Source organism: Streptomyces sp. NPDC021622, assembly GCF_040640795.1.
Lineage (GTDB): Bacteria > Actinomycetota > Actinomycetes > Streptomycetales > Streptomycetaceae > Streptomyces.
Window position 1 is genome coordinate 1 of sequence record NZ_JBFACK010000026.1, and the last position, 115,343, is coordinate 115,343.

Annotated in this window: 90 protein-coding genes, 10 pseudogenes and 1 CRISPR repeat array (1 of these 101 running past the window's edge); of the genes and pseudogenes, 46 read left to right on the forward strand and 54 right to left on the reverse strand. The window is 66.9% G+C overall.

Annotated features, from left to right (window positions below):
- Positions 1-430: 430 nt before the first annotated feature.
- The 9 genes from AB0G47_RS37400 to AB0G47_RS37440 all read right to left on the reverse strand — a co-directional run bounded on the left by AB0G47_RS37400 (position 431) and on the right by AB0G47_RS37440 (position 14,559).
- A complete protein-coding gene (locus AB0G47_RS37400) occupies positions 431-1,741 on the reverse strand; it encodes a hypothetical protein (protein ID WP_360779444.1) in 1,311 nt (436 codons plus the stop codon).
- A complete protein-coding gene (locus tag AB0G47_RS37405; protein WP_360779447.1) occupies positions 1,734-2,834 on the reverse strand; it encodes a hypothetical protein in 1,101 nt (366 codons plus the stop codon). The genes AB0G47_RS37400 and AB0G47_RS37405 overlap by 8 nt, the downstream gene beginning before the upstream one ends.
- A 21-nt stretch (positions 2,835-2,855) precedes the next feature.
- A complete protein-coding gene (locus AB0G47_RS37410; RefSeq protein WP_360779450.1) occupies positions 2,856-3,788 on the reverse strand; it encodes a hypothetical protein in 933 nt (310 codons plus the stop codon).
- Positions 3,789-3,813: 25 nt separating this feature from the next.
- Positions 3,814-4,701: a hypothetical protein gene (locus tag AB0G47_RS37415; RefSeq protein WP_360779452.1), complete on the reverse strand. Its 888-nt coding sequence runs from the start codon at positions 4,699-4,701 to the stop codon at positions 3,814-3,816.
- Positions 4,698-9,674: a phage tail tape measure protein gene (locus AB0G47_RS37420; RefSeq protein ID WP_360779455.1), complete on the reverse strand. Its 4,977-nt coding sequence runs from the start codon at positions 9,672-9,674 to the stop codon at positions 4,698-4,700. Before AB0G47_RS37420 ends, AB0G47_RS37415 begins: the two co-directional genes overlap by 4 nt.
- A gap of 59 nt (positions 9,675-9,733) precedes the next feature.
- Entirely contained in the window at positions 9,734-9,922 is a 189-nt protein-coding gene (locus AB0G47_RS37425) for a hypothetical protein (RefSeq protein ID WP_360779458.1), read from the reverse strand.
- Between the two features lie 143 nt (positions 9,923-10,065).
- On the reverse strand, positions 10,066-10,653 hold the full coding sequence (locus AB0G47_RS37430; RefSeq protein WP_360779461.1) for a hypothetical protein: 588 nt from the start codon (positions 10,651-10,653) through the stop codon (positions 10,066-10,068).
- 5 nt (positions 10,654-10,658) lie between these two features.
- The gene (locus AB0G47_RS37435; protein WP_360779463.1) at positions 10,659-11,192 is read right to left on the reverse strand and encodes a hypothetical protein; all 534 of its coding nucleotides are present in this window, start codon (positions 11,190-11,192) and stop codon (positions 10,659-10,661) included.
- Between the two features lie 2,164 nt (positions 11,193-13,356).
- A complete protein-coding gene (locus AB0G47_RS37440) occupies positions 13,357-14,559 on the reverse strand; it encodes an MFS transporter (protein WP_360779466.1) in 1,203 nt (400 codons plus the stop codon).
- A gap of 38 nt (positions 14,560-14,597) precedes the next feature.
- Here AB0G47_RS37440 and AB0G47_RS37445 point away from each other — a divergent pair, with 38 nt between their 5' ends.
- Positions 14,598-15,194, forward strand: a complete 597-nt coding sequence (locus AB0G47_RS37445) for a CGNR zinc finger domain-containing protein (RefSeq protein ID WP_360779469.1) — start codon at positions 14,598-14,600, stop codon at positions 15,192-15,194.
- Between the two features lie 212 nt (positions 15,195-15,406).
- On the opposite strand, the gene AB0G47_RS37450 is transcribed toward AB0G47_RS37445, so the two are convergent.
- The 7 genes and pseudogenes from AB0G47_RS37450 to AB0G47_RS37480 all read right to left on the reverse strand — a co-directional run bounded on the left by AB0G47_RS37450 (position 15,407) and on the right by AB0G47_RS37480 (position 18,784).
- Complete coding sequence (locus tag AB0G47_RS37450) at positions 15,407-15,601, reverse strand: hypothetical protein (RefSeq protein WP_360779471.1); 195 nt, start codon at positions 15,599-15,601, stop codon at positions 15,407-15,409.
- Positions 15,602-15,837: 236 nt separating this feature from the next.
- Positions 15,838-16,068: a hypothetical protein gene (locus AB0G47_RS37455; RefSeq protein WP_360779474.1), complete on the reverse strand. Its 231-nt coding sequence runs from the start codon at positions 16,066-16,068 to the stop codon at positions 15,838-15,840.
- Between the two features lie 5 nt (positions 16,069-16,073).
- A complete protein-coding gene (locus tag AB0G47_RS37460; RefSeq protein ID WP_360779477.1) occupies positions 16,074-16,511 on the reverse strand; it encodes an HK97 gp10 family phage protein in 438 nt (145 codons plus the stop codon).
- On the reverse strand, positions 16,472-16,894 hold the full coding sequence (locus AB0G47_RS37465) for a DUF6093 family protein (RefSeq protein ID WP_360779480.1): 423 nt from the start codon (positions 16,892-16,894) through the stop codon (positions 16,472-16,474). Before AB0G47_RS37465 ends, AB0G47_RS37460 begins: the two co-directional genes overlap by 40 nt.
- Positions 16,887-17,255, reverse strand: a complete 369-nt coding sequence (locus AB0G47_RS37470) for a hypothetical protein (protein ID WP_360779483.1) — start codon at positions 17,253-17,255, stop codon at positions 16,887-16,889. The genes AB0G47_RS37465 and AB0G47_RS37470 overlap by 8 nt, the downstream gene beginning before the upstream one ends.
- Before the next feature lie 145 nt (positions 17,256-17,400).
- Positions 17,401-18,338: pseudogene (locus AB0G47_RS37475) on the reverse strand (IS5 family transposase).
- Between the two features lie 38 nt (positions 18,339-18,376).
- On the reverse strand, positions 18,377-18,784 hold the full coding sequence (locus AB0G47_RS37480; RefSeq protein ID WP_360779486.1) for a RidA family protein: 408 nt from the start codon (positions 18,782-18,784) through the stop codon (positions 18,377-18,379).
- An 80-nt stretch (positions 18,785-18,864) separates the two neighbouring features.
- On the opposite strand from AB0G47_RS37480, the gene AB0G47_RS37485 reads away from it, so the two are divergent.
- Positions 18,865-19,515 carry a TetR/AcrR family transcriptional regulator gene (locus tag AB0G47_RS37485; RefSeq protein WP_360779489.1) on the forward strand — a complete coding sequence of 217 codons (651 nt, stop codon included), beginning with the start codon at positions 18,865-18,867 and terminating at the stop codon, positions 19,513-19,515.
- Between the two features lie 560 nt (positions 19,516-20,075).
- Here the strand turns inward: AB0G47_RS37485 and AB0G47_RS37490 are convergent.
- The 3 genes from AB0G47_RS37490 to AB0G47_RS37500 all read right to left on the reverse strand — a co-directional run bounded on the left by AB0G47_RS37490 (position 20,076) and on the right by AB0G47_RS37500 (position 23,037).
- A complete protein-coding gene (locus AB0G47_RS37490) occupies positions 20,076-20,474 on the reverse strand; it encodes a hypothetical protein (protein WP_360779492.1) in 399 nt (132 codons plus the stop codon).
- Between the two features lie 245 nt (positions 20,475-20,719).
- Positions 20,720-22,654 carry an SMI1/KNR4 family protein gene (locus AB0G47_RS37495; RefSeq protein WP_360779496.1) on the reverse strand — a complete coding sequence of 645 codons (1,935 nt, stop codon included), beginning with the start codon at positions 22,652-22,654 and terminating at the stop codon, positions 20,720-20,722.
- A 143-nt stretch (positions 22,655-22,797) separates the two neighbouring features.
- Complete coding sequence (locus tag AB0G47_RS37500; RefSeq protein ID WP_360779755.1) at positions 22,798-23,037, reverse strand: hypothetical protein; 240 nt, start codon at positions 23,035-23,037, stop codon at positions 22,798-22,800.
- On the opposite strand from AB0G47_RS37500, the gene AB0G47_RS37505 reads away from it, so the two are divergent.
- The 9 genes from AB0G47_RS37505 (at position 22,945) to AB0G47_RS37545 (ending at position 30,591) form a co-directional block, all read left to right on the forward strand.
- Positions 22,945-23,598 (forward strand): hypothetical protein, encoded by a 654-nt coding sequence (locus AB0G47_RS37505; RefSeq protein WP_360779745.1) that lies wholly within the window; start codon positions 22,945-22,947, stop codon positions 23,596-23,598. The two genes, AB0G47_RS37500 and AB0G47_RS37505, sit on opposite strands and share 93 nt — an antisense overlap.
- A 7-nt stretch (positions 23,599-23,605) precedes the next feature.
- Positions 23,606-24,124 (forward strand): sigma-70 family RNA polymerase sigma factor, encoded by a 519-nt coding sequence (locus AB0G47_RS37510; protein WP_360779498.1) that lies wholly within the window; start codon positions 23,606-23,608, stop codon positions 24,122-24,124.
- Positions 24,121-24,789, forward strand: a complete 669-nt coding sequence (locus AB0G47_RS37515; protein WP_360779501.1) for a hypothetical protein — start codon at positions 24,121-24,123, stop codon at positions 24,787-24,789. Before AB0G47_RS37510 ends, AB0G47_RS37515 begins: the two co-directional genes overlap by 4 nt.
- 96 nt (positions 24,790-24,885) lie before the next feature.
- On the forward strand, positions 24,886-25,095 hold the full coding sequence (locus tag AB0G47_RS37520; RefSeq protein WP_360779504.1) for a hypothetical protein: 210 nt from the start codon (positions 24,886-24,888) through the stop codon (positions 25,093-25,095).
- 232 nt (positions 25,096-25,327) lie between these two features.
- Positions 25,328-25,630, forward strand: a complete 303-nt coding sequence (locus AB0G47_RS37525) for a hypothetical protein (protein ID WP_360779506.1) — start codon at positions 25,328-25,330, stop codon at positions 25,628-25,630.
- A 503-nt stretch (positions 25,631-26,133) separates the two neighbouring features.
- The gene (locus AB0G47_RS37530) at positions 26,134-27,111 is read left to right on the forward strand and encodes an endonuclease/exonuclease/phosphatase family protein (protein ID WP_360779509.1); all 978 of its coding nucleotides are present in this window, start codon (positions 26,134-26,136) and stop codon (positions 27,109-27,111) included.
- 260 nt (positions 27,112-27,371) lie between these two features.
- Positions 27,372-27,746 carry an HU family DNA-binding protein gene (locus tag AB0G47_RS37535; protein ID WP_360779512.1) on the forward strand — a complete coding sequence of 125 codons (375 nt, stop codon included), beginning with the start codon at positions 27,372-27,374 and terminating at the stop codon, positions 27,744-27,746.
- The gene (locus tag AB0G47_RS37540) at positions 27,743-28,135 is read left to right on the forward strand and encodes a hypothetical protein (protein ID WP_360779515.1); all 393 of its coding nucleotides are present in this window, start codon (positions 27,743-27,745) and stop codon (positions 28,133-28,135) included. Before AB0G47_RS37535 ends, AB0G47_RS37540 begins: the two co-directional genes overlap by 4 nt.
- 422 nt (positions 28,136-28,557) lie before the next feature.
- Positions 28,558-30,591 (forward strand): hypothetical protein, encoded by a 2,034-nt coding sequence (locus AB0G47_RS37545; protein WP_360779517.1) that lies wholly within the window; start codon positions 28,558-28,560, stop codon positions 30,589-30,591.
- Positions 30,592-30,801: 210 nt separating this feature from the next.
- On the opposite strand, the gene AB0G47_RS37550 is transcribed toward AB0G47_RS37545, so the two are convergent.
- The 3 genes from AB0G47_RS37550 to AB0G47_RS37560 form a co-directional block, all read right to left on the reverse strand.
- Positions 30,802-32,103, reverse strand: a complete 1,302-nt coding sequence (locus AB0G47_RS37550; protein WP_360779520.1) for an IS110 family transposase — start codon at positions 32,101-32,103, stop codon at positions 30,802-30,804.
- A 345-nt stretch (positions 32,104-32,448) separates the two neighbouring features.
- Complete coding sequence (locus AB0G47_RS37555) at positions 32,449-32,889, reverse strand: hypothetical protein (RefSeq protein ID WP_360779522.1); 441 nt, start codon at positions 32,887-32,889, stop codon at positions 32,449-32,451.
- Positions 32,890-33,298: 409 nt separating this feature from the next.
- Positions 33,299-33,763, reverse strand: a complete 465-nt coding sequence (locus tag AB0G47_RS37560; RefSeq protein ID WP_360779525.1) for a hypothetical protein — start codon at positions 33,761-33,763, stop codon at positions 33,299-33,301.
- A gap of 589 nt (positions 33,764-34,352) precedes the next feature.
- On the opposite strand from AB0G47_RS37560, the gene AB0G47_RS37565 reads away from it, so the two are divergent.
- The 4 genes from AB0G47_RS37565 to AB0G47_RS37580 all read left to right on the forward strand — a co-directional run bounded on the left by AB0G47_RS37565 (position 34,353) and on the right by AB0G47_RS37580 (position 37,587).
- Positions 34,353-34,550, forward strand: coding sequence for a hypothetical protein (locus tag AB0G47_RS37565; protein WP_360779527.1), 198 nt, complete (start codon positions 34,353-34,355; stop codon positions 34,548-34,550).
- A 2-nt stretch (positions 34,551-34,552) separates the two neighbouring features.
- Positions 34,553-35,200, forward strand: coding sequence for a sigma-70 family RNA polymerase sigma factor (locus AB0G47_RS37570; RefSeq protein ID WP_360779529.1), 648 nt, complete (start codon positions 34,553-34,555; stop codon positions 35,198-35,200).
- Between the two features lie 4 nt (positions 35,201-35,204).
- Positions 35,205-35,852, forward strand: a complete 648-nt coding sequence (locus AB0G47_RS37575) for a hypothetical protein (protein WP_360779532.1) — start codon at positions 35,205-35,207, stop codon at positions 35,850-35,852.
- Positions 35,853-36,193: 341 nt separating this feature from the next.
- Positions 36,194-36,893: direct repeats of the CRISPR family, unit length 29 nt; unit sequence GGGAACATCCCCGCAGGCGCGGGGAGCAC.
- A gap of 325 nt (positions 36,894-37,218) precedes the next feature.
- A complete protein-coding gene (locus AB0G47_RS37580) occupies positions 37,219-37,587 on the forward strand; it encodes a hypothetical protein (protein ID WP_360779535.1) in 369 nt (122 codons plus the stop codon).
- Positions 37,588-37,829: 242 nt separating this feature from the next.
- On the opposite strand, the pseudogene AB0G47_RS37585 reads toward AB0G47_RS37580, so the two are convergent.
- From AB0G47_RS37585 to AB0G47_RS37620, 8 genes and pseudogenes are all read right to left on the reverse strand, one after another.
- Positions 37,830-38,285 (reverse strand): annotated as a pseudogene (locus AB0G47_RS37585) (CRISPR-associated endonuclease Cas1); the annotation flags it as partial.
- A 3-nt stretch (positions 38,286-38,288) separates the two neighbouring features.
- Positions 38,289-39,011, reverse strand: a complete 723-nt coding sequence (cas6e, locus tag AB0G47_RS37590; protein WP_360779538.1) for a type I-E CRISPR-associated protein Cas6/Cse3/CasE — start codon at positions 39,009-39,011, stop codon at positions 38,289-38,291.
- Positions 39,011-39,748, reverse strand: a complete 738-nt coding sequence (gene cas5e, locus AB0G47_RS37595) for a type I-E CRISPR-associated protein Cas5/CasD (RefSeq protein WP_360779541.1) — start codon at positions 39,746-39,748, stop codon at positions 39,011-39,013. The genes cas6e and cas5e overlap by 1 nt, the downstream gene beginning before the upstream one ends.
- Entirely contained in the window at positions 39,745-40,941 is a 1,197-nt protein-coding gene (cas7e, locus tag AB0G47_RS37600; protein ID WP_360779544.1) for a type I-E CRISPR-associated protein Cas7/Cse4/CasC, read from the reverse strand. The genes cas5e and cas7e overlap by 4 nt, the downstream gene beginning before the upstream one ends.
- The gene (gene casB, locus AB0G47_RS37605; protein ID WP_360779546.1) at positions 40,938-41,597 is read right to left on the reverse strand and encodes a type I-E CRISPR-associated protein Cse2/CasB; all 660 of its coding nucleotides are present in this window, start codon (positions 41,595-41,597) and stop codon (positions 40,938-40,940) included. Before casB ends, cas7e begins: the two co-directional genes overlap by 4 nt.
- Positions 41,594-43,294, reverse strand: coding sequence for a type I-E CRISPR-associated protein Cse1/CasA (gene casA, locus AB0G47_RS37610; RefSeq protein ID WP_360779549.1), 1,701 nt, complete (start codon positions 43,292-43,294; stop codon positions 41,594-41,596). The genes casB and casA overlap by 4 nt, the downstream gene beginning before the upstream one ends.
- Positions 43,284-46,046, reverse strand: coding sequence for a CRISPR-associated helicase Cas3' (cas3, locus tag AB0G47_RS37615; protein ID WP_360779746.1), 2,763 nt, complete (start codon positions 46,044-46,046; stop codon positions 43,284-43,286). Before cas3 ends, casA begins: the two co-directional genes overlap by 11 nt.
- Positions 46,047-47,341: 1,295 nt before the next feature.
- A complete protein-coding gene (locus tag AB0G47_RS37620) occupies positions 47,342-47,929 on the reverse strand; it encodes a DUF6082 family protein (protein WP_360779551.1) in 588 nt (195 codons plus the stop codon).
- A 983-nt stretch (positions 47,930-48,912) separates the two neighbouring features.
- Here AB0G47_RS37620 and AB0G47_RS37625 point away from each other — a divergent pair.
- Positions 48,913-49,098: a hypothetical protein gene (locus AB0G47_RS37625; RefSeq protein ID WP_360779554.1), complete on the forward strand. Its 186-nt coding sequence runs from the start codon at positions 48,913-48,915 to the stop codon at positions 49,096-49,098.
- A 328-nt stretch (positions 49,099-49,426) separates the two neighbouring features.
- Here AB0G47_RS37625 and AB0G47_RS37630 read toward each other — a convergent pair.
- Positions 49,427-49,540: pseudogene (locus AB0G47_RS37630) on the reverse strand (IS5/IS1182 family transposase); the annotation flags it as partial.
- A gap of 10 nt (positions 49,541-49,550) precedes the next feature.
- Here AB0G47_RS37630 and AB0G47_RS37635 point away from each other — a divergent pair.
- The 3 genes from AB0G47_RS37635 (at position 49,551) to AB0G47_RS37645 (ending at position 53,030) form a co-directional block, all read left to right on the forward strand.
- A complete protein-coding gene (locus AB0G47_RS37635; protein WP_360779557.1) occupies positions 49,551-50,144 on the forward strand; it encodes a hypothetical protein in 594 nt (197 codons plus the stop codon).
- Between the two features lie 830 nt (positions 50,145-50,974).
- A complete protein-coding gene (locus AB0G47_RS37640) occupies positions 50,975-52,312 on the forward strand; it encodes a helix-turn-helix transcriptional regulator (RefSeq protein ID WP_360779561.1) in 1,338 nt (445 codons plus the stop codon).
- 16 nt (positions 52,313-52,328) lie between these two features.
- Entirely contained in the window at positions 52,329-53,030 is a 702-nt protein-coding gene (locus AB0G47_RS37645) for a 2'-5' RNA ligase family protein (protein WP_360779564.1), read from the forward strand.
- Between the two features lie 122 nt (positions 53,031-53,152).
- On the opposite strand, the gene AB0G47_RS37650 is transcribed toward AB0G47_RS37645, so the two are convergent.
- Both AB0G47_RS37650 and AB0G47_RS37655 read right to left on the reverse strand, forming a co-directional pair.
- Entirely contained in the window at positions 53,153-54,679 is a 1,527-nt protein-coding gene (locus AB0G47_RS37650; protein WP_360779568.1) for an amino acid permease, read from the reverse strand.
- Between the two features lie 81 nt (positions 54,680-54,760).
- Positions 54,761-55,642, reverse strand: coding sequence for a hypothetical protein (locus AB0G47_RS37655; protein WP_360779571.1), 882 nt, complete (start codon positions 55,640-55,642; stop codon positions 54,761-54,763).
- Positions 55,643-56,287: 645 nt separating this feature from the next.
- Here AB0G47_RS37655 and AB0G47_RS37660 point away from each other — a divergent pair.
- From AB0G47_RS37660 to AB0G47_RS37680, 5 genes are all read left to right on the forward strand, one after another.
- Positions 56,288-56,644: a hypothetical protein gene (locus AB0G47_RS37660; RefSeq protein WP_360779574.1), complete on the forward strand. Its 357-nt coding sequence runs from the start codon at positions 56,288-56,290 to the stop codon at positions 56,642-56,644.
- A 5-nt stretch (positions 56,645-56,649) separates the two neighbouring features.
- The gene (locus AB0G47_RS37665) at positions 56,650-57,951 is read left to right on the forward strand and encodes a radical SAM protein (RefSeq protein ID WP_360779577.1); all 1,302 of its coding nucleotides are present in this window, start codon (positions 56,650-56,652) and stop codon (positions 57,949-57,951) included.
- Positions 57,948-58,871 carry a radical SAM protein gene (locus AB0G47_RS37670; RefSeq protein WP_360779580.1) on the forward strand — a complete coding sequence of 308 codons (924 nt, stop codon included), beginning with the start codon at positions 57,948-57,950 and terminating at the stop codon, positions 58,869-58,871. Before AB0G47_RS37665 ends, AB0G47_RS37670 begins: the two co-directional genes overlap by 4 nt.
- Positions 58,868-59,653 carry a hypothetical protein gene (locus tag AB0G47_RS37675; protein ID WP_360779583.1) on the forward strand — a complete coding sequence of 262 codons (786 nt, stop codon included), beginning with the start codon at positions 58,868-58,870 and terminating at the stop codon, positions 59,651-59,653. The genes AB0G47_RS37670 and AB0G47_RS37675 overlap by 4 nt, the downstream gene beginning before the upstream one ends.
- 327 nt (positions 59,654-59,980) lie before the next feature.
- Positions 59,981-60,469, forward strand: coding sequence for a restriction endonuclease (locus AB0G47_RS37680; protein ID WP_360779586.1), 489 nt, complete (start codon positions 59,981-59,983; stop codon positions 60,467-60,469).
- Between the two features lie 65 nt (positions 60,470-60,534).
- Here the strand turns inward: AB0G47_RS37680 and aspS are convergent, their stop codons facing one another.
- A complete protein-coding gene (aspS, locus tag AB0G47_RS37685) occupies positions 60,535-61,857 on the reverse strand; it encodes an aspartate--tRNA(Asn) ligase (RefSeq protein ID WP_360779590.1) in 1,323 nt (440 codons plus the stop codon).
- Between the two features lie 680 nt (positions 61,858-62,537).
- On the opposite strand from aspS, the pseudogene AB0G47_RS37690 reads away from it, so the two are divergent.
- The 3 genes and pseudogenes from AB0G47_RS37690 to AB0G47_RS37700 all read left to right on the forward strand — a co-directional run bounded on the left by AB0G47_RS37690 (position 62,538) and on the right by AB0G47_RS37700 (position 64,654).
- A pseudogene (locus AB0G47_RS37690) lies at positions 62,538-63,299 on the forward strand (transposase family protein).
- Positions 63,300-63,542: 243 nt separating this feature from the next.
- A pseudogene (locus AB0G47_RS37695) lies at positions 63,543-63,869 on the forward strand (zf-HC2 domain-containing protein); the annotation flags it as partial.
- Between the two features lie 326 nt (positions 63,870-64,195).
- Positions 64,196-64,654, forward strand: a complete 459-nt coding sequence (locus AB0G47_RS37700) for a hypothetical protein (RefSeq protein WP_360779593.1) — start codon at positions 64,196-64,198, stop codon at positions 64,652-64,654.
- 629 nt (positions 64,655-65,283) lie between these two features.
- On the opposite strand, the gene AB0G47_RS37705 is transcribed toward AB0G47_RS37700, so the two are convergent.
- Positions 65,284-66,429 carry a hypothetical protein gene (locus tag AB0G47_RS37705; RefSeq protein WP_360779596.1) on the reverse strand — a complete coding sequence of 382 codons (1,146 nt, stop codon included), beginning with the start codon at positions 66,427-66,429 and terminating at the stop codon, positions 65,284-65,286.
- A gap of 193 nt (positions 66,430-66,622) precedes the next feature.
- Positions 66,623-67,441, reverse strand: a pseudogene (locus tag AB0G47_RS37710) (IS5 family transposase).
- An 81-nt stretch (positions 67,442-67,522) separates the two neighbouring features.
- On the opposite strand from AB0G47_RS37710, the gene AB0G47_RS37715 reads away from it, so the two are divergent.
- Positions 67,523-67,786, forward strand: coding sequence for a hypothetical protein (locus tag AB0G47_RS37715; RefSeq protein ID WP_360779599.1), 264 nt, complete (start codon positions 67,523-67,525; stop codon positions 67,784-67,786).
- 82 nt (positions 67,787-67,868) lie between these two features.
- On the opposite strand, the gene AB0G47_RS37720 is transcribed toward AB0G47_RS37715, so the two are convergent.
- The 3 genes and pseudogenes from AB0G47_RS37720 to AB0G47_RS37730 form a co-directional block, all read right to left on the reverse strand.
- On the reverse strand, positions 67,869-68,846 hold the full coding sequence (locus AB0G47_RS37720; RefSeq protein ID WP_360779602.1) for a hypothetical protein: 978 nt from the start codon (positions 68,844-68,846) through the stop codon (positions 67,869-67,871).
- A gap of 287 nt (positions 68,847-69,133) precedes the next feature.
- Positions 69,134-69,268 (reverse strand): hypothetical protein, encoded by a 135-nt coding sequence (locus AB0G47_RS37725; RefSeq protein ID WP_360779605.1) that lies wholly within the window; start codon positions 69,266-69,268, stop codon positions 69,134-69,136.
- Positions 69,269-69,401: 133 nt separating this feature from the next.
- Positions 69,402-69,722, reverse strand: a pseudogene (locus AB0G47_RS37730) (GNAT family N-acetyltransferase); the annotation flags it as partial.
- A gap of 45 nt (positions 69,723-69,767) precedes the next feature.
- On the opposite strand from AB0G47_RS37730, the pseudogene AB0G47_RS37735 reads away from it, so the two are divergent.
- Positions 69,768-69,911, forward strand: a pseudogene (locus AB0G47_RS37735) (ATP-binding protein); the annotation flags it as partial.
- A 52-nt stretch (positions 69,912-69,963) separates the two neighbouring features.
- Here the strand turns inward: AB0G47_RS37735 and AB0G47_RS37740 are convergent.
- On the reverse strand, positions 69,964-70,602 hold the full coding sequence (locus tag AB0G47_RS37740; protein ID WP_360779608.1) for an HAD family phosphatase: 639 nt from the start codon (positions 70,600-70,602) through the stop codon (positions 69,964-69,966).
- Between the two features lie 459 nt (positions 70,603-71,061).
- Here AB0G47_RS37740 and AB0G47_RS37745 point away from each other — a divergent pair, with 459 nt between their 5' ends.
- The 8 genes and pseudogenes from AB0G47_RS37745 to AB0G47_RS37780 all read left to right on the forward strand — a co-directional run.
- Entirely contained in the window at positions 71,062-72,294 is a 1,233-nt protein-coding gene (locus tag AB0G47_RS37745; protein WP_360779610.1) for a helix-turn-helix transcriptional regulator, read from the forward strand.
- Positions 72,295-72,323: 29 nt separating this feature from the next.
- On the forward strand, positions 72,324-72,854 hold the full coding sequence (locus tag AB0G47_RS37750) for a flavoprotein (protein WP_360779613.1): 531 nt from the start codon (positions 72,324-72,326) through the stop codon (positions 72,852-72,854).
- 418 nt (positions 72,855-73,272) lie between these two features.
- Positions 73,273-73,572, forward strand: coding sequence for a helix-turn-helix domain-containing protein (locus tag AB0G47_RS37755; RefSeq protein WP_360779616.1), 300 nt, complete (start codon positions 73,273-73,275; stop codon positions 73,570-73,572).
- 594 nt (positions 73,573-74,166) lie between these two features.
- Positions 74,167-78,324 carry a LamG-like jellyroll fold domain-containing protein gene (locus AB0G47_RS37760; protein WP_360779749.1) on the forward strand — a complete coding sequence of 1,386 codons (4,158 nt, stop codon included), beginning with the start codon at positions 74,167-74,169 and terminating at the stop codon, positions 78,322-78,324.
- A 136-nt stretch (positions 78,325-78,460) separates the two neighbouring features.
- A complete protein-coding gene (locus AB0G47_RS37765) occupies positions 78,461-85,348 on the forward strand; it encodes a polymorphic toxin-type HINT domain-containing protein (protein WP_360779619.1) in 6,888 nt (2,295 codons plus the stop codon).
- Between the two features lie 14 nt (positions 85,349-85,362).
- A complete protein-coding gene (locus AB0G47_RS37770) occupies positions 85,363-85,602 on the forward strand; it encodes a hypothetical protein (RefSeq protein WP_360779623.1) in 240 nt (79 codons plus the stop codon).
- A 563-nt stretch (positions 85,603-86,165) separates the two neighbouring features.
- On the forward strand, positions 86,166-86,582 hold the full coding sequence (locus AB0G47_RS37775) for a DUF5958 family protein (protein ID WP_360779626.1): 417 nt from the start codon (positions 86,166-86,168) through the stop codon (positions 86,580-86,582).
- A gap of 78 nt (positions 86,583-86,660) precedes the next feature.
- Positions 86,661-86,795: pseudogene (locus AB0G47_RS37780) on the forward strand (IS701 family transposase); the annotation flags it as partial.
- 86 nt (positions 86,796-86,881) lie between these two features.
- On the opposite strand, the gene AB0G47_RS37785 reads toward AB0G47_RS37780, so the two are convergent.
- The 4 genes from AB0G47_RS37785 to AB0G47_RS37800 all read right to left on the reverse strand — a co-directional run bounded on the left by AB0G47_RS37785 (position 86,882) and on the right by AB0G47_RS37800 (position 89,756).
- Positions 86,882-87,202, reverse strand: a complete 321-nt coding sequence (locus tag AB0G47_RS37785; RefSeq protein ID WP_360779628.1) for a hypothetical protein — start codon at positions 87,200-87,202, stop codon at positions 86,882-86,884.
- 287 nt (positions 87,203-87,489) lie between these two features.
- Complete coding sequence (locus AB0G47_RS37790; protein WP_360779630.1) at positions 87,490-88,539, reverse strand: major capsid protein; 1,050 nt, start codon at positions 88,537-88,539, stop codon at positions 87,490-87,492.
- Positions 88,536-88,940, reverse strand: a complete 405-nt coding sequence (locus tag AB0G47_RS37795) for a head decoration protein (protein WP_360779633.1) — start codon at positions 88,938-88,940, stop codon at positions 88,536-88,538. Before AB0G47_RS37795 ends, AB0G47_RS37790 begins: the two co-directional genes overlap by 4 nt.
- A 144-nt stretch (positions 88,941-89,084) precedes the next feature.
- Positions 89,085-89,756: a hypothetical protein gene (locus AB0G47_RS37800; protein WP_360779636.1), complete on the reverse strand. Its 672-nt coding sequence runs from the start codon at positions 89,754-89,756 to the stop codon at positions 89,085-89,087.
- A 225-nt stretch (positions 89,757-89,981) separates the two neighbouring features.
- On the opposite strand from AB0G47_RS37800, the gene AB0G47_RS37805 reads away from it, so the two are divergent.
- The gene (locus AB0G47_RS37805) at positions 89,982-90,590 is read left to right on the forward strand and encodes a hypothetical protein (RefSeq protein WP_360779638.1); all 609 of its coding nucleotides are present in this window, start codon (positions 89,982-89,984) and stop codon (positions 90,588-90,590) included.
- Between the two features lie 15 nt (positions 90,591-90,605).
- Here the strand turns inward: AB0G47_RS37805 and AB0G47_RS37810 are convergent, their stop codons facing one another.
- Complete coding sequence (locus AB0G47_RS37810; RefSeq protein WP_360779640.1) at positions 90,606-92,375, reverse strand: hypothetical protein; 1,770 nt, start codon at positions 92,373-92,375, stop codon at positions 90,606-90,608.
- Positions 92,376-95,497: 3,122 nt separating this feature from the next.
- On the opposite strand from AB0G47_RS37810, the gene cas7u reads away from it, so the two are divergent.
- From cas7u to AB0G47_RS37835, 5 genes are all read left to right on the forward strand, one after another.
- Positions 95,498-96,691 (forward strand): type I-U CRISPR-associated RAMP protein Csb1/Cas7u, encoded by a 1,194-nt coding sequence (gene cas7u, locus AB0G47_RS37815; protein WP_360779642.1) that lies wholly within the window; start codon positions 95,498-95,500, stop codon positions 96,689-96,691.
- 4 nt (positions 96,692-96,695) lie between these two features.
- Positions 96,696-98,153 (forward strand): type I-U CRISPR-associated protein Csb2, encoded by a 1,458-nt coding sequence (gene csb2 / locus AB0G47_RS37820; RefSeq protein WP_360779644.1) that lies wholly within the window; start codon positions 96,696-96,698, stop codon positions 98,151-98,153.
- Entirely contained in the window at positions 98,150-101,227 is a 3,078-nt protein-coding gene (gene cas3u, locus AB0G47_RS37825; RefSeq protein WP_360779647.1) for a type I-U CRISPR-associated helicase/endonuclease Cas3, read from the forward strand. Before csb2 ends, cas3u begins: the two co-directional genes overlap by 4 nt.
- A 2-nt stretch (positions 101,228-101,229) precedes the next feature.
- Positions 101,230-102,210 (forward strand): hypothetical protein, encoded by a 981-nt coding sequence (locus tag AB0G47_RS37830; RefSeq protein ID WP_360779650.1) that lies wholly within the window; start codon positions 101,230-101,232, stop codon positions 102,208-102,210.
- A gap of 2,419 nt (positions 102,211-104,629) precedes the next feature.
- Positions 104,630-104,812: a hypothetical protein gene (locus AB0G47_RS37835; RefSeq protein WP_360779653.1), complete on the forward strand. Its 183-nt coding sequence runs from the start codon at positions 104,630-104,632 to the stop codon at positions 104,810-104,812.
- Positions 104,813-105,010: 198 nt separating this feature from the next.
- Here the strand turns inward: AB0G47_RS37835 and AB0G47_RS37840 are convergent, their stop codons facing one another.
- From AB0G47_RS37840 to AB0G47_RS37855, 4 genes are all read right to left on the reverse strand, one after another.
- Positions 105,011-106,549: a terminase family protein gene (locus tag AB0G47_RS37840; protein WP_360779656.1), complete on the reverse strand. Its 1,539-nt coding sequence runs from the start codon at positions 106,547-106,549 to the stop codon at positions 105,011-105,013.
- The gene (locus AB0G47_RS37845; RefSeq protein ID WP_360779658.1) at positions 106,536-107,078 is read right to left on the reverse strand and encodes a hypothetical protein; all 543 of its coding nucleotides are present in this window, start codon (positions 107,076-107,078) and stop codon (positions 106,536-106,538) included. The genes AB0G47_RS37840 and AB0G47_RS37845 overlap by 14 nt, the downstream gene beginning before the upstream one ends.
- Positions 107,079-107,208: 130 nt before the next feature.
- Positions 107,209-108,894 carry a hypothetical protein gene (locus tag AB0G47_RS37850; protein WP_360779662.1) on the reverse strand — a complete coding sequence of 562 codons (1,686 nt, stop codon included), beginning with the start codon at positions 108,892-108,894 and terminating at the stop codon, positions 107,209-107,211.
- 498 nt (positions 108,895-109,392) lie between these two features.
- Positions 109,393-109,557 (reverse strand): hypothetical protein, encoded by a 165-nt coding sequence (locus AB0G47_RS37855; protein ID WP_360779666.1) that lies wholly within the window; start codon positions 109,555-109,557, stop codon positions 109,393-109,395.
- 189 nt (positions 109,558-109,746) lie between these two features.
- Between AB0G47_RS37855 and AB0G47_RS37860 the strand changes: the two genes are divergently transcribed.
- A complete protein-coding gene (locus tag AB0G47_RS37860) occupies positions 109,747-110,040 on the forward strand; it encodes a hypothetical protein (RefSeq protein WP_360779758.1) in 294 nt (97 codons plus the stop codon).
- 78 nt (positions 110,041-110,118) lie between these two features.
- On the opposite strand, the pseudogene AB0G47_RS37865 reads toward AB0G47_RS37860, so the two are convergent.
- Positions 110,119-110,229 (reverse strand): annotated as a pseudogene (locus tag AB0G47_RS37865) (class I tRNA ligase family protein); the annotation flags it as partial.
- Positions 110,230-110,566: 337 nt separating this feature from the next.
- Here AB0G47_RS37865 and AB0G47_RS37870 point away from each other — a divergent pair.
- Positions 110,567-110,908: an Lsr2 family protein gene (locus AB0G47_RS37870; RefSeq protein WP_360779668.1), complete on the forward strand. Its 342-nt coding sequence runs from the start codon at positions 110,567-110,569 to the stop codon at positions 110,906-110,908.
- Positions 110,909-110,979: 71 nt separating this feature from the next.
- Here the strand turns inward: AB0G47_RS37870 and AB0G47_RS37875 are convergent, their stop codons facing one another.
- The 4 genes from AB0G47_RS37875 to AB0G47_RS37890 all read right to left on the reverse strand — a co-directional run bounded on the left by AB0G47_RS37875 (position 110,980) and on the right by AB0G47_RS37890 (position 114,531).
- Positions 110,980-111,684 carry a nucleotidyltransferase domain-containing protein gene (locus AB0G47_RS37875; protein ID WP_360779671.1) on the reverse strand — a complete coding sequence of 235 codons (705 nt, stop codon included), beginning with the start codon at positions 111,682-111,684 and terminating at the stop codon, positions 110,980-110,982.
- Positions 111,685-111,898: 214 nt separating this feature from the next.
- A complete protein-coding gene (locus AB0G47_RS37880) occupies positions 111,899-112,423 on the reverse strand; it encodes a hypothetical protein (RefSeq protein WP_360779673.1) in 525 nt (174 codons plus the stop codon).
- Positions 112,424-112,426: 3 nt separating this feature from the next.
- The gene (locus tag AB0G47_RS37885; protein ID WP_360779676.1) at positions 112,427-113,866 is read right to left on the reverse strand and encodes a ParB N-terminal domain-containing protein; all 1,440 of its coding nucleotides are present in this window, start codon (positions 113,864-113,866) and stop codon (positions 112,427-112,429) included.
- Positions 113,863-114,531: a ParB/RepB/Spo0J family partition protein gene (locus AB0G47_RS37890; protein ID WP_360779679.1), complete on the reverse strand. Its 669-nt coding sequence runs from the start codon at positions 114,529-114,531 to the stop codon at positions 113,863-113,865. The genes AB0G47_RS37885 and AB0G47_RS37890 overlap by 4 nt, the downstream gene beginning before the upstream one ends.
- 357 nt (positions 114,532-114,888) lie before the next feature.
- Here AB0G47_RS37890 and AB0G47_RS37895 point away from each other — a divergent pair, with 357 nt between their 5' ends.
- On the forward strand, positions 114,889-115,343 hold the 5' portion of the coding sequence (locus tag AB0G47_RS37895; RefSeq protein ID WP_360779683.1) for a histidine phosphatase family protein. It continues 109 nt past the right edge of the window; only the first 455 of its 564 coding nucleotides appear in the window; its start codon is at positions 114,889-114,891; the stop codon falls past the right edge of the window.

Sequence of the window (115,343 nt, forward strand, 5' to 3'; positions counted from 1 at the left end):
CAGCAGAAGCTCCTCCGGAATTGTTCTGCGGCTCCTGCCCATCCATGCCTCCCCGCGTGGATGAATGACAGGGTGACCCCTCTCACATTGGTCTGCCGAGCGTGCGTGACCGGTAAGTACGGGAACCGGCAGGTATGTCGTTCTCGTCTACCACGGGGCCCGGACAGGGAATGGTGCCTGGTTCGGACAGTGAGTGAGCCAAGTGACGTGCATCTACAACTAGTTGACGACCTAACTGTTCAATGAGGCTGCGGCGTGGGCAGGCACGAGGTCGGTGAGGACCTGCCCGCACGGCATGCAGATGCCCCGGTAGGTGGGTGGCTCGCTGTTGGCGTAGAAGGAGGCCGTGAAGGGCTGGCCTTCGACTGTGCATTCCGGTGTGTGGCAGGTGGCGGTCATGGTGACCGGTGGCTCTTCGCCCATGGATACGTCAGTCCTCTCCCATGATCATCCAGTTCACGAGGGTCTTCGTGGAGTTGGTGCGGTGGAGCCAGATCGTCAGCCCGCTCGCGGAGACGCCCGTGACGCCGACTCCGAGGACCTTCTCACCTGGTGCCGACGTGACAGGGGTGACGAATGCACGATGGTTGGCACCCTTGATGTGGCCGCCAGTGAGTGTGACCGAGGTGGGCTTGTTCGGCACGGGTGTGATGGTGGCCGTGCCGACGGAGATGTTGTCCGCCCGCAGCACGCCGGCGGCTCGGATCGACGGCGCGGACAGGGATGCGGCGCCGTGGGTCAGAGACAGGCTGCCGCCCTCCGGCCCGGACTGGACATGGGCAGAGCTCTTGTTGAGGAAGAGGCGCCCTCCAACCGGTTGGCTGCCCTTGGCTGTGATGCGCTCCGCGGTGAAGAAGTCGTTACCGAAGAAGGTCCGCCAACGGTAGGTGCCGTTGTCGTCCGTGTCGGTGAAGGTGCCGGAGTTGATGCCGATATTCGCGTCCGAAGGGCTGGTGCCGCTGACGTTGATGAACGCCTGGTTCGAGCCGTCGACGGATGACCAGTAGATGTACGGGTAGGTGTCGTTGGGCTCCATGCCGATGGCGGAGCCGTTGGTTCCGATCGCCCGCAGCCGGGCCGAGTTGAGGACGACGCGGGGCCCGTCGGCGGCGGTCTGGACGGTCGCTCCGGTGATGACCTTGCCGTTGATCGCGTCCGCGTCCAGCAGGTCCGCCGTGATCGCCCCAGCCGCAACGTGTTCGTGCCGGACGACTCCTTGGCCCAGGTCCTCGGGCGCGGCCCGGCGTGCCGTGGCCAGCACCGCATCGGACGGCATGCTCGGTATGCCGGAAGTGTTCACGGCCATCAACCGCACCCACACCGGCCCGTAGTGGTTCACCGCGACCGTCACCGACGCCCCCGAGGTCGCCTCGATCGTCGTGGTGGGCCACCGCGCATCCGACTCACCGCTGACCGACTTCAGGACGTGGACCTGCACGCGGGACAGATCCATAGGAACAGGCTCGCCGCCGGCGAAGGCCCCGTCCCAGGTGATGCGCAGGCCACCCAGCACCGGCTCCACAACGGCAGAAGTCGGGACGGGTGGCCTGGGGCCGTTCACGGAGGTCACCCCGCTCGTGCCGTCCGGCTGCTGTCCGATGACAGCACGCAGCGAGCCGTTCTCGTCGTACACGTCCACGGAGCCGTTCTCCAGGCTGGCGTTGACCAGCTTGGGGGAGCGGATCACGGCCTGCACGAGCTTCTCCAGGCGGGCGAGGCGAGCGCCGATGTCGTTACGCATAAGGACTCTCCACGGGTCGTGCGGCGGTGGCGTATTGGTGGGCGCCTGCCGGTTCGAGCTGCAACTGGGCGGTCTCGCCCGCATCGGTGTCGGGGCGGATGGTGAAGCCGGTGATGCGGCACCAGCCCGACCAGTTCGCCCACTCGTCCCTCACCGCCACCCGCACGTCGTCACCTACCTGCCACGACCCGATCGGCGCCGCGGGATGGTTGCGGACGGTGATCTCCTCGACGTGCCCAAGGCTTTGCCGCCACGCCCGCTCGCGCCTGGCACGCTGGGTGAGCGCGTCGCGGCCGCGCATTTCAGGCAGCTCCAAGACGTGCTCCAGGCGCAGTCTCCGATTGCGGACAGCATCGACGGCCCGCTGCTGCGCGCGGCCTTCACCCGCCCCGGTGGCGATCACGACCTGCGCGTACTCGTCGGCGCTGTAGGTGACTGGGGTGTGACCGACGATGTTGGTGTCGGAGGTGAACGCGATGTCCGTGCGGCGCGCGCCTAGGCGCGGGTAGCCGATCTGGATACGCCGCACCGGGCGCTGGCCCTTTGCCCACCAGGTGGCGCACGTGTAGTCCGGCGAGTCCGGGGCCTTCACCAGGTCGTCGAAGAGGTCACCGAGGACCGGTGTTTCCCACCAGCGTGAATGCCACGGCTCCGCAGGGCTGCCGACCTTCGCCGTCGACGTGGTGTTGTCCACGGTGATGCCGAGGCTGCCGTCCGGTATGGACTGCGCGTAGGCGACGATGTCGCGCATGACCCGGCACGAGTCCGCGTTCACGTAGGGGCCGCGGCCGCCGAGTTCGCCGTCCAGGTCATGCCGGTACTGCAAGTAGGAGGACCATCCCGCGGCCTCGATCTGCATCGTGCCGCCGTCAGGTTCGGCCTGCCAGATGATGCCGCCCCACCGCAGCACCCCATTCCGCTCGGCGTACAGCAGCGTGTTGCCCGGGTCGGTGAGCCCGGGATGCGACCACGCGAGACGAGGCGACAGGGCACCCCGCAGATGCCCCGGCCCGTTCAGGTCAGGACCGAACTCCACCCCCTTCAGCGGAAGATCATGCGAGAGCCACTCGCCGGTCAGGGCATGCTGCGTCAAATACCGGTACCCCAAGGCCAGTTACACCGGGCCTTCGGTGAACTCGATGTCCGCGATGATCGACGTGCCGCCGTCGACGCTCAGATCGCCCTTCCAGTCCTTGGCCATCTTCGCCTGCATGTACAGGGTTTGCGTGGTGCCCCGATAGGAGGCAGGCAGGGTGATGGTGTCGGCCACCACAGCAGTGGAGCGCCGTACAACCTTGCCCTGATTGTCGTCAACGACGGTGTCCTGGCCATGCATCGTGCCGAACACGGGCTGGAGCTTCCCGTAAAGGCTGTCGAAGTCCATGCGCAGACCAGCGATCGTGATCGTGAGGATCAGCTTGGTCGCCCACGGTGGCACCGGAATCTTCCAGCGTGCTTCGGGTGGCCAGTCATGCCACGTGTCGTCGTCCTTCCACGCCTTAGTGAGCTTCGTCGGATACGCCGTGTACAAGGTGCGTTCCCGCCGAGGATTGGCGACCTTCCGCAGATCACGGACCATCCCCGCGGTGACGGTCCCGGTGTTCGCCGGCAGGTCAATCCTGGCCAGGGCCACGCCTGTTACACCCTTGGGTGCTGAGCTGGTGGTGGAGGAGACGTTGGGGATGACGTCGAAGAAGTTGATGTCCTCCTTTGCCGGGTCGAGGCCGCCCTCGAACTCGGGGTCCTGCACCCGCAGCACCACCAGATCCGACCGGGGCGTTGCCCCGGTCGGGGCGATCTCCACCGTGGTGGTGCCGATGTTGTAGGCGGTGTAGGAGCCCTGCCACGCCGACGCTTTGCCCCGGATCACCGCTGAGCCGTCACTGACCTGCACACCCCCGCCAGGCACCGTCAGCGGTGTCACCTTCAGATCTGCGGCTTCCGTGACTCCCTCGGAGCCGCGGGAGAGATCCTTGATCATCTGTCGGAACGTTTGCGCGCTGTGGGTGGCGCCGTTCACCAGCAGGGGGGCCTGGGCAAGCGTCATCGGGGTACAGGTCTCCTTCAGAAGATCAGAGGGCTTTGAACGCGTCGCGCCACGCCACCGTCAGGCGTGCGGACGCAGTGGGGTCGGAGGCGATCCAGCGGATCTCCGAGCGCCCCGGCGGCAGCTTGAAGCTGCCGAGCGGTGACGTGGTCGCCACAGTGCCGCCCCTGTCTCGGGTGACGGTGCGGCGCCCGGGCCGGGTGTCGATGCGGACGTACTCACCCGCGGGAACGGTGATGCCGAGTTCGATGCGGCGGCCGGTCTCCACATGGGTGATCACGGGGTTCGCGCACGGCCCGAACACGGTCAGTACCGGGTAGGCGTCGATGTTCCCGTTGTTGGTCACCCAGCCGGGCCGGTTCTGCCCCGACAAGCTGCCGTCACTCACATGGATGGGCGCCTGCACGGGGGCGGTGAAGCCGCCGCCGGACAGCCAACCCAGCCGGAGCTGCACCGTTTGCTCGGCGTCTGCGTAAAAGCGCGGATCTGCGGCGGTGAACTCGACGTCGAGCGGCACCCACCCAAACGCCGCCTCCTCCCAGGAGGCTTCAGCCTTGCGGAGCCGCCCGAACAGGACACGGACGGGGGAGCCGGGCCACTTGATCCGCAGCGGCGCCACCGCCCCGCCCACCGTCCGCACCCGCGGATCGTCCGCCGCCTCCTGAATCTGAGACACGATGCGGGCAGCGGCTGCCGGATCACCGGGGGACTTCACGCCACAGTCGATGCGCAGCGTACGGGCCTCATACCAGTCCGGGCCCAGCCAGGCGCCATCCGCGTTCGGCTGCTCCACCACCTCACCCCGCACCCCCGGCAGGGCCAGGCCCTCGATGCGTGCGACAGGAATGCTGGTGCCATGACCGAGCCGAATGCCCGCGAACTCCATCTGGAAGTCCCTCAGTTCGCCCCTCATCGCAGGACACCCCCGCGACGGGCACGGCGCATCTGATAGGAGACAGCGGAGGCAATATCGTTCGCCGTCGCCCCCGCCTGGGTGACGTGAATGGTCTGCTGACCGACCGCCGGAGCCTGGTGCATCACTACAACCCGCGAACGCCCCTGCGAGGCATCGACCAGACGCCGGGGAGCAAGCCCGTACCCGAACCGGCCTGCGGTCTCTGCCAGCACCGCTGTAGCGCGGCCGCGTTTCGCAGCGGCGTCCGGAATGTAGGACTCGCCGCCGGTCTCCCGCTCCGCAAACTTGATCAGGCCCCGGGAAGAGGAGTAGACGCCCGGCTCCCACATGCCGCCGTCCGCGTACGCCTTCCCCGCATTCGCCTTCACGAGATCGGTGAGGAACCGGTCGGCCTTGCCCGTTTTCTTTATCTGCCCCTTTGCCCGGTTGGCGATCTCGATGATCCGGTCCTCATCAAGAGCCGTGGCCTCCGCGACCGCATGGATGCCCTTGTTCTTCGCGAGCGCCCCGATGACCTTCACCAGGTCGGCGAGCTGATCCCCATCGAGGGCGTTCGCCGCGTTCTTCGCAGCCGTATTGGCCTGCTTGGCCTTCCTCTTGTCCCGTACCGCCTGCGCCGCGAGCGCCTCGGCGTTCTCGTCGCTCTGCTCCGCCAGCCGTGCGGCCAGGGCGCCGTAGCCGGAGGAGGTGAGCTTGATCAGGTTGTTCTGGAAGGCGGTGTTGTTCTTGACGGCGTTGTTCAACTGGCCTGTGTAGTCGCCCAAGGAGGAGCGGGCGGTGCCGGCGAGCTTGGTTAGCTGGGCGGCCATGTCCTTCACATACCGGCTGGAGCCGCGCGCCATCTTCCTGGTGAGGGAGACACCGTCCTCGCCCATCTCCTCCAGCGCCTTGGCGACATCGGTACCAGCCCGTCGGGCGACGGTCGCCAGGTCGCCGCGCCAGCCCTGGGCGGTGCGCACGGAGCGGCGCAGGTTCTTCTCGAACAGGTGCAGGTCGAAGTGCTCAGTGCCGCTCTTGCCCTTGCGCTGCGACTTGGAGATGACATCGGAGATCGTGATGCCCGAGGAGCCCAGCGGTTGATAGGACCAGTCGGAGAGGCCACCGGAGGCGTTGTAGACGACCTGCCCGCCGAAGCGTCGCGCCACCTCGTTCAGGATGATCTTGGAGCGTGCCCGCTTACTTGAGGCCAAGGGCAGGTAGGCCTCGCCCTGCGTCTCGTCCTCCGCCCACACCCGCCACTCGCCGCCACGTGCGATCTGCGCGACGTGGTTTTCCTTACGGACACCACCGTCCGCGTAGGTGACGATGCCGCCGTCCGCCTTCTTCCCGAGCCGGTACCCGTCTTTGTAGGGCCCGTAATTTCCGCCCTGCCGGACGGTGTTGAGGTACTCGGTCTTGTAGACGCCGATGCCGATGGTCTTGCCGCGCAAGCTGTTGATGGCGCCTTGGATGGTTGCCACGTTGGACGTCGCGGTCCCGGTGGGCACAGTGACCGTGACGTTCTTGCTGCCCGGCACGGCCACGATCTTGAACCCGAGGTCTTCGAGCTGCTTGCGCGCTTCCCCGGTGGGCGCGCGCATCGTGACCGTCTTGCCGCCAGGCACACCAGCGATCTTCTGCTTGACCGCCTCCAGGCTGCTGATCGTCGCCGCCGTCGCAGAGGTGACCGCCACATGCTTACCGCCCGGCGTCTGCGCGATCTTTGTGATCAGCGCATCCAGATCGGTGCGCGCCATGCCGGTGGGGGCGGTGACCTCCACCCGCCGGTCCTTGAGGTCCTTGATCTTGAAGCCGAGTTTCTCCAGATCCTCACGGGCCTCATTCGACAAGGTGGCGATGGTGACGGTCTTGTTGTCCGGGGTCGCCTTCAACGCCTGCTGTACAGCGATCAGTTCCGCCATGGACTCGTCCATGCCGGCGGTCTGGAGCAGGATCGACACCTGCTCCGGCACCAGGCCCGCGTTGTCCGCGAGCTTCGCCGCCTGCTCCGCGGACAGCCCGAAGCCCTCGGCGGTGGAGATCGCCGAATCGCGGGCCGTGGCCATCTGCTCCTGCGCGGCCTTCAGCGCCTCCGGGACGTCCTTCCCGTTCGCCTGCGCGTACTGATAGGCGGCCAGCGTCGCGTCGGCGGAGTTCGTCGACAACCCTTGCAGCAGGTCGTACAGCTTCTGCCCGTTGCGGGTGACGGTCGACAGCGAACCGTCCATGTTCAGAAGGGACTTGCCGTAGCCCTGCGCGTGGTCGACACCACCCTTCAAGGCTTCGGCAGCATCCGACACGGACCGGTTCAACCGGGCCTCGGCCGCGGACAGGTTGACCGAGCCGCCCGCGAGGATGTCCAGCGCATCGTGCAGAGCACGGGCCCGGGTGTCCGCGTCCGCAGTCGTGTCCGACAGCCGGCGCATCGCATCGGAGAACTTCCCGAACGGCCCCACCGCATCCGCCGCCGAACGCCCACCAGACCCGGTGGCGTCCGCGAGATCCGTGGCATCCTTCACGGCCTGGGACATCTCGCCCTTCACCGAGCCCAAGGCATCCGCTGCACGGCCCGCCGCCAGACCTTGGTCGTTGTACGCCTTTGCGGCGCCGCCCTGCGTGGCAACCCACTCGACGTTCGCCTCGGCGGTGTCGTTCAACCGCTTCTGCAGCGCGTTGAGGCCGCCGTCCTGACTCAGGTAGGCGTCAGTCAGCTCGCGGGCTGATACCCCAGCCTTCGACATGACATCGACCAGGCGCTCTTTGCCGTCGAAGACCTTCGTATCCATGACCGACTGCGCCGCCACGGCGCGCACGTTGTCGTTGACGGCGCCGTTCGACTCCTGCAACGCCTGGGCGAGGCTGCTGATCCGTGACTGGTGCTCCGCCGCCGCCTGGGCCGCCTTCTGCTGATGGGAGGCCAGCAGCGACAGCCCTACACCCGCACCAGCGAGCGCCACACCCCAGGGGCCACCGAGGGCGCCCATCAACCCGCGGGCTGCACCGCCGACTCCGGCGCCGATCGCGCGCGCCACCCCGGTGATCGGACCGGAGGCGCTGCGGAACGCGCCTGCCATCTGCCCCACTACCGGAATGCGGGTCTGCACCACCGCGAGGGCCTGACCGATCCGGCCAATGGACTGCCCCTCCGCAGCTGCGAGTCGCTGCTGAACCCGCATCTGGTCCCCGAGGGAGCGGTACGCGCCCACGACGGGCCCGGACACCGTCTGACCGAGCCGCGACATCATGGGGGCGACACGGCGCGCCATAAGCATCGCGATGATCGCCGTCTGTACCGGCCCCGGCAGCGCCCCGAACCCGCGCACGAGGCCAGCCACCACGTGCCCAATCGGGACCAGCGCACCCGACACAGTGCTCGCGGCCGAGGAGACCAGGTTCAGTGCGGTGACGATGATGTCGAGCGCGGTCCCGCCCGCATCAGCCTCCTCGGCTACATCGCCGATGGCGTCGGCAACTGGGGAGACGGCGGAGCCGACGTTGCGCGCGATGTCGATAAGGGCGCGGCCGCCGTTGACGAGGACGTTGAACCCCGCAGCCGCGGTATCGAAGGCGAGGTCCCGCAGTGGCCCGCCCAGACCGCCAAGCGAAGCGCCGACCTCATCAAAGCCCGACGCGATCGCCTTGGACACGGACGGCCCGGCCAGCGTGTACAGGTCGTGGACGTAGTCGATGACGGCCGCCATACCGGGCGTGGCCGCGGCCATCCCGGAGGTCAGCAGCCGTGTGACCTTCTCCAACCCCGGTGCGGCCGCTGTGTACAGGACCTGGCCGGTGTTCGAGGCTTGGGTCTTGAGCTGTGTGACCGCACCCGCCAGGCCCTTGGTCTGCGAGGCAGCGATCTCCCCGGCGGCGCCGGTGCGGGCGATCGCCGTGTGCATCTGGTCGAAAGACTCGACCCCCTGATGCGCCAGCGCCGACGCACCCGCCAGCGCGGGCTTGCCGACCACGTCGGCGAGAGAACCCAGGAAGTCCTTCTGGGACATGCGGTTCTGGGCCTTCTCGAAGCCCTCGATGACCGTGCGCAGGCCCTTGAAGTTGCCCTGCGTATCCCAGGCTTCGATGCCGAGCTCAGCCAGGCCCTGCTTCATCCGCGCTGTCGGACGCGACAGGTTGGTGAGCATCCCGCGCAGGGACGTTCCTGCTTTGGACCCGAGGATGCCGGAGCGGGCCAGCATCGCCACCGCAGCCGACGTGTCCTCGATGGAAATGCCGAGCTGGGCGGCGACCGGCCCGGTGTAGGACATCGCGTAGTAGATGTCCTTGAGCCCGCCAGAGGCGGCGTTCGCCGACGCCGCGAGCACGTCGGCGGCACGGCCTGCGTTGTTCGAGCTGAGCCCGAACTGGTCCATGACGTCGCCCAAATACCGAGCGGCGTCCGCAGCCGACAGATTATCGGCCGCGGCGAGCTGCATCGCAGCCCGCGCGTTCGCGATGGACGAGGTGGAGGTCTGGCCGGCCTTGGCCAACTCCAGCATCGAGTCCGCAGCTTTCGCCGCGGACGTGCCGGGGATCTTGAGGTCGGCGCCGAGCTCGCGGGCCTTCGCCGCGGCCTGCACCATCTCCAGGCCGGACGCGTTGGTGACCGCCCCCCACTTGTTGATCGAGCGTTGGTACTCGTTGCCTTCCTTCGCGATCTCCGCGAGCCCGGCGACGATGCCACCACCGACCAGGAGACTGCGTAGATGGTGGGCTTCCTGCCGGGCGCCGAGCAGCCCATGGCGGAGCTGCCGCATCGAGGTGTGCCCGTCCGTGCCGAACCGGCGAAGCCCAGCACGAGCACGATCAGAATCACGGGTAAGGCCCCGCAGCCCAGTAGAAGACCCGCGGGCACCGGCCCCGATCTGGTTGAGATGCCGGTTGAGGGAGGCGGTGTCGCGGCCCAGGCCGCGCATCGCGCGGGAGGCCTGCCGGATCTCCGACAGGAGATGGGAGAAGTCCGCTCGCGCCTGAACGCTGAGCGTGTACGACGACACCTGCCGGTGCCCTTACTCCCCGCGCCCCGTTCCTAGCCCCCAACACCCTCAACCGCCCGCTACCGCATGACGCGGGGCACCAGGCCGATACGGACCCCGTACCCGTCCGGGCCGTCGGGCACCTGTTCCTGCTCGTGCGCGATCAGCTCACAGCCGGTGCAGCGCACACTCGTGGTGACGTACGCGAACCGGTCACCGTCCTGCTGCTCGTCCCACTCCGCAGCCCGGGTCCCGCACTGATCACACACCGTCCGCTGATACGCCACGAACGAGAGGGCCTTCGCCCGGTCCAGCTCAGTCCAACGGCCGTCCCCTGCGCCGAGGAACTGCGAGTGGGGGATACCCCAGCGGTCGCACAGCTCCAACTCAGCGCGGAGCTGTACGTCCGTGATCAGCCTTTTCCCAGCTCCACCGTCGACGTACGGACGATCTGCTGCGCCTGCCATGACGCCGCGAACAGGGCGTTCGACTCAGCCACCGGCCACGAGTCGAGCAGATCCTGCGCATCCTCCTCGCTCATGCCCTCGACGGTGTGGCCCACGTCGTCCCGCTCGATGTGCGCGGCGGCTATCAGAGCCGCGGGGAACGTCTCCGGGTTCCACGCGTCCCCGTCCTCGGCCTGCGCCTCGGTCGGAGGGAACCTCTTGATCAGCCCATCCAGAATCGGGCGGGGCAGCGCCTTGAAGGTCAGCTCGATCGAGACATTGTCGAAGAACTCCTGAGCAACCTCGACTTCCTCCTCCGCCTTCGCAGACTCATCGCTGTACTCGCGCCCGTTCTCCGCATCCGCCATCCGGCAACGGGCAAGTTCCCGCAGCGTCTCGTCCAGGTGCCGCTTGGCCTCCTGGTCGTCACAGATCACCAGCGTGTACTCAGGCAACTGGCGGGCACGAAGCCGGGCCAGCTTGCTCGCCCAATGCGCATCACGGGCAACAGCCTTGGCCGGCGGGGCGGAAGCGTTCTTGCTCTCGGTGGACACCGGCATCACTTCTCGACCTTCGGCGCCACAGCAGCCGGTACGGCCGCGTCCTGCGTCGGCTTTTCCGTGATCGAGAAGTTCACGGTGAACTTGGCGGCCTCGTTGTCCGTCGAATAGTTCGGCGACCGCGATCCGATCCGCACCGGGAACACATCCATGGACCGGGAGCCCGCCACGTCGCCCTTGCGGAGGAAGACGACCCAGCCGGTGTCGTCCTTCTTCAGTAGCTGCTCGATCTCGTCCGACACCTTGTCCTCGTAGAAGCCTAGGGAGGAGTCGTCGGCCTGGTCGGTGCCGGGGATCTTCGACTCGAAGGTGCTGCCGAGGTCGGGGGTTTCGATGGCCTGGTTCTGGAGCGTCCAGCCGTCGATCGCTGCGATCGCGTCGGTCAGGTCGGTGCCGGCTGTGAGCTCGGCGCGGGTGGGGACGTGGCCGGTGTCGGTGACGCTCTTGAGCCACAGGACGCGCGTCACCCCGCGCCGGGAGAACTTCTTTACCTGCAAGGTCTGCTGTCCGATTCCGGGACGGCAGCCAGACATGCGAATTGGGGTGGCCCCGTCCCTCGACGACGAGTCGGGGAACCGGCCCATCCCGGTATCGGGTGGGCGTCCGCGCGGGGCCTCCGCGGTAAGGGCGCGAGTCAGCTCAGCCAGTAAGGCAAGCGGTGCACGATGATCATCGTACTGGCGCCAAGATGGGCGCTACGGCCTCTGCTCCAGATCGGGATTGCTGGAAGGTCGTGCCCAGCTGAAGTCGTTTGGACCGTATGACGGGAACCTGCTCGCGCCGAACGCTAAATGCGTCTAAACGCACGAGCCGCCAGTGGAGTTCCCGGGATTCCCGAGAGCCCTCGGGGTCCGTCGCCTGATCCGGTGACCCCACCGATGGCAGCCGACCGGTACGGACCCCCCACTGCTGCGCACTTATTCGTCGCAAAAACTAATAGAACCGGGCAGATCATTCCCTCGATGACTAGCCCAACCGGGTCATGCTGCGTATGCCTGTAACCCATCCGAGTGATTGAGGGACGGTTATCCGTGCCCACCCACCTGCCCACGACGTTGTCCGGGTGAGGCAGCGACTTGCCCGAACAACGCGACCGGCCCATCCCCCATAGCGGGGATGGGCGGGTGCGGACTCAGCCGCGGAGGAGAGGACGGTCGTCGTGAGCTACTTTTGCAGCTTCTTCTCTCGGGACCGAGCCCATGCCGCAGGCGCTGCAAGGACGATCCGCAGACCAGCGACCATGACCAACGCCAGGCCTACGGCACTCAATGCCTCTTGGTGCCCGATCGTCAACAACACGGCAAGCCCACCTGGGGCCGTAGCAGCAAGGGCAGCTTCCGTGCCAGGCTGCAAAGATGAGCGGTCCGCAGGAGACTGCGGATCACGACCAGCCTGAGGCTGGTCGTCGGGGGTTGGTGTCACCATGACTCCCGGAAAGAGGGGAGCGGCGCCGCGACAGAAGCTCGTCAGATCTGTGCAGGACGAGTCGAGCCTTTGAGCGGCGTCGCCCCCGGATGGAATTGTTGCCAGACGGTCTATGTCCCGCCCTACCTCACAAAACTACGAAGGGCACCCTGAGGTAACGGTTAGCCGTGATGCCTAAGAGGGTGAATCGGCGACGTCGTGTTCGACGCACATGCCCAAGCCGCCCCGGTGGACCCGGCCGTAGCCGCCGAAGTCAGCGCCGACTGCCCGAACGCGAGTACTTCGAGCGAGAGTCCCGATGCCGACTCCGTACGCGCCTGGCTCGTCGATAAGTTGGCCGTTGGCAGAGACGTGGTCCTGAAGAGCGATCTCTGGCGGCGGGCCGATTGAGAGGACCGGAAAACACGGTGTAGCCCGGGGCGGTGCCCCTGCTGGCGTACCTTCCGGTAGCGAAGCCCCTGCAGCTGCGCCACCTCGCCGAACGCAACGAACCCCTGGCATAACGAACTTGCTCGCCGTGACCTCTGGGGCGCTTGACCGACTCTCTCGCTCGTTTCATCCCTCTGCCGCCGATGAGACGTGCTCGTCTGCAGAGGACACTCTGGTCCCCCTCTGAGGAACCGATTCCCAATCGGCTTGTCAACGCTTCGGCAGACCCGTGCATCGGCTCACCCGGCACCCCTGGGTGCTGAACCTTACGAGGGGCTCGACTACCCATGTGGAGGGTAGGGACGAAATGCTGCTCGCGCGGTGACGGAATGCGCGGGGTGGTGATCAGTCAGTTCCCCAGGAAGAGAGCATCGTTGGAGTCTTGGTCGTGGGTTACCTGTTGTTGCAAGCCCTCTGGGGTACCGAAGGCCGTGGTGAGGCCGACGGCGGCGGGTGGCTTGTTCATCTCCAGCTACCTGCGACGCGATCCGAGACGGGCCCCCGAACTCTGGCCGCCCAGCACGTCCAACTGCCAGCAATGTGGTGAACACCTCGGCTCGGGACAACGACCTTCGATGGTGCTCAAGCACAGGCCAGAACGCGTACTTCAGAGGGTTCCGCCGACACGACTGCGGGATCTGTGGTGGTCTACTCCCCACAGCGTCCAGGGGACGTCCACCGAAATGGTGCTCAACCCACTGCCGTCGGGCAGTTTACGAACAACGCCGGGTCGACCAACGGCAGAGAGCTCAACACTGACGGCCAGCGTCCCCACTCAATCGAGGAGAATGCTCAACCTTCACGGCGAGAGGTCAGGGATTGCTCACCAAGGTTCGGTCCTGATCAACTCGACATCGCGCGGTTCTCAGGCGAGTTGACGGCTGCCGACGGGATCGCGAAGAAGGCCAGTACCGCCAGGATCGCCACGCTCACGGCGAGGGCCAAAGCGCCTGGAAGAGACCAGGTCACGACCGGTCCGCCAGCCGCTGCCCCCAGGGCGAAACCGGTGATCTTCAAGCTGGCGCCGGTGGTGAAGATCTGGCCACGCAGGTGTTCTGGGGCCTCCCGGTGGCGGACTGCGAACAAGGCGGCCAGTTGTGGTCCCTCACCGATCCCGGCGATGAGTACAGCCACGATCAGCACGACTGGTTGACCCCACGCGGCCAACGCCAGCGCGGCAGCCTGGACGAGGGCACTGGCCCAGATGATCGTGTCGGGGGCGACTGAATGCGGGAACCGGGCGAGTACGGCGTTGGCCACCAAGGCGGAGATCGCCGCGCAGGAGAGCAGCACCGCACCGCGGCCGGCTCCGCCCAGGAAACGCTCGCCCAGGAGCGGGATGCACGCCGTCAGCATGCCCTGGGCGATGCAGGAGACGACCGAGGTGAGGGTCGCCCGGGCCAATGCCGGCCTTCCGACGATGACCCGAATTCCGGCAGCCAGGTCGCTGATCACCGAAGTTGTCTGAGCCCCCCGCGCCCGACCGGGACGGCCGGGCAGCATCCACGCGGTGGGCAGCGCCAAAGCGATGAGCACCGCGGAGACCACCACGGCCGGCGGGGCTCCCAGCGTCTCCGCCACGCCGCCGGCGAGAGCCGGACCGGCCAGGCTCGCCACGCTGAACGTCATGGCATCGAGCGCGTTCGCTCGGGGCAGGTGGTCGGCCGGCACCACACGCGGCAGCTGGGCCGTCCATCCGCCCGACAGGGCTGGCCCCAGCAGTCCCGTCACGACGGCGATCAGGATGGTGACAGCGAACGGCAAGCGGCCGAGTCCCACGAGAATCACCCCCAGCCCCGCCGCATACAGGACGAGGGCCCCGGCCAGCAGGCGTCCCGGCCGTCCTGCCCTGTCGAGGAGCGCCCCGAGCACTGGCCCTCCAACCGCGGCAGAGATCGTGATGCCCGCGAGCAGCGACGACGCGTCGACGGTCGACCCAGCCAGGGCGAATCCTGCCAGCATCAGCGCCGGTCCTGACATCTCGTCCCCGGCACGAGCTGCCACTGCTCCAGCGAAATAGAAGCGGAGTGAGTAACGCTTTTTCATCAGCAGAACGTTACGGAGGTAACTCAAACGTCAGCAAGATGCGTTACATTCCATACGTGTCCTTCAACAGCGACGACTGGTCCACCCGGCACTCCGTGCTGACCACGGCTCGGCGCACCGCCGCTCTGATCAACGCCCTCGCTGACGACTGCCCCATCCCGGCCGAAGTCGCCGACGTGCTCCGCGCATACGGCGAGACCGACCCCATCGACCTCACCACCCGCGATGTCGCCGGAATGCGCGCAGCCGCCGCCATGCTCCGGCAAGTCTTCGCCGCCGAGCACGCCGATGACGCCGCAGCCACCCTCAACCGCCTCCTGCAGGAACACACCGGACCGCTCCGCCTGACCTCGCACGGCGGCAGCACCCCCTGGCATCCCCACCTCGACCACGACGACAACGCCCCGTGGGACGAGTGGCTCCTCGCCTCGTCCTGCATGGCCCTGACCGTCCTCGTCTGGGACCGTCAGCGCCCACCCGGCAGAATCTGCGCATCACCCAGCTGCCAGAACGTCTTCATCACCCAGGGCAGCGGCCCCGAACGCCGTTACTGCTCCCGTCGATGCGCGACGCGCGAACGAGTTGCAGCCCATCGACGCTCCCGCTCCGACGAAGAGTCGAGGGAAATCAAGTAGGCGTCAGGCCCAACGCAACATCGCTCAAACTCCGGTGAGAAGCACTCAACCTTCGCTGCGAGAGGTCACCGGCGGACGAAGGAAAGCTGTGCCCGCCCACGGGGTCGAACCGGGAGCCCTACGGCCGATAGCCCTTAGGGGCCCCGGTTCCGTGCACCCCTACCAGTTGGGTCAGGCGGGCAAGACGACGTCCGTGTCGGGCAGCAGGAGAGTTAGGTCTTACCGGTGGCGCTCAGCCGGTATCGCTGGGAGCTGGTCACCACACCCTGGGCCGAGGCCGTGGTGTCGGTGCCGTCGTCGGTGTCCAGCTCGCGCGCCCAGACATCAACATCGGGTATGTCGAGCGGATATCGCCAAGCACCTGACGGTGCACGTTCGAGGACGGCTCGACGCCCACGGTCAGCCATCCACTCTGCTTGGTCAGTACGGCCACCAACCGAGGTCAGCTGATAGACGAGCTCCGCGTCCTCGGACGAGTCGGCCAGCGGCGCGCCCCTGGCTGACCCGCCCAGGGGGTATAGCACGGTGTACGGGACCTCGGCGGGCTTCCCGTTCGTCAACGGCAGCTTCCCGAGCCCGCAGGGTCGCCCTGTTGCCTTCGCGATCATGTCCTGGACAGCCTTCGAAACCGGCGCGCGGTCGATCACTGCTCGCCTCCAGCGAAGTACGCGGCCGCAGGACCTTCGATGCTGAGCACGCCGTACCGGCACAGACCAAGCGCGTCCCACTCCATTACCCCGGGCGTGGTGAGGATCGACAGACTCCGTTCACCGTCCTCATCGAAGACCTCGGCGACCACGACAGCCCGGGCCAGCAGCCCCCGCTCATGTTCGGCGAGCACACCAGCAAGAGAGTCCTCGAGGTTGTTACTCATGTCGCTCACAACGCCCCCGACACCGCGTCGCGAAACTCCCGTACGAGGAGCGGCCCGAAGTCGTTGACTGCCGGCCCCAGGTGCGGGAACGGGGGCTGGTTGTAGTGGCGGCCGAGGCTATCGATGCCGACGAACCCGAACTCCAGCCGCCTGCCCTGCGGAGCATTTGTGCCGACCTCGCCCACGATCACGGGCCCGGCCCGGTGCACGTCGGACTGCCACGACGCTCGGTACTTCCCGGTGATCACCCGGGGGCCCGGCCTACCGGACGCATTGCGCTGCACTTGAACAACCAGTGCCTTCGCTCCGTGCCGCATCGCGATCTCCGCAGCGGACACCACTGCCTTCCCTCCACGGTTCAACGCCGCGGCCAGTTGTGACGGATCCTGAAACGTCCCGCCGCTCACTGCGCCACCGGCTTCCGGTTGTGCTCCTCCAGCCACACGGTGCGCAGCACCGGGAACGACGACACCTCGCCCAACGCCGATACCCGGTACGTGCGGCCCACGGCTTGCTCGTCGCGGGCTTCAACGATCAGAACGGTGTCGTTCTCCAAGACCTCCGGAGCCTCAAGCGGCAGCAGCAGCCGGTAGCCGGCACGCACCTCCTGGACATAGGCCCCGTCCTGCCCCGAGCCCTTGCTGCGGATCCGCTCCTGGTGCGCGTAGAGCCCCGCCTTGTCCTCGTACACGATCACCGGCGGCGCTGGCACAAGGTCGCCAGTCGCCGGGTCGAGCATGTCCTCGCCACTGCCCCGGCTGACCTGCGCTTTGTCCGGCATCAGATGGCGCTCCGCAAAGCGGACGAGCCCGGACTGGTCAAGCACCCGCGGCCCACTCCCTCAGCTGCGCCAGCATCCCGCGGGTCAGCTCACCCGGCCGTCCATCCAGGTCATTCCGGTCGAGAACAGCCTCATCGAGCTTCTGCCAGTCCACCGCATCAATGAAGTCGATCACGACGTGACGAACATCCGCGGGCTCCACGACCACCTCGGCCAGGCCGTCGAACTCGACGCCGCGCCAGCCCTGCTGTACGTACAAGGTGACCTCGGGGTCCTCGGCGACGGTCTGCGTGATCCGGTACGCCTCGACAGCCGATGCGACATCTTTCCCGTCGATCTCGATGACCGCGGACTCCTCCGGGCGGGCAGCGATCCGAACGCGGCGGGGCTCCAGGTACGTGCTCATGAAGCCGACCCTAGGTGCGTGAAGCTCAACGGTTACGGGTCGGCGGCGGAGCTGCTGTCCGTTGGGCCCGAACTCGTAGTTACTCGCCAGCCTTGCGGTAGCGGGCGCGACGGCCTTCTTTCTTCACTAGGGCCTGTCCCTCCGATCACGAGCGGAGCCAGATGAGGAGTGCGGCGGCGGTGACGGTGCCGAGGTAGACGTATCCGCGCTTGTCATAGCGGGTGGCCACGGCTCTGAACTGCTTCAGCTTGCCGATGGCCCGCTCCACAGTGTTGCGATCTTTGTACCGGTCCCTGTCGAAACCCGGCGGCCGTCCGCCGCGTGAACCCCGGCGCAGGCGTGCGGCCTTGTGGTCCTGCTTCTCCGGGATCGCGTGCCGGATACCGCGTTTGCGGAGGTAGGCGCGGATCTTGCGGTTGCTGTACGCCTTGTCGGCGCTCACGCTGTCCGGCGTGCGACGGGGACGGCCGCGTCCCGCGCGCGGGACATGAATCTTGCCCATGACCGGCTCGAACTGCGTGCAGTCCGCCCGTTGTCCCGGCGTGATCAGCAAAGACAGCGGGCGGCAGCGGCCCTCCGCGGCAACATGAATCTTGGTGGTCAGTCCGCCGCGGGACCGGCCGAGGGCTTCGCCCGGGGCGCCGCCCCCTCCACAAGGCCGTACGGCATCATGCTGGCCGACGGTCGCCGTCCTGGCCTTCGGCGGCCCCCTTTTGAAGGGCTCGGCGGCGCGGGCGGTGGGGTTTGAGGGGCTCCTGCGGCGTGCTGGTGAGCGCGCGTGACGGTGGAGCCGACGTTGATGTTCCAGTCGATGGCGCCTTCGGTGTCGGCGGCGGACTGGATGTGCCGCAGGAGCCTTTCCCATGTGCCGTCGGCCGACCACAGCAAGTGCCGCTTGTGGACGGTCTTCCACGGGCCAAAACGTTCGGGCAGCTCCCGCCACTGCACCCCGGTGCCCAGCCGGTGAATGATCCCGTTGATCACCTGCCGGTGATCGCGCCACCGGCCGCACCGGTTGTTACTCACCGGCAGCAGCGGCTCCAGCACCGCCCACTCGCCGTCCGTCAGATCCCCCCGACTCAACATGGCCAGCCCCACGGTCTCCCTGCTCGCCGATACGGCTATTCGATAACCGCGGTGGCTTCGACCTCGACCAGGAGATCCGGTTCCCCCAGTGCCGCAACACCCAGAAGGGTGATCGGCTTGACCGGATCGATGCCGAGCTTCGCTGCAGCCCGGCCCACGCCCTCACCCAGCAGCGGCATCTTCTCGGGACTCCAGTCGACGACGTAGATGCTCAGCTTCGCCACGTCATCGAAGGAGCCGCCGATCCCGGCCAGAGCGGTGGCGACATTGAGATAGCACTGCTCGACCTGAGCGGCGAAGTCTCCGTCGCCCACGGGCCGGCCGTCGGCGTCGCGGGCGACCTGCCCCGCCAGGAACACCAGCTTCGATCCGGTGGCGACCGACAGCTGCCGGTAGACCTCGGGCTTCGGCAACCCCTCGGGATTGACCAGCGTCACGGACATGAACGGCCTCTTCCTCTTGGCGTCAGGAGCAGCAAGATCAGCACCCATGAAAGCATAGCGGTGCTATGTATTGTGGAGCCATGGCGAGGACGAAAGATCCAACGGTCCGCTCCCTGCTGCTCGACCGGGCCGCACACATGCTGCGGACGAGGCAACCGGTCACACTCCGCACCCTGGTCGCTGGAACCGGCGTATCAACGATGGCCGTCTACACCTACTTCGGCGGTATGGACGGCCTGTGGAAGGCACTGCGGCAAGAAGGCTTCACACGCCTGGCCGCCCAACTCGCGGCCGTCAAAATGTCTGCGGACCCGGTACGAGACCTCGCTGCCCTGGGCGCCGCCTACCTGGCCAACGCCTTGGAGAACCCCGATCTCTACCGCGTCATGTTCGACGCGGGCTTCGACCTCGAAGACACCGGCGCCGCGGACGAAACTCTGGACCGCCTCATCCGCGCCGTCGGCCGGGCCAAGACGAACAGCCGCTTCCGTGATGAGGTCGACCCGCTGGAACTGGCAACACAAAGCTGGACCATTGGCCACGGACTCGCATCGCTCGTTGCCACGGGCCCCCTGCCACACCAGGCACTCACTCACGGCGTGCCCATGCTGACCGCACTGTTTACCAGCGCAGGAGACGAACCCGACCGATGTCGCCAGTCGGTCGAGCGTGGCTGGGGACGGATGCTCCCAGCCACGCCCGGTTCTCGTGATCGGAGCGACAAGCCCTAGTACTTCCTCGTGGGCGAGGTCGCGAAGCAGCTTGCGCGCTTGCTTCTCGTCGACGCTGTGCCCCAGTGGCTCCAGTACCTCAACGGCACGCGAGGGGGTCCAGATGCCACACTCGTCTAGCACGGCGTTCTCCAGACAGCCGGACTGCGTGCCCTTCTGCCGCTGTCTCGGGCGGCCGTTCCGCTCTAAGATTCGGTAGACCCGAGAGGGGGGCATGCTCGCGGCGATGCCCAGCGCGGATCGGTCGGCGTCCTCGCTGGTCTCATCCGCCTTGACCATGGCCAACTCACGCCAGCCTTCAAGGTGCTGGATGAGATGGCTGATGTGCGCGATATCTCGCAGCAGATCCATGAACTCTGTCGCTGTGGGCGCCGAGGCGGTCCGATCCTCGCAGAGGGCGTCGTATAGGGCGCGGGCCACGTCGTCGGACCTGTGCTTCGTGGTGAATTCCGTGGCGTCGTCGCCGAAGTTAAACGTGATACGCGTTGGCATGATGCCCCTTCCCTAGCGTTTGCCAGACGTAGGGTGCACGCCTCGCGAACGCTAGGGAGGTGTCGTCGCTACAGTCCCGCACGCTTCAACAACAGTGGAAGACCCTGGCTCTTGACGAGGGTGATGCCCTGCGGGTGCTGGTTGGTCAGCTCTACGAGGTCCACGGGGGAGTTGTGCAGTGCGCGCGTTGCCCGCTCGTGCAGCGTCGCGGGAAATCTCCACGGGTACTTGGCGTCCCAGGTCACCCCATAGGGCTCGCCCTCGACGCAACCCATCGCCGCGACCTTCTTCTCCGGGGTGGCGAAGTAGATCCAGATGCGGTCTCCGCGCTGCATGTAGCGGCGCCTGGACAGCCACCAGTCCCGCCGGGGCTCAGCTTGGGCGAGCGCCAGCACGTGGCCTGGCGTCGACGGCCCACCGTCCATCTGATCCTTCTTCGGGTCCAGGATGTACAGCCAGTTCCTCATGGACTCGTCGCCCCCTCTGCCCGCCACCGCAGACCGCAGAGGCTTCACGCAACGGTAGCCCCGACTTTGAAACGCGGATATGGGTTCCGGGCAGGCGTGGCAGCGGTTAGCGGCATCGAGATCGCGCAGCCATTCGCTCTTTGAATTTGGGTCTGGCCGACATCTCGGGACGGTCACGATCGACTGCCTATAGCGATCGCGATGCTGGGCGGGAACCAGGGAATTGCCGGGCAGTAGAGGGGAGTTCACGCGTCTGAGGTATTTGGTCGAGGTGGGCCAAAGGTGATGACTGCGTACGTCTCGCCGGGTCCCGGCGGGCGCGTCCAGGAGCGGGTGGCAAAGGTGTGTAGCCGGCCGTGGTCGAGAGCGAATCGGGGCAGTGTGGCTCCGAACGTCGTGGCGATCGCAGTCAGGGCGGCGGCCTCACCCGTCAGTTCCCGGTTCTGGCCACCGCTTCGAACCTCGGGGAAGAGGCGGTCCGGGTCCAGGTCCTGCGGAATCTCTCCGGAGCGGTCGCACCGTTCGCCCAGGACCGTGAACGCGTAACGTTCTGTGCTGCGCTCGGCCACCGAGAGGTGAAACAGAGCGCCCCTGCCGAACTCGTCGGACGAGGCCCAGACCACTACGGCACGGCCGTGCCGTGAGGCGGCGACGACCGGGGAGGTGAACCGCGCCTCGTTGAACGGCTGTGGCTCGCCGTCGAATGCGAAGCTCCAGCCGTGCCCGGCCCGACCGACGGCGGCCAGTGCCTTGTCGTCGTACGAGGAGGACATCCCACTCGACCGCAGTTTCGAGCGCGCATCCCACAGGGTCATCGGCTCGTGCAGCTCCGCGCCGTCCTCGGCGCCGATGAGGGCGGGCATCGCGTCGGGCTCTACGCCCTCCACGAGGAGGAATCGGTACCCTTGGCGCTGGCCGTTCGAAGGCCGTTCAGCGAGCCACGCCATGCCCTGGGGGTCCTCGTTGACTGCCACGCCCCAACGGCCGGTCGCCTCCTCGCCTCTGGAAGTGGCCAGCAGCGCCCGACCCCGCTCCTGCGTGAGCAGCGGCCCAAGCAGCGGGTCGGCGACGAGGCCCACTGGCGCGAGGTGGTCAACACCCAGCGGCTGCCACTGGGGCAGCGCGGTCAGCAGCGTCCGCCAGGCCGCGTCCGTCTCGCCCCACCGTGCCTGTTCCCGGGCTGTCTCCACGGCGTCGCCAAACGGTCCTGGCGCGGTGTACGCGTAGGTGCCCTCCCGCAGTTGCCGCAGCACCACCCGCTCCAGTGCGCGCACCTCGTCGGACCTGCCACGCACGTGGCCCTCATATGCCCCGTCGTCACGCCAGGACCGCTCCCCGCGGCCGGCGATCAGGGCGGGCAGCAACTCCGGCGCGTACACCGGGTCGGCAGCGAGCCCGTCGGTGTGCCTGGCGTGCCGGTCGCCGAGCAGCCACACGATCTGGTCCCGCAGCGCCCCGGCGCGGGGCCTGCCGAACTTCTGCGCCTGCGCGAAGACCTCCTCGGCTCGCTCGTAGTCGCCGCGCAGCGCGTCACGTCGCGCCTCCTCCACCATGGCGTCCAGCGACTCGGTTGTGACGTTCACGAATTCCGGCGCGTTGTCGGCCCGAGCCCGCAGGCTGTGGAACTCCCGGTAGGCGTCCTGCATGAACTCCCAGAAGGACGCGTGCCGTTCCGGAGGGCTGGCTCGCCACGGCGCCCACGTGTACACCGCCCATTCGCCGTGCGCGTCCACGTCTTCCGGGTCCAGCATGACGGTCATGGCGTCGGAGTCCACGGCCAGATCGAGACCTCGGGTCCAGATCGTGGCCTCCAGGACCTCCTCCCGCGTCGCATCCTCGTCCAGGTCCTCCTGGAAGATCTCGGCGAGTCCCGCGTCGTCCTCGTGCCAGCGGGCCGTGTCCGTGCCCGCGAGCAGCCACACGAACCCGCCCGCGTGCCGCCAGCCGTCGGTGACCTCCAGGAACGTCCGGTACGACGGCGGCAGCCGGTGCCCAAGGCGCTCTTCGAGGGCCGCGACACGCGCGGGCGTCGCGGGTTCGAAGCCGAGCCAACGGGTGCGACGGGCCTCCTCATCGCCCGAGTCCCGCGCTTCATCGGGATCGCATGCGTCCGCCCACTCCTCGCTCCACCGCGTGAGGAAACCCGGCCAGTCGTAACTCGCGCCAGCCGTCTCAGTCATGTGTGCGATCGTCGCACCCGGCAGTGACAACACCCACCCACGAGGCGCGGGGCGGGCCCAGAGCCAGAGTGTGACGGCGTCACCTCAATCTCACCAACGCATGCCGATCGCACTCGGGTGGGAATGCCCTGGTCATGCGGGACTTAACCGTGCTGAAGGAGGCTCTGCTGCCGAAGGCGGTAGTGCTGGTTCTCGACCAGTTCACGGACACGGACGGGCTGGTCGTGGTCGACGCCCACAGCTCTGTCAGGGAGTTGGCGTGTCCCGACTGTGCGGAGGTCTCCCGGCGGGTGCACAGCCGGTATCAGCGGGGCCTCGCCGAACTGCCCGTCGGCGGGGGCGAAGTGGTGGTCCGGCTGACGGTGCGGCGGTTTCAGCGGCAAGACGTCATGGGCAGACGGCCGCTTCGACAACGAAGACGTTGCCACCGACGAGCAGACGCACCGGTTCCCGCGAGAGCCCGCTTCCAGCCGGGCAGTTCCTCGCCCTGGGTGCGGCGGTGCGGCCGCGGGATAGCCTCCGGGGGCTCAGTGGGCGCCTGCGGGCCGGAGTTGGGCGGCGAGCAGTGGCGGTGGGTGACGAGGTGTGGCGGTAGAGGAACGGCAGGATCCCGCTTTCTGACCGATAGGCCCGTGTCGAGTGGTGGAGGCACATTCCACCCGTTCGTGTTGTGCACGCCGGTTCAAGGACCGTACCCCGACTGTGAGTTGGGTCACGATATGCCTCGGATTGGTGTAGACCCCTCTTCGTCATGCCCAGGAAACACAATGGTCACGCTCCGTTACTCGCGAGTATGTGGTGACGGTGTGACGCAGCTGGTGATCACGGTGCGATTTTCGGTGTGGCGCGCATGCGTGTTCGTCCAATCGGCCCGCTTGAGTAGTCGTCACCAGTGGGCGTCGGGACAACCGTTGACGATCGCCCTTCACTCAAGCCCTCAATGAAGGACTCATGACCGAAGATGTCCACGCGGAGGACGGCGGCAGTCCGGTAGCCGCGGCCGTGCTGCCTCTGCCGCTGGAATTCGAGGCGCTGTACCTGTCCAACCAGGAGGCGTTTCACTCCTACGCGTTGCTGTATCTCGGCAGCAATGACGCTGCCGAGGACGCGGTGCACCGGGCGTTCCTGGAGATCCTGCGTCACTGGGACGCGCTGCTGGAGGAGAGCAACCTCCAGCAGCAGACCTGGGCGATCCTGCGGCGCGTTGTCATATCGCAGGCGCTCGGGACCTTCCGGACGCGCCTGATGCTGCTGCGCAGCGAGATCGGTCTCTACCAGGCCATGGGCAGTCTTCCGCCGCGGCAGTTCGACGCGATCGTCATGCGGCACGTCCTGCACTGCGACACGGGGAAGATCAGTTGGTACATGGGGGTGACGCCCAGCACCGTCGACTACCACTGCCGCAAGGCGAAGGAACGGCTGGAGCTGGCCGTGGCCTCATACATCAAGATCGGGGGGGATCTGGAATGACCAGTGTGGAAACGCTGTTGGCGCAGGCCGGAAAGAAGCTGCAGGCCCAGCGGCGGCCGTTCGATGTAGGCGCTGGGCTGCGCAGGCTGGCCGAGGACGCCGGCTACGTGCCGCCCTCCGAGGTGCCGCCTGTCTCACGTGCACGCCAGCAGCTGTCGGTGGTGGTGCGCTGGGTGCTGAACGCGCGCAGCGCCTCGGTGCACGTGGAGCGGCTGGCCCAGGCGATCGGTGAGGACGGTCCCGAGGGAGCGCCGATCGAGGACCTGGACGTCGAGGGCGCCCAGGTGTTCGCCTGCATGCTCTATCTCGCCGATCACCCAGAGAGCGCCCAGTTCTGGTGGCAGCTCGCCGCCGGCGCCGGCCACCGGGCGGCCGCCTACTGCCTGTACCTGCACCATCTCGAGCGCGGGGAGAACCCGGAGGCGGAGCACTGGATGGACCAGCTCCAGCACGTCCTGGACGGACCAGATGACGTGTTCGTGGCGGGGATGGGCCAGTTCGCGGTCTACGTGCGCCGCAACTGCCCGCCGTCGACGGGCCGGGCGCCGGGACTCACCGCTGAGGTCGAACGCCTGGCCACCCGCGACGATGCGGGCCCTGTGCTGGTGTGCCGGCCCGACCGCAAGATCGCCGACCGGCTCCAGCACTGCAGCCAGCAGCCCTGACCCAGCAAAAGAGCCTGTCCGGCGGTCTCCGGTTCCTAGGCCACCGACCGCCGACAGGCTCCTCAACATCAGGAAATCCCCTCCAGGAGGAGTCCCTTGACGAAGCGTAAGCGCAAGCGTGCCCGCACGGCCACTGTTCCGCTGGCCAAGACCGCCCCCCTTCCCGCGGCCCCGCAGGCGCCCCTCCTGGGATATCTGCGGCGGCGGCGCGGCGACCTCGCCCTCTACCTACTGCGCGGAACCTGCTACGGCCTGGGCACCAGCCTCGCCGGCCTCGTCCTCTGGTGGATCCAGCAGCACACATAGCGGTCCGCGTACACGCCTCGCGCCACCCTGCCCGCAAGCGCCGCCAGACGGGCAAACGACGCAGCCCGTCTGGCGGGCGTGCACCGCGGCGCGCGCGAGAGCTCGGGCCAGGGCTCGGGCTATCGCCCCTTCCCGGCACCCCCGCACGCCTTGCGAGGGGCCGCCGCCTCCCCCAGAAGTCAGGACTTCATGCCGCCGCGAGCGGCCCCCTCCGTCATGAAAGAGACCAGACATGAACCTCAGGAACAGCGAGTTCGCCCGCTGGCTGCTGCGCCAGTGCCACCTGGCCGGACACGACACCGCGGCCAGGGACACCCACATCACGATCATCATCTACGCGTCCATCGCGCTGGACGAGGGATTGAACGCCGAGGAGGCAACCGACCTGGCGCGCTACCTCGGGGTGACACCGCAGGAGGTGACCAACGCGTACACCGACGAATGGCGGCAACGGGCGACAGCCAGCCTCCTGGCGCACCCCGACCTTGCCGAGCTCGATGCCCGGCTCGACCGGATCACCGGCCAGAGGGAGTGACGGCTCGGACAGATGCTCCCCCGGACCCCTGACCGGTCTAACCTCCGAATTGATGGTGCGAGTCCGGTGGGACAGCTCCGCGCAACTCAGCGCCCTGGTCCACTGACGGCAGGCACTGTCTCCCCGCCAGCGAGCCACGGCCCTGCAGATGAAGGAACTGCAGCCCGAGGCATCCCGCATGAGAAGGCGCAACACCGCCTCCTCTGGCAGGTGACCAGGGTTCGGATGGCGCCACGGCCGCTCACCGGCGTGGCGCCATCCGGATGTTGCTACCGACGGTGCTGAAGGGCCGCGTCCTACACTCCCAGACCCTGTACGGCTAACAGCAGCCAACACAACAACCACTCAGAGCTCATTGGCTGGGTACGTGAGTTGGTCACGCTGCTGCCCGCGCGCTTGCTCGGGGCGAGCTGGTGGGGGTTGGTGTCACTGAAATGGGTCTTGTTCCGGGCGGATGGTATCTCGCAGGCTGGGGGTGTCCACTTGCGTGTTGAGGAGGAGTTGTGCCGCCTGAAGCCGACATCCTTGCGCCGCCTAAGAAGGTCGTCGCGCGCGTTGCACGCTGGGAGGCGGTGCTTGATCAGTCGGTGCCGGCGAAGTCGGCCGGCTCCAATCTGCTGATCGCGACGTGGAACTTGCGGGCCTTCTCCGATCTGACCAAGGACTGGGCGACCCCGCAGGGTGTTTCACCGAAGCGGAACTTCGCCGATGTGCACTTGATCGCCGCGGCGATGAGCCGGTTCGATGTGGTCGCGGTCCAGGAGGTGCGCGGGAATCTGCGGGCCCTGCGCTATCTGCTGAAGGTGCTGGGGGAGGACTGGGCGTTCATCCTCACCGACGTGACCCTGGGGAAGGCAGGAAACCAGGAACGCCTGGCGTTCGTGTTCGACACCCGTCGGGTCAAGCCGTCCGGACTGGCCTGTGAACTTGTCGTCCCGCTCGAGCAAGACGCGGGCGTGCCCGCAGGCGACCTGGACCGGCAGTTCGCCCGTACCCCCTATGCGGTGAGCTTCCTCTCGCACGGCCAGACCTTCACCCTCGTCACACTGCACGTCCTCTACGGCAAACAGGCCGCCGACCGCGTGCCGGAGCTCCGGGCCATCGCCAAGTGGCTGGCCAACTGGGCGGAGCGGGAATCCGGCTGGGACCACAACCTCATCGCACTGGGCGACTTCAACATCGACCGGGCCGACGACCCCCTCTTCGAGGCGTTCACCTCCACCGGGCTGGCCCCCGCACCCCAACTGACCGGACTGCCGCGCACCATCTTCGACGACCCGGGAGCCGAGCACTTCTACGACCAGATCGCCTGGTTCACCAAGGGGCAAAAGCATCGCCCCGTTCTGACGCTGGAGTCCGGCGCCGGCGGCCATGTCGACTTCGTTGACGAGCTACAGGGCGCCCAGACCCTGACCGAGCTGTCCTGGCACCTCTCCGATCATTATCCCTTGTGGGTCGAGTTCGTGATCCCCGCAACGTGATCGGTGGACGGCCCTCCGTGCCCTGAGTGTCCGATCCCCGCCGCAGCGGGCCGAACGCTCGACCTCTGGCCTGGTCACAACAGCCAGGGCTGATCCGCCGCATTGCGTGAGGTGCCCCGACCGGCCGCGCCTACCCGGACCTTGGGCGACCCCGCCAGCAGAGGGAACGCGCAGCGATGAACGCAGTGGCTGCACCTCAAGCACAGCCTGCAGCCCTACCGTCAGACGTCTCCGCCTCACGCCTACCCCTGGGGAGCGCCATGACGAACCTGCTGGCGTTGGTTGCTCAGGGCCTTCGCGCTCGGGGCAGCAAGCTCCCGGCACAGGAAGCGATTTCGGCAGTCACCAAAGAGATCATGCGGGCCGTCGCCTCCGGCGAGAGAGTCGACCTACGCGGCTTCGGTAGCTTCTCAAGCGATGCACACCACCGAGAGGTGCGCTTTGAACCCGGCAAGCGGTTCCGGACGCTGGCCGCCGGAATTGACGTGGCTCATGCGATCACCACGCCCGGCGAGCCGCCGGTAAGGGATCAGCCGCCCACGAGCGAGGCATTCCTCAAGCGGCCCCGTCGGACGGCAAGGCCCAAGCCGACGGGGCCGCCTCCGAAGGGCACTGAGAACGAGGAGGCGCCGTGAATCTGAGGGAGGCGCAGGGTCACATCTCAGAGGCAGAGGTGGCGGTCTCGACGGCTGTGCGGCAGTTGGCCCTCGGTGGCATCGCCGTCTTCTGGGTCCTGGCCGGAGGCAGTACACGCGCCCCGAGCGCGGACTGGGTTCTGCTGGCGGCCGGCGCCGGTCTTGTCGCAGCCCTCGCATGCGACTTCACGCAGTACGCGTACACCGCTGCGCGATGGCGCTGCTGGGTCGATGGGAAGGTAAGGGCAGGCCAGAGCGACCCCCAAGCCGATATCGAAGACGGGCCGCTCCGGGGCGCCCGGCTGCTGTGGTGGGGGAAGTGCGTGCTCTTGCTCGTTGGCTACGCGTTCCTGCTGGTGGCATTCGTAGGCACCGGCTTCCTGGACTGAGAAGCCGGTGCGCCTCATGCGAAGGCACCAGCCGGATCAAGGACGTACGCGTCCAGCGCATCCGGATCCCCGCCGGTGTCCGAGCTGGACAGCAGCTACGACTGAAAACGAGCCCGACGCCCCGGCCTACGACCTCCTGCTCCTCCAGGTCGACATGGAGACCGCCGCGCAGTGACACACGCACCCCGTACCTGATCGTCGCCCGCGCCGCCCCTCATCCGCCTCGCCGAGGAGTTCCGTGCCGGACAGCGGGTGCTGCGGACCTGCAAAGCGGTCGGGAGCGGGCGTGCGGAGGCGCTCTGGCTGGTGAACTGCGCTGGTGACACCATGAGTTGCACGGACAGATGGGGAGCGGCGTGGGCTTAGACAGGCGGCAGATCCAGACGGCAGTGCTGGGCAGCGCGGACTCGGAGGAGCCGCTGATGCTGCCTTTGGAGGCGATCGAGCTGGACGCCTTTCGCCACCGGCACGAGCACCACACGTTCTGGTGCGGGCTGTTGCTGGGGGGCTGCGGTGGCCAGCTGACGACCAAGCTCTACACGGACCGGGTCTGTCATTTCGCACATCACCCGGGTCTGGACGGGCTGCCGCATGTGTGCGGACGCCGCTCCCGCGGCGTGGACAGCGCAGATCACCTCTATGTGCGGTCGGCGGCCGCGGCCTGGCTCGCCGGACGGGGGGAACAGGCCTCCTTCGAGTACACCCGACCCGACGAGGCGCCGCTCGGGTCTGTCGTGGATGTGCGCTGGCGGCATGGTGCGCTGCGGGTGCATCTGGACCGTGCGGTGGCACCGGTGTGGGACGACGATGTGGAGCCGGTCCTCGGGACGATGGTGCCGGTCGACCACGACACACTGATCCGCCGCTGGTACGTGCATCGGATCCGCCTGGACAGCGTGGGCACCGCGCGCCACGTGCAGATCGGAACCGAGGCGTTCGCCAGGCCGATCGAATGGTTCGCATTGGACGAGTGCGAGATGACGGAGCGTGGATTGACGACCCCAGCGGTTGAGAAGATCGTTCAGGCCCGCCACGCGCCGCGTCCATCGCTGTGGTCGCCCGGCAAGGCGAGGAAAGTGCCGGAGCCGGAGGCGCGTGCCCAGGCCCTGCTGCGACGGCTGGTGTATGCGCGTCGGATCGAGTCCGTGTCCTTGGCGAAGCAGGTGTGCGGGGAAATCGAGGATCTGACCGGTGTGGAGGGGGAGCTCCAGGAGCAGCTCGAGGCTGCCGTTCGCCACGCGAGGATCTGGCTGATCGAGCAGAACCAGGAGCGCCGCAAGCTGTTCAACAACCTGAAGAGGTCGGTGGCTGAGCAGAAGCCTGGGCGGGTGCGCAGGCTTCTGATTCGCGTCAACGCGACAGCAGCTGAGGATCGCACAGAGGCCGAGTCCGCCGTCTACGAGCGGGCGATCAAGTACTTCGAGAGCCTGAACGATCTCACCCGGGACGCGGTCGAAGCGGAAGCTGACACTGAGAAGGAAGCACGAAAGGCTGCGGCTCGCGTCCGCAGTGCCCTCCATCGCCTTCGCGGGTACGACGCGTACACGGTCGACCTGCGCCCTCAGGTGGAGGAGCTCTTGCGGTCTGCGGCCTCGGCCGGAGAACTGCTGACGCGTGGTGAAGCACGGCGTGTGGAGGTCTGGAAGAAGCGGGCGGCACTGGGGCCGCAGGAGCAGCCGCGTGTGGCGCGCCGGCACTGGATCCAGCGGCGCTGTCCGCGCTGCAACGCGGAGCAGGGCAAGGACTGTGTGCTGGTCGAGGGGCCCAGCAGTGGAAAGCCACGCAAGGATGCTCACCATGAGCGGCTGCAGCTGATCGTGGACGAGCGGCAAGCCGCACAGAAGATGGCCCGGCAACAGAAGAAGGCTCGGCAGGAGGTCGAGGTTCCTGCCGAGAAGATACGGCCGGTCCCACAGGCGCGTGAGCATGAAGTCGGCCCCGCACGTCCCGTCCCGGAGCGGCGGCCGAAGGCCTACCGGGAGGGCCGGGCGCAGGAGGCGGGGAAGAAGCCTGCGGCCCGGCTGCACCACCAGGTGCCACGCGGCGACTGGTACCGAATGGTGTGCCCACGATGCCACGCCGGACCGGACAAGCTGTGTGACAACGACGATCGCCTCGGCCCCAGCGAGAAGCGGCAGCTTCCCCACGATGAACGCCTGCGCCGCGTCCTGCAGAGTGACGACCGCATTGGCCCCGGCGAGAAGCACAAGGGCGCCCGCGGTGAACGCCAGCGCCAGGACCCGCTGCCTGCCCAGGCCAAAGCCCGGCCTCCTCGGCCGCGCAGGGGAGAGCGGGAAACGCAGGAGACCGCGGGCTCGGCGGCGCGTACCTGGCATACCGAGGAGGTCACTTGCCCGAAGTGCCAGGTCGGCCCAAACTCCCCGTGCACGCCCCACGGCCCGCACCACGAGCGGGTGGAGTGGGCGAAGGAGTTCACCCGAAAACTGTGGGGGTGAGGCCAGAGTGCCGGTAGTGGACGCGGCGCTGCCTGCCGAGCTGGAGCCCCTGCGCCAATAGAGGGGAACCGACGAAAGGTGGTTCGTGAGGTGACGGAATGAGCGCGGGGTCAGCGGGCCGGGCGACCGCAGCGTGTCCGGCTGTCCTGAACGGAAAATCTCCCCGTCCCAGGGCATGCGGATGCCTTCGTTGGCCTGAGGTTGGGGGCGTCAGGCGGCGGGGGCGAGGGTGACGTCGTGGCCGAGGGCCTTGAGCTGGCGGACCAGGTCACGGGTACGCCGGGCCGGGTCGATGAGGCGCTGGTGGTAGTCGACGCCGAGGTCGTTGTAGACGGCGTCGGGGTCGTTGGCGAGGTGCCAGACGACGACGAGGATCGAGCGGGCGATGGCGACCAGGGCTTTGGGTCGGCCTCGCCGTTTGACGAGTCGTTTGTAGCGGGCGCCGAGGAAGCTGTCGCTGTGCGAGGCGGCCAGGGCGATCTCGCCGAGGGCACCCTTGAGCCACGGATTGCCCTTGCCGGTGGGGCGGCTGATGCTGGTTCCGCCGGACTGGACGGTCCGCGGGGTGAGCTTGGCCCACGAGGCGAGGTGGTCGGCAGTCGGGAAGACCCGCATGTCGGGGCCGAGTTCGGCCAGCAGGATCTGGGCGGCGGTCGGTCCGATGCCCGGGATGGCGTCCAGCCGTTCCACCAGGGATGGACCCGGGCCGGGTTCTCCGTCGGGGCCGGGCAGCTCGGCGATCGCATCGGTGATCCGTTTGGCCAGCCGGTCGGTCTGGGCGGTGAGATGGTCGATGGTCTCCAGCAGGGTCCGGCACAGGAAGCCGTGATGGTCCTCGAACTGGCCGGTGAACGCCTCGACGAGGCGGGCGTGTTTGGCGTTCATACGGCCGCGGGCGAGACCGGCCAGCGTCCGGGGGTTCCGCTCGCCGGCGATCAGGGCCTCCAGCATCGACCGGCCGGAGACGCCGAAGAGGTCGGTGACCACGCTGCTGACCTTGATCTGGGCGTCCTCAAGGATCTTCTCGATGCGTTGCTTGTGGCGGGTGCGTTCTTGCAGTAGGACGGTGCGGGTCCGGGTCAGGTCGCGCAGCTGCCGCACCGGTTTGGGAGGCACGAACGAGGGCCGCAGCATGCCGCGTTCGGTCAGCTTGGCCAGCCAGACCGCGTCGAGCCGGTCGGTCTTCGGCCGACCCGGGACGTTCTTCACGTCACGCGCGTTGACCAGCCAGCACTGAAGACCCCGGGCCTCCAGGAGCACGAAGAACGACTTCCAGTAGGCGCCGGTTGACTCCATCACGACCCGGGTCACGCCCTGGCACACCAGGCGATCGCCGAGTTCCAGGATCGCGTTGGTCGTCGCGGCCACGTTCCATACCTGCTGCACCCGCCGCTCGGGCCGGGTTTCGTGCGGCAGGCGCATACACACCATCCCCGACGCCTTGGCGATGTCGATCGCCGCGACGCGGTCCACCAGGTCCTCGGACGTGTTGATCTCTTCCGGGTCTGCCACCGGATCTCACCCCATCCCGTCAGCCGTGGCCCCAGGCGGTGGCTGCCCGGGAGCGGGAGGGGAAAGCGAGAATCTGAACGGCGTGCTCGACGGCAACAGTGCTCAGCCCCTCAAGCCGGCTCCGGCACCAGACTGTCTCGCGGGATCGATCGCCCAAGGACAATTCGACGTCACGGACAGCCACCGACCCCATTTTCACGGCTGCAAGGCGTCACGTCAGCGATACGAGGACTGTCTCAGCGAGGCCTGGTCATCCTCACCGGAGTTTGAGTGAGGGCGGAGTGCCATCGGAGAGAGGGCCGCCGCCTCGGCCGTGCCCAGTGTGGCCGAGGCGGCGTCGCGCGACTACTCGTCCCGGATGCGCTCGAAGAGCCAACCGTGGTCCTGGTCGGAACTGGACTTCAGCTCAAGGAATGGCGGGTGGATCTTGATCGGTGCGATTCCGATCGTCAGGTCGGTACCGGCAACAGCGACGGTGAAGGTTCCCGGCCCCGCGCCTTGGGTGATCTTCCACTCGCAGGGCGGGAACTCGCTCACCCGCAGGAGCAGCCTCGCGCCTGCGTCTGGCTTCTCCGGGGCCTCGTCGTAGGTCAGGTACGTGCTGGGGAAGAGGTTGGAGGGCCTAGTGATGACGTAGTTGCCCTCCGGGGTGCCCCGCACCATGAACTCCTGCTCCTGCTCTGGCGCTGCCCCAGGGGGCAAGAGAACGACGGGCCCGTCTTGGCTGGTGGTAAGGCGCTGGTCGTCGAGGCGTATGCGATAGATGCCGGGGGGCAGGGCTGTCATGGGCGTCTCCTTCGCCTGATGCGTGCCGCGGTCGCGGCCGACTCTGGTCGTCAGCCTCCTGCGGCGGCAGGCGGGCCGACAGAGGGCACCTCGACGGGTGGCTTGAACCGCACTGCGCTGTGGATGCGCCGCCCCGCCCTCCCTCGCCGCTCGGCACGATGTCCTGAACGGGCGTTGAGCACCCAAACCCACGAAGGAGCCATACGGAAGTTCACCGGGAAACTCCACACCCCTACGCGGGACCTGCACTCAGCGGGGGCAGCGTCTCAGCAGGTCAGCGAATTCCGTCGGTTGCCCATAGAAGGAGAAAGCGGTGGTGCAGATGGAGGCCCGCAAGGTCGGTGTCCCTTCTCACCGAAGGTTGAGCGATCTCATCGAACCTTGGTCGACTGGTAGAAGCGCACCCCGATCAGCTGATGACGTCGGCGCCTAGATCTGCCCGCATCGCGGCATGCACGAGCTTCAAGGCGTCCAAGTACTCCCGCATGCGTCCACCGCCCCGGGCTTCGATGTTCGCGCCCTCGATGACGACATCGCGAAGGTCCCGAGCGTGGCGATCAAGGTTCCTCGCCGGTGTCAGCACCGACTGAGGCGCCAGCACTGCAAGCTCGTAGCGAGAGGCATAGCAGGCGGCATATGCGGTGAATGCTCTGTACCCGCGGTCCTCGTCGGTTAGGCCAGAGGCGACAGAGAGAACCCGCAGTTGCGTTCGAACCTCAGCGTGGGCAGCAAGGTAGCGCGCATACACCTCTTGCTTTGCCTTGCGATGCTCGACCCGTTCCTCTCTCCGCTCGCGTCGGCGCTCGACGAGGAGAGCCGAGCTGAGGGCGATGACGGCCCCCACGAGCGTCCCGAGCAGCGGTAACCACGTCATGCGCCGACAGTAGCGGCAGCGATCGCAGGCGTTGGACGGTTCATCACACCGGTCAACCTTCGATGAGAATGCTCAGGCTTCGCTGCGACAAGTCAGTCGGCCGGCCATCACGGACGCACTTCAACGGGCGTGCGACGTGAGGTTCGGGCCAGCGCCGGTGCGCGGCCGGTCGACGAACTCAACGCAGGGTTGTTGTACGGGTGTTGTCGAGAGGGCGCCCCAAGCGCATTTCATGCGACCGGTGTTGGTGACGTCCGTCACATAGGGGACCACTCCTGAGTGCTCCAGACCGAGCTCAGCGGCCATCCGGAAGGGTGCAGGCGTACGCCCGGGCGCACGCGCCGCAGCGAGTTCCTGCTGACCAGAGGCGTACACGCAGGGTGAGTAGTCGTTACCGATCGTTCACTCTCGAACTCACCTTCTATCCCAGAGTTACTCACTAGTCACTTTGTGTAAAAAATTGATCGCATCGTGCATGCGCGTTTGCCCCCTGCCATCCGAAATCCTGCGGTTGAGGACATAGGAGTTCTCCGGCGATCCGCACCTGGTGCGGGACGGGCCGCCGCCAGCAGGACAAAGGACAGGATCAGTGACCTTCACCCTCGACGAACTGCTCGCCGCGACCGTGGTGTTCACCGCGCTGCGGGTCTTTGCCCCCGACGCCCTCCATCTGACGCGCCGCCTGCTGCGCGCCGGTGTCCGTGTGGGCGCCGCGGAACTGCTCAAGGGCGGCCGCCCCAGTGACGCCGCTCCGTCGCTGACCGCCTCCAGCGACGAGGGGGTCTAGCGATGAGCGATCCCATCACGTCCCTTCCCTCCGAGGACGCGGAGGAGCCCCAGGAGGTTTCCTTCGCCCTGGCCGGCCACCCCGACCTGGACCATTTCACCGGCATGTCCTACGAGATGCCCCCGGACCTGGAGGGGTTCTTCGCCCTCTACGCCCGGCCCCACCTTCGCTACGCCCACTCGATGCTGGGCGACAAGCAGGCCGCCAAGGCCGTGGTCCGCCGCTGCTTTAGCCACCTCGCTCTGAACTGGCGCAACGTACTGAAGGAGGAGAGCCCCGAGGCGTACGCGTGGAAGCTCCTCAAACAGCGTGTGGAGACCCATCTGCGGCTGTCCGGGCAGCCCGCTCAGTCCCAGATGGTGCAGAGCGCCGCTTTCCAACACACCGCCCGCGCCACCCTGGAGGCCATGCGCTGCAAGTTCGCCGTCATGGAATCCGCCCTCGGCCTCTACACCGCGATAGCCGGACTTCCCGAGCGTCAGTACGACGTCATCGTCCTGCACTACGTCCTGGGCTATACCTCACCGCGCATCGCCCACATCATGGGCATCAAGCCCGACACTGTCCGATCCCACCGGCGGCTGGCGCGCCAGCGCATCGCCATCAAACTCGGCCTGTCGATCGATCCGGCTGCTGACGAGAAGGAGTAGGACTGTGCCGAGCCACTTGGACGACATGCTCGCCCAGGCCGAGATGGACGACGTGTTCACCGACGCCGACCTCGCCGACCTCAAGCAGGAGATCGTCCGCGACGTCACCCAGACCCTCATGTTCTGCGCTGTGCCCGGCCCGGCCGGGGGCATGCCCACCGTGCACGAGCAGGCCGGGGTCAGCCTGGACGCCCTGTCCACTCAGGTCCTGCACCATCCCGATGCGGCCGGGCATCTCTCCCAGCTCGCCAGCCGCGGGCCCGACAATCCCGATGGTGCTCTGCACTTCGCCTGCCTGCTCAGACTGGCCGGATGCTACGAAGGAGCCCAGTTCTGGTGGCAGTTCTCCGCTGGTGCCGGCAACGCAGTGGCCGCACAGTGCCTGAATCTCTACCACCTCAGCCGTGGCGAAGTACGCGACGCCGGTTTCTGGGCGCACCAGGCCCTCACCCTCGCTGACCCACCCACCCTGCGCGCCCCCCGTGCACGTCAGCCGGCCACGGCGTCGCACGAACTCCGCCTTCCCCAGCGGCTGCGGGACGCCGTGCGCCGCTTGAAGGTCGACACCGTGGAGGAGTTCGGCATGGGACGCGTCCCCCGCCCCGATTCCCAACTCGCCGACCAGGTCGAAGAACTCGCCGACGTCCTGTAGATACGCAAACGCCCCGGCTGGATGGAGGGGGACCAGCCGGGGCCGTATGGCGATCACTCTCACGTGGCGCTTGGCCGTCACCCGCAGGGGCAGACTCCGGCAGCCACCGCGGGAAGGGGTTCCCTCATGTCGAACAACTACGCCGAAGACGACGCGGACATCAAAGCCTTCAGCGCCCGGTAGGGAATCGATACCCAGGCCGTCGACGGGGAGCTGACCGTCGACGAGGAAGGCATGCGCCAGCTCGCCGACCTCGCCCCCAATCCGGTCCGAGCTCACGCGATCCTCGACCAGCTGCTCGCCGACGCCCACGACAGGGTTGGCCCCACCGTCTGGGCGCTGGGAACATCCCCGCAGGCGCGGGGAGCACCAACGGGCGAGCGAGCGGCGTCCGGCCGTGACGGGAACATCCCCACAGGCGCGGGGAGCACTGCGTCGGCGCTCGCCGTACGCCATCCGTAGCGGGAACATCCCCGCAGACGCGGGGAGCACACGTCGTTGGTCTCGGTGCGGATGCTGTAGCCGGGAACATCCCCGCAGGCGCGAGGAGCACTGTGTCAGCACAGAAGGGCGCCGACTCGGAGGGGGAACATCCCCGCAGGCGCGGGGAGCACATCAAGTCACTGTCCATCATCGCCGTCGCCAAGGGAACATCCCCGCAGACGCGGGGAGCACGACCGGTCACTCCGCCCACCACCAGTGATCGAGGGAACATCCCCGCAGGCGCGGGAAGCACATGTTGCCGGACTGGAGCATGTCGCGGATGGCGGGAACATCCCCGCAGGCGCGGGGAGCACTCGACGGTGAGCTTGGAACGGCCGGCCGCGGAGGGAACACCCCCGCAGGCGCGGGGAGCACAGGACGATGCGCGGTAGGTAGGGCCACACGTTGGGAACATCCCCGCAGGCGCGGGGAGCACGCCGGTCTCGCCCGCTCGGCGGGCCCGGTCGCGGGAACATCCCCGCAGGCGCGGGGAGCGCGGCGGCCGTCGGGCCGGCGACGGGTCCGGCGGGGGAACATCCCCGCAGGCGCGGGGAGCACTATGCCAGCTCTGGTCTGTTGACTGCACCAAGTCGCACCAGCACTCGACGGGATAGCGATGGCGTCAGGTGAGACGCTGTCTTTGTCGTGGCGCGTCGTGCACACACAGGGCTAGAGCTGTGATTGATCCGCGCCACGGCTTGGGGGGCCGATGAACGTCGCAAGTACCTCGGTCACAGCCGTGGTTGCACTGTTTGGTGTGGTTCTGGGCGGGTGGCTGTCCACTCGCAATCAAGACCGGTTGTGGCAGCGTGACCACGCACGTCAGTGGAGAGACATTCGCCTAGCTGCCTACAAGGACTTCGTGACTGCCTACCGTCAGTACGTGGCGTACACGCTGGAGCCGACCGCCAACATCACTGCCGTCCAGCATCCGCGGAAGCCTGACAGCCTCATGCCGTTCTTTGACGCAGCCGGATGGCCCTACAAAGAAAAGCTTGAGGAAGCCTCGATGGCTGTTCGCCTCGTTACGGAATCCGCCGAGACCCTTAGCGCCACCGGGGATGTGGTCAGATGCGTCCGCCAACTTGCTGCCCTGCGGGCAACGCATTGCGCATCAGCACTTCCGGTGAATGACTTCGAAAGGCTGCAGTTGGCCCAGAATGCATTCCTGACAGCAGTCCGGCGAGAGTTGGGGCTCACCACGATTCCCCTAAGTGCGTACGCAGTCAGGCGGTTGCGCCCCGACCCTTAGTGCAGAGAAGATCCAGGGCATAGGCGCCGGGGACATCCCCGCAGGCGCGGGGAGCACGGGATCAAGGCATCGCGCGCCCACACCAAGACGGGAACATCCCCCCAGGCGCGGGAGCACGCATCCGCGCGGCGCTTGAGGGCGGCGCCCGCGGGAACATCCCCGCAGGCGCGGGGAGCACCAGGAAGGTGCAGCCAACGACAACCGTTTCGAGGGAACATCCCCGCAGGCGCGGGGAGCACGTTCTTGACCCGTCGGCCTTCTCTGCCGAGGAGTTCGGATCGGGTCAGACCCGCGGGATCTTCGTCGGGGAAGCGCAGCTGGTACATGGCGCGGGCCACGTCCAGGCGACTGCGGCGGTTGGCCCAGCGCACTGCCTGGGCCTCGACGAGGTGGGAGGAGCGGGTCAGAGCCCGTCCGGAGGCGTAGTAGCGCACGCCCTGTTCGCCGACCCACACCACGCCCGCGCCGCTCTCGCCGGGCACGCTCATCGCCTGGTGGGTGATGCGGGTGCCGGGGCCCAGGAGGAGGGTGCCGAGCGTGGCGGAGGGGATGTGGGTGGTGCCGTCCGCGTCTTCGGCGGTGATCGCGTTGGCGTCGCGGTGGATGGTGCAGCGTTCCAGGTAGACGAAGGAGGCCCGGTCGGCGATGCGGGTGAGGTCGCGCGGGCCGCTGGCGGGCCGTGCGCCCGGGGTGTTCACCGGTTACTCCACCGGGGCGAGGGTCATCAGGCCGCAGCCGTAGGCCTTGGCCTTGCCCAGGCCGCGGGTGAGGATGCGGCGGAGCGCGATGGGGTCGGTGACTTCCAGGCGGCCGTTGTAGGTGACGGTGGTGAGGGTGACGCGGTTGGGGCGCCGCCCTTGGTCGGTGCTGCGTTTGCCGAAGTCGAGGCTGCGCTGGTCGCTGATGATGATCTGGTGTTCGTCGCCGTGCTCGGTGTGGCGGCGGTCGGCGGGCTTGGTGACCACGCGGAAGCCGGAGGCGTCCTGCCGTTGCAGGAGCCAGCCCAGTTGGTGCTTGGGGGTGAGGTGCGCGGTGCGTTTGGTGGGCACTCCCTCGCGGTTGCGGATGCTGTGCACGGGGTTGGCGGTGAGGCGGAAGTTCCACACGCTCTTCTCCTCCAGGCGCTCGAGGAAGGGCGCGTACTGGAAGGTCTGCCAGCCCGGCGTTCCGGCGGCGGCCGCGGCGGGCCAGCCCGCTTGCTCGACGAGGTGGGTCAGGTCCGGCCGGTCCGGTCCGACGACGTACAGCATGACCTCGGCGGCCGCGTTGCGGTCGATGCGCCACAGGACCCGCGGGGCGTCGGGGGTGCTGGGCAGGAGCTGCGGGAAGGAGCTCATGACGGCCGCGTGCAGGGCTTGCGGTGAGGAGAGCAGTTGCCTGCTGGCCGGGCGCGCGGTGTTGACGCGGAAGCGGGTCAGGAACATCAGGCGTCTTCCAGGTGGCTGGTCGGGTCGTGCGGCGGGACGCCCTTGCGGGCGGTGACCGGGCGGGCGTGGGGGTTGGTGACGGTGACCGTGCTGTGGTGCACGGTGCGCAGGGCGTATCGCCGGTGGCGGGGGTCGAAGCTGAGGGGCTGGTCGCGCAGCGTGTCTGCGGCCAGGGAGTTGGCCGTGTCGTTGCCGCGGGTCTCGGTGAGGACCGGCAGGTCCACCGCGGGCTCGTGTCGGTGTTGCTTCTGGTGCCAGCCGGCGGCGTGCCACGGCTCCGCTGTCAGGACGTCCTCGAGGGTGGTGCTGTGGTGGAGGCCCAGGTCCAGGGGGCGCGAGGGCGGGCAGGAGCGGCGGCCCAGATAGGGCAGGTAGTGCGGGCGGCGCACCGCCGCATACAGCTGGGCGATGAGCTGGTCGGGGCCTTCCAGGGCGGCGACGAAGACCGCGTCGGCCAGGTAGTAGCGGTCGGAGATGGGCATGGCCTGGCCGGTGTCGGGGTGGTGGGCGGTCTGGAAGTCCCGGATCCGGGTGCCTGATTGGTCGATGCGGACACCGAAGCGCAGCGCGGTGAGCGCGGTGAGGTCGGCGGTGCGCTCCAGGCCCTGAGCGGCGGCGAGCAGGCCGATGACGCCGCTCTTGGTGGGGGCGTTTTCGGTGGTGCGCCGGGCGAAGCGGGCCGAGGACCCCCAGGCCTGCAGGGGGCCGGCCAGTTGGAGGGCCAGGACACTCATCCCCGCTGCTCCAGGCGTTCGGCGACGGCTGCTCCGACCGTTTCCACGAGCCGCTTGAGGCTGGGGACTTCGGTGCCTAGGCCGCCGATCTTCGTGGTGGCCGGGCCGATGCGCAGCACCCAGGTGGCGGCGCTGTCATCTCCGTAGGCGCGCTCGATCTCGGGGATGTAGTCGGCCAGGCGGGCGCAGGCGCCTTCCATGTGACCGCCGGATTCGTCGGCGGTGACGGGCTTTTCGAAGGCGGAGACGAAGCTGATGGGGCGGGCCGCGCGGAGCTTGATGATGAGGGCGTCGGGCAGCGTGTGGTTGCCGAACGTGTTGATCTTCCCGGTGGGCAGGGAGGCGACGAAGCCGTCGATGAAGGCTTCCACGGCCCGGCGCACGGGGGTGGCCGGGGACGCGTCGGCGGCCAGGCCCTTGCCGAGGTTGCGCTCGAGCAGGTCGACGTCGACGGCGGCGTAGCGGTAGAGGGTGGCGGAGTTGAAGTCGACGGTGCCGATCATTCCGGCGCCGGGCTCGGCCTCGGTGTTGCGGTCGTCGACCGCGGTGAAGTAGTCCGATTCCACTTCGGCGCGGTGGACGCTGAGGGCGTGGGCGACCTGGGCGGCGGCGTCGACGTTGATGTCGCTGGAGTCGGCGACCATGCGTCCGAACAGAGCGATGTCGATGGAGTGGTGGGTGTCGGCGAGCTGCTTGGCGCGGGCCTTGTGGTCCTTGTCCTTGAAGAACTCCTTGATGTCGGCGGCGCCTTCGACGGCCAGTTCGGCCAGCCCGCTGAGCTGGCGGGTGCTGAGGAACATCAGATATGAGGAGGTGGGCGCGGGCTCGTCGGTGCCGTTTTTCTTCGCTGCCTCGGCCTGTCGCTTGGGCGGCTCGATCTTGGAGCCGGTCGCGGTCTGGAGCGTCTCGGCGGCGATCTTCAGCGCCTGGGCGGGTTTGATGGACGGATCCAGGGCGGTGATGTGTTCGGCCAGCAGCTCGGCGACGCGTTTGGTGCGCACGCCCAGTTCGGCCGGATCGAGGAGGTCGGCGAAGTAGCGGCGGGTCGCGCGCTTCCAGGCCTGGCTGGAGACCCGGGCCCGGGGGGTGCCGCCGTAGACGGCCGACTTGGGGGCGCCGGTGTCGTCGCGGTTGAGGTTGCTGGGCGGGACGTTCTGCAGGGCGTGTACGTCCAGGATGATGCGGCTGGTCACGGGGTGTCCTTCGGGTCGGTCTCGTCAACGGCGGTATCGCCCGTGCCCACCGGGGCGGCGGCCGTCTGGGGGCGGTAGGCGTGGAAGGAGCGCCCCCAGGCGTCTCGGACGGCGGCGCGGCGGTGGGGGTGCTGCCAGGTGTGGAGCTGGTCGGCCAGCAGCGCGTAGTCGAGGGTGATCTCCTCGCGCCGCAGCAGGGTCACCACCTCCCGCAGGCGGACGGTCAGGGCGTCCCAGGTGGGTGCCGCACCGGCCCGGACGAACCGTTTGCGGACGGGTTCGTCGATGTCGTTACCGGGCATGAGGCGGCGCACGGCACCGCCCAGGCCAAGCCCGTCGCGCCGGTGCATGGGCTTTTGGCGGGACTGCTGGTGCAGCGCCCACAGTGTCAGAGCGGCGTAGGCGGCGTTTTGGGCGCGGACCTGAGCGTCCTCCCCGGCCAGTTGCGGGTCGGCGGACAGTTCCGACAGGTCGATCAGCCCCCACAGGTCGGGGACGGCCATCGGGGCCCGGCCAGCACCGCGGCGCAGGCGGGCCAGGGTGGCGACCGCGGCGGAGCGGTCGGCGAGATAGCCCTGCTGGAGACGCCTGATCTGGTCATCGACCAGGGCCCCGACGCTCCCGAGCGGAGCGCGACTTGAGGTCTGGGTGGTCATGCGGGCACCTTCCGGGGACGGCCACCCGGCGACTCCTCGGGACCGGGGGCGGGGGGTGAGGCGAGCGGGAGGCATTCGTTGAGCCTGCGGCGGAAGCGCAGGTCGGCCGAGGCGGCGTTGAGCCACTCCTGGCCGCCCTTGGGTCGGTCGATGACCCGCCCTTGCCGGGCCGCCTCGCCCGCCTGCGCGACGAGGTGGGCGCCGATGCGAGCGAGCGCCTCGCGCACGGTCTGCTGCCACAGCCTGCGGGCCTGCTGGGGATCGTCGCCGGGGCGCAGCGCGGCCAGCCAGGCCCGATAGGGGCCGTCGAGGGCGCCGAACCCCCGGTCACGGGCGGTGTCCTTGGGGGCCTCCGCCTCACCGCCCGCTGCTTGCGCGAGGGCTGCGGCCAGCACGCCGAGCGCGGTGACGGCCGCCTCCGCATCGGCCACGGCATCCACCGCGCACTGCCCCAGGCCCCGGTCGGCCTCGCTGAGCAGCACCAGCGACAGCGTGACCGCGTCCTCCGTGATCTCATCGATCACGGACTGCTGGGTGCCGTACACCACCCCGTAGGTCCGCACGCGGATCAACGCCCGGGCAGGCAGCACCCGTTCATTGATCAGACGGGCGATCCAGTCGACCAGGCCGGGCCGCAGCCGCGAGGGCGGCTCACCGCGCGGCGCGGTGTTCTGATCGCGCGGGGCGATGAGCGCGCCCAGGCCGCGCCATGCGGCGCGCGCCGGATCGTGCTCGGCGGGCATGTAGACCAGGGCCTGCTTGTGCTTCTTCTCCTGGGTCTGGCTGCGCCGCCAGCCGGACATCGGCTCGAGCCTCTGCTTGTTCCGCGGGGCGAGGGGATCGCCGTAGGTGAGGACGACGCCGTGCACCCCCTCGGTGTCCGCGTGCAGCAGCAGCCGGCGCGCCTGCCAGGTGTACAGGTCGCGTACCCCGTACGGGCGTTGGGTGAGGTCGGGTGCGGCACCGGGGCGGGCGGGCTCGGCGCGCCAGGTGGGCCGGTCCTTGCCGCCCGCCGTTATGGGGCCGTCGGCGGCGATGAGGTTCAGCAGCAGCGTCTCGCGCAGGGTGGGCCCTTCGGCCAGCACCCCGCCGATGCTGCCCGCCCAGGCCACGCCCTGCGGGTAGGCCTTGCCTGCCTTGGCCCTCGCGTCCCCGAGGACCCCGGTCTTGATGCCGGAGGTGTCGTACGCCTGCGCATGCACCACCCAACGGGCCGCCTCCGCAAAAGAGATCGTTTCCGCGCCGCGGGCGCGCATCGTGAAGAACCGCGTGCCGTTGGGCACGTCCGCCACGATCCGGTCGAGCGGGAAGACCTCCCCCTTGGGGGTCTGCAGGCCCGCCGTCTGGAAGAAGGGGGTGAGCGGATGCAGCAGGTCGAACCGCTCCCGGTGGGAGTCCAGATATCCGGGCACCGGTGCGAACGGCGCATCCGATTCCCATAACTCCGCCCACTCATCCAGGTCCTGGGGCCCCTCCAGCGCGTCGTGGAGGAGGGCGACCAGCAGCCGCACCAGGGCGAAGTCCTGCGTGGGCACATCGCCGGCCAGCCGCCGGACGCTGTCGGCCCGGGAGAAGGTCTCCCGCAGCGACAGCACCGTCTCGCTGCCGTCGAGGAGCTGCACCGGCAGCCATGGCCGGTCGGTCAGGTCGAACGACAACCGGCCGTCCGTAGCCACCGGCGTCTGATCATCCGTCACGTCGCACCTCAAGCCCGTCGTTGGGGGAGTAGCTGAGGACGAACCCTGCCAGGCGGGTCTGACAATCGCTGTGAACAGGCAAAATGAGCTCTCCCGCCAGCCACGGACTCTGCTTGGTCTGCCATGCCGGTACGCAGAACTCCTCCAGCTCGGCGATCACTTGGTCGATGACCTTGGGCTGGGAGAGCTGCAGCGGCAGCCGCAGCGCGCACGCAGCCGCGGCCTTCGCCGCCCGTGCCGAAGGCACCGCGTCCAGGGGCAGTGGCAGCCCGCCCCGGCCGTCACCGATCCACTCCGGTGTGGTGACCGACCCGTCCGGATGCTGCTGGACCAGGAGGACCTCCAGGCTCTCCTGGCTGTCGCGGACCTGCGCCCGCCCGGCGCGGGTGTCATCCGCATCCCCGGCCCCGCCCGCGACCCAGCCCGTCAGTGCCCGCCCGGCCTTCGCCTGCGCCCCGAGCCGGAACGCGTCGGCACGCTGCTCCTTCACGTCCTGCCGCCGCTCGTGCTCCGCCCGCGCTTCCTCCATCGCCTCGCCCCAGTCTTTCGGCCCTACCGGCCCGTCGCCGTAGGCGTCTTGCACCAGAGGGCTGATGTCCCGCGGCAGCCGCACCGGACCCGCCAGCCCCGCAAGATGCGGCTGGAGAACGGCCAAAGAGCGCAGCAGCGCATACCGTCCATAGACCAGCTCCGAGCCGCGCACCGGCCTGGGCGGCGTGCCACTCCAGTCGACGCCGGTCACCAGGCAGCGCGGCGCACGCAGCCGCGCGGGCCGTGATCCGCGCCGATGCCGGTGCAGACGCCCCATCCGCTGCAGCACCAGGTCGATGGGGGCGAGATCGGTGACCAGCAGGTCGAAGTCGACATCCAGGGACTGCTCGGCGACCTGGCTGGCCACGACAATATGCCGCCCCGGCCGCCGTGCGGGGTCCGGGCCGAACCGGTCCAGCAGATCCTGGTCCTTCGCGGCCCGGTCCACGTCAACGAACCGGGCATGTGCCACCGTGACCATGTCCGCGCCGAACCGCTTCCGCAACGCCTGTGCTGTCTCCAGCACCCGGTTCACCGTGTTGCGCACCACCAACACGCACCCGCCGTCGCAAAGTTCGTCCTCCAACCGGTCCGCGAGCACCCCCAGGCGATCCTCCAACGGTTCGACGCACACCGCGCTGGAGCGCCCCGAAGCATCCGGACATACCACCACAGGCTCCTGGCCGCGGGCCACCGCGGTCACCAGCGGATACCCCTCCGCCTCCTCCACCGCCCCAAAAGCGCCCGCCGCGACGCCCGCGTAGGCCTCCGCCAGCGCCCGGCGCCGGGAGGCGGGCAGCGTCGCCGAGAGCACTACCACCGGTACCCGGTAGGCGCCCAGCCACGACAGCACCCGGTCCAGGTAGGAGTTCATGTACGTGTCGTAGGCGTGCGCCTCATCGATGACGACGACCTTGCCCGCGAGCGCGAGGTGCCGCAGCGCCAGATGGCGGCTCTTCAGCCCGGCGAACAGCAGCTGGTCGACCGTCCCCACGGTGAACGACGCCAGCATCGACTTCTTGCGGCCCCGCAGCCACTCGTGCGCCACCAGTTCCGCCGGCGCCAGGCGCTGCGACGCACCGGGGCGGGGCAGTGCCTGGTCGGCCTCGACGTCGACCGCGGCGATGCGCTGTCGCGAGGCGCGCATCAGCACCTCGAAGTCCTTGTTCAGCGCGGCCTTGGAGTGCACCAGTTGAACCGACAGGCGTTGCCCCTCGACGGCGGGAAGCCGGTCCAGCCAGGAAAGCAGCCGCGGGAACATCGCATTCCCGGTGGCCATCGTCGGCAGCGCGAAGAACACACCGCCCGCCCCGGCCCGCGCCGCCAGCACCTCCGCCGCCGCCAGCGCCGTCTCGGTTTTGCCCTCACCCATCGGCGCCTCGATGGCCAGCAGTCCGGGCGTCACCATCTCCCGGGCCACCTGGATCGCCGCCTCCTGTACGGGACGGGGCAAGGCCCCGTCCGGCAGATCGAAGCGAGCAGCGAACAGCTCGGCGGCCGACTCACCCGGCACTGCGGGCCGCCACGGCTCGGGCAGCGCCAACCCGAGCCATGCGGCGGCCACGCGCTCGGCCTCGCCCCGCGAGGCGGCCTCAGGGAAGTAGGGGAAGAGGTCCCGGTTACTCGCGATCCAGTCCGCGACGATGACCAGTCCCGACAACAGCACCTGCACGGGCTGCGGCAGCTTCACCCCCCGCCAGTCGGCCAGGCGCTCGTGCACGCCGAACTCCCGGGCGCACACCTCGAGCAACTCCGTCTGCACCTGCCGCCACAGCACCTCACTCGCGCCGGGCGTGCGCAACAACTCGGGATGACAGGCCAGATCGTAGATCTGCGCGTCCTCCGGCGGAGCCCCGTGATGCCCGCCCAGCGCGACGGCGAACTGCGCGGTGACCCGACCCGGCCACCCGTGCTCACCCTCCAGCCACTCCTGCAACAACAACTGCCCCGCTAGCGCGTGGGGAGCCAGCTTCCGCTGCGGCCTCAACTCCCGCTCGGAGAGCATGGCCAGACCGGCCCTGCGCATCGGCTCTGCCAGGCCCTCGACCTGACAGGCGAAGGCAGGCGTCGCCTTCCCGATGTCATGAACCCCGGCCAGCCACACCGCCAGCCGACGCGCATCCGCCATGCCCTGCGGCAGTACCTTGGCAACAAGCCGCCGCACCCCTTCCGGGAGCCACCGGTCCCACAGAAGACCGGCCACCGCGGCACTGTCCGCCATATGCCGCCACAACGGCAGCCAACCATCCGTCCCCGCGTCGTACTTGGCCCAGACGCGGCGTGCCGCCCCCGACACCGCCCCGCTGAGCGTTACGGCGTCCCGCAGTTCATCCACAGCAACATCCAAGTGCAAATCACAAGGACTGGTGGGAGGTTTCCCGGCTTCCATTGCCCCGAAGGCGACGCTGCTTGTGACAGCGCGTCTGGGCGGTCAAGCCTCGCCCGATAGATGAATACGTCTTGCCCTACTTTGAGTTATAGGTTCAAGTTGATTGAAGTGTCGAAATCTAGAGTCGGGGCCGAGTACCTTGCAGGTCAGTCAGTCTGCTCCCTGCGCCTGCAGGGATGGACCCCCGGGCCTGCCCGCGGTGAGCGTCCAGCTGTGCTGCTCCCTGCGCCTGCAGGGATGGACCCTCCCTTGCGATGCAGCCGATTTGAGCAGGGCTCTGCTCCCCGCGCCTGCGGGGATGGACCCGAAGAACGCGGCTCTCAACGACCTGCGCACCTCTGCTCCCCGCGCATGCCGGGGATGGACCCCGGGCCCGGCTCCTGGCGGCCGAGTTGGCGGCCTGCTCCTCGCGCATGCGGGGATGGACCCGTCTACAAGGGCACCGTGATCAAGCGGACCGACTGCTCCCCACGCATGCGGGGATGGACCCGCGGTGGCGGCGACGGGTGACGTGGACTTCACCTGCTCCCCGCGCATGCGGCGGATGGCCCCCAGCCCCCGCAGCGGTCGCACTGCTGCCCACCCTGCTCCCCGCGCCTGCGGGGATGGACCCGCACCTGGACACGCTTGTGACGGAGATGAAGGCTGTTCCCCGCGCATGCGGGGATGGACCCACCATGGGACAGCCGAGAGCCCCGCACCCGATCTGTTCCCCCCGCATGCGGGGATGGACCCAAGGGCCTCAAGCCCGCCTTCGACCGGATCAACTGTTCCCCGCGCATGCGGGGATGGACCCTCCCAAGCGTCGTCCCGGCGATGACATTGTCTCTGCTCCCCGCGCATGTGGGGATGGACCCGACCAATGCGCCTTGCCGCTCTGCTTGCGGGACTGCTCCCCGCGCATGCGGAGATGGACCGCCGCAGCAACTGGAACGAGGAGTGGCAGAAGCTGCTCCCCGGGCATGCGGGGATGGACCCAACCGGTGGCAGCCGCTCGACGGCGGGCATCGCTGCTCCCCGCGCATGCGGGGATGGGTGTGGCTCCGCGTCGGAGGGACAGGTCGAGCTGGGGCTTTGCCCAGTCGAGCGCGAGATGCGGAGACCTCTCGACATGCTTCCCGGGAGTGTCACGATGCGTTCGGCAGGTAGTAGTCATCCGCAGCGATGGGCGGGCCTGCAGCGACCGCTCGGGCATGCACCTCGTCGGCCAGTTCGACGAACCTGCGGCTGCGCGCATCACCTTCCGCTGCAGCGTACTCCCGCCAATTTGCGCGGTTTCGTTCCCAGTGAATACGAGCGATCTCACCCTGAAAGTGGTCATCGAGAATCACGCGCATCGCCGCTTCCCCCGTCCGCTTCAGTCTGAAGTCCGTCCGCCATGTGTTGACTATCAAGTTCGTGAACATCTGTCGTCGAATGCCCTCTTGCGTCATAGGCATCCCCCTCAACGGGGCCTCCCAGCACGGCATCAGAGAGGGGTCATTGATTGCCTGCAGCAGTAGCTCCCGATGTGCGGAACGCTGTGTCTCCTCGTGCGTGATGCGAGTTTGACGGGCCTGATAGGCAAGCGATGCGATCACGCCGATCAGTGCCGCTGCAGAGAAGAGCACGGAGAGTGCGCCGTATGTCTGGCTGACATTGCTCAGCTGGCTCCAGTTCATGCCGTCTGGTGCGGCAGCTTCGAGCAGGATCGGCGTGGCCGCGATCACCGCCACGACTGCTACTCCCACCACGCCCCACACAACTCCACGCCGCCAAGCCGTCACAGCTCCACCTCGTTTCATCGTCTGGTCGGCGGAGAGCATGACTGCGCTCTGTCTACGACAACAAGACGCTGTTCAGCCTTATGAGCTGGTGAGAGCATCCCTCCAGGGGAGCCACACCCTGCGGGGATGGACCCCACAGCTGGAAGAGCGACGAGACGCTCTCGAGCTGCTCCCCGCGCATGCGGGATGGACCCATCACGTACCACCTGGCCGTCCCGGAGGCCGACTGCTCCCCGCGCATGCGGGGATGGACCCGCGGTGGCGGCGACGGGTGACGTGGACTTCACCTGCTCCCCGCCTGCGCGGGGATGGACCCCACACGTCCCTCGCCGACCCCGCCATCGTGATCTGCTTCCCGCGCATGCGGGGATGGACCCGAGCAGACGCGGCTCGCGCCAGGCGATGACGACTGCTTCCCGCGCATGCGGGGATGGACCCCTCGACCGGCTCGCCCGCGAGCTCGTTGTCCACTGCTCCCCGCCTGCGCGAGGATGGACCCCCGGAAACCCCGTGCTGGGCAGTCGACATGCTCAGCTCCCCGTCTGCGCGGGGATGGACCCACGTTCGGCATGAACACGCAGACTCTCGCTATTGCTCTCCGCACCTGCAGGAGGTGGTCCGCAGCGTGCTCTACGTTCGCAATGTCCGGAGCACTGCTCCCCGCCTGCCCGGGGATGGCCCCAACTGGTACGGCCTCGGGACTCCCGGCGCGAACCGCTCCCCGCGCATGTGGGGATGGACCCTTCACGATCGCCACCGCGTGCTGCCGCTTGAGCTGCTCCCCGCGCATGCGGGGATGGACCTCGTCATCGGGTGTCAGCACGGGATCGGACAAGCTGCTCCCGGTGCACGCGGGGATGGACCCGATCTCCGTCCACGTCCCCAAGGGACTGGTCGCTTCTCCCCGTGCACGCGGGGATGGACCCGTGGACGTGTCCGAGACGTCGGAGGGTGGTCCGCGGTTCACGGGTGGTTCAGCGGTTCGTCGGGACGGCTCGCTCCTGTTCGTCCGCCCCGCGTCCCGACCGGCCGCCGAGTGGGACATGATGGCGCGCGCGATGCTGGGTGCGGCCCTGCGGGTGCCGATGCCGGACCTGCCGGAGCCGTATGAGCTGTAGCCCGCAGTCCTGGAGTGCCCTCGCGGTAGCGGGGCCTTTCCTTGTGCGTGGCTGAGCTGGCGTTTCAGTGTTCTCGACGGGGTGACCGGAGACCGTGGATGGGGCCGAGGTCGGGGAATGGTGGGGCCGTGCCGTCCTTGTCCAGGACGTCCCTCGCAACGTTCACGTATTCGTCGCGTGCCGAGTACAGCTCGCGCAAGCACTCAGCCATCTCCTGTCGGGATTGCGGCTCTTCATCGAGGTCCAGGCCCGTCACTACTGCTCGCGTCGCGGCTCCGTAGAACTTCCTCGCTGCGATGGCGGCGGCGCGCGGTCCTTCGATCTCGACTCTGGCCGGCAATGGCTTGCGTCCTGGGTATCGGAACCGGCGCTCCTTGCTCGGCAGCAGCGGCTCGATCCGCTCCCACAGGTCATCGGACACGATCCATGGCAATGCCCCCATGATCTGACTAATGTCCAAGGCTCAGCTCGGGCACGACGATCAGTTCGGGCAGTGGCCGGGCGAGGACCTGCACGAGGGGGTGGGGATGAACGCAGAGACCGTCACTGCGACATGCGCCGTTGTGATCGCCGTCGCTTCACTTGTCGTCTCGGTCTACCAGACGCGTGCGATGCGGCAGCACAACCGGCACTCGGTACGACCGGTCCTGCAACTGCACCGAGGCTGGCCCATAGGAGGCAGAGCGGGGATCAGGCTCATCAACTCTGGACTGGGCCCAGCTGTCATCGTCGACAGCACGCTGATGGTCGATGGCGAAGCGATCGGTATGTGGAACGAGCCCAGTGTCAACAGCCTCCGCGAGGGCCTCGCGGTGCGCCCGTCCGCTGTGACCTTCAATGACAGAGAGGTCATCGCTACGGACTACGAACAGTATTTGTTGAGTGTCGCAAGCTATGACCAGCAGGATCACACCCAAATCGAGGATCTGATCAACCGGCGGCTCACACTCAAGATCCGCTACGAGTCCCTGTACGGCGGAGAGAACTTCCAAGTCGTCCTTACTCCAAACCCGTTGAACGGGACGCTCCACGTCACAGATCGCTGACTGAGAGCCGCTCACAGGCGCCTGATCGGTAGCCGGCCCACGACGGGCTAACGGGCAGCGCCGACCACCGACGCACAGCGATCATTGTGTCAGCCGTTCTAACTGGCCTCGGTGGCAGACGAGATGGCGCCGTGAAGAGTGGGTGAAAGAACACGCACGGAGCAGCTGGCGGAGGGGCCGGGGGAGTTGAACTCGCCGTCCATTTGCCCGAGCTTCGCTGCACTACCGTGAAACGTGTCGTACCCGAGCTTCCTGGCTGCTTCTCGGACCGTGCTCTGCCCCGACTTCGTGAGACCGGGGCAGGAGTTATTCCCGGAACCCCAAGATCGGGCAGCGCCGGAGCCGTGCGTGGCGGGGTGAGGAGTGCGTGCTCGTAGTGTGCGTTCCGTGCACGCCCCGGACTTGGCGGACACGACCGGCCAGCAGCTCCAAGGCCGGGCTCTGTCCGTAATCCCCTGTGCCCGTTGTCTCGCATCGAGATCCTCCGACACGGGAAGCTCGCTCCTGTCCGGTGCCGACCGCCTGCCTGTTACCCCGACCAGCTCCGCCTTCCCACGCCAGTCGGCGCTGTGCCGAAGGTCGGTTCCCCGTGGTGATGGGACATCAAGGATGTGGCGCAAAGCCCGCGTTGGCGCCTAGGCCTGGTGATATCACTGACGTGATTGCGTCCAACGAGAATCCTGACCAGAATCTCGGCCCTGGGGGAGACAGCAGTGGCACACGAGGACGACCGTCGATGTACGCGATGTGGCAATCCCCTGAGCCGATACAACGACGACGCGCGCTGCGCCGCGTGCGCCCGGGTATCCATCGCGGAGCCCGCCCCACCTTTGAGCCTGCCGGACAACATCTGGCAGAACACGGCCGTGACCACGGCGCTGGGCAACTGGGACTTCGGTGCAGCGTTCCGTCTGATTCGTCAAGCTGCGTCCCTCCGGCAAGAGGACATGTCGGTGATTACGGGCCTGAGCCAGTCGTTTCTGTCCACGCTCGAATCCGGGACAAGACGACTGGTCAACATCGACAAGATCATCAACGTCCTGGAGCGACTGGGCGTCCCCGCCCACGTCGCGCCAGTCCCAGTTCCAGGATCCGCCGCCCGCCATCAACTCCAGGCACCTGGGCCGCAGCCCACGCTGATACCCGCGCCCACGTGGGAGAGCCCTCTCGACATTGCGAAGAGGCTGAACGCCACCACCGCCTCCAACACCGACCCCGCCACCGTCGCGATCCTGGAACAAGGTGTCGTAGATCTCGTCGACCGCTACGAGGCCGAAGGTCCGCAGCGCCTCGCCTCCGAAGCCATCGACTTACGAAATTTCATCCAGGACCGGTTAGACGGACGACAGCCACCGCGCCAGCGCGAAGCTCTCTTCCGGCTCGCGGCGCAAGCCTCTGGACTACTCGGCTATATGGCAGTGAATGCCGGCAGGGAAGCACTGGCAGACGCTTACTGCGCGGAGGCCGAGGAACTTGCGAAGGAGATCGCTGACCACGAGCTGATCATGTGGACGCACGGGACGCGATCACTCAACGCCTACTACGCAGGCCACTACGACCAAGCCGCCAGGTGGGCCGCCACGGGAATCGCCATCGACCCGGCCCACCCACAGGCCATCCGCCTCCAGTCCAACGGGCTCGCCAGGGCGCTGGGCAAACTCGGCGACCGTGCCGGAGCCGAGCGAGCGATCGCAGCAGCAGAGGATCTGAGCTGCCAGCACTCTGTCTCCGCGGGACTGACCTCCTGTATCTCCTTCGAACCGTACGGCACGGCACGCACGCTGGCCAACGCCGCGACCGTCCACGTCCCGCTCGCCAACGCCCCACGCGTCATCGCCTACGCCGATCAGATCGACGAACTCATCGAACAGTCCGACTCTGCCTGGAGCCAGGCACTAGTCCGACTGGACGTCGCCACCGCCCTCCTCGCAGGACCTCGTCGCGACGTCGAACACGCAATGGTCCTGGGCCGGCAAGTCCTCGAAGCTGGTGGCGGGCCACCGATCCGCTCCGTGGTGCAACGCGCAGGCGAACTTCATGCTCAAGCCAACGAATGGAAGAACCTGCCCGTCGTCAGGGAGTACGCCGACGCTCTGCTCTCCTGGCAGACCGCCCCGCAGACGAGGGACCTGGCGAAGCCTGCCAAAATGTCACAGCCGACGGAGTAGACGAGAGGGGCAGCGGATGCAGCTCACAACCGACCCGGGCGCATTCCCTCCCGCCCCTCCGCCCAGCACCACTGACGCATCGGCGATCGCAGACCACGACTGGGCTGCCTTCGCCAATGTCGAGGAGATGACCAACCATTGGGACCGGCGTGGCTGGACATCCTCGACCCGTGCGTACTACTGGATGCTCACCTTCCCCGACGCGGCCCTGCTCATCGATCAAGCACGGCACTGCCAGAAGGAACTCCGGCCGCTCGGATTCGACGATGTTGACGAGGATGCTCTTCACCTGACACTCGGACGCATCGGCACTGTTGAGCAGGTCTCCTCCGGCCAGCTGGACTACTTGATCGCTACTGCCCACGAGGTAAGGCCTGAGGCCTTCACCCTCCGCGCGGTACCACTCACGGCGTCTCGCGGCGCGATCCGCTACAGCGTGGCCCCCTGGACCCCAACCGTCGCATTGCACGCTGCCCTTGGTAGAGCAGGAGCCGCGGTCGGGCTACTGCCGAAGAAGCCGACGTCCGCTTTTCGCCCGCACATCGGCATCACTTACAGCAACCGCTGTATGCCTGCGGGTCCCGTGAGAGATGCTGTATCGCCTCTTCGCTCCCTGGACTCCGTAGTCGTGCCCGTGAAGCGGGTTCGACTTGTGGAACTTCGCCGTGAAGGGCGCGCCTACCGCTGGGATCTCATCCACGAGATGGAACTGCGCTGAGGTCCGCGGACCCCACATACTCCCGCAAAGGGTTCAGCCTGGACGCGGCAGTGGGCCTGCGGAGCAGCCTTTTCCGCTGTTCGCTCCGCAGACCCCGGGGCCTCAAATGTTCGACCTGCCCGTCACGGGGTCGCCCTCTGCGGTGAGGGGGGCACGGGAGTGGTATTCCGCGGGTGGTTCGGGTTGAGGAACCACTTGCGGGCGGAGACGAGCCACCAGGTTCCGGAGAAGGCCAGCACTACGCCGACGGCGACGGGCGCGTAGTTGAATGTCTCCCAGGCCACGGGGGAGACCTGGGGCAGCATGAACAGGACCGTGATCACTATGACCCAGGCCACCGCGATCACACCGACAGGCTTCGACCAGCGGCCCAGGTGCCAGGGACCCCGGCGGAAGTTGTCCCCCTGGCGTAGGCGGAGGAAGGTCGGGACGACGTAAGCGATGTAGAGGCCGATCGTCGCGATCGACGTGACGGCCGTGTACGCAGTGACGTTGTACAAGTACGGCAGGCCGAGGACGAACGCACCGCCTGCGGCGAGCCAGACGGCATTGGTCGGAGTACGCGTTCCGGGATTCAACTTGTGCCAGACCTTGGACAACGGAAGGGCGCCGTCTCGGGAGAAGGCATAGATCATGCGGCTGTTGGCGGTCACGGAGGCCATGCCGCAGAAGAGCTGGGCACCGATGACCACGAGCAGCATCATCTTGCCGGTACTCACGCCGAGGGCGTCCAGGAAGATCTGCGCGGGAGGAACGCCCGTCGCTGTGTCGAGGGCGCCGCTGTAAGACTGAATGGCGAAGGTGAGCCCGAAGAGCAACACGAATCCCGCTGCCCAGGAGACGAGGATGGAGCGGATGATTCCCTTGGGGCCTTCCACGGACGCGTTCTTGGTCTCCTCGGTCATGTGAGCGGACGCGTCGTAGCCGGTGAACGTGTACTGCGCCATCAGCAAGCCGATCAAGCCGACGTAGACAGCCGAGCCCCAGCCAGTGTTGTTGACGAACTCGCCGAAGACGAAGCCCGGGGACTGGTGCTTGTCTGGGATGAGGAGGAGCGCGCCGACGATCACCACAACGCCGAGCAGGTGCCACCACACGGAGACCGTATTGAAGAAGCCCACGACACGTACGCGGAACGTGTTCACCAGTGCATGCAGCAGCAGGATGACGCCGAACAGCGTGATCGTGTTGCCGGGGGTAGCCGCATACGAGAACTCAAGGCTCAGGTAGGCATTGAGGAAGCTGGCAGCACCGAAGTCGATGCCCGCGGTGACGGCGACCTGGCCGAGCACATTGAACCAGCCGGTGAACCAGGCCCAGGCCGGAGCGGATTTACGCGGGGCGAGCTTGTGTGCCCAGAAGTACAGGCCTGCGGAGGTCGGGTAGGAGGAGCAAACCTCTGCCATAGCCAGGCCGACGAACAGCGTCATCAAACCGACGATGCCCCAGCCCCACATGATCAGCGCGGGTCCGCCGGTGTTCAGCCCGAATGCGTACATGGTCAGGCAGCCGCTCAGGATGGAGATGATGGTGAATGAGACGGCGAAGTTCTGCCTGCCGCTCATGCTGCGGTCGAGTGTCTGGGTGATTCCCAGTTCGGCGAGGCGTTCCTCTTCTGACTGTGTGATGCTCGGAACCTCTAGGGGCATAGGGATGCTTCTTTCATCGTGAATGCTTCTAACTCTTGTGATCGCGCAATGAGTTGGGGCTCGGCACCGCGGTCTTTGCGCTTAGGGTTCGGAGATCTTCATCGCCCAGCCGCGGTGTCGGAGGAACAGCTTCTTGGCATCGCCGCAGTAGCCCCACGGCACGTCAGTTGCGTATGGGCCGATGGCATCGAAGACATCCGCGGCTTCCAGATGCCGGCCTGCGAATGACAGGGCGTGCGCCAGGTAGTTGGCGTCCTCGTGGATGGCGGCGTGTGGCCCCTTGAGGGCCCGGCAGTCCCACCAGTCCTCCCACGCTTGCCAGGTCGACGGATTGTCCGTCCACGGGTGAACGGTCAGCCCATAGCGGTCCCCGTCCACCTCCATGCGCTGACGGTGGGATTCAGCGAGGGCGACCAGCGGCAGCACGTGCAGCGGCAGCCCACGCGGGGTGTGGGCACACCGCTCCTGCGCCCAGTGGAAGACCTCACCGCCCGTGCCGTGCCAGGAGGCGAAGAGGTAGGTGAGGAGTTCATGGTGCGCTTCCCGATTCCACGGATCACACTCGATCACTTGCCTCCACACCTGCTTCACTGTCGCGCGCCATTCGCGGTCTTGGGGCGGCGAATGGAAGCGCGTCAACGCGAGCATGACAACGTATGGGGACGGGTCGTTCGGCAAGACGCGGGCGGCGGCATCGCAGGTGTCCCACGCCCGCTGCATTGCCTCGTTGAGTCCCCGCCCCCGGCCGCCAGCCATCGACCTCAAGGCCAGCACATTGGCCAACAAGGCCAATGCATGCGGAGAGCCTGGTTCCGCCTGTGCCCATGTGTCGGCGAACGTCAACCGCACTCCGATACGGGCGAGGGTCTGCAGGCGGAAGATCCGCCTGTCCCAGTCGGCACCCGTCGAGGCCAAGAGCTCGCGGGCGCCTTCCCAGCGCCCCATCGCGGCATCCTCCAGCACGGCCCGGAGCTGAGTGTCGTCGCGAGCCGGATGCCTGTCTAACGCGGGTCTGCGCTTACTCAACACGGCCCCGCTCGTGCACGAAAGGCTGCTGAGGTTCCGAGCATTGGGCATCGCCCCTCACGGGGCGTTCGGGCGGTATCGGTGCGGCGGACACCGGCGGTCCCGCAGTCCGGTTGAGGGACGCGGCTGATATCGGCGTCATCACAGTCCTTAGGTCGCGTCTGGTGCGAAAAGGCCGTCGGGTCCGGAGAGAAGCGGTAGGGGTAGATCCTCGTCAAACGGCAGTGCCAATCGTGCTCGTAAGGCCAAGGACACCTTGTACTCCGGTGGACGAGTTCAGCGATAGATGTTCCGCAGCGTGACGAGACGCGGTGCGTACGCCGACCGAGAGTCCTTTCCCAGACGTTCAGGCCTCGGTTGCCGTGCTGCGGAAGCCTCAGAGTGACGGGAGATCCCGCCGCGCACACATTTCCCGGGTGATATCGCTGGCGCGATCCGCAAAGCACATCACGTTAGTGATATCGCCCCCGCTATGTGCCAGCCGTCACTCTGCGCGGCAACCTGCATACCGGGCAGCCACCACGGCCAGCCCGCGTTCCGCGCTACTACTGCAACCACAACAATGGGAAAGGAGAGGAGCGCATGCCGACTCCTCGTCGCCCCAAGAGCGACCACCTCATCTACGCCGATGTGGTCGACTCCAAGAGCAAGGCTGGCGTCTGGATGGGGGAGCGTGACGCCTTCCAGGCCAAACAGGCCGAGATCCTGGAAGGGGTCAAGGACAAGACCGACTGGGTTCCGGTCGAGAACGCGATCATGATGGTCAGCACCGAGCCCGCCGGAATCACGTTCATCGCCGCGAACCCGACCCTGCCCGGCGTCATCGTCCTCGCCGACGGTGGCTCCCCGGAGGCCTCGGCGCAGCTGCAGGCCGCGGGCGAGCAACTGGTCCGCAAGGTGATGGCCGAGCGCGGGATCGTCGCCGAGGAAGCCGCGTAACCACGATGGCCTCCTCGCAGCTCCTGTGGGGGAAGTACATCCAGTACGACCGGGACGGGCAAGCTGCTCTCCTCAACCCGGTCACGCTGGAAAGCGTGTACCTCGACCGCGGGGAGGTCACTGACCTCTCCGCGGTCCCCCCGACCGCGACGCACACAGCTCTCTCCGAGCTCGGCTTCACGCCCGACACCCCCGAGGTGGACCCGCGTGAGACACTCCGTACCCGCCTGAGCAACCTCGGCCTTGATGCCACCCCGGTCAGGATCAGCGGCCTTCGAGTGGTGCTCACCGACCGCTGCAACATGGCGTGCAGCTACTGCTTCGTCGACACGAACACCGGCAAGCCGGACATGAGCGAGGACGACCTCGCCGCAGGCCTGACCTACCTGTTCGAGACCAACGCCGGCCAAGACGAGGTAGCCATCCAGTGGTTCGGCGGCGAACCAACAACCCGCTTCGACCTGATGCAGTACGGCGACGACCTCGCCGACAAGCTCGCAGCCGAATACGGCGTAAAGCAGGTGCGGCGGACCGTCGTCACCAACGGCGCCCGCCTCACCGACGATATGGCCGAGCACTTCGCCCGCTACCGGTACGGGGTCGGCATCTCCATCGACGGGCCGCCGTCCATCAACTCCGCGCACCGACGGCTCCTTGGCGGGCAATCAGCCGATGACCGCATCCGCCGCAACGTTCGCCGTCTCCTGGAAATCGACGGCATCCACGTGGGCTGCAATCTCACCCCGACCCCGGCGAACATCGGCCGCCTGGCCGAGACCGTCACATGGATCATCGAGGAACTCGGGCTGAAGTTCATCTACGCCAACACCCCCATCCCCGCCGGTGGACGCTGGATCGTCGACGGGGCCGACCTGTCGAAGGAGCTGTACCAGGCGCGACTTGTTGCCCTGGGCCGCGGCGGGATGATGTTCTCTGTCCTGGACCGCGCCTTCCAGGCACTCGACCGGCGTCGGCCCATGCTGCTGGATCACATGCAGAGCGACCGCACCCTGAACGTGGCGCTGCTGCCAGGCCAGCGGGTCAGTCTGTGCGACATCAACTTCACCGAACCCGAGTTCCTCCACACCCTCGATGAAATCCGCGCTGATACAGGTCTGTTGGGTGGCATCGCCAAGAAGGTCGCGCCACTGCCGGAGTGCGGCACTTGCCCAGCGTTGGCGATCTGTGGTGGCCCCTCCCGCAATGAGCAGCTGCTGATCGGTGGGGAGCGGCCGGACCCGCAGATGTGCGCGTTCTACACCAGCACGGTCGAGATCGCCGTGTGGGACAGCACGGGGGTGCAGTGAACACCCACACCGCGACCAGGCCGCCCGTACCACGGACTGGCCAGGGGCGGTTTCGGTCGGCGCTGATCAGCACCGCCGGGCATTGCAAGATCGCATGCGGGTTTTGCTTCCGTGCCGACCGCGCCCACGGCTACCTCCCTCTACCGCTCTACACCCGCAGCCTGTCCAGACTGAAGGAAGCAGGCGCCGAAGAGATCTGTCTCACCGGTGGTGAGCCCGCCCACCATCCGAAGCTGCGGCAACTTGTGCGTCTGGCCCACCAGTTCGGCATGCCGATCTCCGTGGTCACCTCCGCCCGCGCCCCCGAAGATGTGGAACGACTGGAGGAAGTGGCGCACCTGCTGGCCAACGTCACTGTGTCCGCGGACTCAGCTGCCGCGATGAACCTCGGTCGCACCCACCGCAGCGCCGCCACGGGGATCGCCACCCTCGACAAGCTCAGCGCCACACGGGGCAGGATCTTGCACGTCACCTACTGGCAGCTCACCGATGCCGAGTGCCGCGCCCTACATGTTCTGGTTGCCGAAGCGAAGACGGAGGTCCAATTCAGTCCCGTCATGCTCGATGAAGCGGACCGAACTCGCGCGGGGTGGAGCCTGACCGACTATCTCGATCAGCAGAGCCAGGACACCACCCTGTTGGGCACCCACTTCCGCCTCACGTCGCGCTTCCACCGGCACGTCCAAGACCTCCAGGACCTGCACCGCGAACCACCTGGGAGGCGACGCTGCCAGGGCCCATCCCTGTACGTGTCCGCGGGAGGTGAGATCCGCCGCTGTCCCTACGGCACAGCCTCGGTGAGCGTGACCGACCCCAGGGCAGCCATCCGCGACTTCCTCAACGCCGAGCCCCAGGAGAGGACCACCCCGTCCTGCGCGGCCATCTGCCGCGCCGAACCTCCACCTGCGAGCAGCCCATGACGAACCCCATCACCACCCGAGACGATTTCCTCGACCGCTGGTGCATCCCGCCGAACTTCCCGGTCGACAGCGAACTGATCAGCTTCGACTACAGCTCCCCGCCCGCCATCGAGGTTCTCGACGCGGTCCGGCAGGACGAAGAAGTACGGTTCACGATCCTCGGTGACGACGACTGGGCCCTCCGCATGGATCGCACCGCCGCCTTCCGCACTGCCCCGATCGACGAGATCGTCACGTGGCCGTTCCGGCTGGTGCACTTCAACCTCACCCGCTTCTACACCGGCATACTTGCCGGCTTCCACGAGCAGGTCATGATCCCCTGGCGCACCCGGATGTCCGGCTGGGGATTCACGTGGCAGCGGTGTGCGCCCCTGCTCTTCCTCTCCACAGCCGGTGCCGCGTCGACGTATCACAACGACAACTCCCACGGCCTGGTGTGGCAGATCGAGGGCACCAAGACGTTCCACAGCTACCACGACCCCGACAGCGTCCTGTCCGCCGAGGCCGCTGTCGTTGGCGAGACCACCGCCGAGGAGCCGCCCGAGCACGATCCGGCCGAATGGCTCTCGGTCCGTATGGAGCCGGGCGAAAGTCTGTGGAGCCATGCCTTGACCCCGCACTGGGTGACCACCGAGTCACCACTCGCGATGAGCATCACCCTTGCCCACGGCGGGCTCTGCCACCAGGGCCACTTCTCAGACCGAGAGTTGGCGCTGCGCGCCTACTGGGACAAGCATCCCGACGAAGCGTGGATGCACGATCTCCGCAACGTCCGCTACTGATGGCCGGAAAGCCGCTCTTGGCCCCAGCAACGGTCGGTCCACACTGCGGGCAGAATCACACAAGGGGGAGGCGGCGTGCCCAAACGGAAGCGTCGACGCACCAAGGCGCAACGGCGGCGCCTCATCCAGCAGCGCGTCACTATCGCGGCCGCGGGTATCGCCGCGATGGTGTTCGTGTTCCACGAAGTGCCGTGGCTACTACTGGGGTTGCTGTTAGCGACCGCAGTCGGGGCTACGGTCTGGGCCCTAAAGAGAGTCGATCGCCGCGCACGTGACGGTGACAGGGCCTGGCGCGAGCAGGACCGTCGCATGGCCATGGAGAGATCCATGACGGCAATCGACGCGATGAGCTGGCAGGACTTCGAGCACTACATCGCGGAGCTGTGCCGCAGGGACGGCTGCACCAACGTGCGCGTGGTGGGCGGCTCCGGCGACCTCGCCGCCGACATCCTCGGCAACATGCCGGACGGCCAGCGCCTCGTCGTCCAGGTCAAGCACTACGCACCGCATCGCACCGTTCCCAGCGGGGACATGCAGAAGTTCGTCGGCATGGCCTTCGCCGAACACCACGCAGACGTAGCCGTATTCGTCGCCACCTGTGAATACAGCACCGCTGCCCGATCCCTCGCCACCAAGCACAACATCGTCGCCCTCAACCGGGACCTGTTCGGCTCCTGGAACAACGGTGCCCGCCTGGACTCTCTGCTCCCACTCGGGGGCGCCGGCAGCGGGCCTTCCCGGACAGGCAAGACGGGGCGGGGCACTCGGCCACCAAGAACGAAGCCGACGAACCGTCGTACGCGCGAAGCACGTTGAACAGACCATGTTGGGGCGGTCAGCCAGAGGGCTGACCGCCCCAATCGCATGAAGCGACAAGGGTCCTACGGGGTGAGACGGTTCGGTCCGCGGAACAGGAAGGCGGCCTCGCGGATGGAGTCGAGTCCGAGCATGACCATCAGCACCCGACCCAGGCCCATACCGAGGCCTCCGTGCGGCGGACAGCCGAAGCGGAAAGCGTTCAGGTAGTCCTGCAACGGCTCGGTGCTCATGCCCTTCTCGGCGGCCTGCTTGAGCAGCACATCGTACCGGTGCTCACGCTGGGCGCCGGTGGTGACCTCCAGGCCCTTCCACAGCAGGTCGAAGCTCAGCGTCGAGCCCGGGTCGTTCTCGGGGCGCATGTGATAGAAGGGGCGAATGCTTGTCGGGTAGTGAGTGACGAACACCCACTCGTGCCCAGTCTGCTCCTTGAAGTGCGCGGAGATACCGCGCTCGCCCTCCGGGTCCAAGTCCTCCTTCGTGCCCTCCGGGTCCCAGCCGCCCGCCCGCAGGATCTCTTGGGCTTCGGCCATAGTCACCCGAGGAAACGGCATCGTGGGGACCGTGACGTCGACGCCGAAGGTCTCGCGGATCGCCTCACCGTGAACGTCGGCGACCTTGGCGATGGCGTGAGTGAGCATCTGCTCCTCGAAGACCATGACGTCTTCGACGTCGTTGATCCAGGCGAGCTCCACGTCGACGCCGGTGAACTCCGTCGCATGCCTCGACGTGAACGATGGCTCGGCGCGGAAGACGGGGCCGATCTCGAAGACCTTGTCGATGCCGGCGGAAATCGCCATCTGCTTATAGAACTGCGGGGACTGCGCCAGGAACGCGGAGCGATCGAAGTAGCCGAGCTTGAACACCTCGGCCCCGGACTCACTCGCGGTTCCCATCAGCTTCGGGGTGTGCATCTCGGTGCAGCCCTGGCTGTAGGCGTACTCGCGCATACCCTGCTCGAGGGTGGTCTGCACAGCGAACAGCAGCTGCGCCTGCGGACGCATCCGCACGTCGAGGAACCGCCAGTCGAGGCGGTGCTCCAGGCCGGTGTGTTCGTCGATCGGCAGCGGTGTCTCGGCCCGGTTCAGTACCTCGACTTGCTCGGGCACGAGTTCCAGGCCGCCGAGGTTGACGATCGGGTTGTCGACTACGCGGCCGGTGATCCTGACCGCGGACTCGGTGGTCAAGCTCTCCAGAGCGGCTTCGGTGCTGTCGCTCTCGCCGCCACGTTTGTGGGTGACCTGCACCATTCCGGTGTGGTCGCGGACGATGACGAACTGCATCTTGCGCTGCAGCCGGAGGGTGTTCACCCAGCCGCAGACGGAAACTGTCTCGCCAACGTGTTCTCGCAGGTCGGAGACCAATACACGGGTCGTCGTGTGGATCATCTCGGGCCCTCCAGGGGCGTCGTCATGATCCCTTGGGGGCGTGGGCGAGAAGGGAACTCGCGGTGCCACCACGCCTTTGCCGCCACCAGATGGCGACGGCCTCATTCAGGCCCGCTCACGGGGGCCAGCCGGCGGGGCATTGGGCCGGGTTGACCGGCCGTTTCTCCCCGCGCTCGGGAGGGTCTTCACGTGGGGCGCGAGACTGCCTTCACAGCTACCAGCAGCTCTCTCTGCTCGCGGATCCCGCCGCTACTTGTCTCCTTCAACGCGTTGGTGCTGAGCATAGCGGGCCAGGAAGGCAGAACGGCAAGATTTCCCAGTAAGCCACCAGACCCATGGCTCAGCCCGTCCGCCGGTGTCTGTCGCTGACCGACCGCTCCAGCCGCTGGATATTACTGTTGTGATTTGCGCTCGATTTCGTGGACTGTAGTCTGCGCCGGGGGCAGAGCCCATTGGTGCAGTGTGGGAAAAAGACAGTCCCCTTTAGGGCGATTGCTTACTGACGCCAGCAAATCCGACAGGGATATTCCAGTCTGTCGGAGAATTGGACTCCTGACTTCTTCCAATGAGGGTCTTCCAACCTGGCAAGAGCGACTTCGAGTTGGACGGATCTGCAGAACGACGAAGCTCCTGGTAGGCGGGGTGTCGATTAAGATCGACCGTCGTGCCAGGAGCTTCGTGTGCTTGTCTGCCCGTCGGCCATTGACCTGTCCACCGCGCACCTGCGCCACTTGAGCCGGGAGTTGGCGGCACGACGCCGGGAGATCGGCAGCCGGTGGCGACGGCTGACTCCCAGGCGCCAGGCCCTGCTCGCCCTGGCTCATCTGCGGTGTGGCAACACCTACGCGCAGCTCGCGGCCGGGTTCCGCATCGGGATCGCCACCGTGTACCGCTACGTCCGCGAGGCGATCGAGGTCACGGCCGTGCTCGCGCCGACGCTCGACGAGGTGATGGTGACGGCTCGTGCGAAGGCGTACGTGATCCTGGACGGGACCGTGCTGCCGATCGACCGGATCGCCGACGACCGGCCCTACTACTCCGGCAAGAAGCGGCACCATGGCATGAACGTCCAGGTCCTGACCGATCCGTTCGGACGGCTGCTATGGGCATCGCCCGCACTGCCCGGCGCGACACACGGCCTGACGGCGGCCCGCGAGCACGGCATCATCGACGCCCTCGGCGAGGCCGGCCTCAGGGCTTACGCCGACAAGGCGTATCAAGGCGCGGCCCGGAACGTCCGGGTCCCGTTCGAGGGGCGCCGACTCAAGCGGTGGCAACGACGCCACAACACCACCCACGCCAAGATCCGCTGCGTCGGCGAACAGGCCATCTCCACACTCAAGGGCTGGCGCTTCCTGCGCAAGCTGCGCTGAAGCACCAACCGCATCACCGCGATCCTCAAGGCCGTCCTCGCCCTTCACCTCGCGGCCGCGTCAGGATGAAAACTCCTCAGTGTTCGCAGGCACATTCACCCGTGCCCTGTGTGCATCCCCAAGTAGACTTGCCTAATAGGGTCTTCACCTCTCTCAGGCGGGGAAGGGTGACATGGTCATCATTCGATGGGTCACACAACCTTCAAGGCATCAGCAAGCATGAGCGAGTCAGAGAACTCCCGTGCCACATCTGAGCAGCACCTCGGGGACCGACTCACAGCCACTGGGGAGTTCTACAGATCTAATCAGCACTTGGGAGACCGCCTCTCGGCCCTCGTAGATGGCGAGCTCGGTCACGAGGTGCGCGAGAGAGTGCTCGCGCACCTCGCCACGTGCGCGAAGTGTAAGGCCGAGGCCGACGCGCAGCGACGACTGAGGAACGTGTTCTCGGAGCCCGCCCCACCACCCCCCTCCGAGGGCTTCCTGGCCCGCCTCCAGGGCCTCCCTGGGGGAGGTGATCCGCACGGCGGCGGCTCGCCGCTGGGCGGGGGAGGATTCGGCGGACTCTCCGGACGGCGAGATGCCACCGACATCTTCGGGGTGAAGCGGGGCGAGAGATTCGAGTTCGGCTACGTCCCGCCCTCACCGCATGCCGCCAGTGACCACGGCAGCCGAGTTCACCTCAAGGGGCGCAACTCCCGACTGGGGCAAATACTCGCGTTCTGGCTTAGGAAAATGTGGGCGTTCCAGCTGGGAAGCAAGCGCAGGTTCCGGCTGGCAGAGAGTGAGGTCGATCGCTGTGATCTGTCACCGGCAGAGCTCGACAACCAGGCCCTCTCAGCCGTCAGTGAAAGCACAGGCACGGTTTTCACCACGCTTGACCAGCTGTTCCGAGCTCTCGGTCCGCCGCTGGACGACCTTCATGGACTGGATCAGACACCACGCAGCGATGGAGGCAGGCAGCTATGACGAAGCCGAGCGAACCTGCCGCTTCGCGTGGCGGGCTGGATATAGCACGTGAATGGGCTAATTTGCCACCGGACCACCTTGAAATAGCACTCAAGGCACTCGGCCCTCAGCTGGAGCGTGACCACGAGTACCGGATGAAGGTGATACAGCTCAAGTATGAGTTCGCTGGAGCGAAACAGACACACACGCTGTACCTGGTCGGACTCGTCGCGGGCTTCGTCATCAGTGTGGGCATGCTCATTGGCGCGGTGATCGTTGGCAGTAACGATCAGCCGTGGCTCGCCGCGATGCTGTCCGGGCCAAGCGTCCTTGCACTTACCACCGTCTTCGTACTCCGGCGCAGCGATACAGCACAATCGCGTGCAGTGGCGCGCAGCCAACAACTCGCCCTCGACGCGGCAGCCCAGGCACCACCCCCCTCACCTGTCGTGGACCCCACCGCTGGCGCGGTCTAACAACGTCAGCAGCTCCTACGTACAAACTCAGACGCCCTGAGCGTTTGGAAGTGCACCCGGCTCACGGCTGAAGCCTCGCTCGCCGTTGAAACGTCCCGAGACGTCCCGGGGCCGTCCCTGGACGCGGTTCTGACGTCCTTCGCCCTGCGTCACGCTCTGTTCTTGTCGGCTCAACTGATCCACAGGTCTTGACTATTACTCCCTGAAACAAGATCAGCCCTCGACTGCGACCATCAGACAGTGCGGCCGTTGCGGGTGCCGTCTGAGCCGCTACAACAGCGGGCAACACTGCGCCCGTTGCGATCGAATCATGCATTCCCAGGAGCCCGGATGGCCGTACGTCCCAGCTCGCGTGTGGGACCGACCTGAAGTTCAACAGTCCTTACTCAGGCGGGACTTTGGACAGCTCTGTTCGCTGATCAGACAGCTCTGCACACTCAGACAGGAGGACCTCGCCGCAGTGACCGGGCTAACTGGTTCTAACAAAAGCGGATGACTATGTGACTGTCGGCTTGTCTGCTCGTTGGTCTGTTTATGGCGAAGCGTGAGTCGCGACCATGGATCGTGTCGGATGAACTGTCAGCGGCCGCAGGGCTACCGACGGCCTGTCCTTGGCTCATCGCTCACCCTTAGAGGAGACCGCTCTGAGGGAAGATGCCCGGCACGTAGCCCCTGGCGCTGGGCAGATTCCGCCAGTCGAGGTCCCCCTCCTCCACCGGTGCTGCCCGCCAGTCCTCCTCCTCGTTCATGTTGCGGAAGGCCTCGTGCAGGAGATCCGGGAGCAGTGCGCTGTCCCAGCGGCCCGAGCGGCGCCGGTCCTCGGGAATCGTCCAGTCCGCCGCGAAGAGAGTGCCGTCGCGGTAGAGCGTGCGCTCCAGGCGAGGCCGATGGCGGGCGAGCAGACGCAGGATGTCGTCGCGGAGCCCTGCGGTTTCATGGCGCCGGGCCGCCCGTTCCACGCGCTGCAGCACTGGTACCAAAAGGCCAAGTGTCACGCCGAGCGCGGCAAAACTGGCCACGACATAGTCGCCCAGGATGAGTGGTTCTTGATGAGCGAAGGCGTCCAGGAATGGCGTGTAGTAGGCCAGCACGTGCAGGTCCGGGTCGACGGGAAGGTCGACGGCGCGAAGGGCGGCTTCGTCCGGGTCGATCGCCAGGAGATGCATCGGGCCCCGCGGAAGGGGGAAATGCACTGCACTCGCGTAGACGATCTTTGGCGCCTCGCCCTTGATAGTCTTGATCGTCCTCTTCTGCTCCTCCATGGCTTCGCGCAGGGCCCTCGTCAGACGGCCAGAGCGGCCCTTGGCCTCCGCGACGACATACCCGCCGTCGGTCAACTCTCCGAAGAAGTCCGCCCGGCTCTGACCTGGAGCGAAGGTGAGTTTGTAGGCGGAGGCGTAACGTGCCACATGCATGAAGAACCGGACGAACAGCTGTCTTTCGGCGAAGATCTGGCACATGGCTTGCCCCAGGGTGTAGGACAGCATGCCCTTCTCGGACGGGTCGAGCTCGTGGGCGAGGTCGGTACGCGTAATGCGAGGAACCGGATCATCACTCCAGCTGAGATAGGCGGGCAGGACCGCCACCCTGTGGCACCACTCGTATGCCGACGACCTTCCGTGCTTGGCCCGGTCGTACGGGGCTCTGCCGGTGATGAACAACGCGCGCGCCAAGTCTTCCGGTAGGACCGACAGTTCCTGCTTGACCGGGACGCCGGCGCCGGCCGGGAAGAGCGCAGCGTCGGTGTGGACTTGCGCGGGACCGCTGGGGAACATCGTCGCTACTTTCCGGAGCAGGGTCATTGGACACAGGCCGTGAGAATCGTCCCACCGGGCTCTCTCTATCACCCCGACCCGCGGTCTTCCCCGGCATCAGCGGGGACGGAAGCGATACCTGGAGAATTCAGGTTGTCAGGATGCTTGGGCCGGATCGGACCGGCAACTGTGTTCGCGTAGCGCCATACTGGCCCTAACAAAGCCGTTGGACGTGGCGGTGGGTGATCAGACAGACGGCCAGGCCGAGGAATGCTTCGTGAATGTCGGCGCGCCGTTCCCAGCGGATCCGTAGGCGGCGGAAGCCGTGCAGCCAGGAGATCGTGCGCTCGACGACATAGCGGAAGATGCCCAGGCCGGTGCCGTGTAGCTGACCTCGCTCCGCGATGACCGGTCGAATCCCGCGTTGCCAGAGCAGGCGTCGGTATTTGTCGTGGTCGTAGCCGCGGTCTGCCAGGAGTGCGTCGGGTTTCTGCCGTGGTCTGCCGACGACGCCGGCGACGGGAGGGATCTTGTCGAGCAGCGGCAGCAGCTGGGTGACGTCGTTGCGGTTTCCGCCGGTCAGCGAGACGGCGAGCGGGATGCCCTGCCCGTCGGTGAGGACATGGTGCTTGCTGCCCGGCCGGGCGCGGTCGACCGGGCTGGGCCCGCTTTTGGGCCCCGCCGGGCCGCCCGGACGTGGGAGGAGTCGATCACCGCCCGTGACCAGTCCAGCTGGTTCTTCGACCGCAGCTCTTTGAGCAGCACTGCGTGCAGCCGGTCCCACACGCCTGCCTCGTTCCAGGCAGCCAGCCGCCGCCAGCACGTCATGCCCGAGCCGAATTCCAACTCCTGGGGCAGGTACTCCCATTGGATGCCGGTGTGCAGGACAAACAGGATCCCGCACAGGGCTTGCCGGTCCGGCACCCGCGGTCTGCCCTCGACCCTGCTTCGGAGCGGGCTCGGGCAGTAACGGCTCGATGAGCGACCACAGTTCGTCCGACACGATCCACGGTCGCGACTGACGGTTCCCCATACTCAGACCAACGAGCCGACAAGCCCACAGTCACATGATCAACCGCTCTTGTTAGAGCCAGTAAGCCAGGCTTACCTGTCGATGCTCGAATCAGGGACGGCGTTCGCCCGCGACACGGATCTCGATCCGGGCACGGTGACCCTGCAGATCCGCAAGCTGGACCAGGACCTGGACGGCCAGCTCCTGGTCCGCGGCGGAGTCAAACACGCGATGCAGCTCACCGGCCTGGGCAACAAGGTCGTGGCCGCCGCGCAGCCGTTCGCCGACCAACTCGGTGATCTCCATGGGCCGCGGCACAGGCCGAAGACCCCGGTGTCCGGGTTCGATCGAGGTGGTGGCGGATGAACCCTCCCTCGTCCTCCTGCGGCGGGTGTCACGGCCTTGGGCTCCTGTCTCGGACATCTGCGCAATGCAGCAGCGCAGCCCTCTACAGCTGGATCAGCATGATGCCGTCGATCTGCTGGGCGATCTCATCGGGCACATTGCCGAACAGGCACCGCTCGACATAGTCCGGCAGCTCCCGGCGCAGTCCACGCAGCATGTGCTGGAAGTACGGCACGGTGAAGTGCGCCGTGAGATCGGGAAGGTGGCGAAACACGCACTCGGGATCCGTATCGATCGCCCTGGCAGGAGCGGCAAGCGAGAAGAGAGGTAGAGCCATCCGCCCCACGACGTCGAAGACGTGGCGGGCGACTTTGCGTGCGCCGATCTGATCGGTGTACAAGAACTCCCTCAGACCATGGTCGACGGCGCCCAGGTTGAGCCCCCGGTACAGCTTGCTCCTGCCGTATGGGCGGGGCGCCGTGACGTCGATGAGCGGGATCGCCCACTGGCAGAACACCTCCACCGCGCTGCGGTCCCACGGTGCCTGTGCGGCGAGCTGGATCTCGCGATCTGCCGCCAGCGCGGGAACCAGCGTCATCGCGGCCCCGGGCCGCTCGTGGCACGGCACCTCGTCTGTGTGCTGGGAGGTGCAGCCCATCCGTCTCCGGTAGTTCTGGTCGCCGGCATACAAGAGGAAGCCGGCAGGAAGGTGGAACATGTCCGCGGCCCGGAACAGCTTGGCCATCTGCTCCCCGGTGTTCTTCGGGTGGTGGAAGCCGATGCGCCAGTGCCGGCCTTCCTGTTTGATGCTCTTCGCCTGGATCAAGCAGCCGAAGCACTCGCCGGAACGATCGACCCACCACCAGATCATGTCCGCCCCGACACGGCCTTCCTGATTCTTGTTGAACCGCGCGTATCGCACCTCCGGCATCACCGCCCGGCACAGGCGGATGGTGATGTACTCCTCCTCCCACATCTCCTCGTCCGCGAGGAGTTCCCCCATCTCGCGCTCAACCTGGCTGGTGGCGCGGCAGAACGCCGCGTGCGCTGGCGGCGTGTACTCGCCCGGTCGATCGCCCATGCTCCATGGAACCCCCTCTGCAGGCGCCGCGGGAAGCCTGGAGTGCCGAGCCGATGCGTAAGTAGCTGTGCAAGAACCTCTAAGACCCGAGCAGACACCAATCAATGCCGAGCATCCCGAGCGAGCGACGCCCCATTGGCGGCGACAGCGGTCTACCGCCAGCTAGAGATGGAGCTGCCAGGTCCGATGGCGTCCGGTACGGCGATACTGCGTGCCGTCCAGTAATCCCAGCCCCCTCACATAGAGCACCCTCACCAAATAGTGAGGCTCTTTGGCTTCAAGAAACATCATGAATTGTTCGCCCAGTCGCAGACGGGAGCGGTCTCGCCGATGTGCCGCACAGGGGCGGCGACCAGCACGCGGCTTGTTGAGTGGATCACCTCGGGCCCTCCCAGGGGCGTCGTCGTGATCCCTTGGAGCATGGGTGAGGAGGGTATACACGGTCGCACCACGCCTTCACCGTCGCTGAGGGCGGCGGCCTCTCCCGGACCCGGTCACGGGGTCAGCCGGTGGGGCAGTGCACCGGAGCGGTTCCTCCCTGCGACCGGACAGTGCCTAGAAGTTGTACACCGCGAAGTCCGTCACCGGGCGGTAGCCGATCCGCTGGTACAGGCTGTTGCTGGTGGGGTTGGCCAGGTCCGCAAACAGCAGCACCTCCGCCGCGCCTGCCGCCAGTGCCGCCCTGCTGACCTCGGCCGTCGCGGCGCCCGCGTAGCCGCGGCCGCGTAGGTGGGCCGGGGTGTAGACGGGGGCCACTCTGATCTGGCTGGCGACCATCGGGGTCACACCCGCCATGGAGACGGGGGTGCCGTCCGGGGTCTCCCACAACGTGACTCGTCCGTGGGCGATGCGCGTGTCGGCCCAGGAGCCGGCGTCCGCGGAGGAAGTTCCTCCGATGTCCGCGACGAACTCGGCGCACGCTGGACCAAGACCTTCACCGACCCCCGCCTCTGCGCGGCCATCGTCGACCGCCTCACCTTCAACGGCACCATCATCGAGACTGGCACCGACTCCTACCGCCTCGCCAGCACACGGGCACGAGCCGAACAGACCGCAGCGGGCTGAACAACCGCTTCAGCGCCTGTCCGGCAACCGCTGAAGACCGGCCAGGCCGACGTCATCCGGGCGGGACACGCCCTGGGACCAAGGGTCCGGCGTCCAGATGAGCCGCGATGCGCGTGATGGTCCGGGCGTTGTCCTCGAACAGATGCGTCTGCATGCCAGCCGCCTGGGCGGCTTCAACGTTGTCTGCGACATCGTCGATGAACAGGCAGTTCCCCGGCTGCACGTTCAAGCTGGCGCACGCGGCCTCAAAGGCACGCAGGTCAGGCTTCTCAATGCCGATCTCGTGCGAGTAGACGATCTGCTCCACCAGTTCGTCGAAGTGATACAGCGTCGTCTCCCACTCCCGGGCGCCGACAAAGCTGTTGCTCAGGATGCCGAGCCTGCAGCTTCCGCGCAGCCCTCGCACATAGTCGATGAGTTCCTCGTTCGGCGTCCCCAGATACTCCGCCCAGAGATCGGCCATGAAGTCTTCAACCTGGGGCTCGTCGAGCCCCAAACGGGCCGCTACCTGCTCGTGCACCTCTCGCTCGCTGATGCTCCCGACGCTCCCGGCCCGCCACACGTCGCGCATCTGCTCTTGGACAGTGCCCAGCGGCAGCTCAAGCCGCACTTCCCACCCTTGCAGCCATCCCGTTTCCGGCGTGATCTCCAGCACGCCGCCGATGTCGAGAATGACGCAGGTCTCGCTCACGCGAACTCCCCCTCTTCGGCCTGGCCTGACCAGCGAGCACAGATCGCCCGCTCATGTGATCGACAGAGACACCCTTCGTCTCTCCTCCTGGGGCAAGGTCAAGTGATCTTCGAAGCCTGTGACGGTCCTGTCGCAACCTGCCGACCCAACTCGCCTCAATCAGCAGGTGCCTTCAAAACTCGTGACGATCCGCGAAGCACTCGGCCGGACGATGACGTCAAAACTCGGATCAGGCAAGAAGTGAGCGAAGCCAGGCTGTCGTGCAGGTACCTGTCCGCGGACGTGCAACGGTCTGGCTCCTCGTGGACTTGTTGGTGAAGCCGGACAGAGTGTCCGGCCTGTTCTAGGCCCGGTAGCGGATGTTGAGCACGGCACGGCAGCCCGGATCGCTCCCTGATCTCGAAGGCCTGGTCGGCCGCTAACGTGGATGACGGACCTACAGCCGGGGAGGCAGCGCGCATGCGTGGTCTTGGGGATCACCTCAGCGTCGGAGAACGGATCGCGTTCTACCGCGAGCGCCGGGGCTATACGCAGCCTGTGCTCGCCGGGCTCGTCGGGCACAGCACCGACTGGCTGTCGAAGATCGAGCGAGGTGTGCGGAAGCCCCCAAGGATCGACAAGCTCGCCGAACTCGCCCGTGTGCTGCGTATCCCGCTGGGCGACTTGATGGGTCAGCCCGTCCTCCTGGAGGACGGGGAGAAGCACATGGACGACGTGCCGGCCGTCCGCGATGCGCTGATGAGCCCTCGGCGGCTCTCCAAGTTGCTGTTCGGTCGTACGGCGGAGCGGCAGTTGCCTCAGCCGGATCAGGCGCAGGTCTTCGTCGAACGCAGCTGGAGTGACTACCAGGCCGGCGTTCTGGGGGATGTCATCGCCGCCCTGCCCGGTCTGCTCAGGACTGCCCAGGAGCTGGAAGACCTTCCCAGCGGCGACCTGCGCCGACGCGGCCTCGCCGTCTCGGCTCGTACGCATCACCTGGCGGCGACCACCCTCGCCAAGGTCGGCGAGTCCGACCTGTCGTGGCTCGCGGCCGAGCGAGCCATGCGGGCCGCCGACGAATCCGAGGACCCGCTGTCGCTCGTGTCCGCTGCCCGCTCCGGTACACACGCACTGCTGGCCAACGGGCGCTACTCGGATGCCCTCGAACTGGGTGATACCGCGGCGGCCTGGCTCGCGGGTCAGGTTCGCGACGATGACCCGGCCGCTTTGAGCCTGCTCGGCATGATTCATCTGCGAGCCGCTGTGGCCGCGGCACGTCACCAGGACCGCCACACCGCCAACTCCCTCCTGGAGAAGGCGAAGCGGCTCGCCGACCGGCTCGGTTCCGACGAGAACCACTGGCAGACGTGCTTCGGTCCGACGAACGTCGAGCTGCACCGCCTGTCGATCGAGCTGGACCTGGAGAACATCCCGTACGTCGTCGAGCATGGCGACATCGACGTCTCCCACATGCCGGCGGAACGCGCCGTGTCCCATCGCATCGACTACGCCCGCGGCCTCTGCCTCAGCGGTCGCGTCTACGAGTCATTCGGCGAGCTGCGGGAGGCCGAACGCACTTCGCCGCAGCTCGTACGGAACAATCCACGTGTACGCGAGACCCTTCGCGACCTGAGGAAACAGTCCCCGGTCACGGGTGGCAGCCACTCGTCCGAGCTGCTGGCCATGGCCCAACGATGCAGGGCGGTGCAGTGAGTTCGGTGCGAGGCAAGGTGTTGGGCGTCGTGGGATCGAGCGCCGGCGGGGTCGAGGAACTGCGTACAGGGCTCGTGGTCCCGGCGCTCGAACGGGGCTGGACGGTCACGGTCACGCTCACACCGACCGCGGGTCAGTGGCTCCGCGCGAGCGGGGAGATCACGGAGCTCGAAGGGCTGACCGGCCTTCCCGTACGGGCCGAACCGCGCCTGCCGGGTGACTCCCGGCCGCATCCGCCGGTTCACTGCTACGTCGTCGCCCCGGCAAGTGCCAACACCGTCGCCAAACTCGCCCTGGGAATCTCAGACAACCAGGCGTTGACACAGGTCAACGAGGCCATCGGCACACTGGACCTCCCCGTGATTGTCTGGCCCCGGGTGAACGCCGCGCATGCTCGCCATCCCGCATGGGAGGGACACATCAAAGCCCTTCACGATTCGGGGGTGCGGTTGGTCCACGGGGACGAGGTGTGGCCGCTCGCCGAGCCGCGGGCAGGGATGCCGGGACGCCGGTACCCGTGGGAAGCCGTGTTGGATGAGGCAGGCAGGACTGTCGCCTGACGATTCATCAAGAATGGTAGAAGCAAGAGAAATTGGACCCGGACAGTCTGTCCGGGTCCTTCGTCATGACTGGCGCCAACCTGAGGGCATCACGGACCAACGGAGGCAACCGGTGCCCGATCAGGGATTGAGCACGGCGCTCCCCGGCGCGACGGCCCGGGGCGACGCATCCAGGAGCTGCCCGAGCGCACGCACGGATGGGATGGCCGACAGTGATTACTTGCCTCGACGCTCGTCAGAGGCCGCCTTATCACCGCCAGACACGGAGCGCATCGTCGAGAGAAGCACCACGCCTGCTGGCGTCACCCGGCTCTGCAGCGTCTGCCGATGCCGTCTGAGTCGGTACAACGGGGAGGACGTGTGTGCCGGTTGCAGCCGCGACAACCGGCACCAGGCGGGGACCGCGCGCAGCGTCCCCATGGACATCTGGCAGTTACCCGATGTCCGGCAAGCCTTGGTCAACCGCGAGTTTGGGCGCATGTGCCAGCTGATCAGACGGCATGGTGGGATTCGCCAGGACGACATCGCCGCAATCACCGGCTTGAGCCAAGCATTTCTGTCGATGCTCGAGTCCGGATCCCGCAGGCTGACCAATATCGACAAGATCATTCAACTGCTGGATGGCCTGCGAGCTCCATCAGAGCTCACCGGCCCCATGCTGCGGCCTAGCATCAATCATCAGACTCGCGGCTTCGTGCCGACGGCTCTCTCGCGGTGATGAGCTCGCCCTCTTCGTCGCCGTCTGCGGCGGAGGCCATATCGAGCGCATGCGCCGCTCTGTGTGCGGTGAAGGACGGTCCCGGCCGCTCGTGGGGTATAGCGACGTGGGACCCGCGCCCACTGCAGCTGGCGAATCGAACGATGCCCAAACCTGACGTGCTCATGGTCTGCGCGGGGCTCTTGGTGTGCCTGCGTCCGCCACGCCACCGGTCGCGTCGACTGGCGGGGATGCGGCGGAGTCCGTGCTCTCGGCGTACCTCTCGGCGTCCAATGCCAATGTCACGACCTGGGGCCAGGAGCGTTATTGAGTTGCTTCCGTACTTAGTACAACCGTGAGTAACGCCACTGCGACAGTGGGCCCTTCGCCCCAATCTGTCCTGAGTGATCCTTCTGGACCTTTACTTGGCAGCTACATACAGTCCCCATTTGGTTGCACTGTTTAGGCAATCTTCATCTTTGTGATGGGCCGGGGTGGGATATGTGGAGGCGCGTGCGTTCGCGCGGTGGGGCTGGGGCGCTGGCAGGTCTGATCAGCGTGGCGATCGTGGCGGGCTTGGCCCCAGCGGCTACTGCTGCAGGAACCTCACCGGCCATGCCCACGGCAGCGAAGTCCGCAGACGAGGGTGCAGCTGCTGAAGAGGCGAGCACCGAGGCGGCGTTGGCGGAGGCCAAGCGGAACGGCAAGCCGGTCGAGGTGACGTCACTGCGCAGCGCGAGCAGCGATGTGTACGCGACCGCCGATGGAAACCTCGAGGCGCGGGAGTACCTACGCCCGGTCCGCGCCCGCGTGGGTGACCAGTGGAAGCCGGTCGACACCGATCTGGCGAAGTCCGCTGATGGCGGCGTCGCGCCGAAAGTGACCACGGTAGGGCTGGAGTTCTCCGGCGGCGGGGATGCGCCGCTGGTGCGGATGACGAAGTCCGGCCGTGAGTTGGCGCTGTCCTGGCCGGGCAAGCTGCCCTCGCCGCAACTGGACGGGGCCACCGCCACCTATGCCGATGTGCTCCCGGATGTGGACTTGCGCATGGGGGCGCAGGAGGACGGCTTCACTCAGCTTCTGGTGGTGAAGTCGGCCAAGGCTGCGGAGAGTTCTGATCTCGCGGAGCTGCGGTTGGAGCTGGCTGCTGATGGCGTGGAGGTGAAGGAGACCGCCCAGGGCGAGCTCCGAGCCATCGACAAGGGCGCCAAGGGTGCGGTGTTCGAGGCGCCGAAGCCGATGATGTGGGACTCCAGCCCCGGCACTAACACTGCGCCGGCCACGAAGTCCGCGCCGTCCGGGGCCGTCGCGTCGCAAGACGGGGAAGCTCAGTCGCAGGCTGGGGAGGAGCCTGCGGCGGGGGAGTCCGGCAAGCTTGCGCCGGTGGAGGTGGACGTTCCCGCCAGTGGCAAGGAGTTGGTGCTGACGCCGGATGCGGAGGTGCTGAAGGGCAAGGACACCACCTATCCGGTGTTCATCGATCCGCAGTGGTATTCGCCGCGGGCGTCGGCGTGGACGATGGCGTCGAAGTACTGGGACTCCTCGCCGCAGTGGAAGTTCAACGGCGATCACGACGCGGGCATGGGCTACTGCAACTGGTACTACTGCCAGCCCCATGACACCAAGCGGCTCTTCTACCGCATCCCGGTCTCGAAGTTCGCGGGCAAGTCCATCCTGTCGGCCGAGTTCGTCGTCCGGAACACCTGGTCCGCCTCGTGCTCCGATCGCAGCGTGGAGCTGTGGCAGACCAAGGGCATCTCCTCGTCCACGACGTGGAACTCGCAGAATGCCTCAGGGTTTTGGGACAAGAAGCTGTCGTCGAAGTCGTTCGCCTACGGCTACTCCGGTTGCGCGGCCAAGGATGCCGAGTTCTCGGTGAAGTCGGCTGTGCAGGATGCGGCCAACGGCCGGGATTCGACGATGACGTTCGGTCTGCGCGCGGACAGTGAGTCGGATGCGTACGGTTGGAAGCGGTTCTCGGACAAGGCGTTTCTGCGGGTGAAGTACAACCGAGCGCCGTCTCAGCTCAAGATGTCGCAGCTGACGATGGAGTACGGCGGGACCTGCAAGAGGTCCGGCGATGCCGCACGTGTCCGGACCCTGGGGAAGGTCCAGGCCAACAGCGTGAAGGACCCGGACCGCGACGATGTCTCGGTGCAGTTCCAGGCCAAGTGGGATGGTGGGAGCTGGAGTCCGGCGCGGACAACGTCGAAACCTTCTGGTTCTGACTTCAAGGTCAGCCTGCCCGCGTCGATACCGGTCAACAAGCAGGTCAACTGGTATGCGCGTGTCTATGACGGGGCGCAGTACTCGCCCTGGTCGTACGCGGGCGGCCCGACCGCCTGCTACTTCGTGTACGACACCAAGGTCCCCAAGGCACCGGCGGTGTCCTCGGGTGAGTACCCGGCCTCCGACTCCGAGGATCCCAACGATCCTTGGTACGACGGGGTGGGCAAGTACGGGTCGTTCGATCTGAAGGCTGCGGACAGTGACGTGACGTCCTACCGGTATGGCATCAACACCGATCCCAGCTCGAAGAACAAGATCGCCACGTCCGGTGGTGCCGCGAAGAGCGCGAAGGTGCTGCCCGCCAAGCCGGGGCTGAACTTCATCACGGCCCAGGCTTTCGACACCGCGGGCAACGGCAGCGAGATCCGCACCTACCAGTACCGGGTCAAGGCCGGCCAGCCTGAGCGCGCGACCTGGCAGCTGGACGAGGCCGAAGGTGCTGGTGAGGCCAAGGGCTCGACACCACCGCGCGCCGCGCAACTGCACGGCGGAGCAGTCCCGGGAACGACCGGTGTGCAGGGCACCGCTCTATCGTTCAACGGCACCGATGGCTATGCCTCCACGGACATTCCGGTGGTCAACACAAGTGGCGGGTTCGCGGTCTCGGCGTGGGTGAAGCTGTCGAAGATGCCCGAAGGGGCAGCGGTCATCGCCAGCCAGCCGGGCAACCACTCGCCGGGCTTCGAGCTGTACTACTCCAAGGCGTACGATCGCTGGGCGTTCAACCAGTACAAGTCCGATACTGCGGACGCGGGTATCGCCCGCGCGATGGCGGACCAGCCCGGCGGTGTTGCGCCGGACAAGTGGACGCACCTGGCCGGGTCCTATGACTCGGTGCGCGATGTGCTGGAATTGTTCGTCGACGGCAAGCTGGTCGGTAAGACTGCCTACGACAGCCCGTGGGAGGCCCGCCGCGGCCTGCAGCTGGGAGCCGCCTCCTACAACGGTGCGCCTTCGGCGTTCTTCCCGGGAGCGGTCGACAATGTGCAGTTGTTCGACAAGCCGCTGGCTCAGGACGAGATCGACAAGCTGCACGCCCAGCAGACGGTCGGCGACCCGGGCCGCCCCGCATTGGCCATCTTCGACCTCGACGAAGCAGCCGATGCAAAGGAGATCACCGGACACGGCGGCGTGCTGCCCGCCAAGTACAACGGCGGCGTCACCACGGGCGTCCCCGGCATCGCAGGCAAGGCCGCCACGTTCAACGGCACCGACGGCTACGCGAAGATCGGCCAGACCAACGGACCGCACGTGAACACCTCGCGCAGCTTCACCGTGTCCGCCTGGGCCAAGCTCGACAAGAAGCCGGATGGCGCGGCGGTCATCACTGCGCAGGCGGGCAAGGATAGTCCCGGCTTCGAGCTGTACTACTCCTCCACCTACAACCGGTGGGCGGTCAACCAGTACTCTGCCGACGCCGCCGACGCCACCCCGGTCCGCGCCATGCAGCCCGAGGGCGCAAGCGCGTCCGTGGGGGAGTGGGCGCAGCTGGTGGGCGTGCACGACACGGTCGCCAACACCCTCACGCTGTACGTCAACGGGGCCATGGCAGGCGAGACCAAGCTGGCGGGCGCCTTCTACGCCGACCAATCCATGTACCTCGGGGCGGGCAGCTACAGCGGCCAGGTCAAGAACCACTTCCCGGGCAGCATCGACGACGTACGCCTGCTGGACCGGCCGGTTTCCGCCGAGGAAGTCCAGCAGATGTTCAAGCAGCGCCCGCTGGTCAAGGGCCGCTGGAACTTCGAGGAGACCAACAGCAGCGGAACCACCACGCTGGACTCCTCCGCAGCGAAGCGCCCGATGAGTCTCCACGGCGGCGCAAAGCTCGGCGCGGGAATGATCGACAACAGCGGGCTGGCGCTGAACGGCACGGACGCGTACGCGGGCACCGCTCTGATGCCTGTCGATACGAGTGCCAGCTTCACTGTTACGGCTTGGGCCCAGGCCGCGGCGCTCCCGGATCATGGGGTGGCCTTGGTCAGCGGCGAGGGCCTCAAAAGCAGTGCCTTCACGGTGCGTTTCCAGCCGGATACCAAGGACCCCGAGGGACTGGGCCGTTGGGAGCTCACGCTCCGGGCCAAGGACAGCACGGATGCTGCGGTCACCCAGGTGGGCAACACCGAGTTCTTCGACGCACGCGAGTGGAACCACCTTGCGGTGGTCTACGACGGCTTCGCCAAGGAAGCCCGCCTCTACGTCAACGGTGTGCTGCAGGAAGTCGCCTGTGGCGATGCGGATGGCAACGGCGACGCGGACGATGCCGCCTGCCAGGACCTCATTGCCTGGGCGGACAACGTCCTGACCTTCAAGGCGCCCCTGTCTCTGCAGGTGGGCAAGGCCAAGGGGGACGCCGCGGGGACCTACTTCTCCGGCGCCGTCGACGATGTGTGGGCCTTCCAGGGCGCCCTGAGTGATGCGCAGATCGAGAAGCTGGCCGGCTCCTGGTTCGACATCCCCACCGACGTACCCGGCGACAGCTGAACCCTGCGTGTGTGCCGGAGGAGTGATCTCCTCCGGCACGCACCCCCTTTCTTGATGCACTCGTAACTGAGCTTTCAACACCATGTCGCGCCGCTGTGTGGGCTGGTGTTGTCGTGTGAAGGACTGATTCCTGAAGATGAACGGCATAACCAGACCGCGCCGGTTCGCCGCGCTGCGGCGAAGAGCAGCCCTGACGGTGTCCGCCGTGATGGTAGGCACGCTGCTGCAGGCGGTGAGCGCACCAGTAGCGACGGCGGATGGCGGCGGGAGGCCAGACCTTCCCTCGGCGGAGAATCCGATCAAGGGCAAGGACGGCGTCAAGGTCGAGCCGCGCACGGTGACCAAGGGGCCGAAGACTCCGAAGAAGGCACCGAAGGTGGCCTGGCCGAAGGCTGGGTCCGCAGTGGTGGACATCCAAGTGCCGTCGTCGGCCAAGGAAGCGGGGAAGCCTGTCGAGGCCAAGGGGCTGCCGCTGGCAGTCGGGGCTCCGAATGAAGCAGGCTCCAAGCGTGCGGGCCGCAGTGCCAAGTCGGCCGCGTCGGCGGCGCAGGGCGGTGTGGAGGCCCGCGTGCTGAGCCGGAAGGCGGCCGAGCGGGCTGGGGTGAACGGTGTCCTGTTCACCCTGGACTCGGGGGAGGAGGAGAGCGACAAGCCCGGCAAGGTCCGGGCGGCACTCGACTACTCCGGCTTCGCTGAGGCGTTCGGCGGCGGCTACGCGTCCCGTCTCACCCTGGTCCAGCTGCCGGCCTGTGCCCTGGATACCCCGGCGAAGCAGCAGTGCCGCACCGCTGAGCCGGTCCCGACCGCCAACGACACGGAGAAGCAGACCCTGACCGCCAAGTCGGTGGCCCTTCGAGCGTCAGGGCCGACCGTGCTGGCCGCCGTCGCGGACGAGAAGGGCGCGAGCGGCGACTACAAGGCGACCTCCCTGTCTCCGTCCGCGACCTGGGACACGGACCTGAACACCGGTGACTTCTCCTGGTCGTACGACATGCCGGTACCCGAGGTGCCCGGCGACCTGAAGCCCCAGGTCGGGCTGTCCTACTCCTCCGGGTCGATCGACGGACGGTCTGGTTCGACGAACAACCAGTCCTCCTGGGCCGGTGACGGGTTCGATCTGTGGCCCGGCTACATCGAGCGCCGCTACAAGCCGTGCGCCGATGACGGGGAGAAGAACGCCGACGGCAACAAGCCCGGCGACCAGTGCTGGGACTACGACAACGCGTTCATCACCTTCAACGGCAAGGGCGGAGAGCTCGTCCCGGCCGGAGGCGGCGAGTTCAAGTTCAAGCAGGACGACGGCAGCCGCATCAAGAAACTGTCATCCACCGATCGTGGCAATGGTGACAACGACGGCGAGTACTGGCGGCTGACCGACCCCGAGGGTGTGCGCTACTACTTCGGCTACAACCGGCTGCCCGGCTGGGCGGACGGGAAGGACATCACGGGATCAACCTGGACGACCCCGGTCTTCGGCAACAATGACGGCGAGCCCTGCCACAAGGCCTCCTTCGCCGACTCCTGGTGCCAGCAGGCCTGGCGGTGGAACCTCGACTACGTCGTCGACCCGCGCGGCAACGCGATCGCCTACTACTACGACCAGGAGAGGAACTCCTACGGCCGCAACCTCGAAGCCAAGGACAACACCCGCTACACCCGCGGTGGTTCGCTCAGCCGGATCGAGTACGGCCTGAAGTCTTCGGCAATGTACGGCGGCAAGCCGCTGGCCAAGGTCGACTTCGCCACCTCAGAACGCTGCCTGCCCGACAGCAAGACCGACTGCTCAGACATCGGCAAGGATGCCTTCTACTGGTACGACACGCCCTGGGACATGAACTGCACAGAGGCGGAGGACTGCGACGAGGGACGCCTGTCCCCGACGTTCTTCACCCGTAAGCGGCTGACCGGCGTCACCACCCAGGTCCTCAACGGCGACACCTACAGCAAGGTCGACTCCTGGAAGCTGGGCCACCGCTGGGGTCAGGCGGACATCGACTACCAGCTGCTGCTCGACTCCGTCCAGCACACCGGCCACACGGCCGAGCCAGCGGTGACGCTGCCCAAGACCACCTTCGCCTACACCCAGCTGGCCAACCGGCTGGACAAGCTAGGTGACGGCTACGCGCCGTTCATCAAGGCCCGCCTGTCCACGGTCGCCGACGAGTCAGGCGGCCAGGTCGACGTCAACTACTCGGCCCCGGCCTGCGACGGGGACGCACTGCCCACCCCGCAGACGAATACCACCCGCTGCTTCCCGCAGTACATCGGCGGCTCCAGCTCGGACGACCCAGAGCGCCAGTGGTTCAACAAATACGTCGTCACCTCGACGACCACCACCGACCGCACCGGCGGCGCAGCCGACGCGGTGACCGCCTACGAGTACCTGGGTGGTGCGGCCTGGCACTACGACGATGACGACGGCCTGACCAAGAAGAAGTTCAAGACCTGGTCCCAGTGGCGCGGCTACGGCCACGTCCGGGTCAAGAGCGGCGGCCAGGGCGGCGGCGACGCGCTCAAGTCGCAGGAGGACTCCTACTTCCTGCGCGGCATGGACGGCGACCGCAAGGACACCACCGGCGGCACCAAGAGCGTTTCCGTCAGCCTGGGAAGCGGCGAGGGCGACCCGATCACCGATCACGAATCGGCAGCCGGGTTCCCCTACAAGACCGTCACCTACTCCGGGCCGGGCGGCAAGATCCTCGACAAGACGGTGAACCGTCCCTGGCACCACGAAACCGCCAAGAAGGTCCGTGACTGGGGCACGGTGAGTGCCAACTTCACCGGCACTGCCCACTCCAAGACCTGGACCTCGCTGGATGACGGTGCGGGCACCGACTGGCGGGTCACCTCCACCGCGACAGACTTCGACACCGTCGCGGGCCGGGCCACTCAGGTCGACGACCTCGGCGACAACGCCACAGCCGCAGACAACCAGTGCACCCGCACCACCTACGCCACCAACACCGCCGACAACATCCTCACCCTGCCCTCACGGGCGGAGACCGTCGCCGTCAAGTGCGCCGACACCCCCGACCGCGCCACGCAGGTCATCTCCGATGTCCGCACCGCCTACGACGGCGGCGCCTACGGTGCAGCTCCCACCAAGGGCGATGCCACCGCAACCGCCACACTGAAGAAGCACGACGGCAGCAAGGCCACCTACCTGGAATCCGGCGCGACCTTCGACGGCTACGGCCGCCCGCTGACCGCCACCGACCTGACCGCTGATGTCACCGCCACCGGCAATGACGCTCCGGTGCGCACGGTTCGCACCGATGGACGTAAGTCGACCACCACTTACAGCCCGGCCACTGGCTTCGCCACGAAGGTGACCGCGACCACTCCGCCGGTCAAGGCGGCAGACGCGACCTCGGTGCAGACCACGGTCACCGAGATGGAGCCGCTGCGCGGCCAGCCCAAGGCGACGGTGGACACCAACGCCAAGCGCACCGAGATGACGTACGACGCGCTGGGCCGCGCGGAGAAGGTGTGGCTGGCCGACCGCAGGACCAGCCAGACACCCAGCCACCAGTTCACCTACTTCGTGGACGAAGGCCAGCCGGTCGCGGTCCGCACCCAGACCGTGAACAACGAGGGCGGCCAGGTCGCCTCGTACACGCTCTACGACGGATTCCTGCGCGAACGCCAGACCCAGGCCCCCGGCCCTGACACCGGCCGCATCCTCAGCGACATCTTCTACGACGAACGCGGCCTGAAGTCCAAGACCTTCGCCCCCTACTACACCCAAGGCGCACCCAACCGGACGCTGTTCAAGCCCGCCGACGCGCTGAGTGTGGAGACGCAGACCCGCACCGCCTACGACGGTCTGGGGCGCGCCGTCGAGGAGCGGCAGATCGCAGGAAACGGCGACGGCGGCACCGTACTGGGCATCACCAAGACCATCTACGGCGGCGACCGCACCACGGTCATCCCGCCCGAGGGCGCCACCGCCGCCACCACCCTCACCGACGCCCGAGGCAAGACGACCGAACTGCGCCAGCACCACACCCGCAGCCAGAGCGCGGCCTTCGACACCACGTCGTACGGCTACACGCCGGGCGGCGAGCTGGCGAAAGTCACCGACCCGGTGGGCAACAGCTGGACCTACAGCTACGACCAGCTGGGACGCCAGACGGAGACCACGGACCCGGACAAGGGCACAACGAAGAGCAAGTACGACGACCGGGGCCAGCTGACCACCACCACCGACGCTCGCGGCACCACACTGGCCAGCGTCTACGACAACCTCGGGCGCAAGACCGAACTGCACAAGGACAGCCCCACGGGCGAACTACGCGCCAAATGGGTCTACGACACCATCGCCGGCGCCAAGGGTCAGCTCGCCGAATCCACCCGCTACGTGGACGGCGCCGCCTACACCTCAAAGGTCACCAGCTACGACCGGCTGTACCGGCCGATGAAGACCGCCATGGTGATTCCCGACAAGGAAGGTGCCCTGGCCGGCACCTACCAGACCGGCACCAACTACCTGCCCTCCGGCCTGGTGGGCGGCATCAGCTACTCCGCAGCGGGCTCCCTGCCCGGTGGCGGCTACTCCACCACCTACGAGAAGGAGACTCTGCGGCCCATCTCCGTTCTGGGCGACGGCTTCCAGGCCGACACCAGCTTCTCGCTGACCGGCAAGCCGCTCCAGTACGCCCTGGGCAGCACCGGGGGAGGCAAGAAGACCTGGGCCACCAACACCTACGAGTGGGGCACCCAGCGCCTGGCTACCTCCCGCATCGACCGCCAGGACCAGCCCGGCGTCGACCAGCTCGACACCTACCGCTACGACCAGGCCGGCAACATCCTGTCCGTCTCGGACGTCTCCCGCACCGGCACCGACACCCAGTGCTTCACCTACGACTACCTGCGGCGCATGACCGAAGCCTGGACCCAGGGCGACAAAACCTGCGCCACGGCTCCGGCGGCAGACAAGACCGGCGGCCCGGCCCCCTACTGGCACTCCTACACCTACGACAAGGCAGGCAACCGCCTCACCGAAACCCTCCACGACACCGGCGGCGACAACACCAAGAACACCCAGCGCACCTACGACTACCCCAAGCCGGGTGACCCGCAGCCGCACACCCTGACCTCGGTCACCTCACAACTGCCCGGCGGAACCGCCACCAAGGACACCTACGGCTACGACGAGACCGGCAACACCACCACCCGCACCGTGCGCGGCGACACCCAGACCCTTGCCTGGGATGCCGAAGGCCACCTCGCCAAGGTCACCGAACCCGTAGAGGGCGAGAAGGACAAGGTCACCGAGTACCTCTACGACACTGACGGCAACCGCCTGATCGCACGCACCCCGACCGAGACCACCCTCTACCTCGGCCACACCGAAGTCACCCTGCCCAAGGGAGCGACCAAGGCCAAGGCCACCCGCTACACCCCCCTCGGCGGCGGCCACCAGGCCGTCAAGGAAGACAACGGCACCGTCACCTTCACCACCGCCGACCACCAGGGCACCGGCCAACTCTCCATCGCCGCCACCGACCTGGCCCTTACCCAGCGCCGCACCCTGCCCTTCGGCGGCCCGCGCGGCGAGGCACCGAAGTCCTGGCCCGGCACCAAGGGATTCGTCGGCGGCACCGACGACACCAAATCCACAGGGCTCACCCACCTAGGCGCCCGCGAATACGACCCCACCACAGGCCGCTTCATCTCCGTCGACCCGATCATGGACCTGACGGACCCGCAGCAGATGAACGGCTACATCTACGGGAACAACAGCCCACTGGTGTATTCCGACCCGACCGGGTTGTCGTGGGCTTCCGACCTCTGGAAGTCGATTCGGAAGAGTGTGACAAAGACCATCCGCAGGATCGGCGGTGGCGGTGGCGGCGGTGGCGGTGGCAGCTATGCCGGAAGCGGCGGCGGACACGTGAGCAATGCCGTGTATACCGGCGGCAGAAGCAGGACTGCGACCCAGGTCGGAATGCCCAATCCATTTGGCTTTATGGATGGCATGTTTCCCCGCGCAAGAAAGTTCTTCGCCGACGGCGGTGCATATGAAGCGACGAAGGAATTCATTCTTCCTGACGTCGACTCCTGGAAATCTTGTGGGCGGCACCCCGGAGTCACCCTGGATTGTGCCAGTGCCGGCATGGATACCCCGTGGGGAAAGTTCCTAAAGCCGTTCAAGGGTGCCATCAAGGGCCTCAAGAAGGCAGAAGAGGGAACGGAAGCAGCAGGTAAGACCACGAAGGGTGTCCCCTCCGGCTGTAAGTGCTTCCTCGCTGGCACCGGTGTCCTCATGGCCGACGGTACGAGCAAGAACATCGAGGACGTCGAACTCGGCGACAAGGTCCTGGCCACCGACCCGGAAACCGGCGAGACAAGCGAACGTGAAGTCACCGCGACCATCGTCACCGATGACGACAAGCAGTTCACCGAACTCTCCATCGCCACACCCGACGGCACCGAGAAACTGACCGCCACGTACGAGCACCCCTTCTGGTCCGTCGACCAGAAGGACTGGGTCGACGCCGGAGACCTCAAGCCGGGCATGACCCTGCGCACGGACGACGGCCGCACCGTCACCGTGACAGACACCCGCCAGTACCAGGACCATGCTCGTACCTACAACCTCACCATCCAAGGCCTCCACACGTATTATGTGCTGGCGGGGGAGACGCCGGTTCTGGTTCATAATTCCAACTGCCTGGGCGGGTTCAAGGTGGGTGTCAGCCCGGACGAGATTGCCGATATTAACCGCGGTTTCGGTGGGGAGACGTTGTTGAGTGGCTCGCCAGCAAACACCCTGGCTAATGCCAGTCGCTATAACGGCTTCTGGGATAAGTCGGCAGTTGTGATCCGGGATATTGCGGGAAGCCACATGTTCAACAACGGAAATAAGCGAACCGCTCAGGCTACCGTTGAGCAGTTGATGCAACGGAACGGCGTCACGAGCGGCCCCAATTCTGCTGACCTCCGAAGTGTCATCGACAAGGTAGGAAAAGGTCAGTTGCATGACGTCAGTGACATCTCAGCAGCCTTGAGAGGCTATTGATGGGAGCAAAGTTGATGGATATCGAGCAGTTCATGGACAAGTTGGGCCGCTCTGGCGTCACCGTGATCCTCAAGGTGGATGATGAGAGGATGGCGGAAGGTGGAGAGCCTTGGACGTTGGTAATGTCGGGGCCGGGGCTAGGTGAGCAGGGGTTTATCCGTGCTGAATCTTCCAGCCTCAATGACTGCCTGGAGCAAGGGTTCACACGGCTGCGTGCCAGGTCCGGCGACTGGGAATGGCTGACTGAAATCTAGTAGTCATCGAGATGAGGCCCTCTCGAGTATTTTCGGGAGGGCCTCATGCCGTTTGACGGCAACGTCAGCGGACGACGGCTGCGGTGGGTGGGTCGTCGGGGGTGTCGGTCGGGCTGAGGGCGTTGCCGAGGGTGTCGATGGCCTGGCGCGGGAGGCGGTGGCGTACGTGGGCGTAGACGCCGATGTGGGCGTGGCCGAGGAGTTCTGCGGCTGCCTGAAACGGTGCCCCTGCTGCGCACTTTCCGTGTCGGGTACAGCAGTGGGGACCGGCCCATGATCGTGACCGACGCGGTGGAAGCGGCTCATCTTTTCGAGTTGCAGTACGAGTTCTCCCCAGCGTCGTCTGACTAACCTGCAATGCTTTCGTACATTCGCTCGCCCTGAAAGAACGACGAAGATCTATAAACCGAGCCCAGGTCTACATCGCGCGAAGCAGCGTCCCCCAAGGGCCTGACGGTCAGATCAAGATCTTCATTGGCCGCCGATTACTCCAGTCATACCTGCGATCTGGTTCGATGACCTCAGGGGCCACTGGCCTCAGCTGGATCGCGGAGGTTGGCAGGATGGACAGACGCACGGCCGTGTTGAACGAACTCGCTCAGGGTCTGCGCCCGATCGGGCAAGGTGTCGCGTGGTTCGGAGCCCTGCCCGCCCAGGATCAGTTCGAGGTTCTTCGGGATCTGGGCGGACATTGCATCCAGGCGCGGGCGACGGTGGAGGATGGGCCCGAGAGCGTGCGGCTCGCCGGTATCCGGGCGACGCACACCCCGGCGGTGCTGATCACGCGTGGGCAGTTGGCCGGGCAGCTGACGAAGATCATCAATCTGCCGCATGATGAGCGAGTGAAGGCGTTCCGGCTGCTGGTCGCGCTGTTGGGGGTGGCTGACAAGCGTCGGCGGGAGCGATTCTGCGCTGACGGATGCACCCACGCCTGGCACCAACTGGCGGCAGGGACTGATACGGAAGCGGCCACCACGTGATCATCAAAGGTTGTGTGGACTTCTGAAGAGAGTGCGATGGCCGCGGGCCATAGCGTAGGCCCTGCCCGATGGGCGGCGATGTTCGAGCAGGCCATGGCCCGCATCGCGGGCCGGTTCCGCCGAGTGGAACCGAGAGCGACGGCTCGGGCGTTCGTACTCGGACTGCTGTCCAGCGTCGACCGCAAGAACTGCTGGCAGCTGGCCGAGGAGGCCAGTCATGCCCGCCCCGGCGCGATTGCCCGTTGTTTCCTGTGACCATTGGCCACTCCGAGGAGGACACCAGAGCCAGTTCCGTGGAGTTACCGGCGGGGGCGGGCGTGCAGCTGCACAGTGGCCAGTGGGTCGCGGTTAGCGTCCAGTAGGTCGTCTGGCGCTTGCTCCGCGGTCAGCTGCGCGGCCCTGCGCTCGAGAGCAGATACGTTGGCTGAGTTGTCAATCGTCGCAACGCCGTTGACGGTGACCTTCAGCGGCTCGGCCACGAGAGCGGCAATTCGCTCGTGCAGTACTTCAAGAGCGACCGCGCGAGCCGAGTTCAGGCGCCCGTACCGATGGGCGAGATCGGTTGGATCGGTGTCGGGGCCCAGCTGGGATTGAAGCCAGCGCAGTACATCGATGTTCACACAGGTCCTGATCAAAGAGAGGCGGGTGGGGAGAAGCGAGGCACCCGCTTCTCCCCACCGTGCGGGTCTGCCCTAAGTGGGCTGCGCTTTTCGGGCAGATGGCTTGTCGGGCGCCTTCGCCGGGGCGGGTGGCTGTCCGCCCTCCCAACACCGCGGATTGGTGATCTGCTCAGACACAGCGGGATCTGTGACCTGCTCGCCGACATGGAGCACGACAGGGACGCGTTCCACGGGGTCGAGGATATGAACGACTGCGGCCAGCACTCCGCGTGACCTCACGGCGGCGCTCACAGCACGGTCGCGGTGATGTGGCAGTCCGGCGAGTACAGAACCGGCATCGCCGCGGCGGCGCCCTTGGTCCAAATCTGCACGGGGTCGTCCTGGACGTCGCGGGTGATGACGACGCCGGGGGCGTCTTCCCGCTCGATCTGCGGATTCGTGCCGCGCGACAGAGCCAGGGACTCGGTAGTGGTGCCGTACTGGGTCTGACCCCACTTCGCGCGGTCCGGCGGCAGCATGATCCATCGGTCATCCGGCAGGACCCGCTTGGAGACGTCGTCCTGCCACACCTGCGCCTTGTAGAACGTGACCGGTGGAAGGCCGTAGTTGCCGCGCACCGAATTGATCTGCTGCGGGTTGAGCGTCGCGGTCGGAGTCTGCCCACCGGCCGGGGCGCCGTAGTACGCCGCCCGATAGGACTGATTGCTGGCCAGATGCGACCACGCCTTGCGGGACGTGAGGACCATCTCCGGGGCCGGTGCGCCGATGGAGTCGAGGTAGTCGATCCACCGCAGCTCATCCGCGATCGGATCGGCATCCGGCGCGGACCACGGCTTCGGCGCAGTCGGCATGTTCGCCTGAGGGACGCCGTAGTCGACCTCAACCGTCAAGCCGTTCTCGCCGGCCAGGCTGAGCTTGCCGTCCAGCAGCACATCACCGGCAGCAAGCTCCAGACGTGAGCGGATGGCTTCGACGTGGCGTTCCACGTCGTCGTACAGCAGCTCCACCAGGCGGTCCTCGTCTGCTCCACGCGACGCGTCCAGGAGGAGCTGCTCCATCTCGCCGACCAGGAGCTTCTGCCCCAGCGCGGGGAGGGTGCCCTCGGTCTGGGTGGACTCGGCCTGCCGCTTCGCGAACGGCACGGACGCGTCGTAGGCACGGTAGGAGGCGGTGTTGACGCGTCGCTTGGACTGCCGGACCCGCCACTTCACATCCTTCACCTGCGTCTCGGTGAAGACGCTCTGCGTGAGGAGGAAGTCGGACGGGTTGGGGATGGATCGGGCGTAGACGGTCAGGTCGGCGACGGAGACGCCCTTGAGGAGGTCGGCGACACTCATGCGCTCACCGTTCCGATGAAGCGGATCTGCGCGGCCGTCGGGTTGTAGGCGATCTTCGTGGGATCGATGCCGCCGGGGACCTTCGCGGCCTTCACCGTGCCGTGCCAGAACAGCGCCGCGGGGACCTTGGTCGTGCCGGGCGTGTAGGCCGCCTCGGCGTACACTAGTCCGCCGAGGACCTCCCGGCCGTCCTTGGCTGCCGGATCATACGGCCCGTACAGGCCGGAGGCCGTGATGTGGCCGACCGGAACACCGGACCGCACATAGCCATGCGGCTGGGCGGCGGTCGGCTCGACGTAGTGAACGTTCTTGGTGAGCTTGGTCAGGTCGAGGGTGATGGTGTCCGTGGAGTCGGTGCCGTGCCGGGAGGCGAGCCAGTCCCGGTCAGCGGTCACCGTCACGGAGGTGGTGTACGGCTGGATCAACGCCGCTTCTCCTGGTGGTGCTGGGTGCGGTCACGCACTCACCCGGTGGTGGCACGGTCCACGAAGAGACGGAAGCGGGGCGTGGTCCCCAACGCGGCCCAGGCTGTGGGCAGTCAGCGCCTACTCGGGTGCAGGGAGGATGCCTCGGCGGCGGGCCATCTCCAGCCCGGCCGAACCAGGCTTGCTGTCCACGCCTGCAGGACGCGACGGAGGAACGGAGGCCGGGGCACCGCCAGGAGCAGCAGGGAACTGCTGGGTACCTGTGGAGACGGCGGTGAACAGCTCGGGGCGCCGTGCCTTCAGCTCCTGAACGGCGTTGGCCAGCGCCTCGCCGTCGGCGTCGTCCGGGGTGCGCAAGAGCGCCGCGGCATCGTCCAGGTCGTGACCCGTCGCTCCGACACCGGAGAGCACGGCCCGCCGGGCGGCATCACGCTCGCGGGCCAGGGCTGCAGCCTCACGGGCCGCGGCTACCTTCTCGCGCGCGGCCAGCGCCTGTTCACGGCGCTCGGCCTCGGACAGTTGCTCCTGCTCAGCCTGCCGGACCCCGGCGAGATGCTCCTCCAGCGCCCCGGCATTCGCGAAGCCGAGCTTCTCGACGAGGGCACGGATCGCGGCCCGGCCGCCCTGGTCCTTTTCCCGGGCCATCAGCGTGTTCAGCTGCTTTTGGCTGATGTTGACGGTGACTTCGTCGTTCGACGGATCGTCCGAGGAGGCGCCGAGCACGGGGTAGATCGGACGGCCATCCTGACGGCGACCGAGCACGGTGCGCGGGGTGGGCAGACTGCGGGTCATCAAGTGGTGCTACTCCCACGACGGCCCCGCGCCACTGCCGAGTCTACGGACGTCAAGCTCACGGCTTGGCTCAGCAGCAGATAGCCGGGCGGCATTCTCCCCCTGTCGGGTTGGGGATCGTCAGTCCCAGCGACAGCCCACATCCACGTCGGTGTGGACATCACGGCCGCCAGTGCTGGGGCAGGGCGGCAAAGGAGGACGGGCGGAGGATTCCATGATCACTTTGTGAGCATTTTCGATACCATGGCCCTCTCAGGACGGGGGTACATGAGCACAGAAAAATCTCGCCGCAGGCGGATGGTCGTAGTGGCGGGCGTAGTCTGCGCCGCTGGGATAGCTGGCGGGGCCTGGTGGATGACCGAGTCGCAGGTGTCGGCAGAGGAGTGGGACCGGTCGCTCACCTACTCCGAGAGCACCACTGCCTCACTGGAAGGCCCCAGCCGCGTTGAGATCTCCTATCTGTCGGTCGATGACGCGACGTCGAACATCCCGAACTACGGAGATCGCACGTACACCCCACACGTCTCGCTCACAGCGTTCAACGACTCTGACGAGAGCCAGAACTACACCGTGACGTTCAAGGTGCTGCGCGCTGGAAAAGACGTGAAGCCCAACAGCAACACCGTGAAGATCTTGGGAGTTGAGCCGGACTCCAAGGGGCTCAGCCAGTACGAGATCTCGAAGAAGGAGTGGGACCCTGACCTCATCGATGACGAGACCGGAGAGACAGGCGCAGAGTCAGAGACGTACATCGACAGCCCGACCGGTAAGGACTTCACCCTGGAGATCGTCTCGGTCAAGGCGGAGAAGCACTACGCCGTGTCCGGGCAGTAGGCGCTGCGGCACTGGTCAGACCGCCTGTTTCTCTTCGTCGCTCTTTGGGACGTCAGGTGTCACCCGGCGTGGTGTCTGAGCGACACCTCGCCGGGTATGAATGCGCCGTACTTCTTCGCGCGCATCCTCGATCGGATAGCCAGCGTCTTGCAGCATGCGGATCCCAGTCTCCAGGGACAGCACCCCGGCAGTCACGCCCCTGACGACTTCGTCGAGGATCGCCGTCCGGTCAGTTGGAGTGTGCGGGCCGAACACGATACGAGCAGCCATCGGCTTCCCCGTAGTCCAGCCGTCGGCTTGGCCGGCCTGGTGGATGCGCTGCACCATCTTCAGGATCAGGGCGTACTTGTGGGCGCGCGCGAGCCTCATGGAGTCCACGAGAGAATCCAACGGTCCGAGGGACAACTGGAGGGCGTAGCCGCTGGGCACGTCGGAAGGATCGACGGTCCCCAGGCTCACTGCAGGAAGACGGGCGTTGACCGATGCTCGTTCGCGGATCTCCTCCACGCGCGCTCGCAGTTCGGCGAGTTGGCCGGATGTGTCGAGGACGTCCATGCGGCCGCCGTCGGCGAGCTGGAACACCGTGCCGGGTTCGACCATCAGTGGCTTGGGGCGGCCGGTGCCGCGGTCGACTTCGGCGCGGGCTCCGGCCAGGCCGATGATCGGCGCCCCGGTGGTGGCGGAGGCACGGGCAGAGTCGGTGTCGGTCTCCGCCAGCTCGTCGAGGGCCTGCATGACCTTCGCGAGGGTGGACTGTCCGAAGTGCTCGCCATCGGCGACGGTGTTGCTGACGTGGACGAGCGGGATGAAGTCGAGGTGCAGATCCAGCCGGTGCAGGACTTCACCGTCGTTCCGGGTGCGGAAGTGTGCCTTGTCCAGCGGGAGATCGTCCAGGCTCTGCCCATGGCGAAGGTCGTCGAGGAACCATTCGGCGTCGGTGAGGAAGCAGGCGGTCCTCGATGGCCGGCCGGGCGCCCACGGGTAGGTGCGCTCGATGTGGCCAGCCTCCGGAACGTACCGGTCGCCGAGTTCCAATGTGGGGGCACCGGACTCGTCTAGGACGGGATTCCGCCCCACCTGCTCGCTCGCATCGGTGCTGCTGCGAGTCGCCGAGGCCACAGGTCCCAGCTCATAGGTGATCCTGCGGACCTTTGCCTTGAGTCCACGTTTCGGATCTTCCGGTATCTCCCAGGCCAGATGAACCCGGCGCGGATAGTCACCCGGATCGGCATCGTCCTCGAGGACGGGAAAGTAGAAGCCGGGATCGTAGGTCTTGAGCCGGACGCGATCCTTCTCCGGATCCCAGGCCAGGAGATAGAGCCCATCGCCGAGGAGCACCGCCTTACGTTCCGCGGCCTGCATACGCAGTGGCAGCAGCTCCGCCTCCGCCCAGTCCCGCAGCCGCTGCTGCACAGCAGCTGCGGCCACGGCTTCGGGGGACGCGTCGTCGTCACCCGCATGCTCGGCACCGGGCACGATGATCTGCTGTGTCTTCCCCAGCAGATGAGCGAGTGTGGTGTCGACGAACGTCGATGGATCCCCGAACTCCCTACGTTCGGCCGCGGCGTCATGGCCGGCCAGAGTGGCAAGTTCACCGGCCTGGTTGGAGTCGTAGGCGGCAAGGAGTTTATACGCGGCAAGACGTCGTACGGCATCCTCGGGGAGCCAGGTTGCCTGCAGCTCCGGTGCGAGGGCCCGATGAGGGCGCCCGTCGTATGTACCGGCCATCACCGGCTTGTAGTTCAGCCACGACCAGGCGTCGGTCAGGAATGTGCGAAGGCCCACGGGGACAGGTCCGTAACGTCGGCCCCGCGCCTACTTCAGCTTAAGCGATTGTGGTTCTGTGGCCCTCCGCGTCGGCGGGGAGAACGCGACGGCGGCGATGGTGCCGACGGAGAACGGAGCCCCCCCCGCGTTGGCGGGGAGAAACGAGGCCGGCATCACCCCGGAGATCGAAGAGGCGGACATGCCGTGATGGTGCTGCGGTAGGCGAGCGCAGAGACGGATGGTGGGGGTGGCTCGACGCGTTCGCCGCGATTGTGTTGCGGCGGGTGACCGCAAAGACGGCCCGGGTGTGCGCCGTGGCGACCGCCGTCCTGGAGCCGTGATGTTGCTGCGGTGGGAGACCGCAGAGACGGACGAAGCCCTGTATGTGACCAGCGATCCCGCTCTGTGGCCGTGGTGGTGCTGCGGCGAGTGACCACAGAGCCGGTTGGATGACGCTGCGGTAGGGGCCGCGGGTCAACGCCCCGTGATGGTGGTGCAGAGTCGGACGCAGAGACGGGCGCGGCCTGGACATTCAGTGGATGCGCCTCAAGTACCCGTGATCGTGCTGCGGCGGGTGACGACAGAGAAGGCACGGAGGGGTGGCCGTGACGACCTGGCCCGTGGGTGCGGTGATGGTGCTGCGAACTCACGTCGCAGAAGCGGATTGGAATTCCGCGGGGCTTGAGAAGCCGCTCCATCGTGCCGTGATGGTGTTGCGGTGGGTGACCGCAGAGACGGGGGTGAGATCCGGTTGAGGAGGTCACCGCTGGCGACGCCATGGTGGTGCTGCGGTGGGTGACCGCAGAGACGGGCCGTAGCCGGCCACGTGCTGGTCGGCGATCTCGTGGCTGTGGTGGTGCCGCGGCGATTGGCCGCAGAGACGGCCGGTGGTCAACCCCATCGCCGAGGCGTACGTGTGGATGCCGTGGTGGTGCTGCGGCGACTGACCGCAGAGACGGGCGTGGCTTCCGATTCAAATCCCTGGGGGACCTGGCTGCCGTGATGATGCTGCGGCGGGTGACCGCAGATATGGCCGGTCGGGGGCCTATGTGTACGGCTACGCCAAGGTCCCGTGATGGTGCTGCGACGGGTGGCCACAGAGACGGGCCAGGAGATCAGCGACATGTGCGGCACCTACGAGCCGTGATGGTGCTGCGGCAGGTGACCGCAGAGACGGACGCGGATCAGGGTCGGGTAGGCGGGCGCGGCCATGCCGTGATGGTGCTGCGGCGGGTGGACGCAGAGACGGCGGGTAGATGCCGCTGGCCCGGCCGGTGTCGGCGCGGCCGTGATGGTGCTGCGGCGAGTGACCGCAGAGGCGGGGTGCTTGAGCTGGGGCGATCGCGGTGGGTGCGGGTTGGGCTGAGGTTAGCGGAGTACGCGTAAGTCTCGTTTAGGGCATTTTGCTTCGGTGTTAGTGGAGTTGGGGGTGTTCCCTGGAGGTTCCGAGGTGATGGTTGGCGCCCTTCAGAGGTGGATGCGTCGACCGGCTCGTCGACGCCGCAATGGTGCTGCATCGAGATTGCCACTGAGTTTGGCACGGAGCGGGCATGGCCATGGTCACGCACACGATGCCGTGATGAGGCTGCGGCGGGTGGCCGCAGAGACGGCAGGGGCTCCAGCCGCTGAGGGCCCATGCTGGCGATGCTGTGGTGCTGCGGCGGGTGACCGCAGAGATGGTTCGCGGATTTGGCGAGGTAGTCGGCGATCTCGTCGCCGTGATGGTGCTGCGGTTGGTGACCGCAGTGACGGCCACATGTCGGCGACCGCTTCGACGTCCCCGGCAGTGCCGTGATGCTGCTGCGGTAGATGACCGAAGGGACCGCCGCTGAACTGCTCGGCATGCACAAGTGGACGTCCAAGCCGTGGTGGTGCTGCGGGTGGCCGCAGAGATGGTGGAGTTGCAGACCGCGGCGATCCGGTAGGGGCCGTAGCGGTGATGGTGCTGCACTGTTGTCGCGCAGGAACAGTTGGCCACACCGATCAGCCGCAAGATCACCGTGATGCCGTGGTGGTGCTGCGGCAGGTGACCGCAGGGACGGCGGTGTATGGGGCCAGCGGGTTCGAGTCGGTGTGTGCGCCGTGATGGTGCTGCGCTTCCTTCGCGCAGGGACATCCGGTATCAAGACGGGCACGACCGGCTGGGTCCAGTCGCGGTGGTGCTGCGCGTCTCTGGCGCAGGGGCAGCTCATTGGTATGGGGACAGGCCGTCGCCTGCGGTGAGCTCGTCGATGAAGGCGTAGCCGTGATGGTGCTGCGCGGTTCAGGCGCAGGAACAGGGCCGCCGGTCGAGTGCGCGACGTACAGCGCAATGCCGTGATCATGCTGCGCCTTTCTCGCGCAGGTACAGCATGAACGTGACCATCTCCCCCAGCTCCCTCTTGATGCCGTGATGGCGCTGCGCTGCCCTCGTGCAGCGACAGAGCTGGGAGTCGTCCTGCCGCCATGTGTGTTGGGCGCCGTGGTGGTGCTGCGGATGAGCCGCAGAGCTTCTGCTGGCGACTGAACGCCCAGCATGCATACGGGATGCCGTGATGGTGTCGCGACCCAGGCGGCTGGACGCGATGTGCTGGCTAGTCGTTGCCAGACGCGGCACATCTTGAATCGTGCCCGGTCTCGGACTTCCTGTCTATCGCCCTCACCGATTGGCGCGATCCGCGGGCGAGCCTTGTATGACTGTGTGTAACCTCCTTGAAACCAAGGCTAGTTGATGAGGTAGGTATGCCAACTCGCCAACGCCCATAAGGCCTTGGGGATGAACCTCGATTAGTAAGGGAGGTGAGAGTAGGTGTGTATCCGTAAGGATCAAGGTGAAGGGGACAGGGGCCCGCGGTGGTTCCTTTCGCTGGTCGCCGCTGCCGCAAGCGTCGGGCGACTGATCCTCGAATGCATCCGAGGCGGAAGCAACCACTAGTCGGGCCCCTGTCGGAACTGGGAGAGGGCCTGGCACGGCCCGCTCCCAGCGCGAGCGCGCTGTTGCGCACCACTTGAAGTGTAGATGCGACCGCCGGACTCTGCCCATGCTTCGCATCATCGTTCCAGCAGTTCAGAGGCGTGCCGAGACCTTCCATGCGGGCCGTTGTCAGTGCCGGGTGATTCACTCCCTCGCACACGAACTGCCCTGATTTCAGGAGGACTTCATGAAGGATGTCTACGAGCGGCTGCTCGCTGCGGCGAACCTGCGCTCGACCGATGGCGCTATTCGGGTCACTGCCGAGTACGAGCCGCTCGGAGGGCCGGGGACGCCGCTGTTCCCGCCGACGGCGAAGATCAAGGAAACCGATGCGGCCGGCTACCTCATCGAGCCGCGCTACGTCGACGGCGAGCAGGTCGACGTCGTGCTCCTCGACCAGCGTCAGTCCCAGGCCAACCGCTGCGAGTCGGCTCTGGGGGAGGCAATGGGGCGCTGTGAGCTGTTCCTGCCGCATCTGGCGCTGGAGACCGAGTCGGTGGGCGGCGCCCGGGTGCGGTTGACGAGTATGGAGGCGCCGCACCGTTCCCGGGATGCGTACTTCCGTGACGCGGTCGACGCGGACGGGGTGGCGTTCGACAAGACCGAGGTCGGGCTGGCGCTGCGGGACGCGAGCGCCACCGATGTCAGCGCCTATCTGCGGCTGGTGCCGAGTGATCTGGCCTACGGGGTGTGGGACTCGCACCGTAAGAGGCGGATCCAGGTGAAGATCCCCCGCGCCTACGCCTCGGAGATGATTGGGGTCTCGCCGCTGGTCGGCGTGCGCGCCGCAGGGCGGGTGGACAGGCTGAACCTCGCCGGTGACACCGTCGAGGTGACCGACGGGGGCTGGGCGCCTCCGGCCGGGGACAAGCCCGCCAAGGGCGCGAAGACCGCCAAGATGTCCGAGCTGGGGCACGGGATGATCCCTCCCTCGGAGGGGCTGGGCGGGGTGTCGGTGACTGCGGTGCAGCGCAGCGCGACGCTGTCCCTGGCCCAGCTGGCCTCCCTGCGGTTCGGTGATATCAGCGAGGAACTCGCGGCTGCCGGGCGGGCGTTGGTGGCGGCGATCGCTCTGCTGGGGGACCGGCTGGCGTTCGCTTCGCCGGCCCTGCGGTTGCGGTCGGGCTGTGACCTGCTGCTGGTCTCGGAGCGGGTGGAGTGGGTCCAGCGTGGCCGTGATGGACGCCCGGGCGTGGAGCCGTTGGAGGTGTCCACGCCGCAGGAGGCCCTGGAACTGTTTCGCGTGGCGCTTGTGCGGGCCCGGGAGGCGGGGCTGCAGTGGGCCGAGGAGCCGGTCGTGGTGCGCCCCAATGCGAGCCTGCAGCAGGCCATCGACAAGTCGTTCGTGATCGCCGGCATCGGCGAAGCCGAAAGCGAGTGAGCCGGTGCCCTTCCGCATCACAGTGCACTTCTTGGATTCCTCGTACCAGGCTTCCGCCCTGCACCGGGAGTCGGCGGAGTGGCCACCGCACCCGTGCCGGATCTTCTGCTCCCTGGTCTCGGTGGCCGACCCGGCCGACCCCGTGCAGGACGCTGCCCTTGAGTGGCTGGAGCAGCAGCCGGCCCCGCTGATCCGCGTGCCCGAGCAGAGCGCGGAAGCGGACAGCCCGCGCGCCGCATGGGTGCCCGTCAATGCGGTCGCGGCCCGGCCCGGACACGGGCTGCTGCCGGGGCGCACCAATGGGGGCAAGCCGAAGGTGTGGCCCCAGCGCAATCTCGGTGAGCCGGTGATGGAGTTCCAGTGGCCGGCCGAACCGCCGCTCGGCGTGCGGGCCGTGCTGGAAATGCTGGCCAAGGCGGTGCCGTATGTGGGGCGGGCCAGCGGGCACGCCCTCGTGCACGCCGCTGTGGTCCCCGACGGGCCCGAGGACGACGCCGGCTGGCAGGTCTGGGAGCCCGCCGAGGACGCGACGGGCGAAGTCGAGCATCTGCGTGTGCCCTACGGCGGCTACCTGGCACGGCTGCGTCAGGCGTACGAGCAGGGCCAACCGGCCTGGCAGCAGGCCCAGTCCCACGGCTACACCCTGCGCGGCGCCGCCGAACCCGAGCCGGACCAGGCGGTCGCGGGACCGTACGAGGACTTGGTGACGTTCGCGTTCCCGCCGTCGTTCTCGCTCGACCCGCGGCTGACGATGGCCGTCACCGGATCACTGCGCAGCAAGATCATGGGCCTGCTGGAGACAGCCGGCCACGACGTCGAGGCCATGACCGCGATCCACGGCCACAAGAGCGCCGACCCCGGCACCCGGCTCTGCGCCTACCTCGCGCTGCCGTTCGTCGGGAACAAGCATGCCGACGGGCGGCTGCGTGGCGTCGCCGTGGCCCTGCCGCACGGCCTGGACCCGGCGCACCGGCGAGCCCTGCTGGCGATCCTGCTCCGCTACGAACGAGGGCTGCGCCGCCTAGCCGTGCCCACGCTGAAGCAGCCGGTGCCGCTCACCTACGTAAGTGCCGGCAGCCCCGTGGTGGACTCGCTGCGCAGCGTCCGCCCCGAGCGGTGGACACGCCCATCGGCGCTGTGGGCGACCGCGCTGCCGATGGTCCTGGACCACTTCCCCAAACGCCACGGACGGGAGATCGAGAAGTCGGTGGTCACCAGCTGCCGACTGGCCGGGCTGCCCGAGCCGGTGGACGTGGAGGTCCTGCACCAGGGCTCCCATGTGCCCGGCGCGCGAGACCTTCCGGGCTCCGCGCTGCGCCGCAAACAGGACGAGCGGCCGCTGCCCGGCCGTCACGTGCGGGTGCGTTTCGCACAGCCGGTGGCCGGACCCATCGTCCTGGGCAGCAAGAAGAACTTCGGCCTGGGCCTGTGCGTGCCTGTCCGGCAGGGGAACCCCACATGAGCCATGACCTCAGCGAACAGCTGCTGATCCCGCAGGACTTCCCCGCCTTCTTCAAGGCGGTGCACGGGCACCCGCCGTTCCCGTGGCAGATCGACTACCTCAACAAGGTGGCCGCCGGGGAGGATTGGCCCGATCTGGATGTTCCGACGGGACTGGGCAAGACCAGCCTGATCGACATCTGGATTTTCCTGCTGGCCTGGCAGCACGCCTGCGGGCGACGGCGCACGGTGCCGCTGCGGCTGTTCTTCGTCGTCGACCGCCGGCTCGTCGTCGACCAGGCGCACGACCACGCCAAGGAGAAGATCCGCAAAGCCCTCGACCAGGCCCGCAAGGAAGGGCAGCCGCAGAACCCGGACACCGGCGACCGGCGCGCACTGGTCCTCTACCGGGTCGCTGAAGCCCTGGCCGACTTGGGCGGGCAGGGCGTGCCGCTGGAAGTGGTCCGGATGCGCGGGGGCCTCGACTGGTCCTCGCGGTGGCTGCGTTCCCCCTCCCAACCGGCCGTGATCACCTCAACCGTCGACCAGTACGGCAGCCGACTGCTGTTCCGCGGCTACCACACCAGCGCCCGGATGAGGCCCGTCGATGCCGCGCTGTGCGGGATCGACGCCCTGCTCGCCGTGGACGAAGCCCACATCGCCCAGCCGCTCCTGCAGACCGCCCTCGACTGTGCCCGCTACCAAGCAACCGCCACCCACCCGGAGTTCGCCAACCGGGCGGTCAAGGTGGTCAGCCTGTCGGCCACCGCCCGCACCGACGACACCCGACAGCCCCACACCATCGGCGACCTCGACCACCAGAACGAGACCGCCGGCAAGCGACTGCGCGCCGCACGTGAGGTGACCCTGCTGGACGCGGCCCCCGCGGCGAAGGACTCCGCGGACGCCTTCGCGACAGCCGCCGAGGATGCCGTTCAGGCCATGCTGCCCCTCGTCGAACGCCCGGTGATCGGTGTGGTCGCCAACACCATCCGCACCGCCCGCGCCGCACACCGCCAGCTCACCGCGCACGAGGGCCTGGACACGGTCTTGCTCACCGGCCGCAGCCGCACCCACGACCGCGAGCAGCTGCTGGCCAGCGCACCACTGCGCGAACTCCTCGACGGCGTATCCAAGGACCGGGAACGACCCCTCGTCATCGTCGCCACGCAGACGGTCGAGGTCGGCCTGGATGTGTCCTTCGCCGGCCTGGTGACCGAGAACGCCTCATACGCCGCGCTCATCCAGCGCCTGGGGCGCCTCGACCGCAAGGGCGACTTCCGCCACGCGCCCGCGGTCGTCATCCGCGCCAGCGCCCCCCAGGATCCGGCTGCCACACCCGTGTACGGAGCGGCGGCACAGGCCACCTGGGACTGGCTCGCCGGGCATGCCCCCATCCACGAGCCCCCCGGCTTCACCACCGACGCTTTGCAGCCCCCGGGCGAGGAGCGACTGGTCATCAACGCCACGACCCTTCCCGGACTGCTCAAGGACGCCGATCGGGAAGCGATGAACACCCCCGCCCCACTGATCCCGGTGGTGCACCGCACGCTCGTGCACTCCTGGGCCCGCACCAGCCCCGCCCCCGTACCCGACCAGAGCCCTGCCCCCTTCCTCCACGGCCTGGCCACTTCACCCGAGGACGTCCACGTCCTGTGGCGCAGCGACCTGCCCACCACCCCGGACGGGCAGCCCCAGTGGGAGCGGTGGAAGGAACGGATGCACCAACTCCCTCCGCACCAGGGCGAGGCCGTCGCCATTCCCGCTCAGCAGCTCCGCCGCTTCCTGACCCAGCCCGGCAACGACACCACCAGCGACCTCGAAGGCGTACCCGAGGACGACGACAGGAGCCCCAGCAAGCGCAAACCGCGCACCATGGCCCCCGTTCTGAGCTGGGATGACACCAACAGCCAATGGGAGGAGGCGACCGAGCCACGCGACATTCGCCCCGGCGGTACCTACGTTCTCCCCAGCTCCTACAGCGGACACGACGCCTACGGCTGGACCGCAACCCCAGGCCAGCCCGTGGTCGACCTCGGCGACTTCCCGCCGCGCGTCACCACCGCCGCGACCCGTCTGGAAGCCGGACATCTGGCCCTGCTGATGGGCGCCGACGACGACGCGCGCGACGCCATGGCAGCCGCAATCACCGAAGCCCACCAGCACCTGCGCATCGGCGACGAAGACCACACCCCCACCGCCGTCATCCACCAGCTCCTGGACACCCTGCTCGCCTTCACGAACCCGGGCCCGCAGCCCGGCTACCCGGTTCTGGCCCACGAGCGCCTCGAAGCCCTGCGGCAGGTGGCGGAATGGGACATCACCCCCGAGGCCCGCGGCGAGACCACCGGCCACACCATCTTTGATCCACGCACCCCCGAGCGCCTGGTCCTCGTCCCCAACCACCCGCAGCGGGGGATCACCGAGCGCGCCCACGGAGTCGGCGACGATGCCGACACCAGCTCCTTCACCCGCCGCGTGGCCCTCGCCCACCACGCGAAAACCGTCGCCGCCCGAGCGAAGGACCTCGCCTCCCAACTCGGCCTGCCCGACGATCTCGTGGCCACGGTCACCACCGGCGCGCACGCCCACGACGCCGGCAAGCACCACCCGCGCTTCCAAGCGATGCTGTGCGGCGGAGACCGGCTCCTGGCCGAGGCGGAACTCGAGCCCTTGGCCAAGTCCGGCATGGACGCCGCCGACTACGCCGGCCGCCGCCGCGCCGCACGACTGGCCCAGTGGGACACCCAACTCCGGCACGAGGCACTCAGCGCCGCCGCGGTCCAAACTTGGCTCACCACGCGGCCCGACTACACCGCAGGTCAGGACGAGGAACTCCTCATCCATCTGGTCGCCGCCCACCACGGCCACGCCCGCCCCCTGCTCCCACCCGTACCTGACCCCGACCCGCTCGACGTCGAATGCGCCATGCCCGACGGCACCCACGTCACCGTGAACAGCGCCACCATGGGCATCGACTGGGACGGCCCCGACCGCTTCGCCCGCCTCAACCAGCGGTACGGTCCCTGGGGCCTGGCCATGCTCGAAACCCTCGTCCGCCTCGCCGACATGGCCTGCTCCGAGGAAGGCAACTAGCCGTGCACCAACTCGAACTCCCCGCCCTCCTCAGCGACTCACCTCTCGGCTTCCTCGCCGCCCTCGGCATCCTCGAACTCACCGAGCCCCAACTCGCCCAGCCACCCCGCCTGTCCTGGCAAGGCCCGGCCGCCCCCGCCGTCCTCCACACCCACGAGCCGCTCCACCACGCCCAACTCGCAGAACTGCTTCAAGCGCAACTCCCCGAGCACCCAGCGAAAGAGCCCCTGGGCATCGCACCCGGCATCCTCTCCCTCCCCAAGGAGAAGAACGCCCCCAACGACGCCCTGCGCATGCCCATCCGCCTCGCTCTGCAACGCCTCGGCGGACACACCCGCGCCGAACGCGAAACCGGCACCTCCGGCGCCCGTTGGTTCACCGCCCTTGTCAACCAACTCCGCATCGCCCCCAAAGACCCCACCAACAAGCCCGGACAACGAGAAGCCCCGAACGACACCTGGTTCACCACCACCACACCGCTCTTCGCCCCCGGTGGCCAGATGACCCTCGCCAACAATTGGACCAAAGCCGCCGAACACTGCCAGAAGCACCCCCAGCAACTCCTCACCGCCCTCACCGGCTGGCAGCGCATCGAGGGCTACGCCGGCGCCAACCTCGACCACTTCTCCACCGGCGACGCCCACATGGTCAGCCACGGCAAACCCTCCCAACAAGGCGTCCCTGGAGCCACCTGGCTCGCCCTCCATGGCTTCGCCACCCTCCGCCTCACCGGCGATACCCGCCACGCCGCAACCACCAGCTGGAGCAACACCACCGGTCCAGCCCTCACCTGGCCCATCTGGCACCCACCACTCACCCGCACCGCCATCACCGCACTCCTCGAACACCCCACCGTCCGAACCCCGACCCCCGACCCCGCCAAACTCCGGGCCCTCGGCGTCACCGCCCTCTACACCGCACCCCGCACCCGCCTCTCAAACTCCTACGGACCCCTCAAACCCGGCCAACGCACCTACCCATGACCCCTCTTCGGAACCCCAAGCTCACACGGATCCGCCAGCTGGTCCCGAAGGAGAATGCCGGGAAGCTCCGCATACGCGTCTGCGCAGCGAGAGTTGGCGCGCTTACGCACTGCGATACTCCGAGCCCAACCAGCCTTCCACTGCGGTCGTCGGCCGCAGCCCCATCGCGGCGTGATGAAGGGCCGGGATGAAACGATCGATGAATGGTCTTCCTCTGCGGTCGTCGGCCGCAGCCCCATCGCGGCTACTCAGATGCCGCCGCGAAGGCCCGCACCGAACTGCTCCTTCTGCGGTCGTTGACCGCAGCTCCATTGCGGCGACATGAGGTCCACCGTGTGCGCCCACTGCTTGGTCCCACCTCTGTGGTCGTCGGCCGCAGCTCCATCGCGGCGAGGCGGCGCTCGACGGGCTGACGAAGTCCTTCGCGCTTCCTCTGCGGTCGTCGGCCGTGGCTCCATTGCGGATACGGCGTGGAGATCTGGTACTCCGGCTCCCACAAACTCCTCTGCGGTCTTCGACCGCGGCGTCATTGCGGGGACGAGGACTCGCAGGAGTTCACCCCATAGGGATTCCCCCTCTGCGGTCGTCGGCCGCAGCTCCATTGCGGCAGCTTGGCTGTCCAGCCGGAGGTGTTCGGGTCGATCTTCCTCTGCGGTCGTCGGCCGCAGCTCCATCGGATGCAGAGGCGTTGCTAGGCTCGATGAGAGTCGGCAACGCCACCGGCTGGTCCCGAAGGAGAATGTCTGGAAGGTCCGCATGCGCGTCTGCGCGGCGGGGGTTGGCGCGCTCACACACTGCGATACTCCGAGCCTAACCAGCCTTCCACTGCGGTCGTCAGCCGCAGCTCCATTGCGGCTACCGCACCTGCGGCGAACTGCGCCAGGGCGTGCGCCTTCCTCTGCGGTCGTAGACCGGAGCCCCATCACGGCGGGACCACGCCGACCCACGCCGCACGGTCACGCTTCTCCCTCTGCAGTTGTCAACTGCAGCTCCATTTCGGCTCGGACGCGATGAGCAGCGCCTTCCTGCCGTCGACCGTGCTCTGCGGTCGTCGGCCGCAGCCCCATCGCGGCATGATCGAAGAGGGGCGGTGGGTCAACGTCCGCGTTTTCCTCCGCGGTTGTCGGCCGCAGCTCTATTGCGGCATCGACCTCCGCGACCGGTGCGTCCGTGACCCGCCCCCCCTGCTCTGCGGTCGGTGACCGTAGCTCCATTGCGGCTACCTGCACGCACGGAACCTGGCCGACGCGTGGCTGCTTCCTCTGCGGTCGTCGACCGCAGCTCCATCACCGCACGCACCACATGTCCTCCACGAACGTGCGCACGCGCCCCTCTCTGCGGCTATCGACCGCAGCTCCACCGCGGTACCTGGTCCGAATCGGTCCGCAGGATGATCCAGGTCTTCCTCTGCGGTCGCCAGCCGCAGCTCCATTGCGGCTCGGTGTGGCCGACATCGACGACGTCGATCCCGTCCTTCCTCTGCGGTCGTTGGCTGCGGCTCCATTGTGGCTTCGAGGAGGGCTACCAGGTGTGCATGCGCTGCGACCTTCTCTGTGGTCGCCAGCCGCAGCTCCATTGCGGCTCGGTGTGGCCGACATCGACGACGTCGATCCCGTCCTTCCTCTGCGGTCGTCGACTGCAGCTCCATCGCGGCCTCGCCCCTGAGACGATCTCCGAGTGGCTGCGTGTCTTCCTCTGCGGCTACGGCACCGAAGAGGCGTACTACCTGGAGGCGCGCTGCGGCGCTCTCTGTGGTCGTCGACTGCAGCTTCATCGAGGCATGCTGGAGCCTGGGGACTGCCTCATCGTCAACCAGCCTCACCTCTGCGGTCGTCGGCCGCAGCTCCACTGTGGCAGTTCGATCTGTCCGCCGCCGCCGGTCGCGGTCACCCTTCTCTGCGGTCGTCGATTGCAGCTTCATCGAGGCTCGAAGACCCTTGGCCTCCCCAGTCTTATCGGGCCTCCGCTACGGTTGTCGGCCGTAGCCCCACCACAGTCCGATCGCGACGAACTCGGCGAATGCGGACGGATGTCTTCCCTGCGGTCATCGTCCGCGGCTCCATCGCGGCATGGACTCGAGCGCGTGGAAGAGTGTGCCGAGCGGACCTTCTCTCTCTGCGATCACCGACAGCCGATTGCGGCTCCATCACGGGATCATCTGAAAGGAGCAGATGCGGAAGGACCACGGCCCCTTCGCTGCGGTCCTCGATCTCAGCACCATTCTGCGCCTATCGGTCGCAGCTCCATCGCGGTGATCCGCTGGTGCGCGACTGGGATCACATGGTCCGCTGCCTCTGCGGTCGTCGGCCGCAGCCCCATCGCGGCGCTCATGCCACCGGCACTGACGGGTCGACGATCCAACTTCCTCTGCGGTCGTTGACCGCAGCTTCATTGCGGCGCTGCGTCGTTGAAGACGAGCGTGCCCTCGAACGTCTTGCTCTGCGGTTGTCGGCCGCAGCTCCACTGCGGCAAGCAGGACGAGATGAGCGGCTACGAGATCACCGTTTTCCTCTGCGGTCGTCGACCGCAGCTCCATTGCGGCGAGGGCCTCGCCATCGGCAACGCCCTGCGCTCCCACTCCCTCCGCGGTCGTCGGCCGTAGCTCCATCGCGGTCTTGCGTGCTGCTTTGACGAGTAGCTGGCTGCGGGCCGTACTCTGCGGTCGTCGGCCGCACAGGCACCCATCAGTGCCGTCGCCGAATCGGTGATCAGGGCAGCTGGCTGGCATTGACCACTGGACTCCTGGACCGTTCCGTCAGGGGAGCCCCTGTTCTGAAGGCTGAGCCCCTGGCACCGCGGCTCAGCGCCGTCCGGACAGACGACTGTCTTGGTAGGCCGAGGTGATCACCCCGTTCTCGGCCGGGTCTGCGAGCTGTGTCAGCGCATGTACGGCCGCGTCCATCCGGTCGGGGCTGTCCATGCCGGCAACCCAGGTCACCATCTGTTGTTCCAGCTTTGGCCACTCGCCGACGTGGTGGACACGGCCCTGTTCGTAGAGCTGGGCGATCGGCTCGGCCCGCAGCCGCTTGCCGTGCTTGGCGGTTACGGACAGGACGGCGGGCATGAGCATGTTTTCGGTGCGCTTTTCGCGCTGGAGTTCCTGCCATGCTTGATGGAGGATCTGGCGGCTCATGTCTCCGCCGTAGTTGCTTTCCACCACGATTGCGTCCGCGCGCAGTTCGATCGCCAGCAGGCAGGCCTCGCGGCCCCATGCGTCGGCGCCACGGTTGCCGGAGCGGTCGTCGAGGACGTAAAGGTGCCCCTCCCGGTCACTTGCGGCGGCCACGATGCCTGTCTCGTCGCCGACGGCGGACTCGCCACCGGCAGGGTCGACGGCGATGACGATCCGTGTCAGGTCGATGCCGCGGAACTGGGCTGCGCTGATGCGGTTGTTGGTGATCCATGGCCACTGCCAGACGCCGCCTTCTTGCGGGCGCGGCTGCTGCATGTAAAGGCTCCACCAGACGCGTTCGCCCACGGAGCGGCGTATCTCGGCGAGTGCCTCGGTGTCGTACCGCTGCGGCCACAAGGGCGCACCGAGGGAACGGCCCAGGGCGTCGTTGTCTGCGAGGGCGATGGCGGGCAGGTCGATGACGGTCCACCGGTCGCCCTCATCGGCGAGGACTCGGCCGGCGAGGTCGTCCTCGTCCCAGCGGGTCTGGATCAAAATGACGGAGCCGCCGGGCTCGATGCGGGTGAGCAGGACGGCCTGCCACCACTCCCACAGGCGTTTGCGCATGGTGGGGGAGGAGGCTTCGGCCGCGTCCTTGATCGGGTCGTCGACGACGGCCAGGTGCGCACCTTTGCCGGTGAGGCCTCCGCCGACACCGGCCATGACGGCGCCGCCTTCGGTGCCGGTGAGGTCGAAGCGATTGGCGGCAGAAGAGCCGGGGCGCAGGCTGATGCCAAGCTGTGGCCCGTAGTTGAGGATGGCGTCGCGGATCCATCGACCGTGATCGTCGGCGAGATCTGAGGAGTAGGAAGCGATCATCACGCGGTGCTCGGGGCGGCGGCGCAGGTACCAAAGTGGTGCCCAGCGTGCGGCTCGGCGGCTCTTGCCATGTCGCGGCGGCATCGTCAGGAGCAGCCTCGTCGGATGTCCGGCGGCGACTTGCTCGAAGGCCGCGTCGATCTTCGCGAGGTGCGGGGCCTGCATCTCCCTGCCGTCCGTGAGGACGGACGCCATCGCGCCGGGGGAGCGGTCCATTGCCAGCTCACGCTCTATGCGTACGAGCCGGGCGCGCAGTTCGGGGGTGGAGGCTGCGGCTATCTCACGGCGGCGCTGCGCGGGAAGCGACCGGTAGGCCTGGAGGACCGCAGCCTCGTCAGGCCTCGCCACCCTCGCCGCCGGCGAGGTTGATCAGCCGCTCCAGCTCGTCCAGGCCCGCGGTCTCGACCTGAACTGGTCCACCGTCCGGCCCCGACAGCTCTGTACGCATGGGGCGGTCCAGGCCCTGGAGGCGGCTGCTGCGCTCGATGATCCGAACCGCCCGGTCGACGGCCTGGTAGTCACCGTTGCGGATCGCAGCCCGGTAGACGCCGAAGAACAGTCGCTCGAGTCGCTCCACCATGAGCTGCCGCAGCTCATCGGAATTGGCATCCAGGGCAGTGGTGCGCTCAACGAGGGCCTTGGAGACGTCCTTGCAGGCCAGCTCGATAAGCCGCTTGTCAGTGGGAGGTTCCAGACCGCGTTTGTACTTGTCGATGCCGTACCCCTGCGGGTAGGCGATGCCGTCAGAGTTGATGGCCGGGTCGGCGGCCAGCTTGCGGCCGATGGTTAGCCAGTCGACGCCGGCGAGCTTCAGGTCGATCGCGTCGGCGCGGCGCTGGGTGATGGCAGCCCGGGTGGCGCGGTTGGGGCGGCCCATGACACAACTCCCTGGGCCCCGCGCCTACCTTCAATGATCCTGCATGGAAGACGCAGGCGGGGGAAGAGCGGTGGGCCCAGTGGTGTGACGGATCAACAGTAGACGATCCGCGCTCCCCTTCTAACACTCGTTAGAGACGGCGGGGAAATTGGAACTTCCACGCATTACTAGAACTGCCACTCTCATGCCAAGACTTCAGCTGCTGACGAAAGTTCCGCAGCTCAAAATTGTCTGGCGCGACTGTTTTCTCCTCCAGTTGGGAAATGCCCCAAAGGAGGGCCTCGACCCGCCCGTAAGTGGCAAATTTATCGAGCAACCACGCGAGTACGAAATCCGGGTTACTCCTGGCGTCACGCAGAAATATAATAAGATACCTGGCCGAGGTGATATCGGGCACATCGTTCACCACCATCTGGATGACTCGCTCGTAATTTTCGTCGCTCAACTCGGAAGCCGCTCGACAAAGGGTTGAATCCCTGTACCCTCGCCCCGGGTGTCGGTCGATCACGGAAATTAGCATTGCGAGCGCAATTCCAGGGCGTCCCACGTCTAGCCAATCGGATATGACCCTCGCCGACCGTTCGGGCTTCATTGACGAAAAAGCCTTAACCAAATCGAGCTCTGAAACCCCTCCCGCCTCTAGGCCGTCCCATAGATTTAGTTCGTCTCCTTGTACCTCTCTTTCGCCAACCACGTGGGCCAACAGACGTCCACCCAGCGTCCCTTCTCCGATAGGTATTTCCTCCCACGATCGAGCTATTTGGGCCATGTCAGGAATTGACCTCTTCAGCGCGGCGACTCGGCAGAGAATGCGGACGGGATGCCAATACTCCACGCGCAACGAAGCCTCTCCGCGGTCGAAATCTGGAAGGACGGACAGGTCGAACCCCAATTGGATCACTTCATCAAGCGGTCGTGTGCGCCCTACCTCTTCCGTAAACACATGCAGAAGAGAAGTCTGGTCATTTGCTTGAAGCCACTCAACCAGTTCCACAACTTCAGGGAGCTCGCGCGACCAGGCCGCCTCGGCCAGATCCCGGAAAGCCTCATGCTCCTGGCCGAATTCCTTCTCGAGTAGCCGTGCCTTAAATTCTGCTAGGGAAATACTCGCTCGGGTGCGTGAAAATACGCGCTCAGCAAGCTCCTCCTCCAGAAGTCGCACCTTCTCAGCTAGGTCCTCAGATTGGCGTTCCGCCCTCTCGCGGAGCCTCAGTGCGTCGTTGAGTTCTTCCCGCAACTCTGATAGCTCCGTTACGAGATCGTCTCGCTCGGACGTTAGTCCGGTGTTCTCCGCTTCCCACTTTGCCTCGCTGCGCGCGACCTGGAGTTGCTCTGTCCCCCAGTCGTTCCGCAGATGGGCGATCTCGGATCGAAGCTCCTGGAGTTGCCCCTCCTTCTTGTCTATGAGCAGGTGGAGAGCCTCCTCTCGGTGTGCAAGGTGCGATGCCTTGCGCTTCGAGGCGACAAGTTCCGCGCGAAGTGACTCAAGGCGGTACTCGTCGGGGTTTGTGACCTTCAAGGCCGCCAGGCGCAACTCCCGCAGGTGCTGTTGGACTGCTGGGCGGAGTGGAGTGTTGCGGTGTTCCCCTACTTCGCGGATCAGCCGGTCGATGAAGTCCAGGGGAGCCAACTTCTTGCCGCTGAAGTAGCGAGAGACAGAGGAGGGACTGCGGGAGATGCGCACCGCGTAGGCCCTCTGGGTGATGCCCAGAGTGTTGAACAGCTCCGTCAACTGATTGCCGAGGGCGGCAACTTCCGGAACCTCGCCACGCTCGACCTCCGAGGAACTTGCTGGTCGTCGTGCTATCTCGGTCACGGATATCCCCCGGCGGCGGTTGACCTGGCGTTGGCAACGGTTGCGACTGTCGCAACCTATCTGGCCGGTCGGAGGCTTGTGGCATCAACCCAGTCACCTCGGAAGGGAAGCTCCGTGCCTCCTCGTTGGCCCGCCGTTCTCGCCGGTGCTCGTTGGCTCCAGCGCGCAATCATCGTCATCTTCGCGCTCGTCCCACTGCTCGTCGTGACGTTGGCGTCCACTCCGGCCTTGCTCGTGTTGCCCTTTCTGCCGGGGCACAGCGCGCGAGCTCAGGCCATCACACGTCAACTAACGTCATGGACGCGGACCTTGCTCGTGTCCAGCCGGTAGGGGGTCGAGAGGTGCGCACGCACTGCTCTGCTGATTGCATGTCAGGCCGCTCGTCGACTCCACCTCAAGTGGGTGGAGGAGCGATAGGCCTCGGCCCGTGCGCGCTGGCACTCGATTGCCTCGTAGAGCTCGTCGAGTTGATCGTCGGCTCCGTTCAGCCGACAGCGGCTAGGGCAGACCCACCAGACCCCAGCCACGCTGGGTCGTGTCCTTTACTACTACTGCCCATTCGCGGAGTAGCACGGCGAAGTCCTCGAAGGTATCGGGGCGTCCTGCCCAGCCCCTGCACTCGGCGGCGAACGGCTTGCGCAGCTCTTCAAGGCGCGGAGCCACTTGCTCCCGGCATGGGCCTTGCCGGGTACCACCTCCGGCGGGCCCAGCAGGACGAGTGGCCGCCCCACGTCGGCGGCCGGTGGGAAGAACCCCCCGACGCCGGCCAGTGCAGGATCAGCAGTTGGATCGGCGTCCAGATCAACCCGTCGAGGAAGGTGTCCATCAGGTCCCGCATGGATGCGTCGACGAGTGTCCGCACTGCCTGGCGATTCGGGAGGCGGCATCTGGGAGGAATGGTTGCAGCTGGTCGCCCAGTTCGTGGCATGCCTGGACGAGGGCGTTGAGGACCGTGTCGAGATGTTCCCCGGCGGCATGATCCCCGCCCTGCTCGGCTTTGGCCAGCTCCCAGGGGGGGTATCGATGCAGCGGTTGGCTTCCTCCACGATCGTCCAGACCGCGGCGGCTGCCGGCTGCCCGGCGGAAGTCGAAGTCGTACAGGGCCGCATCCACTTGGCCCGGGACATCGCGGCAGGCCGCAGCTAGAGGTTCGGTGGCCGGAGCGTCAGCCAGGGGCGCATGGCCGTCCCGGTAGCGGTGGACCATGGTCACGACCCGGTTGACGAGATTCCCAAGACCGCCTGCCAGGTCGGCGTTGGCTCGGGCAATGAGCCGCTCCCGGGTGAAGTCGGCGTCACCGACTCTGGGGCCTTCCCGCAGAAGCCACCAGCGCACCGCAGATCGAGGCCCCGTCTCAGGGCCTCGGAAACGCGCGTCCGGTATCAGCAGCCCCGCTGGCGGGGCATCATCTCGATTTGGGACGAAGGCGCGATCATGCGGTGATGCTAGCAGCGGCGCCTACCCCTGCGGCGGGATTTTTTGCCGGACGGGGGCGCTTCGCCTGTCGCTCATTCACGAGCCGAGCAGACGTCCTCGCGCACTGGGGGCCGCAGCCGTAATGCGCAGGGCAAGCAGGTTCTCGGTAGCGATGCCTACGCGGCTGTGGTCCGCTGGTATCGAGCTTTGGTGATCATGGATATTTCGAGGTTCACGTGGCCGTAGAATCCCTCGCATGGCACAGAAGGTAATTACGACATATGTGGATGACTTGACCGGCGAGGAGTCGTCGGATATCTCCACGCACAGCATTCTCATTGACGGGGCTGGGGTGGAGATCGACCTCGTAGATGAGAACTACGAGAAGCTCCTTGAGATCTTGAACCCGTATCTCCAGGCTGATGGCGCCCGCAGGATTCGCGGTGGAGACAATTCTAAGGGGAAGGCCAAGGCGGTGACGGGCAGCAAAGACGACTCGTCGGCCATCCGGGCCTGGGCCAAGGAGAACGGCTACGAAGTCAGTGATCGCGGTCGCGTACCGGCCTCAGTCCGCGAGGCGTACGCGCAAACTCACTGACGCGAGCGAGGGGCTGGGTTCTCCAATATCGAGGCCCGGCTCCACCGCCATCGAGCCTCTAAAGGCGACGCCTACGTCGGGCCACCTCGCCGGTAGCCCGCCCAAAGTGGACCACCAGCCTCTATGAGCAATTCCTCGGCCAACGCGATGAGAGGCTGGACTTCTCCCCGGAGGGCTTGTTGGACACAGGCGTCCAACTGCCGGGAGACTCCCGGCGCATGCTCGTCGAGGCGACGCCCCAACCACTTTCCTCCGCCAAGCCAAGAGCCGCGGTTGAGTAAGGTCAACTGCCCCACGCGGTTGACCAGCTCTGTCACGATGAACAGCCTCTCGCCTGGCTCTCTGCAGCCCCGTAGGTCGTCCAGAAGATCAGTCAACGAGTAGCGGGCGTCCTCCAGTTCTTCAGTCTCCACTGCAGGCGGCCCAGTCTCGACGAACCGCTTCGCCTCAGTGGCGATACGCCCGCCGACACCATCGGCATCGAACAGCAAGGCACCGCTCGCGCACATCCAGAGCAGTGGCGATCGACGTCGGCGAACCTCCCGGCCTGTAAATTCGTGCCAGGACTCCTCAGTGTGAACGAAGAGTTCCACCGGCCAGCCCTCGTGGAAGAGGCTCTCGCGGTATGGGGCTGGCTCCCCCTTCAACAGCACCACGACATCGAGATCAGAGGTCGCGGTGCGGTGCTCCGTCAGCACACTGCCGCCCAGGAACGCGGCACGCGCATCAGGATGCCGATCCCAGACGACCTCACGCGCAACTTCATGAACCTCCATGGCTCCACTGTGACGGAGGGGCGCACTGGCTGGCACTGCAATTTCCGCCGGTGCGCTTGCTTCCATCGACGAGAGAGCCTCAACGAACGGTGGCTCGTCGATGGAGACGCTGTACCGGCCCTGCGGCGGCAAAGTGTCGTACTGAGAACAGCGGCAGGAATGCTCGGCCGGCTGCCTTCTGCTGTGGCTGCCCTCAGTAGAGGGCAGCCACAGGTCAGTCCAAGGTCAGTTGCTCTGCCACACCCGCGGAGTCCTCAAGGTGCGGAGGCGGCGCGTCAGGGATCTTGCGGTTCTGGCGCAACCACCATGCGAACTGCCAGTTCCGGCAGGTCCGGTGTCGTTTGGAACTTCGACTTGGCGCATCTGGCGGGATCGAGTGCTCGCCCCAGCCGAGGATGGGGCGAGCGTTGGCCAGCCGAACCCCGAGGCCAGGTACGAGGGCATCGCCATCCCAGGTTTCGCCGGGTGCGTGCTCGAATGCCAAGTGTGCGTTGCGGGACCAGTCCCAGGGGATGGGTAGTGCACACAAATACCAGGCGACTGGCGGATTCGCTGCGGACAGGTGGAGTGTCTGCCTGCGTTGATGGGTGTTGATGTATGGGCGGTCGCATTCTCCGAACGTCTTGAGGCAGTGCTGTGTCAGGTCGAGTTCACGGATGCCGGCCAGCCACATGATGCGGTAGCTGGCCCGTGCTTCGATATCTATGCGAACCCGGTTCGGGTCCGCCCCCAATTCCATTCTTTACCCCTCCAAGTTGGAATTCCTATCCTCGATCAATTCTAGCAGAATTGCCGAAAGTCCGTTGTGTTTATTGTGTCGGAATTCGTTGGGGTAGGGCATATTGAATTCTTCCGAAAGTGCCTGCCGATATTCCTCCAGGGGTAGCACTCGGGGGCGTCGGCACACGGCCTTCACGGTGGCCCTGGTGGTGTCGCTGATCTGCACGTCCTCGAAGTACCGGGACAGCAGACCGAGGAGAGACTCGGGAGTGTGATAGCGGATGCGCTGCCACTTGCCGCGCACGAACCGCATGTCCACGTTCTCGCTGTCGAGGAACGACAGGCGCGTGGAGTCCCGGCTGATGGAGTGCTCGGAGTTCTCGTACGCCAGCTCGCGCTCCAAGTTGCGGGTGCCGATGCAGACTTGCCCGTCGGCGGCGCATAGGGCGTTGACGGTAGTGAGGACCCAGTGCTGGTAGTCGAGGGACGTGGTGGCGTTGATGACGGAGTCGAGGACCACGACCTCGTAGAGGCCGTTCTCGTTCAACTCGCGTTCGATGCTGCGGATCTGGCCGACGATGGTGTGGATGTCGACGGCGTACTTGCCCTTCAGGGTGCGGTACGGCTCGTAGTCGTGGATCTTGTAGCCCTTGCCGCGCAGGTGGCGGGCGTAGTCGCCGTGCCCGGAACCGAAGTCCACCACCCGATGCGACGTGGTCAGCCACGGCAGGACGAGGCGCTCCCACACCTCGGACTTGTAGCGGACCTTGTCGGCCTTCGCCTTCGAGGAGTGCTCGCGCAGCCGGTTCGGCTGCACGATGTGCTGATTCCACACCGGCGCCTGTTCTTCGAGGCCAGTCCAGTCGTAGACGCCGTACTCGCCGGTGAGGTCCTCCACAAGTTGGCCGGCGTCGAAGGAGGCGCAGGTCCACGCGAGGATGTCGAAGCGTTGGGCCTTGGCCACGGCCGCGTACTCGGCGTTCAGCACAATGCGGCCCTGGTCGTCGATTACCACCGAGCCCCACGGCCCGTGGGCGGCGGTCATGAAGCCAATCGCCTGCTGGAACGGCAGGTTCTTCGACTCCTCAACGTCGATGGTCTGCCACGGGATCCAACACCACTGGCCGATCGGCCCCGGATCCGCGTACACCACGGACGACTCGGTCTCGACCCGGTTGTGCAGGAGGTTGAACTTGATCTCGTCCTGGAGCCGAACCTTCTGCGGAAGGATCATCGCCGGCGTCGTCGTCTCGCCGATCGCCTTGAGCCCCTTGGTCCTCTGGTGGCCCGCGACCAGCGTCCCGTCGGCGTTCAGGATCACGGGCTTCACAACGCCGTGGCGGCGCAGGGAGCCCTGAAGCCGTTCGAACGACTCGTCGGACAAGCGCCGCGGGTTGTAGTCCGCGGGCCGCAGCTTGGCCAGCGGATAGGCGGGGTCGAAGCGTACGTCGAGAGGGTTCACGCGACCGCTCCCTCTTCAGCACGGTGCTCCTCATTGAGGACGTGCCAGCCGAAGCCGAGATCGGAGTCGTTGTCGCCGACGAACCGCTTGTAGAGCGCGTCGAGGAGCTCCACCTCGGCCTGCGTGATCCGTACGCGGGTGGAGGACCACTGCATGTACCCCCACTGCAGATAGTCCACCGTCGCCGCAGCCCCGGTGTCGGCACCATCGGAGGGCAGCTCGATCGGTGCTGGGAGCGCCGTCTCGTCCAGGAGCTGGTCAAGTTGGCCTTGGTCGTAGCCGGTGCCCTGGAGGTCGGGAAGCTCGGTGAGGATATCCGCGAGGAGCACGCTGTCATACCCGGCGAGATCACTGGTGCGGTTGTCGACGATGACGATCTTCGCGGCCGCGTCGTCATCGACGTCGAGCCAAGTGACGGCAATCTTGTCCCAGCCGAGCTGCTTAGCTGCCTTGAAGGTGTGGTTGCCGGCGAGAATCTCGTTGGTGCGCCCAGTCAGGGTGCCGCGGTTGGCGACGATCGGCCTGTACTGGCCATTGACGGACAGCGACTCAGCAATGGAATCGAGATCACCGGTACGCGGGTTGCGGTGATACGGGAAGAGTTCGGCGACCGGGATAGCCAGGTCCGCAAGCGAGTCCGGTATTCGGGGCGTGGCATTGGACATGGGACTCCAGCCCCACGCCCACCATCGAGCGTAGGTGAGCGAACATCCAGTGCTCGATGGCCGCTCAGGCCGGATCGAGCGCATGGTGAGGCCCCGCAGACGGGGGATGCTGCGAGGCCTCGCACTGATCAACGGGCGGAATGTGTCATGGGTTCCCATGTTTTAGGCGGGCACTGCAGCTCGCCCTCGGCTACTGCCTCCACGGATCCGGACGCTCACCATTGGCCGGACATACGATGCGGACCAGCGCCCTGGGATGCAGGCTGATCGAGGCGCCGTACCGCGCGGGCTGCCGTTCAGTCCACGCCTGCCGAAAATTCGGTAGCGCCTGCCGCGAACTGTGCCCCACTCTCGGCTGTGACCATCTTCTACTTGGTGCAGCACGCGGAGAAGGAACGACAACTCGGCGATCCGGGCCTGACCGTCCTCGGACGTCAGCAGGCGGCCCGAACAGCGAAGCATCTGCAGGACATCGGGATCGGCGCCCTGTTCAGTAGCCCTCTGCGGCGAGCCCACGAGACGGCGCAGTTCATCGCGTCCGAGTGCAGACTCCAGATTCAGGAAGATGCCCGGCTGCGGGAGCGGATGAACTGGGCAAATGACGAGCCCATCGCCGAGTTTCTTGCTGACTGGGCTGCAACGGTCCGGGACCGGGGTTACGTTCCCAGGTCCGGGGATTCCTCACATCAGGCAGGCGACCGGTTCCTCGCGTGCTTGACCGACCTGGCTGGTGAACCAGGGCCGGTCGCGGTGGTCACACACGGCGGCGTCACCGTAGACCTGCTGCGCACACTGGCTGGCGACGATGCGTT

Bases quoted from the DNA above. Each gene is read 5' to 3' on its own strand.
- AB0G47_RS37720 (WP_360779602.1), bottom strand. From the start codon at position 68,846: ATGGGCGATCGACCGGGCGAGTACACGCCGCCAGCGCACGCGGCGTTC.
- AB0G47_RS37400 (WP_360779444.1), bottom strand. From the start codon at position 1,741: ATGCGTAACGACATCGGCGCTCGCCTCGCCCGCCTGGAGAAGCTCGTG.
- AB0G47_RS37480 (WP_360779486.1), bottom strand. From the start codon at position 18,784: ATGTCCGTGACGCTGGTCAATCCCGAGGGGTTGCCGAAGCCCGAGGTC.
- AB0G47_RS37560 (WP_360779525.1), bottom strand. From the start codon at position 33,763: ATGACGTGGTTACCGCTGCTCGGGACGCTCGTGGGGGCCGTCATCGCC.
- AB0G47_RS37680 (WP_360779586.1), top strand. From the start codon at position 59,981: ATGACGGCAATCGACGCGATGAGCTGGCAGGACTTCGAGCACTACATC.
- AB0G47_RS37725 (WP_360779605.1), bottom strand. From the start codon at position 69,268: ATGCTCCAAGGGATCACGACGACGCCCCTGGGAGGGCCCGAGGTGATC.
- AB0G47_RS37650 (WP_360779568.1), bottom strand. From the start codon at position 54,679: ATGCCCCTAGAGGTTCCGAGCATCACACAGTCAGAAGAGGAACGCCTC.
- AB0G47_RS37765 (WP_360779619.1), top strand. From the start codon at position 78,461: ATGAACGGCATAACCAGACCGCGCCGGTTCGCCGCGCTGCGGCGAAGA.
- AB0G47_RS37535 (WP_360779512.1), top strand. From the start codon at position 27,372: ATGACGAACCTGCTGGCGTTGGTTGCTCAGGGCCTTCGCGCTCGGGGC.
- aspS (WP_360779590.1), bottom strand. From the start codon at position 61,857: ATGATCCACACGACGACCCGTGTATTGGTCTCCGACCTGCGAGAACAC.
- AB0G47_RS37455 (WP_360779474.1), bottom strand. From the start codon at position 16,068: ATGAGTAACAACCTCGAGGACTCTCTTGCTGGTGTGCTCGCCGAACAT.
- AB0G47_RS37510 (WP_360779498.1), top strand. From the start codon at position 23,606: ATGACCGAAGATGTCCACGCGGAGGACGGCGGCAGTCCGGTAGCCGCG.
- AB0G47_RS37700 (WP_360779593.1), top strand. From the start codon at position 64,196: ATGACGAAGCCGAGCGAACCTGCCGCTTCGCGTGGCGGGCTGGATATA.
- AB0G47_RS37570 (WP_360779529.1), top strand. From the start codon at position 34,553: ATGAGCGATCCCATCACGTCCCTTCCCTCCGAGGACGCGGAGGAGCCC.
- AB0G47_RS37515 (WP_360779501.1), top strand. From the start codon at position 24,121: ATGACCAGTGTGGAAACGCTGTTGGCGCAGGCCGGAAAGAAGCTGCAG.
- casB (WP_360779546.1), bottom strand. From the start codon at position 41,597: ATGACCACCCAGACCTCAAGTCGCGCTCCGCTCGGGAGCGTCGGGGCC.
- AB0G47_RS37715 (WP_360779599.1), top strand. From the start codon at position 67,523: ATGCTCGAATCAGGGACGGCGTTCGCCCGCGACACGGATCTCGATCCG.
- AB0G47_RS37675 (WP_360779583.1), top strand. From the start codon at position 58,868: ATGACGAACCCCATCACCACCCGAGACGATTTCCTCGACCGCTGGTGC.
- AB0G47_RS37470 (WP_360779483.1), bottom strand. From the start codon at position 17,255: ATGAGCACGTACCTGGAGCCCCGCCGCGTTCGGATCGCTGCCCGCCCG.
- cas6e (WP_360779538.1), bottom strand. From the start codon at position 39,011: ATGTTCCTGACCCGCTTCCGCGTCAACACCGCGCGCCCGGCCAGCAGG.
- AB0G47_RS37875 (WP_360779671.1), bottom strand. From the start codon at position 111,684: ATGGAGGTTCATGAAGTTGCGCGTGAGGTCGTCTGGGATCGGCATCCT.
- cas3u (WP_360779647.1), top strand. From the start codon at position 98,150: ATGAGCCATGACCTCAGCGAACAGCTGCTGATCCCGCAGGACTTCCCC.
- AB0G47_RS37450 (WP_360779471.1), bottom strand. From the start codon at position 15,601: ATGGCTGACCGTGGGCGTCGAGCCGTCCTCGAACGTGCACCGTCAGGT.
- AB0G47_RS37525 (WP_360779506.1), top strand. From the start codon at position 25,328: ATGAACCTCAGGAACAGCGAGTTCGCCCGCTGGCTGCTGCGCCAGTGC.
- AB0G47_RS37485 (WP_360779489.1), top strand. From the start codon at position 18,865: ATGGCGAGGACGAAAGATCCAACGGTCCGCTCCCTGCTGCTCGACCGG.
- AB0G47_RS37760 (WP_360779749.1), top strand. From the start codon at position 74,167: ATGCCCACGGCAGCGAAGTCCGCAGACGAGGGTGCAGCTGCTGAAGAG.
- AB0G47_RS37745 (WP_360779610.1), top strand. From the start codon at position 71,062: ATGCGTGGTCTTGGGGATCACCTCAGCGTCGGAGAACGGATCGCGTTC.
- AB0G47_RS37645 (WP_360779564.1), top strand. From the start codon at position 52,329: ATGCAGCTCACAACCGACCCGGGCGCATTCCCTCCCGCCCCTCCGCCC.
- AB0G47_RS37705 (WP_360779596.1), bottom strand. From the start codon at position 66,429: ATGTTCCCCAGCGGTCCCGCGCAAGTCCACACCGACGCTGCGCTCTTC.
- cas7u (WP_360779642.1), top strand. From the start codon at position 95,498: ATGAAGGATGTCTACGAGCGGCTGCTCGCTGCGGCGAACCTGCGCTCG.
- AB0G47_RS37440 (WP_360779466.1), bottom strand. From the start codon at position 14,559: ATGAAAAAGCGTTACTCACTCCGCTTCTATTTCGCTGGAGCAGTGGCA.
- AB0G47_RS37490 (WP_360779492.1), bottom strand. From the start codon at position 20,474: ATGAGGAACTGGCTGTACATCCTGGACCCGAAGAAGGATCAGATGGAC.
- AB0G47_RS37495 (WP_360779496.1), bottom strand. From the start codon at position 22,654: ATGACTGAGACGGCTGGCGCGAGTTACGACTGGCCGGGTTTCCTCACG.
- AB0G47_RS37755 (WP_360779616.1), top strand. From the start codon at position 73,273: ATGGACATCTGGCAGTTACCCGATGTCCGGCAAGCCTTGGTCAACCGC.
- AB0G47_RS37435 (WP_360779463.1), bottom strand. From the start codon at position 11,192: ATGTCTGGCTGCCGTCCCGGAATCGGACAGCAGACCTTGCAGGTAAAG.
- AB0G47_RS37890 (WP_360779679.1), bottom strand. From the start codon at position 114,531: ATGTCCAATGCCACGCCCCGAATACCGGACTCGCTTGCGGACCTGGCT.
- AB0G47_RS37635 (WP_360779557.1), top strand. From the start codon at position 49,551: ATGTCCAAGGCTCAGCTCGGGCACGACGATCAGTTCGGGCAGTGGCCG.
- AB0G47_RS37770 (WP_360779623.1), top strand. From the start codon at position 85,363: ATGGATATCGAGCAGTTCATGGACAAGTTGGGCCGCTCTGGCGTCACC.
- AB0G47_RS37545 (WP_360779517.1), top strand. From the start codon at position 28,558: ATGCTGCCTTTGGAGGCGATCGAGCTGGACGCCTTTCGCCACCGGCAC.
- AB0G47_RS37410 (WP_360779450.1), bottom strand. From the start codon at position 3,788: ATGACGCTTGCCCAGGCCCCCCTGCTGGTGAACGGCGCCACCCACAGC.
- AB0G47_RS37660 (WP_360779574.1), top strand. From the start codon at position 56,288: ATGCCGACTCCTCGTCGCCCCAAGAGCGACCACCTCATCTACGCCGAT.
- AB0G47_RS37415 (WP_360779452.1), bottom strand. From the start codon at position 4,701: ATGAGGGGCGAACTGAGGGACTTCCAGATGGAGTTCGCGGGCATTCGG.
- AB0G47_RS37880 (WP_360779673.1), bottom strand. From the start codon at position 112,423: ATGGAATTGGGGGCGGACCCGAACCGGGTTCGCATAGATATCGAAGCA.
- cas5e (WP_360779541.1), bottom strand. From the start codon at position 39,748: ATGAGTGTCCTGGCCCTCCAACTGGCCGGCCCCCTGCAGGCCTGGGGG.
- AB0G47_RS37555 (WP_360779522.1), bottom strand. From the start codon at position 32,889: ATGACAGCCCTGCCCCCCGGCATCTATCGCATACGCCTCGACGACCAG.
- AB0G47_RS37845 (WP_360779658.1), bottom strand. From the start codon at position 107,078: ATGGGCCGCCCCAACCGCGCCACCCGGGCTGCCATCACCCAGCGCCGC.
- AB0G47_RS37790 (WP_360779630.1), bottom strand. From the start codon at position 88,539: ATGAGTGTCGCCGACCTCCTCAAGGGCGTCTCCGTCGCCGACCTGACC.
- AB0G47_RS37665 (WP_360779577.1), top strand. From the start codon at position 56,650: ATGGCCTCCTCGCAGCTCCTGTGGGGGAAGTACATCCAGTACGACCGG.
- AB0G47_RS37870 (WP_360779668.1), top strand. From the start codon at position 110,567: ATGGCACAGAAGGTAATTACGACATATGTGGATGACTTGACCGGCGAG.
- AB0G47_RS37800 (WP_360779636.1), bottom strand. From the start codon at position 89,756: ATGACCCGCAGTCTGCCCACCCCGCGCACCGTGCTCGGTCGCCGTCAG.
- cas3 (WP_360779746.1), bottom strand. From the start codon at position 46,046: ATGGCGGACAGTGCCGCGGTGGCCGGTCTTCTGTGGGACCGGTGGCTC.
- AB0G47_RS37775 (WP_360779626.1), top strand. From the start codon at position 86,166: ATGGACAGACGCACGGCCGTGTTGAACGAACTCGCTCAGGGTCTGCGC.
- AB0G47_RS37445 (WP_360779469.1), top strand. From the start codon at position 14,598: ATGCGTTACATTCCATACGTGTCCTTCAACAGCGACGACTGGTCCACC.